This window comes from Cytobacillus sp. Bac17, from assembly GCF_024519925.1.
In the GTDB taxonomy this organism is placed as follows: domain Bacteria; phylum Bacillota; class Bacilli; order Bacillales; family Cytobacillaceae; genus Cytobacillus; species Cytobacillus pseudoceanisediminis.
On sequence record NZ_JALJRC010000011.1, the window covers coordinates 1 to 115,343 of the forward strand.

The following is a 115,343-nucleotide window of genomic DNA, read 5'->3' on the forward strand; positions in this document are numbered from 1 at the left end:
GCGCCTACCCCCTCGAGGTCACAAGCCAATCCTCCCAAAAAGGCAAAGAACGCCTTTCCGGGAGGCTCGTCTTGTGCTTGGGGCCCCCAGGATGGGGGTCATGCAGACGTTGCCACTGGACGTGGCGTTCTTAGTCTGCGTTCCTTCGAGGGCAAGGCGCTTCCGCTTTTCTTATTCTGCACCACAGCAGTTTTTATATTTCTTGCCGCTGCCGCAGATGCATGGGTCGTTGCGTCCAACGTCCATCTGCTTGACGACAGGCTTTTTCTTAACCTTTTCACCGTCTTCTTTCGGGTTGACGGCCTGGCCTTTGGCCACTTCCTGGCGCTCGAGGTTGTTGCGGATTTCGGCTTTCATGATGTACTTCGCAACATCTTCTTCGATGGAAGCGATCATGTTTTCAAACATTGCAAAGCCTTCTCCCTGGTACTCGCGCAGCGGATCTGTCTGGCCATACGCACGCAGGTGGATTCCCTGGCGAAGCTGATCCATTGCGTCAATGTGATCCATCCATTTGGAGTCAACCGCACGAAGCACGATGACTTTCTCAAATTCACGCATTTGCTCAGGGCTAAGCATTTCCTCTTTTTCATTGTAGCGTTCTTTAACCTTGGCAAAAATGGTTTCGGCAATTTCCTCCGTATCCTTGCCGCGGATATCATTTACGGTTAGGTCGCCTTCATTTAGAAGGTTTCCATTTACGTAGTCAATGATGCCCTGCAGGTTCCAGTTTTCCTCGTCTTCATGTCCAGGTGCATACCCTTCCACATTACGCTGGATGCTGGTCATGATCATCTTTTCAACAATTTCTCTCAAGTTCTCAGACTCCAGAACTTCATTACGCTGACCGTAAAGAATCTCACGCTGCTGACGGAGAACATCGTCGTAAGAAAGAAGCTGCTTACGGGCATCAAAGTTGTTGCCCTCAACGCGTTTTTGCGCAGATTCAACGGCTCTTGAAACCATTTTACTCTGGATTGGCTGAGTGTCATCCATTCCAAGGCGCTCCATCATCGATTTCATATTGTCAGAACCGAAGCGGCGCATCAATTCATCTTCCATGGAAAGATAGAATTGCGTGACACCAGGGTCTCCCTGACGTCCGGAACGTCCCCGGAGCTGGTTATCGATACGTCTGCTTTCATGGCGTTCTGTACCAATAACGCATAGGCCGCCAAGTTCCTTCACACCTTCTCCGAGCTTGATATCCGTACCGCGCCCTGCCATGTTAGTCGCGATTGTCACGGCACCCTGCTTACCTGCGTCCGCGATGATTTCTGCTTCACGGCCGTGGTTTTTCGCATTTAGGACGTTATGCGGAACACCTTTTTTGGTCAGGTATTTAGAAATGATTTCAGATGTTTCGATAGCCACTGTACCGACAAGCACAGGCTGTCCTTTTTTGTGGCGATCAGCGATATCTTCCACAACCGCACGGAATTTCCCATCCATTGTTGCATAAATTAAATCCGGACGGTCATCACGGGCGATCGGGCGGTTTGTCGGAATCACAATAACGTTCATATTATAGATATTGCGGAATTCCTCTTCTTCCGTTTTCGCCGTACCAGTCATACCGGCAAGCTTTTCATACATACGGAAGTAGTTCTGGAATGTGATCGTTGCAAGTGTCATGCTTTCGTTCTGGATTTCCAGGCCTTCCTTAGCTTCGATAGCCTGGTGAAGTCCATCACTGTAGCGGCGGCCCTTCATCAGACGGCCGGTAAATTGGTCAACAATGACGATTTCGCCTTCCTGAACAACGTAATCGACATCCAGATGCATGCTGGAATGTGCTTTTAATGCCTGTGTAATATGGTGGTTAAGTGCAACATGAGAGATGTCGAAAAGGTTATCGATTCCAAAAGCCTTCTCTGCTTTGGTCATCCCCTCTTCTGTCAGCTGCACCCCTTTTGTTTTTTCATCATATGTGAAGTCTTCATCTTTTTTCAGGCGGCTGACAAAGGCATTAGCCTGGATATAAAGCTGAGTGGACTTTTGAGCTGAGCCTGAAATGATCAGCGGTGTACGAGCTTCATCAATGAGGATGGAGTCCACTTCATCGATTACGGCATAGTGCAGCGGACGCTGAACCTTCTGCTCTTTGTAGAGAACCATGTTATCGCGAAGGTAATCGAATCCAAGCTCGTTGTTTGTGCTGTATGTGATATCCGCAGCATATGCTGCCTGCTTTTCTTCTTTGGAAAGCCCATTTAAGTTCAAGCCGACAGTCAGTCCAAGGAATTCGTAAAGCTGGCCCATTTCAGTGGCATCACGGCTCGCAAGGTATTCGTTGACCGTTACAACGTGAACGCCTTTGCCGGTAAGGGCATTGAGGTAAACCGGCATAGTTGCAGTCAGCGTTTTACCTTCACCCGTTTTCATCTCAGAAATATTTCCGTCATGAAGGGAAATACCCCCCATTAACTGAACCGGATAAGGATATAAGCCAAGAACGCGCTTTGCTGCTTCGCGGACAACCGCAAAAGCTTCAGTCAGCATATCATCGACTGTCTCGCCCTTTTGGTAGCGGGCTTTGAATTCTTCCGTTTTCTCGCGCAGCTGCTCGTCCGATAATTTTTCCATATCAGATGCAAGTGCATCAATTTGTTCTGCCATTTTGGTGAGGCGTTTTAATTCGCGTTTATTTTGATCAAACACTTTATTTAAAATCCCAAGCATAAAAACGCTCCTTTATGTTGGATATGACAGCACAAGTGCCTTGTTGATGACTCAAGGCCCGGAACTATGCATATCTAATTTCAAAGTCTATTTAAGCATAGGTAGTTAAAGATTCGCTCTTTCCCGGCGGAATCCTCCCATGAAAATTCACATTATTTCTTATTAATATTACCACTTTGGGAGGGGGGTGACAACTTATGCCGCATGCGCGCTATTCCAGATCTTTAATTTGCTGATAGTTGGGTTTCGGTAAATACACTCTTCTCTTTTTGAATACTGCCTAGATATCCGCTTTATCGGTCAGTCCGCACCAGATCCACATTACGCAAAAAAAAGAGAGCAAAAATGCTCTCCTTTTTATGAATTCGACGATTCAATCAGTTCAATAATGGTTTTCTCAACTGCATCATAAATTTCACCATAATAAGCAGAGACACGGTTCGCATTGATTCCGTATTTCTCTCCGAATTCCTTCTGAGTGAGATTTTCCTTAGTTGGCGCTATCGTGCTCACAAGGTATCGAAGACCCGCAACATAGTTGTCAGGCTTTTTGACCTGTTTGCCCGTTTTCGTCAGATACTCCATCCAGAGTGAAATCCCCATACCGATCAGCCATGGTTCTTCGCCGGCTTCTGTCATGTCGTCCCGGAACATGTTGGCAACCTGCTCTGCACCCTTGGATGGCCAGTCGAAATTGTCCATAGATGGAACTGCCAATGATTTTGGTATGTCATTCATGAGGTCAATGAAGTATTCAGCCAGGTATTCTTCAGGATCATCGTATTTTGCATCTTCGAAGGAATACTGAATATAGTCTGCAAACTTTGCAGCATTTTCTCCTGGCAGGTCGAAAATCGCCGGAAACGCTACATATTCTTCTCCATAAGGAAGAAGCATGGCAAAGGCAAAGTTTCCTTCATGAACGTCCATATCACCAAATAGGGAGATATTGTAAACCTTCCCGGTCAGGCAATCTTTAATGGCTGCTTTATCTTCAGTCACCTCGGTCAGTATCCCAGCTGCCGCTTTGCTGTCTCCCCACGATTTTAGAATGTTTTTTAAGCGCGGGCGAGCAACGGCCGGTAATTTTGCATGAATGAACTCATCCATAATGGAGTCCATATCTTCCAGCGTTCCAAATAGAATGTACCAGAAAGAGTGTACAAATTCATAAAACTCTTTTTCCTCTGGTTCAATGTCTTCAAGGATATCCAGAAGATCCATGAAATCTTCTTTCATGTCATCTGCAAAATGAGTAAGCGCATAGGCCCTTACTTCCTTTTGAAGCTCAAGAACTTCGTGATTCAAAACATCCTTAATTGATACAGCATCTTTGCTGCCGCAGCACTTTTTATATTTTTTTCCGCTCCCGCATGGACACGGTTCGTTTCTGCTTACTTTTACTGTTGACATCTTCTAAATCTCTCCTACAAAATTCGTTTAACTCTACTATCCTAACATTTATCAGCAGTTTAGGCATTAATCAAGCGGATTTAAACATTTGGCAGGTTAAGGAAGCCGGGATTGCGTGCTTTTTTGTATGGGTTAGCCGATTTCGGTTACTTCATCAGTTTTATCGGGTCAGTTTTTTTATTTTATCGATCACTTTCAATGGATATCGGTCACATTTTCCATTTTATCGGTCAGTTCACGTCCTAACAGCTTTCCATCAGGCCAAAATAAAAAAAACGGAGAGTCCACCAAACTCACCGTTTTCGTTCATTTTATTTTTTTGCCGATTATGCTAAGAAAATCCCCCCATAAACAAGCGCTCCTGCAATGACAAAAGCGGGATGCACTTTTAGTTTTTCCAAAAGGAAAAAACTAAGCAGCCCAATGAAAAGCGTCTGCCAGATCCCAATTCCATCATAGGATGAAAATAGGAAATCATATGTCATAACGCCCAGCAAAACAGCGATAATCGGCCGAATATAATTGGTCATCCGTTTAACACGGGGGGATTCTTTATACCTCATCAGCAGCCCAAGCAGAGCGAGCATTAAGATCATGGAAGGTGCTACTGTTGCAAATACACCAATTATAGATCCAAGAACCCCTCCCTGCTCATAGCCAATATAGCCTGCCATTTTTGTTGCAATCGGACCTGGCAGGGCATTGCCCATTGCCAGCATTTCACTGAATTCATTCGTTGTCATCCATTCATAATTGTCTACCACTTCATGTTCAATCAAGGGAATGGATGAAGGTCCCCCACCGTATCCAAGGATCCCGGGGATGAAAAATGCCAGGAAAATCTGTACATATATCATGCCGGATTCCTCTCCTTTTTAGCTTCATTTTTTTCTGCAGCATCCTTTTTCAGAAGGGCAGTCACCAGTGCAATAAATATAATAATACCAGGATGAATATTCACAAATTCGATAAGAACCAGACTGGCCGCTACAAAAAGAAGTGTCCAAACCCAGCCGAGTGATGACTTTGTAGACTTTTTAATAAAATCCCAAGTTAAAGTAGCAAGCATAACAGCAACAACGGGAACGACCGCCTTCGTCATGCCGGCAACCCATGGCTGATCCTTTAAGTTATTTAATGCCGTTAAAAGAACAATCATAAGGATGATGGTTGGAACCATTGTAGCTATCAGCGCGTTCAGCATTCCCAGAAACCCGCCTACCCGATAGCCAATATATCCCGCCATTTTTGTATTAATAGGTCCAGGCAGCGCATTGGCGAGGGCTAATATATCTCCAAACTCGTCTGAATCCATAAATTTAAAGGTATCCACAACCTCTTTATGGACCAGCGGAATGGCAGAAGGCCCGCCGCCAAAACCCAAAATGCCGGACCGAAAAAACGCAATGAAAATCTCCTTTTGTTTCATGTGTTCACATCCTCTTCACCAATTGCAGAGACAAGCCATGCCCCCTTTTCGCCTTGCATCCCGAAAAAGCAGATGAAGGAGCGGCCATTTTTTTCCGCTCCCCAGTATCTTTTATATGGTTATTTTACTCTAATATGCGTGCTGCTTTCCTCAATTTTTATTACCAGGCGGCAATCGATCCGTCTGTTCGGGCTTCCGTTCCGCCCATGAGCACGCCTGTTTTTGGATCACGCCAGATTATCTGGCCGCGTCCGAATCCGCCTGTATCAACGGTTACCTCGATTTGATGGCCTTTGCGCACCAAAGCCTGGGCAATATGATTAGGGAAGTGCGGTTCCACCTGGACCTTTTTCCCTTCAATCCACTGCCATCTTGGCGCATCAAGGGCTGCCTGCGGATTCAAGTGGAAATCCACTGTATTCATGACCACCTGCATATGCCCCTGCGGCTGCATATAGCCTCCCATCACACCGAACGGCCCAACCGCTTCGCAGTCTTTTGTCAGGAATCCAGGGATTATCGTGTGGTACGTTTTCTTGCCGGGCTTCAGTGCATTATGGTGCTCCGGATCAAGAGAGAAATCGTGTCCGCGATTCTGAAGGGCAATTCCCGTTCCAGGAACGACAAGCCCGGATCCAAAGCCCATATAATTGCTTTGGATGAAGGAAACCATATTGCCTTCGCTGTCTGCTGTCGCCAGATAAACCGTACCTCCACTTGGTGGCTGGTAAGGCTCAGGTGTCAAAGCTTCGCCGGCAATCTCACTGCGGCGCGATTCACCGTATTCCTCTGAGAGCAGTTCTTCAACTGTCACTTTCATTTCCGCAGGATCTGTAATAAATGCCTTGCCGTCTGTAAAAGCTAACTTCATCGCTTCAATTTGTTTGTGATATGTATCCACCGTGTCTTTATCGCGGAATTCAAACCCTTTTGCTATATTTAAACCCAAGAGAGCGACGAGACCCTGGCCGTTCGGAGGGATTTCCCAGACATCATATCCGCGGTAATGAACTTTGATGGGATCAACCCATTCCGCCTTGTAAACTTCGAGGTCTTCCTTGGATAGGAATGCATTGTATTTTTTTGAAAAAGCATCGATTTTTTCAGCAATTTCCCCGCGGTAAAAGCTCTCGCCACCTGTTTCGCCAATGGCTCTTAAAGTGGCTGCATGCCCTTCAGAGCGCCAGATCTCTCCAATTTCAGGAGCCCTTCCATCTGGAGCAAAGGTTTCAAACCAATGCTGGAATTCGTCATCCGCCAGAATCTGTTTAAACCTATTATAAGCATACTGCCAGTACTTGCCGAGTATCGGTGTTAACGGATAGCCTTTTTCAGCATAATCAATTGCGGGCTGGAGGACATCTTTTAACGGAAGCCTGCCGAAACGCCTGGAAAGCTCAGCCCACGCGGATGGAGCACCAGGCACCGTAACCGGCATCCAGCCGTGCGTCGGCATTTTTTCGATGCCTCTTTCCTTTAATGCTTCTATGGAAATGGACTTTGGAGCAGGGCCGCTTGCATTTAATCCATGCAGTTTCCCTTTTATCCAGACTAGTGCAAATGCATCGCCGCCGATTCCGTTTGATGTCGGTTCAACCACGGTAAGAGCAGCCGCTGTTGCAATTGCTGCATCTATGGCATTTCCGCCTTTTTTCATCATATCTAATCCAGCCTGTGCAGCAAGCGGCTGGGAAGTAGCCACCATGCCGTTATTCGCCATGACGGTCGTTCGCTGTGATGTGTATGGGTGGCTGTGGAAATCAAAGTTCATGGAGTTCACCTCTGTATTAAAGTGTTAAAATAATTAATTCTGATTATATCAAATTATATAAATATTATGTTAGTATTTATTTCGGAAAACTAAATTAATGATGAAATATTGACAAAGTCCGGGGTATACAATATGATTTAGCTATAAATTGAATAGTTTCTCCTAAAGGGGAGTAGCTTTTACAGCAGAGTCGTCATTACGGAGCAAATGCTCTCGGCTTTGTTGGCAATCTAAACAATTGTTAGCAAGACCTTTACCAAATTCGGTAGAGGTCTTTATTTATGGGCCTTTACCACCGCGGTAAAGGCCCTTTTTATATACAGGCCCGCACCGCCACACGTTTTACTTTATAAAATGGAGGAATAGGTAGAAGGAAAATTTCTTGAAACTTTATCATGAGTAGCACGTAAAGAAGGAAACAGCAAAACTGTGGTGTGAGCGAGCAGCTCCCCCCTAAAAAATTAGAGGAGAGATCTTTGTTGATTTTACGAAAATACATGTCAATGCTTGGAATAGGCTCTGCAAAAATTGATCTGCAGCTGCCAAAGCTTCAATATACGCCAGGGGAAAATGTGAGCGGAATCTTCCTGATTGAAGGAGGAACCATTGATCAGCAGATTAAGCGGATTGAGTGTGACCTGGTCATGGCGTCGCCTGAAGAAGAGAAGGAGGAAGTGATCGGGACATCGACCATTCTATCCACCAAGGTCATTGAATCAGAAGAAACCAACAAAATGGACTTTAACTTCCAGCTTCCTGAAGACATTCCCTGCTCTGCACCAGACCGGATTTTTCAATTTAAAACAAGACTGATTTTTAACGAAGGCGTCAAAAGCGCCGACTTGGATAAAATCACGATTATTCGATAACCAATCCTAAGGAGGAAGAAACGAGTGTAACATATCCCCTCTTAACCTATAGAAATTTATAAAAAGAGGAGATTCATACCTAATTGAACACTTTGCAAAAGTGGCTAATTTTATTTACGTTTTGAAGCATACTTGAAACAAGCTATCTATCAGCTGCCACACTTGAGGTGAAAAACCCGCCGCGCATTCAGGTGTCAGTTCCCATTCAGCGAATGAACTAGAAAAAGGTGAACTAAATGAAGTTTCTCAAACGCATCAAATTTGTATTAAAATTTTGGAAGTTCCTGCCCTTCTTAAAGGATTACTTTCTATCACCGGAAGTAACGGCCGGTAAAAAGCTTTTCCCTGTTGCGGCCGGACTTCTTTATATCCTTCTGCCGCTCGATCTTGTACCCGACTTCCTGTCGATCTTCGGCTTTACGGACGATATTGTGATTACATCGTTTGTTCTTCAGCAAATGGTGAAAATGGCACCGGAATCATTGAAGCGAAAATATAAGGTCCTGGAGGAATGATGTTGAAGCCTGTGAATGCAGGCTTTTTTATTTTGCCATTTTTTCGAGTCAGGGTCTGACTTCAGACTTAAGACCTCCGCCTTTCTGCCGATAATAGGTAAGGCGAAATACAACAACATGGAGGTCTACCTTGAAAAAACTACTACCTATTCTGCTTCTATTCAGTCTACTTCTGGCAGCCTGCTCTGCCTCTGAACAAAGCACAAACCAAAATAAAGAATATAAAATTGGCATTCTCCTATCTGATACAGGCCTGGGGGATGAGTCTTTCAACGACTCTGCCTTCCGGGGACTTGAGAAAGCGCGTGATGAGCTGGGCATTCTTTTTGATTATAAAGAAGCCCCCGACGGAAATTTTGAAAAGCCGCTGGAAGAGCTTGTCAAAGAAAATAATGACCTTGTCATCGGGCTGGGCTTTTCCGCACAGGAAGCACTCGAAAAGACGGCAAAGAAATATCCCCAGCAGCAGTTTTTGCTGATTGATGCCGTTTCCGAGCTTGATAATGTGGTCTCACTTACGTTTAAGGAGCATGAAGGCAGCTTCCTTGTCGGGATGCTCGCTGCCATGACAAGCAAAACAGACAAGCTGGGATTTATCGGCGGTGTTGATGTACCTGTCATCCATCATTTTGAAAATGGATTCATTCAAGGCGCCAAGCACTTCAATCCGAAAATAGAAATTTTAACAGAATATACCGGAACCTTTGGGGATGCGGCTCTCGGTGAAAAAGTCGCCGAGAAGCAAATTGCTGCAGGTGCTGATTTTATCTACCCTGCTGCCGGATTCACCGGTTTTGGCGCACTGAAAAAAGCCGAAGAAAAAGGCGTGCTTGCCGGCGGGGTCGATTCCGACCAGTATTTTGTTGCGGAAAAAGCCGTTGCCGCATCAATGGTCAAAAACATCGATATTGCTGTTTTTAACTTGACGAAAGAATTGACGGAAAACGGAAAAATCGAAGCTTCATCCTATGTATGGGGACTGGCAGAAAACGGTGTCGGTCTATCTGAAATCCGCGTCATTTCCTTAACAGAGGAGCAGAAAGCGGCAATGAAAAAAGCAACTGAAGACATAATCAATGGAAAAATCACAGTAACAGCTGAATAAAGGAGCATCCAAGATGACATTACGAAACCGCCTTATTATTGTCACGCTGATCCCACTTGTGCTATCAGTCAGCATGATAGGCTTTATCATATACCAAACGTTACACATTCAAAGCTCCGCTAAAGATGATGTGGACCTTTTACTGAAAGTGAAGGACCTGGAGCAAAGCCTTGTTGTGACAAGCCAGTCACTTGCCAATTATACTTATAATTCAAGTGATGCCAACAAAGACGAGGCACTAACCATGATGACAGAAGTCCAGGAAAACCTGGCTGCCCTCTCTTCGGTTGCCTCAGTTCCCGGGCATAAAAAAATCATCGGCAGCATTGAAGGAAAATATGCAGAGCTGTCGGATGTATCCACCGAAGCCTTTGAAAAAGGAAACAAAGCGGAAATCAAGCGCCAGAGTATAAGAATATCCGGTATTTTAAATGATATGCACCTTTTAAAGAAGCGCACAAATGAATGGTATGAAGGCATTCTTCAGGAAACCAGCCAGAAAATCGCCTTTATCACGAATTCCTCCCTAATAGGAAGCGTGCTGCTAATCCTGTTATCAGCTGTTTTCTCATGGATGGCTGCCAGAAAAATTACAAAACCAATCAATGCGATTGTGGAAAAAGCAGAAAAAATCTCAGAGGGCGATTTAACAGCAGACCTATCGCAGCTTACTTTTAAAGATAACAGCCGATATGAAGTGGATAAACTAACGGAAGCTTTCTCAAAAATGGTTGTGAATCTAAAAGGAACCGTGCAATCCATTGAAGAAGTCAGCCAAAATGTAAAAGGATTTGCCGAAGATGTGGCTTCTTATATGACCAGCTTAAACGAAAGCAGCAGCCAGGTGGCCGTTTCAACAGATGAGCTGGCGAGAGGAAGTCAGGCCATCTCTGAAGACATCCAGGCGACTGCTGAGTTAATGAGCGTAATGGGGGAGCAATTTTCAGCTGTTCATCATTCCAGCGAGCAAAGTGCCACACAAAGCACACAAGCATTGGAATCTGTTGATCAAGGCAGAGTGTCTTTAGAAAAACAAATGAAACTTGCTGAAGAGATCTCCAGTTCGTCGAACCATATTAGAAGTTCAGTCAGTGAATTTGCCCAGTTCACCAAGGAAATTGAAGGGGCAGCCAACACGGTTAAAGATATTGCGGATCAAACCAATCTGCTGGCCTTAAATGCGGCTATTGAGGCGGCCCGTGCCGGTGAAGCCGGTAAAGGATTTGCGGTTGTGGCAGAAGAAGTACGGAAGCTTGCTGATTCTTCATCCAAAGCAACAGAATTGATTGCGTCAATGGTCAGCAATATCCAAAATGGGATCAGCAATATATACACAGCTACTGAACAGGGACATGCCCTTTCAAAAGAGCAATCCCAATCGATGAGCGAGACGGAACAAGTTTTTGAAACCATTTCCGAGCATGTGTCCGGCATTCACAGTCATCTGGAACGATTGGTTGAAGATATGAAAACCTCCAGTGATATGAGCCAGCAGGTCATTAGCGCTGTGGAAAACATTTCGGCGGTAACAGAAGAAACGGCTGCCGGAACTGAGGAAATCTCAGCTTCTACGGAGGAGCAACTTCGCGCGTTTGAGCAGGTTATGGTGAAGGTGGAACAGCTGAAGGAAATGACTGGTGTTATGGAGAGGGAATTGGAGAAGTTTACGGTTTAGGCGGATTTTTGGAAGTGTCGTTTTACTGAAATTGTGAACGATGCAATTAGGTCGGGAAAACCTGCAAATAGAAGTATAATTCTTGCAAATAACTTCGGCATTTCTGCAAATAGAACGGCGAATTTGCAAATAGCAGACCAATTCCTGCAAATAGCCCAATAGTGAACCCAAACAAACGAAAACCCCGCCTCAGCAGCGGGGTTTTCACGTTTTATTATTGCGCTTCAATCAGACCATAGCGGCCATCTTTACGCTTGTACACTACATTGGTTAAGTTAGATTCTGCATTCGTGAACACGTAGAAGCTGTGGCCCAGCATGTTCATCTGCAGGATCGCCTCTTCACTGTCCATTGGCTTCAGGTCGAAGCTCTTTTGGCGGACAACTTCAAGGTCATTATCCTCCTCTTCCGCTTCTGGCGCCTCTATCTCATTTTCCAACGCTGCAAAAACAGCAGTCAGATTGCCTTTCTCGCGGAATTTACGGTTCACTTTTGTTTTATGCTTGCGGATTTGGCGCTCCAATTTATCGGTAATCAGATCAATCGCTGCATACATATCATCATGATCTTCCTCTGCACGAAGTACCAGATTCGGCATCGGAATCGTTACTTCCACTTTAGAACGGTTATTGTTATACGTTTTTAAATTTACATGTACATTTGCATCAGGAGTTTCAGTAAAATACCTTTCTAACTTAGCAATTTTCTTCTCTACGTACTCTCTAATTGCTGGAGTTACCTCAATGTTTTCACCACGAATGTTGTAATTCATACGTGAACTCCTCCTTCTCATTATACAATGACAGCCTTTTCATTAGCGTTTACTGTGAAAATCACCAGTAATGTCTGAAAAGGAAATGCCTAGTCTTAAAAGTATATTAAGACTATGTATTTATATTTCTATTTTACCCCTAAAAACTCCTGCTGAAACTGGTAAAAAGATTGAGATTATTTGTCGAATTGGTGACGTATATAAAAAAAAGAGCAGCTCATTTGGCTGCTCATCCTTTAATATCAATATTGCCGCCCAAATGGGGCTGGGCTGCGTGCTGGAGGGCCTGTATCTGAGACCCGCTCATCATCTTATGAATAAATTCTGCATTTCCCTCCGCTTGATCCATGGCTTTCTTCATGACTGAGATGGACGCCTGCTGCTGGACCTGGCCCTGTGATAAGACCATGGACATTAATGGGATATCCAAGGGAACACCTCCTGGCTATTTAAGCCTGATCCTATTTAGGATTGTATATATGGATTTAATTCCTGCTGAATATTTTTATGCCACTCTGCAAATGCGGGATAGAGCTTTTTCGAAATGATCTCCTGTCTAACAGGAAGATCGTCAAAGTTCTGAATAAGCAGTTCAGCCTGATCGGCTACTGCACTAATATCAGCAATAGCCTTTAGCATCGTCTGATTGCCTTGAACAAGATGGCTAAGCTGTTCATGAGCTGAAGCGACTTGAGGGAACGCCTGAAAAACATCACCAAGAAGCCGATCTCCCTCTGTTTTACTGAAATCACTAAAGCTCTTTACGATATAATCAAAAGCCTCATCAATGGTATATAATAGATCGCTGTATTCCTTCATAAAAATATACTGCTCTTCGGTCAGAGTCAAAAACATTAGTCACCTATTTTCTTTTATCATAAAACATGCCGTCCGTTGCCATGGATTGATAGGGATTAGCATATTTTCCGGTTGATTCCTTTTTAACGCTTAAATCTTTGATGTCTTTTTGGATAAATAGCTTTTCCCTTGTCATCAGCTGGGTGACTTTTGCATTGAGGCTGATCAGCCTGGCTCCCAGATCCTTTTCGGCGTCTGAATATGGAGGAGCCATGCCAGTCATTTCTTGCTGGCGTTTTTCAAGCAGTATTTCGACGGCATTCATTTTCGCATCACGATCAAGCTTAGTATGTTCCAGAGTTTTAATTAGCTCAAGTGTTAAATCATAAAACCTTTGAACCGAACTCACTACACTGTGCCGCCTTGGGAGAATTGCTTCTGGCGATTGACCTGAATGACTTCCTTCCATGTGTCGCGGAATTCGGTTACAAGGCCCTCAACCTCATCAAGAATTGCTGTCTCATTCTTGACATTCGCTTCTATCAGTCTCCGGTTCATATAATCATATAAAGACATCATGTTTTGAGATACCTCTACATCCATATTCAACGTAACCATCAGCTCTTGAATAATATTTTGCGCCTTCTGGATATTGGTGTTTTTTGCCTCAATGTTATTGTCCCTGATGGCTTTTTTCGCCTGATGGATGAACTTCAGGCAGCCGTTATATAGCATGAGTGTCAGCTCTCCCGGAGATGCTGTATTCACTGAGTTTTGCTGATAGGATTGGTATGGATTGCTTACTGCCATTTGTAACACTCCTTTTTATTACATGCCGCCGCCAAATTGGTTCATAAGGAACATGGATTGCTCATTGGAACGCTGAATCGCCTTTTCCATGGCGGTGAACTGGCGCCAGTAGCGGTCTTCAACCTGGATCATCCGTTCTTCAAACCGACCAATTCTGCTGTCTAAATCAGATAAAGTCCGACCTAATGCAAATTGCTGGTTAGTTGAAAAAGAGTTCCCTGCCTTTTCTTTGAGTTTGTTCATTGTTTCATTCACAGAATCATATAAGCGATGAATTATCCCTTTTTCGCCTTCAGCGGCAGATTCACTGCCTCCTCTGAATAAAGCTTCGACTGCATCTGGATTATTATTAATCGCTTCTTTCAACTTAGCTTCATTAATTTCAAGCTTACCGCCCTCTAAGTAATTCGAAGTGGTTGTAATCCCAATAGAAGCAAGCTGATTGTACAACGGATTAATATCATTGTTAGAGACAGGCTGATACATTTTCATTCGCATGGAAGATAAGGCACCTGTCAAAATGGAATCACGGCGCAAGAGTCCGCTTTTGGCCTTTTCTTCCCAAAGCTCCTGCTGCTTATCGCTAAGCTGCTCACGCTGTTCATCCGTCAACGGTGTATAGCTTCGATATTTTTCTTCAGAAGTCTTCCCATTGATTTTTCCAATTAATTCATTGTATTTATCAACAAACGACTTAATATTTTCAAATACCTTGTTGCCGTCGTTGTTAATGGATAATGATGCCGAAGTGCCATCATCAAATTCTTTCTTTAACGTTATATTCACTCCGTTTAAATCAAATGTATTGGAATGGCGTGTAGTAGAGAGCCCATTGATGACGAAAGCGGCATTCTCGCCATGAGTCTTAGCTGCTGATGAAAAACCAAGTGTTACAGAAGCAAAGTCTCCCGAAACGGAAATATCATAGTCTCTTTCGGGTGTATTTGGATCATCATGAAAATCCCCTGTTTCCGTTCTCATCATCGATATTTTTCCAGTCGCAGAGTCTAAGAACATGGAGACCCCCGCATTAGAGGAATTAACCTTATTAATAACGGAGTTCAAAGATTCGGATGACTCTATCAAAAAGTTTTCTTTTACAGGTTCATTTCCTGAAGCAGAGGTATAGGCAGAGATTGAAAAATCAGCGTATTCCTGCTGATAGACAGCTTTTATCTCAGTATCAGCTGTTTGTGCAGCATTAAAGGTTATTTCGCCTGTTGTTAAATTTATACTTCCAAAACCATTACTAAGCTGTCCAACATTTGTGGCAGGATCGACCGAGGTAATCGAATAATCAGTGCCTCCAACAGTTAATCTAAAATCATCAGCTACAATGTTCTTTTTATTAAGCTGAAAGGATTTAGCCCCATCTGCCAAAGAGCCGGTTTGTACTTTATTATTTGTTATGTAGTTAACCTTCACAGTTGCTCCAGCTGCCACCGCATTACTGAATGTAAGGCTGCCATTTGCATCAATATGAACCTGGTTTTTGCCTGTTGTAAAGGAGGTGCTAGATACGACCTCATATGCTACCCCATTCACTTTAACAGACATCTTGGCCAGTTCGTCGGTTTTGATGGTTTCTCCATCTGATGCTGCCAGGTCCAGTTTCAAACCAGTAGTTGATCCATTACCTACTAAGTTACTGCTTCCTACTGCGCCTTTCTGCCATGTTAAGCCTGCGGTGAAATTACTGGTTTGGGAAGCTAAAGATTTAGATGAATCTACAGATCCAACACCATTTGTTACCCAGTTTTCAGCGCTTGCCAATTTTGTTACTTTCGAAATGGAATACGATGCTTGAGAAGCAGCACTAGTAGCTGTGGCAGTAATTCTTGACTCATCAGAGGATGTAACCGTCCTTGCTCTATATTGTGTAGTCAGCTTCATTTGTGTTAATTGGGAGCGGAAATCCAATAGAAGTGTATTCATTGATCTGTAATCATCACGCTGCCATTCCAATACCTGTTTCTTTTGCTTTAATTTATCGAGCGGCATCCGTTCCGCTTTCATTAAGTCTTTTACAAGGGAATCAATGTCCATTCCGCTTGCCAGCCCACCGATTCTTACCATTTAAATCAACTCGCTTAAATTTTTTTATCAACCATGAGGCCAAGAAACTCTGTCATTGCTGCATAGACATCCAGCAGCTTTTTAGAGGGAATCTCCTTTATAACTTCCTGGGTTACATCATCCACAAGAGTAACATAATATTCATTTAACTCATCGTGAAGTTCGAATTTTAAAGAAGTATGAGATGCCTGCAGAAACTTATTCATGCTTTCGATTACTTCAGTAACTTGTTCTCCTTTATCCTGTTCAATTTTTTTCTGGTGGCGCACATCCTTACTGGTAATCTCATTCCTATAAATTGCTTTAATATTTCTATCTATTTGAGTAGTTCTAGTTGTAAGAGATATATTTTGAGATGATAATTTATCTATCATAACAATCCCCTACCTTGTTTTATGTGAAATACACTTATAGTTATATAATCGGCTTTTTCCAGAAATTTTTGAGGGGAATTTTAGCAGGAAAAAAATAGGGGAATTCTAGCAGGAAAAACTACATGTAACTGCTCTTTTATGACTTCCAATAGTACAATTTAATATACTTCAATTAATTTCCCTAATTCCTAAGGTTTAAAGATCATTATTGCTTCTATAACAAATCTAAAAGGATTGCTTACAGAAAAAGACCCTAGCATTGCTAGAGTCTCTTGTATAAAATCTATTAACGAAGAAGTTGAATAACTTCTTGCAGTTGCTTGTTAGCTTGAGCAAGCCTTGCCTGAGGGCTTGAGAAAGAATCGGGTTTTTAGTTTAGTTCATCATTTCTTTTGCCATGTCAATGTCGCGGATACGTTTAACCGAAACTGACAAAGCTCTCTCCAGACGATTTTAATAAGCTCCCGGTCAGGAAACGCTCTGAATATATCTCTATCATTCTCTGGTGGAGTGTCATTTTGAGCTTGAACATTCTCTACCACGTTGCTAATAAGGAATGAATCTCCTCCAAACCTCCTTCTGTAGGGTTGAACCTTAGAAATACCATCTTCTTTGGTACCCTAATCTTCTAATTTATCCTCTCATTTTTTCAGAGATTGCTAGATCTGTCGCATCATCATCCACGGTTAATTTTTGCCCTGAATCATATTTTCCATAGTCTTATTCAACTGAAGTTTAGTCTGCGAAAATTGTTGGTACGTTTAGTAAAGTAATTTTTATGATTTATTCCCATGCTAACCACCATATACACTTCGATCTTCTTGTTGTTATTTAAATGAATAGTAGAAATTTTTTTTAACAGGTAGTGATTTCTAAGTTCTTATTGTACCGTTATTGTTGATGCAGCACCTTTTCCTCCATAACTACCTCGGATATACACCGTCCCCCCAGTTGATGTTAAAGGAATAGAAACTACTCCGTTATCATCTACATTAGCAATGTTATTATTACTGCTAGTAAACGTTACTTTAGAAGTAATATCTTCGATTTCGCCATTGGAATAATTAGCAGTTACTTTCATTGGTAGTGTGCTTCCTTTACTTAAGGTAGTAGTTAAAAGGTTAAATACTAGACTAACTATATATGGTTGAGGAGGAATAACTAGTGTTGCTGCTCCTCCCTTTCCTTCGTAACTCCCCCTAATATACACTGTTCCAGAGTTTGCATTATTAGTAATTGTTACCTTCCCTGTGTTATCAACTGTTGCCAAATTAACATTGCTACTACTAAATGCAACTTCATTGGTCACATCCTTGGATGTTCCATCAGAAAACAATGCTTCAACAGATACTTGAACATTTTCATCCCTGTTCAATGTGTTACTTGAAGAAGTGAAGATTAAGCTCGTGACAGTTGGTGGGCCTAAAACCGTAATAGTGCTAGCTCCTCCTTTTCCCCCATAGGTACCTCGGATATAAACAGTTCCCCCTTTAGAAGTTTCAGGAACCGTCACATTCCCATGCTCGTCCACAATAGCGACTCCAGGATTGCTACTACTAAAAGTAGTTTCTGAAGTAACATCTTCTTTACTGCCGTCTGAATAATTAGCTTCCACCTTTACCGAAAAAGGATCACCCTTCTTGATTGTTGCCTTATTAGGCGTAAAACTAATACCAGTAACGTATGGTTTACTAACTGTTATTTTAGCACTTACTCCTTTACCTCCGTATGTACCTTGAATATAAACAGTTCCATTCGGAGCCTGTTGAGGGACCTCCATTAAGCCTGATGTTGAGTCAACAGTAGCCAAGTTGGTATTTGTGCTTTTTAAAGCAGATAGGAACGTCACGTCTTTCTCACTACCATCTGAATAATTAGCAATTACTTTTAATTCTAACCCATCACCTGGTTTAACTACTTCCATAGAAGGAGTGAGTGTTAAACTTGTAACATAAGGCGGAGCTGGAATAGTTATAGTAGTCGCACCACCCTTTCCTCCATAACTTCCACGAATATAGACAGTTCCTCCAATCGAATCCTCTGATACTGAGACAACCCCCGTATTCGCATCTATTGTTACCTGTGCTGTATTACTACTCTTTAGTGAAGCTTTACTAGTAACATCCTCTACAGTCCCATCTGTATAAGTTGCCATTACTTTTATTTCAACACTTTCTCCATTTTTCAATGTATGCTTACCAGGAGTGAAAGTGAGAGTGCTTACCGTTGGCGGTGTGGGAATATTTAAGGCTATTGCTCCACCTTTACCATTAAATGTTCCTCTAATATAAACCGTTCCACCCTTAGCTTCGTCTTTGACAGTTACTAAGCCTTCTTCATTAACAGTGGCTAATGTCTCATCAGAACTACTGTAAACTACTTGAGAGGTAACATCTGCGATTGAACCGTCTGAGTAACTTGCTAAGACTTCTAATTGCTTGGTTTCACCTTGTTTTAATGTTTGTTTATCAGGAGTAAATATTAGTGATTCTAAAACAGGTTTGCTTGGAATTGAAATTACGGAAATTGAAGTCTTTCCTTCAAATGTAGCAACAATATTAACCGTTCCACCTGTAGAATCCTCAGGTATAGTAATTACCCCACTTGCATCAACAACTGCTAAAGCTGAGTTTCCACTCTTAAAAGTAGTTTTGCCTGTAACATTTTCTTCAGTACCATTAGAATAAATGGCATTAACCACAAGTGTTTGACTATCACCTTGTTTTAAAGTTGCCACCCCTGGTGTAACCTCAATGGCAGTTACCTCAGGAATACCATTTATTTTAAATGTAGACTGCGCTATAAAATTATTATTTATTGCTTTTATTGTTACAGTCCCACTCTTTGCATTATCTAGTATTTGAATCAGCCCATTTTTGTCAATTACTGCTTTTCCTTGATCTGATGAAGTATAAACTGTTCCAGTTAATCCATCCGTAATATCTTTTGATGTACCATCAGACATTGTTGCTCTAACACTAAGTTGTGCTGTTTCTCCAAAGCTTAATTCAGCTTCTCTGGGAGTCATTGAGATAGATTTTATAACGGGTGGCCCTGTTATATTAACTGTTACCTCACTGACTATATCATTATAGTTAACTTTTACCTTCAACGTGCCTTGCTGAGCATTCGGTGAAACTTGTATTAAACCGCTAGAATTAACTGTAATAATTTCCTCATCAGTACTAGTATATTTTATTTCAGAATCCGCTGTTACATTCTTTGATGTTCCGTCAGCTAGGTTTGCTATTACACTTAACTGTTTGGATTGACCTGATGAAAGATTTAAATTAATTGGGTCAACCTGCAGGTAACTTTGCAGGGTTCCCCCAGAAATCTCCACCTTAACTTGTGCATACTTTCCACTATTCGCAACCTGGATGTATACTGTATCTGGTTGAACATTTTGATTAACCGTTATTAATCCATCCTTGGATACGGTAACTACAGATGGGTTTGAACTAGTATAAGTTGTTCCTGTAGATGCCATAGTAACATCATTTGAACTTCCATCCGACATGTTAAGAAAAGCCTTCAGTTGATGACTTGTTCCACTCTCCAATGATAAAGTTTTTTCAGAAGTAGTTACGCTAAAGGGAGTTGGAGGCGGTACTGTTATAATTCCCCTGACTACAAAATAAAAAGGAGAGAAATCCATACTTTCTTTAGTATAATAATTTTGCAGATTATCCATAATAGCTATATAGTTTCCCTTATTATCTCTTAAAGACACAGAACTAAGCTTCCAAGTACCTAGTTCATCATATTTATCAATCGGGATAGATGCTTCAAATTTCCCTGTTGAATAATTGTTACTAAAATAAACGTAATGGGATTTCCCACTAGGCTTTGTATAAGTTGCATTTAATGAATTTAAACCTGATAGATTATCACTAGTATTTGCAGTTAACTTTATTAAGGCACTATTAGTAGATGCCTGTTCTAATGATACAGATAGGGAATCTAAGATTGGACCTAGTAAATCAGGTGTAGTTTCTTTAACCTCAAACTGAAATTTACTAAAATCCATTTTAATATTAGCCGATGGATTTAATGTTGAGTCATAAGTAGTCTTAAAATTCCTAGCTTTGTCCCTTATCGATATTGAATATAGCCTCCATATCCCTAACTCATCATATTTATCTATACTAAAACTACCTTGGTACTTTCCAGTTGATTGATTGTAATATAAATATAAATCCATAGTTTTTCTACTAGGTTTTATGATTGAAATATTAACATTATCAACTCCAGAACCTACGTCTGTAATATCCGCTACAACTTTAATTTCCGCACCATCTGTTACCTCTGCTACAGGGAGCAATTCAATACTATTTATTACAGGTGGAATTGTATCTTCAAGACCGCCTAAAACATTAATAAAATATGGAGAAAAATCCAATTTATTTTCAGATGAATAATTACTCTGATCATAAATAGTTATTAAATTAGATTTTTGGTCTCTTAAAGTGAGCGAGGATAATTTCCAAGTTCCCGATTCATCATATTCAGAGAAATTTATGGTTGATTCATATTTTTTTGTGGTAGAGTTATAACCAAAACTCAAATTTTTGCTATATGTACCACTTGGAGATTGATAATAACCATATACGTAATCTACTCCGGATAAATCATCACTGATTTCAGCAGTAAGCTTATAAGTCTTTCCAGCAGTTATTTCTATTATACTTAAGCCATCTAATGACGGAGGTGTTGTATCTGGTGTAGGATCTTCAATAATAACTTCCGTTGCATTGACTGTTAAGATTGAACCGAAGCAAAGCATTGATGCAATAATAATTATTATTAATTTCTTCAAAAAACCCATAATCTGTTCTCCTCTCCCCATGTATTATTTCACTTCTAGCAACCCATACTTCCCCCTACTACTTTCTAAAAAAACAAGTAGCATAAAAAAACTGACGCTTTTTTCTGTTTTCGACCCGGCTACCATATGTTATACAACCTAGACACGTAGCTTTGCCTCTCTAACTTTAATTAGTAGATTTCTATTGCGTATCCATTAGGATATTTAGGTAATAATTCCTATTTTGTTGTAATTTATATAGAATGAATTATTTAAATCTGTTAAAAAAGACCCTGAAAAATATTCAGGGTCTTACTAAATTTATCTAAGTTACTACTCAGATTAACGTAATAATTGAAGGACGCCTTGTGGCTGTTGGTTTGCTTGAGCCAACATTGCTTGAGCTGCTTGAGAAAGGATAGAATTCTTAGTTTGTTCCATCATTTCTTTAGCCATATCAACGTCACGTACACGAGACTCAGCAGCAGTTAAGTTCTCTGAAGAAGTACCCAAGTTATTGATAGTATGCTCTAAACGATTTTGGTAAGCACCAAGTTTTGAACGTTGTGCAGATACATCTTCAATTGCCTTGTTTACTGCAGTAATAGCTGCTTCAGCTGAACCTGCAGAAGTTACATCAATACCTTTAACATTCAATGCAGTTGAACTCATATCACCAATACCCACTCTCATAGTTTGAGAAGAGTTGGCACCAATTTGGAAAGATAAACTGCTATCGGCATATTCTTCTATAGAAGCACGTGAAGTGAATGTAGCTTCTTTTCCGATAGAATCACTTGTTAATGCACCTAAAGTAAGTGAATATGAACCATCTGCAGTAGCGATTGTTTGAGCTCCACCTGTAGCAGCAATGCCTGTAATTGTATTAGATTGACCATCCTGAGTAGTCCACTCCATAGAGTAAGTGCCAGCAGTAGCGTCATAGTCAGTGATTTTAACATTAATTGTTTCATTTGCTTCAGAACCTGGAGTTCCAGCAACTGCAGGTGTAGTTGCTACAACTGAATCAAAAAGAGCTTTATCCCCTTGGTTATCAAAAGAAACACTTCCTAGCTCTTCTGTTACACCTTTTAATGAACCATCTAGCAATTTTTTTGTATTAAATTCTGTTGTACTAGATATTCTATCCATTTCTTCTACTAATTGATCTACTTCTTTTTGAAGTTCATTACGGTCAGTTTCTGTGTTTGTATCGTTTGAAGCTTGTACTGATAACTCACGCATACGTTGAAGTATTGAATGTGTTTCATTTAGAGCACCTTCAGCTGTTTGGATTAAAGAAATACCATCTTGGGCATTTTTAGATGCCATATCTAACCCACGGATTTGTCCACGCATTTTTTCAGAAATCGCCAGACCAGCAGCGTCATCTCCAGCACGGTTAATACGAAGACCTGAAGATAATTTCTCCATTGATTTTGACTGAGCGCCTGAAGCACTGTTTAACTGACGATAAGTATTCAACGCCGCAATATTATGATTAATTCTCATTGTTTGTTTCCTCCTTGAGTTATATATCCCACATCCATGTGGTTGCTTTACTAACCAGCAGAAAAGTCGGCCGCCTTTTTGCTGTTTAGCTTTACAATGGTTATATCGACTTATTTTGACAGGTGTTTAATAGTTTGGAAAAATTTTTTATTGCTTTTTAAAAAAGTTGCTTAAACTTTCAATTGCACCAGCATCTGTTTGAGTTGCGCTGCTGTTTTCCTGCTGAATAGATAGATATATTTCCTTCCTATGAATATCCACATTTTTCGGCGCGCTGATACCTAGCTTTACCTGGTCACCTTCAATAGAGAGGATAGAGATTTCAATATCGTCACCAACCATAATCGATTCTTTAAGTCTCCTTGTCAGTACAAGCATTATCTCTCCCCCTGTTCTTGAGGTGTCATGATTTTATGCCTTGTCTGGTAAGGTGTTTGATTAAGAATGACTTGTTTGCCCAGTTTTTTTGTTTGGTTAATGACTAATGGAGCCTGCAGGTTAGCGGTTGTTTCCTTAAATGGCTCTCTTAATGTCAAGATCGCAAATGTCACTACATCTTTTTCTGTTTGAATCTCTAATTTTTCTATTGTCTCATCCGGCAAATCAAACCCATACTGCGGAAACAGAGCAAACGGATCTGTAACAATAAATGCCACCTCAGTTGTCTTTACTGATTGCAGAACAAATAAGTCTGTCCCGTCAAGAGGAAAAATATAAAACTTCTTCTCATCTAAAAACCCCGGTATCCCAGACGGAAAATGAATAATGTCATCCTTATTAATTTCCTGCTCACCATGAAACTTTGTCAGGATATTCATCTTTTCACCTCATTGCTATATTGTTAGATTGATAAAATCAATATTTAGGCTGTTTTTCTCAAGAATTTCTGTGCTGACTTTTCCTGGTGTATAGGTATGAATCGGCTTTCTAATTTCAACGTCAATCTTCGGCTTTTGCGGCTGTGCCTCTATGTTTACTTTGGCTGGTTCGTATTGAATCTTTACGCTATTGTGAGAAGGCACCCAGCCAATATTGAACTGGTTAGGAGGGCCTTCGCTATTTTCCTTGGCCTGATAGGCGATAGGATTACCGCCGTTTTCAATTTTCATGAGCTCTCTTCCCTGAACTGTCCTTCTCTCCATCCCTTTTAGCCAATCCTGGTACCCGTTTTGGGCAAACTCTTCTATTCTTCTGCCGACATTTCTTAGGTCAACGTCTTCGCGTGCTTTTGTCTGGTCAATCGTCAGCTTTCCAGGGATTGTTTCAATTTCCAGGATGGCCTTTGGCTGCTGGATAGATTGGATGGCAGGGGGCTGTTCGATCTCCTGTACCGGCTTTTCTATCCTTAAACCCATTTTGATAAAATTGGATTCCAGTCTAATCTGCGGAAGGTTCATGATAAACACCTCTCTTATGAAAAAAAGCTATCACTGATGGATAGCTTTTCACTGATTATCTTAAAAAGTCAGTCAGGGTTGGTTGAATGATCCTTGCCCCAACACTTAGTGCAGCACGGTGGATGCTTTCCTGGGTTGTAAGGTCGATGATAGCTTTCTCCATATCGATGTCTTCGTTATCGGAAAGGATTCTAGTTGAGAAAACTTCTTGCTGGGAAAGACGATCCTCCATCAAATCGACCCGATTTTGTTTGGCACCAATTTGGGCACGAGCAGACAAAAAATTATCTATATCCTTATCTATACTTTCAAGCATATCCCCGACAGCTGGATCATTTGATTCAAGAGCTGTAATGAGTTTTTGGATATCTCCATCATCGCTGAGCATGTCCCCAAACAAAGCTTTCCCCTCTGTGTTGACAGGAATTTTGATGCCTGAAAAAACCTCAAGCTCGATGGTTCCACTCTGAAAACCTGATTCAGATGGACGTACATTTGTCTGATTGCCATTGAAAATATATTTTCCGCCCACTTGTGTGTCCCCGATATTTTGTAAATGCTCTTTAAGCTGTTTGACCTCTTCAGCAACTGCTTTCCGCTGATCTCCTTCCAGCGTGCCGTTGCTTGCTTGAAGAGTCAGCTCCCTGATTCGCTGCAGGGCCAGTACCCCTTTATCCAGGGCATCATCTGTACTGTCGACCCAGTTTCTCACTTCTCCAATATTGCGGGTATATTGATGAATCCGGTTCAAATCCGTACGATAGTTCATCCCCATCATCGCAGCAACCGGATCGTCTGATGGCTTGGTGAATTTCTTCTGGGTGGAAATTTGATCCTGAAGCTTGTCCAGCCGGCTGTAGCTGTTGCTTAAGTTTCGAAGCATGTTATTTGATAGCATTGATTGTGTTACGCGCACTTTATTTCACCCTTTATCTGCCTACAACGCCCATGCCGTTGATAATTTTATCGAGCATTTCATCAACCACAGTTATGTTTCTTGCTGAAGCGTTGTATGCATGTTGGAATTTAATCATATTGGTCATTTCTTCGTCTAATGACACGGCACTGACGGATTGCCTGTTCTGCTCAACAGAGGCAGCCAAAATGGCAGAGTTCCTTAGATCTTTTTGGGCACTTTGTGAATCAACACCAAGCCGGCCGATGAGTCCGGAATAATACGAATCAAGGCTGCCGTTTAAGTTAGCCTTTTCTTCAGGACTTAGTGATTCATAGCTGCTGAAGCTTTTCTTCCTTAAATCAGCGAGCAGCTGAGCATTTCCGTTATCGCCTGAAGCACCGCTGGCTGCACCTGCTGCAATTTTTGAGGAATCATCCAGTATTTCCTGCTTTACTTTAATCGATTGGGCCGCATTGCCCGCAGTAAATTCAAAAAAGTCCAAACCAGATGGCTCATCAGCCCCGAGCGGGAAACCTTCCCGATGGATCTTATTAAACTCTTTCGCAAAAGCCTCTGTCATTTTATTCAGTTTATCCAGCATTTCAGGGTAAACCCCTTTAGCTTCGCCACCAGATTCATAGCCAAAGCTCTTAACTAATCCTGCAAGCTCTCCGGATAATTTACTGAAGTCATTAATAGTTTCTGATCCTATCTTTAAGCCGGAAATAAAGCCATCACTGCTTTTTTCAACCTCAAGTTTATTTACATCCATAATTCCGGCTTCCTTCGTTACAGGAACCAATTGAATAGGAGGCTCGAATGACTTTCCATCCTGCTGGACAATTTCAATATTATAAAGCCCGTCCGCTATTTTCTGGGCATTGCCGTAATTGTCTGGAATAACCTTAGAAACCTTTACATTAACCAGCTTTGATAAATTGTCCACCAGCACGTCCCGCTGGTCATAAAGGTCATTTGGCAAGTAGCCATGTGGCTCTACTGATGAAATCTGCTTATTTAGATTATCAATTTGTGCGACAATTGCATTGATTTCATCCGCCTTAACGTTAATCTGGCTTCCGATATCTTCCTGGACTCTTGTCAGAGAATTATAGTAATAGTTCAGCGTATCAGCGACCATTTGACCGGTTGCGGCAACTACATCCCTTGCACCTGTATTCTCTGTATGGCTGGATAAATCCTGAATAGCATTCCAGAACTTTTCAAGGGTGCTATGCAGACCATTCTCAGATGGCTCATTCATGATTTCTTCCATTTTAGTCAGGGATTCACTCATCGCACCATAATAGCCCATTTTTGTGCTTTCAGTACGATATTGCATATCCAGGAAGCCTTCACGAATACGCTGGACCGATCCTGCTTCTACTCCTGTCCCCATCTGCCCCGGAATTTGCGGACGGTTAAGCCCGGCACCAGGATATGGCTCAGTCTGTGAAAAGTTAATCCGCTGCCTGGTATAGCCTGGCGTATTCGCATTTGAAATATTATGTCCGGTTGTATATAAAGCACTTTGCTGGGTGAACATGCCGCGGCGGGCTGTTTCAAGTCCCATGAAAGTTGAACGCATGTTTGTTCCTCCGTTCTGCTACACTTTCGAGTTAAAAATTCCTGGATTCATTTTTTCTGAATTCTTTTTGGCAGGCGGGCCGTAGTTCATCGTTTCAGGCTGCGGCCTTAAAAGATTCATAGATACATTTACAAACTGAAGCGAATGATGAACAAGCTGCTGGTTTAGGAAGTTCTGCTCTTTCAGTTCATATACCAGCTCAGCAAGCTCCTTTGTGATGACCTCAAGCTTGAAGCGATCAGGCTGCGTGAGGATATTTAAGCAATCGGAAACTGCAGGGCTCTCAAGCATAGGTGCTATCGACTTCGCTGCCTTTGCCCGCTCTTTCTCCAATCGGCCGATAGCGGCAATATGAGTCTGCTCATCCTTCAGCATCTGATTGAGGGCGTCCATGTCGCCGGTTTTAATAATATCTGTCTTTTTAACTGCGAGTTCATAAAGGCTTTTATGAAGCTTTAGCAGTTTTTCCATCGCTGCAGTAAGTGATTCGGCTGACATGCCATTCCCTCCTCATTATTTTTTCGTATAAAAATTGGCGATGCTTTTCGCGACTTCTTTTGGATTGATTTTATAAGTACCGTTCTCTACCTGGATTTTAAGTTCTTCTACTTTGGCTTTGCGGTTCTCGCTCAGCTGTGATACCTGCTGCATTTCCTTTGCGGTAGAGCTGATTTCGATTTTATCTGATGCCGTTCTGGCTGTTTTCCCTGCGTTTTCAAGCTTGTTCATTTGGCGTTTGTATGGGTTCACGCCTGAAGGACCAAAGTTATTGATTTTCATGTGTACCCCTCACTTTCTTTCCGGTCGAATTAACCTAAGTCTATTATCGGCTATAAGTTTAGTTTCTTTAAATGTTAATTTAACTTTGGCAAAAAATACATCTATAAGCCCATAGAAAAAAGCTATGTGAATGAGTCACATAGCTTAGAATCGCCTATTGATCTTTTCATTGACGGCAAAATAAGTGCCGTGTTTTTCTTTTTGAGCTGCTTCTTTTCTTCGTTCTTCCTCAGAGGTAAACTGCTGGAGATCTTTCTTCAAATCCCCTGCACAGCTGCCGCATAGCTTACCTTCCCGGATGCTTGTTCCGCATTTATCACAGGGATACCCCAAATTTGGAAATTGCGCTAACTTCAAACGGCCGGTCTTAATAAACTTTATGATGAGTTCTTCCTCGACTTCGGTCGCCTCGACAACCTCCATCATCTTCGCTGTCCTGTTTTCCCTCTTCCTGATGAACTGGTAAACCGTCTCATAGGCCTTTTCTTCTTCCTTCCAGCAGTCCTGGCAGACATCGCGAAATTGGTTTCTGACAAAAATGGCATCACATTTCGGGCAGTTAGATAACTCAGCCATATGGTTCTTCCTCTCTCAATTTATATGAAATTATTATAGCTCGAAGAATAGGATAATTATAGAAAAATATTATTCAAAATACAGCTGGCTGCTGGCTGTTTCTATGAATCGGGATTCAGGAACGGAGGGGTTTTGCTCTAGCTGTACCTGCAGAGTATCAAGCATCCCCGCAAGTTCAGCTCTAGGTCCCTCTTCTATAATAAATTGAAACCCGTAATTAGTCAGAGTATCCGATATTTCATCTTTTCTGACAATCGTACCGGTAAAGGCAAGGACCTCCCCTAATAGCTTGGTTTCGATTAATAGAATAATATCTTTTCTCACAGGGAGTTTCATTTTTGAAGCAAATTTAACACCGCCTGCACTCATATCCTCAATCAGGATTTTCGTGCTGCCCATTTTAACAGGCTTGCTGTTAAGCTCTAAGATGGTCATTTCTGCTTCCAGCGGATAGGGAAACTCGATTCGAACATACTTGCGCAATCCTTTAAACACATTGTCTTCCTTGATATTTTGCGGCTTCAGGGTGCCAATTAACAGTTTCTGCTCAAAGGAGGATGGCGGAATTGGCTTGCTGAAAAGATATCCCTGTATTTGGTCACACTCATTCTTCCTTAAAGAATAGAATTGTTCAAAAGTCTCTACGCCTTCTGCTACCACCTTCATATTCAGCCCATGGGCAAGCTGAATCAGATTGGCCGTAATGATGGCATCTTCCGCAGTTTTATCCATTGCCTGTATAAATGTTTTATCAATCTTTAAAACATCAAATTTATAATTTTTCAGCTGTGTGATGGAGGAATACCCGGTCCCAAAGTCATCCAGTGCAATCTTCACTCCCATTGAACCCAATTCTTTAAGCACTGAAATGACGTTCTCTGAGTAATTGATTAGGGAAGATTCCGTCAATTCAATTTCTATTAGTTCCGCCTCCAGATGATACTCGTCTAATGCTTCCTTTATCATAGAAACAAGACTATTTTTCAAAAAGCTTAATGGCGAGATATTAACAGATATCGGAACAATACTTAAGCCTTTTTCTTTCCAGTCAAACAGCTGCCTGCATACCTTCCTTATCACATATTCACCGATATTGATAATGAAACCGGATTCCTCTGCAACAGGTATAAACTCAAGCGGCGAAACTCTGCCCCATTCTGGATGACTCCATCTCAATAGAGCCTCTGCGCTCAATATTTTGCCGGTCTTCGTATCGACTCTTGGCTGATATTCCAGGATGAACTCATCATTCACCAGCGCTTTCCTCATATCCTGTTCCAGGGTAAATAACTTATAAGATTCAATATCCATGGATGGATGATAAACCTGAAATCTGTTTTTCCCTTTCTGTTTCGCATGATAAAGTGACGTTTCCGTATTTCTAACCATTTCCTCAGCTGATACCCCATTATTCGGATATATGCTAATGCCTATGGAAGGGGTTATTTTGAGCTCAAAGCTCTCGATATGAAAGGGATCAGAGAATATTTGATAAATGCAATCTCCTAATTGGGCAGGGTCCTCCACTTCCTGGATATGTTCCTTAATGACAGCAAATTGATCACCGGAAATTCTTGCTGAAAAAAAAGTTACATTTAATTTCTCCCTGATTCTTTTTGCGACAAGTCTAAGAAGTTCATCTCCAGCCGAGTGCCCAAATGTATCATTAATCTGCTTTAAGCGCTCCAAATCAAAAAACAGGACGGCAAATCGGTGTTTCTCATTGTCTTTCACCAAGCTCTGAAGCTTTTGGTCGAAGTATCTTCGATTCGGCAAATCGGTTAAATGATCATAAAAAGCCATATGTCTCATTTTCTCTTCAAGCCGTTTTTGTTCTGTTATGTCTGTGACAAAGCCATCAACCCGGATAAGTTCGCCTCTTTCATCTAAATAGGGGATACTATGATCATTCACCCATCTCAGCTCACCGGATTTATTGAAAATACGATATTGGCAGCGAATGCTCTTCCCATCTATAAGATTCACCCGGTTGGCTTCCAGACTTTGCAGGTCATCGGGATGGATCACTTCGTCCCATAAATCGAAATTATCAATTAGCTCGTCGGCTGTGTACCCGAAAATACCTTCCACTCCCCTGGAGAAATGAAATACCTTTCTTTCTATTAAATCGGCAGAATAAATGCCCACATCAAGATTCTCATAGATTTGTCCTATTTTTCGCTCGTTTTCATAGAGCTTTTCTTCCATGCGCCTTTTTTCCGTTATATCCTGAATCGTTGCAATAATTTTCGGTGATCCGCTATCTTCTGCAAAATAATTCGCACGCTGATGAATATACCGTTCCTCTCCATCCTGCCTGATTATCCTGCATATCAGATCCACACTATTCATTTCCTTTAGCAGCTTTTGAAACTGATCTTCAAAAGCCGGACGGTCGTCTGGATGAAGATAGCTCAAATACATTCTGTAGTCTGGAAAAAAGCCTTTTTGAGACTTTAGGCCAAATATCCGGAACAGCTGATCTGACCAAAACCCTCTATCGTTTTCAACATCGTACTCCAGGCTCCCAATATTTGCGATCTTCTGAGCCTGGTTCAGGTTATTTTTTATTTTAGTTAGTTCCAATTGCTGACTGTTATATTCAGCAGTATCTTTAGTGGTGTTTTCACCATCCTGTGGGTTTATTTCGTCCACTTCAAAACATCCTTTCCAATAAAAAAAGGCAAACGAAAATAGTTATTCTTCTGTGCAGCCCGGCTGCCATGGCAGAAACCTGCTTTAGGCCCGCAGCTTTGCGTCTTTTACTTTCGTAAAATTTGCCCTGGATTAGAATATTTTAACATAGGATTATTTTCCTAATAACTATCTAGTTCAAAAACACCAACTTGTAATTTATTCCATCCATTATCCTCTTGCCAAAGTAAGCGAGCATACTGATGCAGCGCCCCCTGCTTTCAGAACTTTCGCTGCATGATATAGAGTTGAGCCGGTGGTATAGATATCGTCAATTAGGATAATCTTCTTATTTTCGATATGGAGATTAAGCGGCTGGAAGACCTGATGAAAATGGATTCGGTCAAATCGCGATTTCTTGGATTGCTTTTCTGAGTGAATTCGATGCAGCAGCTCCGTCACGGTAAAGCCTGCCTCATGTATGAGGGCAGCAGACTGATTGAAGCCTCGTTCATAAAGCCTTTGGGGACTTAGAGGGATTGGGACGAGATAGTCGAATTCCACGGTACTCAGCTTTTCCCTAATGATAGGAGAAAAAGCTCTCGACAAAATATAGTCGCCCCGGAACTTATAGCGGGCTATAGTTTCTTTCAGAAAGTCATCGTATATAAAAAGGGAATTGTTTTTCAGAAGCTGCCCTGACCATTCTGGATCCCCGTTCCACCTTAGACAATCTGCGCATAGATTCCCTTTTCGAAATTGAAGATCTAAGTTACTGAAGGGCCGGCTGCATTTACTGCAAGTATCTCCATTGATAAATGGGAGTTTATCGGTGCAGCCCTTGCATAAATGATTCTCTTTTGGCCGCGACCAAAGCGTTGTCCAGCTGACAGCTGAAAGGATTTCTTCATGGCATATTAAGCAGTTAATGGTTTATCAGTCCTTTCTTTTTGGCTTCAGTGTTCATTTTAAGGATTTGTTTCTGTGCTTTGATCATGCTTTCGGTTTTGCCGTAATGGAAAAAGGTAATATCACCGCTTGGAAATTGAGAGCTTCTGCCAACCCGGCCAGCAATTTGAACAAGAGCGCTTTCTGTAAAAATGCGGTCTTCTGCTCCGAGTACTGCCACATCAATATTAGGGAAGGTAACTCCTCTTTCCAAGATCGTCGTTGTTAAAAGCATTGGGATCTCTTTATTGCGCATCATTTGGACTTTGTCTTTTCGATCGGGGTCTTCTGCGTGAACAGCTTGGATTTTAGGATAGGTTTTACGAAGGATGGTGAGGACTTTTTCCATTTTATCGATTTTTGGAAGGAAGAGCAGGCACTGCTTCTGGTTGTCGAGCCTCTTCCTAATCCAATAGGTAATTGCTGACGGGAGTTTGTCTTTTTTTAGTGATTTTTCCCAATTTCCGCACCATTTCAAATCCGGTAAAGGCAATGGATGGCGATGATATCTAGCCGGGATAGTGACAAAGTTTCTTTTTCCGCTGCGGCATTCATTTTGCCATTTTTGACTGGGGGTGGCAGTTAAATAGATCATAGAGGAGGTTTCTTTGCGGGATTGGCGGACGGCATACTGCAGGGTTTCGTCTGCCGTATAAGGAAAGGCATCCACTTCATCAAGGATTACGGTGTCAAAAGCTTTATAAAAGCGGAGGAGCTGATGGGTGGTGGCGATGGTCAAAGGAGCTTGAAGGTGGCGGTCTTCACTGCCGCCGTAAAGGACAGCCACCTGAATACCGGGGAAGACTGCTTTTAGCCGCGGACCAAGCTCAAGTACAACATCTGTTCTCGGAGTAGCAATGCATACTCTTTTTCCAATGGCAAGCGCAGTATTAATCCCTTCAAACAGCACTTCCGTTTTTCCAGCACCACAAGTAGCTGGTTATGAATACTAAAAAAATTCATAACTAAAAACAAAAGAGCACAGCGTGTATAAGTAGTGCTACCAACACTCTTATACCGTCCGCCTAACGCACTAGGCAAACACTTGCTGTACCCTTAGATGTAGTTTATTACATTGTGGGTTTCTTTAGCAACGGTTTGCTAACACAGGCCGTTGCTTTTTTGTTTCCAAAGGGAGACATTTTAATGAAGAAACGAATTGATGTAATTGCTGGAGAAGAGTCTTTTTCAAACCTTTCAACATTTAGCGACATTGAAGAAATGAATAAGACTGTACGCATCTATAAGGATCAATTAAAAGCCACTGTGAAGCGTTCTGATGTACAGGTTAGACTAATTTCATTACTGGAACTATTAAAGCGTCACAGCTGCAAGCAAATCGGTGTAAGCTATATGTGCAAAAACACCATTGCAGACATACTGAAATTGTCTTATAAAACGGTCCAAAGATTAGTCAAAAAATTAGAAGACCTTGGCATGATCCGCCAGGTTTCCATGAAGCGCAAAAAGGATATGCTGCAGACTGCCAATGCAATTATTATTCAGCCTGCTAAAAATGATGTGTCCGACAAGAACCCTCCGAAAAAGTCCGGGAAGTGTCCGACCATTAAAACAACCCCTGTTTCTTTAAAACAAAATATTAATAATACACGTAAAGCTGTGGCTCAATTCTCCAATTCAAATTTCATTGCTCATTGGGTACCAGAAGCATTTGCTTCACTTGCAGGATCCTTCTATGCAAAGGCTGAGACTATTCAAGAATTCTGGAAGGTTGTAAAACAATGTAATCGAGTAATTAATCATGAGACAGAAGAGCGAGCATTTACATCAGCTGGGGAACTTGAAATTGGCCTTAAAGCATTCAAGGAGTTTGTTATGAAGGTGAAAGCAGGCAAGAGGATGAATAAAGGAGAATTTGCCTACTTCAACGGAATTGTAAATAAGCTAATGGATAAATATTATTGGTCCATGTAATTATCTTAAATCTTCCTTGGTGAAAACCATACACAGCATGCCTACAGCTGCACAATAATTGTTTAATATCTCCCTTCGGCTTTCAGTTGTGGTGTAGAAAACAAGGACAGGCTTATGCTTATATTGCTTTTCGATGGCTGGAGATAGAAGTTCATATTGCTTGATTTTCTTTTTATTCTCATGCATGGATTGAGTCCGATCTACTTCTAAAAAGTGAAAAACTTTATGATGGGTGAAAGTTGCATCAGGGATAATCGAGGTCTCTTTGTAGGTCAGCCCACTTTGATATTTGAAGGTGATCTTTTCCTCTATCCTCCAATCTTGTGGACGGTTGAAATAAAGGTACATGTCGTTTCTGAGAAGGTGATGATCTACAGTTAATGACCATTTCACTTCTTTATCAGATCCAATGAGATCCCTGCCGGCATTGTTTAAATAATATACATATTTGCCGTTATGCATCTTAATGTGCAGAAAGTCTTTCATCCTGTTCAGCACCTTAAGTGCATTCCGATCAGTTCCTAATCCATGCAGCAATTGAAGATGTTCTCTTGAGGCAAAAACCAATTTATCCAAACTTAACAAGATCTTCTCCTGCCGGCTCTTCTTTTTCTCGATACTCGACAACATTTTTTGGGGCTCCTTTCATTGATTGTGGGACCTGGTATCTCTCTAATCGTTTCCACATGTCATGATCTTCTAAGAGTGGTACCTGCATTTTCTGGAGCTCATGAGTTTTATAAAGCCCCCTGCCTTTAACATCTGATGGCAGTTCCTCAGCTCCCCTTTCATCAATGGCCACTTCTGAGGCATAACCGGATGGCAGCCTAAAGGTTACTTTACCATCGGAATTTTGTTTTATAGAACGAGGCAAAGTGTCTGATGTTGGGTATTGGGTGCAGAATACTTCTCTATAGCCCAAACCTCCACCAATACGGGTTATTTCACCTAAAAAGTATTGGCACATACCTAACATTTCTTTCTGTTCTTTTTTCATCCACTTCTCAGGGGCCAGCTGGGCTGCTTCATCCACAATGATGAACTTCCTTTTCTTAATGGGTGTATTAGATATGTTTGTGTAGAAATTTTCTTGAAAGTACTTATATTCCTCCTGCATCTGATTGTGGATGCCATCAAGCATGATAGCAGCTTCCATTGGATTGCTGGCCACCCCTTTTACCTGTTCCAAAAGCTTATATCTTCCAAACTCCAGACCTCCCTTTAAATCGATGATATACAGCTCCACATCTTGTGGATGGTAATCAATCAAATATGTCACCAGGACCTTCAAAAAGACTGTTTTTCCAAATCGCGTGGTGCCTGCCACAGTCATATGAGGAATCTGTTCAAAGTCATGCCAGAGCATTCCTTCCAAAACTTTTCCTAATGGTATTACCCACTTGTTTTCTCCTGCCTTCTTATGATCTTCTGGATAAATAGGGCATTCCGGAACAAGATCATAAGGGAATAAGTTTGGAATATCCTTCTTAAACACTTTAATCACTAAATACTTCCGTGGATCCTTAGGGATCACCCAGGGTTTAAATTCGACCAATACAGGCCGACTTAATCCATCTGAGAAAAAATGCACCTTCTTTTCCATCTCAGCCATTTTGGTAGCAGGCAAGCCTAATGGGATCTGAAAAACATACTTTGTTCCAATTTCCTCGTTCCCATCCACAATAGGATATTTCTTTTTGAATTTAGGGAATTGAGGTTCCCCATTTTTATTGGTGATCCCATACCCTGTGTTTTCAAATATAGTCTGTATGTTTTTCCTTTCATTGCTCCCTTTAGGGATGGCTGCAGCTCCTGCCACCAACAGGGGAAAAGCTAACCATTCAATCATTGAACATGCTCTCCTTTCCAAAATGAACTTGTGGAACAAGTGAATGAGGACTTTAGCGAAAAGCTAAAGGAATTTCACTCAAACTGAACCAATAAATACAAGCTCTATCCATTGAAAACATTGACATCCGAACCGACCGGAGAACTGACTGCCTAAAACCCAATGACCAGGCTGCGTATGAGTGGGTTCTTAAATACAGCCCACCCGAGAGCAAACAGAATCCCTCCCAGACCAACTGCCCGAACAGTCGCTTCATTAATCGGCACGCCACATTTTTCTAAAAAAAAGAGGGCCATTAAGACAGCCCCAGTGCCCACAAAGAAGGTAAGTCCCCCATCCACCATGGACAATAGACCTGGATCTGGAGCCATATAGGAATAACCAGAAACAAACTGCTTAAAAGGAATAACCTCGATTCCCACGTCTCTCTTCCTCCTTCAGCTTCCTTTTTAATTTGGCTGCTGTTTGATAATAAACTTCGTCATAGCTTTCAATTCCAGAATCCACACATTGGTACCGTTCCAGATAGTTCATGATGGTCCAGCAATCATCTGCAGTTTTTGCGCTGAAATACAGTTGATTAAGATAGTCAGAGGAAAATAGATATTCAGTTTCATCCAGTTCATTAAAACTGCTTTCATACATTCTCCTCTTAGTCACCTCACTTTCCCTATAACCATCAAAAATGCTTCTTATTATTCCATTAATCATGTATCTCCACCTCTTTCTGTCAGTGTCTGATACAATATATGGGCATTTGACTATAAAATTGCCTGTCTTTCAAAGAAAAGTTAAATTTTTATCAAACTTATCTTTAAAGGAATTCAAATCAAAGTGTGGAAATGGTTATAAAAGCTATTGGAGGCCACATATGTTTAAAAATAAAATAGATTATTGGATGGATAAGCAGGGGTTAAAGAACAAACATATCGCTAAAGCTTGTGAAGTAACGGAAACCACCTTTTCAAAATGGAGACAAAATAAAACTCAGCCAGATTTGAAACAATCGGCAATTATTGCACGTAAATTAGGAGTATCTATTGATGATTTAGCAGATCTTGAGGAGGATTAAATAATGTATTATTTGTTTGTTGGGCTTTTTGTAATAACAGTCGCATTAGGAATGCTTACTATTTTCTTTTTGTTCAAGAGGGAAAAATACGGCGCCAAGCGACTTTCAATTAGTGCATTAGCACTCGTTGTCTCGGTATTAATTTTAATACCTCTTGGGAATTCACCAGTAGTTGATGAAATGTCTGACGAAGAAACTGATCAATGGTATGAAGACAATGTTGCACCAAAATCAACTGAAGAAGCAGCGAGTGTAGTCCAGGAGGTTAAGGAAACGGAACCATTAGTAAGCAAAGCTGAATCTGATCTAATTCATAAAGGAATGACTTATGAGGAAGTGGTGTCAATTATTGGGCAGGAAGGAACTTTAAGCAATGAAACTAAAATGAGCCACGCCACTTTAACCTCATATAAATGGGAAAATGAAGATGGTAGTTATGCCGCTATTTTTTTCTCTGACAAAAACACAGGGGTACCTAAAGTTGAAGATTTTATATTCAGCAACTTAAAATAATAAAAAACAAACCGTCTCAATTAAGAGGCGGTTTTTATTATGCGCAGCGTTCTTGGTGGTGTTGGCTCCCAGCTGATATATCCTTTGTCTTTTAATTTATGAAGCAGATCACTAACTGTGGATGGTGATTTTAATCCCAACATATCTGCAATGTCACGAAATGCCGGTGGATAATTGTGTTTATTTATATATTGATTTATGGCTTCTAAAGTTTCCTTTTGTCTCTTCGATAGTTTACGCATAATTTACCCCTCTTTTTCTACGTTGTTTGGCAGCTGATAAAATGTTTGCTCGTTTAAATGATCTCAGCTGCTGTTTACCAATATCAAAAGTCAAAATGCCCTCCACAGTTATTTTTCTTACAATAACTGATCTGTGTGTAAGCTCCCCAGCATCATTTATATAGATTAAATCAATCGGTAATTTATTTTCCATTGAGTATTTAAATAAGCAATTCATCACTTTCAGCTCCTTTTGACATAATAATATACAAACACGCGTTCGATTTCAAGTTGATTTTCGAACAAATGTTTGTATAATTTATAGTATAAGGAGCTGAAAGGAAATGATTCGTGATCGCGGAAAAAAGAAATGGCAATCTGCATTCTTTATGCCTGAGCATGTAAAAATGCTTAAACAGATAACCTATGATGATAAGAAACAAAAGAAGCCACAGCTGGATGAACAGGAGTTTGAAGAGATTGGATTTGTTGTTATGGATTCACTGAATAATACAATACCAATTAAGGTGACGATCTGGCAGGATGGTTTTTTTAAGGCTATTACTGGAATAGTCGATAAGGTGGATATGCTAATGAAATACATTTTATTTGAATGTGATGAAGGAAAAAGAAAAATAATGATTGAAGAAATTACGGGTGTTGAAAGGGTATAGAGATGACCAGGATTCCAGAGAAAGACCGCGATATTTTAGAACAAGCAATGTATCTTCCTATGCTGCTGACCATTCTGGAACGCGATCGAATCATAATTGATAAGGCGGGCTTTAAGCTAAAAGAGCCTTATCTTCAATTAATTGAGGAAACAATAAAGGCTGTACAAAGGGACTTAAAAGAAACGAAGAATGCCATGAGGAAAGATAGGATGAAGGTTGAGCAAGTAGCCAGGGACGAAGATTTTACAATGTTTTTATTCATATATAAAGGGTTTGAAGAACAGCATAATTATTTTAATCCTCGTATCCGGAATAAAGTCCAGGAGTTACTGGAGCATTATTTATATAAACGATATAAATGAGAGGGTGTTTTTAATGAAATTTAAAGATGTTACAAAGGAAAACATTGAATTAGTTTCAAGAGTGGAGAAGGGTCCCTTAGCTGGTCAAAAGGTTAAAGTATATGACTGTAAGGACACTAGGGTAGTGTTTAGCACTGATGGAGAAAATAAACACATAAGTATTTCTAATATTAACAGACCAGTTAGAATGTCAGAAATAGATTATGCAGTGAGAAAAATTATGAAGGCTTATGGTGAAACATTGCTTGTGAAAGAAGGCGTAAGAGGAATAATTCACATTCGTTTGGTAAAGGAAAAAGCCCCTCTCCATTGAGAAGGGCTTTTCTTATTTACTTAACTCGAAGCACTTGTCCAACATAAATAGTGTAATTATCATCAAGGTTATTCCAATCTTTGATTTGTTGCACAGTGCTTCCATAAGTTCTGCTTAAAGAGTAAACTGTATCTCCAGAAACAACAGTATGATATACTGCAGAGCTCTTTCTTGGAAGATTGAAACTCTTCACGATTCCATTCACATGGCCACGAGCGAGATTTTCAATAAAAGTAGCTGATTTTAATTTACCTGCATCATTGGCATTATCAATAAAACCATTTTCGGTAAGAAGTGCCGGCATAGCTGATTCACGTAGCATGTGGAAGTTAGCCTGTTTCTTACCCCTATCATAGAAATCTACCAGCTTAATTATCTCAGCATGAATATTGTTTTGATAAGTGGTGGTGGGTGCCCCAACTCCTGGATAAACATAATCCTCATATCCTGTACCACCACCTGCGTTAATATGAACTGATAATAAGAAGTCAGCTCCCCAAGCATTGGCTGCATTCGTGCGCTCAGATAAGGAGACAGTTTGATCTCCAGTCCGACTCATCCGGATTGAAACATTATCATATTCAAGGGTTAAAATATCTTTAATACGTGTAGCAATTTGAAGTGTTAAATTCTTTTCCTGTAACCCGTTACCAACTGCACCTGGATCTGTTCCGCCGTGTCCTGGATCAATAAATACTTTTACCATGTTTAATCACCTCTAATATTATTTTTATTCCAAAATAAATAAACTGCTTGTATTACCGTCCTTACCTTTCACATGACAATCACCCCCTTTCAAGACATAATAAAAGCCGCCCAAAAGGGCAGCTTCTTATTTCTTTATTAATTTTTGAGCTTGTAGGGCCTTCTTCTGAAGACCGCCTCGTTCAGTAACGTAGTTATTCTTAAACCAGGCAATAAGGGAAGTCACAATAGTAAACAGGGTGGATCCCAATAAATACATTCCTTCCACAACTGTTATGACTTGACTCTCATCTAATGCAATCGTGCCTACCCCAAATACCTGATTAATTAATGCAATAAAAAGAAGCACCGTCCGCATGACAGTGCCCTTGTCCATGTTTTTCATTTTAGCTTCCTCCTTTGAATACTGTGAAAATAATTGCTATGCCGCCACCAATAAGCCCTGTACATACAGCTGTAATTAATGCTGCTGTAATTGTGCGTTTAAGCCATTTGGTATCTTCTTTAATCTCTTTTAGATCTCCCTGGATATTCTGAATGGATTGATCTTGTAATAATGTTTTATCCTGTAGCCGGCGAATATCGCCTTTCATATCCTCTATATCTTTTTGAACAGATGTTTTCCAAATATCCACTGCTTCCGCCTCCTGTGTCACTCACAATCCCCCCTTGAAGGCAAAATATTACCTTATATGCAGACTACCGAGTACGCTGCGCTTCATCGGCCCATTCCTTACAGGTTACTATTTCAATAGAGTCTCTTTTAGAATCAAGGTATTCCACAAAAGTCCTGAAGTTAGCAACTGTAAACGTGTCTGTGTCAGTTCCAGTATCAGATACCTTGTGGAAAAGGAATGTAACTGTATCACCTGTTTCAGCTACATGATCAATCGCTGCCTGGTAAACACTTGCAGCAAGATCACGAGTGACACTCAAAACCTTTAGTGTATAAGGCTGTATTGGTGGTAACACCTCAAACTCTTCTCGGGTAGACCTTCCGAAACGGTAATTCTGCATAACCTCTAAAACCGTATCATTATATCCTCCATACGGATAGGCCACATAATCAGAGGTTTCAGTAAATCCATTTGAATCAAGCCAGTTCTTACAGTCAGCCAGCTGTGATTCAATCTGTTCCTTTGTCAGAGTTGATAAATCTTGATGTGTAGCAGTGTGATTAAATATTCCCCATCCATACACCTGCAGTGTCTTTAGTTGGTCAAGCGTCATATAGTTTGTCGTACCTACTGAACCACTAATGACTCCAATACTTCCTACCATACCCTTTTCCCGTAATATAGGGAAAGCATTCGCGTGTACACTGGCGAATGCGTCATCAAAATGAATCTGAACCAAACCCTTCTGATTAAGATTCGCATATAATCCATCAAATGAGACTGATGTTATTTCCCCTGCTGCGCTAGCAGTTACAGATACTTGCAAAGTTACCATTGTATTATCCAGAGATTCCCCGTTTGAAGTAGTAAACTTAGATAGGGGAATCATGATTTCATTCCAGCCAGGAGCCATCTTCCACTTCGATATACTATAAGACATGTAGGTTGTCATCGCGTCAACTGATGACAGACGCAACTCTATCTTCGACAGGTTTGTAAAGTCATGGACATAGAATCTAAGCATAATATTTTTATACGATCTGAAATCAAAGGCCGCCGATCGCAAACGAGCAGCAGCTGTCGTGTTTGCTGCATCAGACGACACCTTTACTGAAGAACTCCCCACTTTTGTATTGATTGTATCGTGAGTAACTGTTCCAAACCATAGGGCCCAATCTGTTCCAAAGCTTGTAAGCAGCCTTCCTTTTCGCTTTGTTGATATATCATTGAGTGTAGCAATTTGTTCTTCACCCGTTGGCTTTAAAATTGAACTTCCTTCTAATAACTTCGCCATTACAAAGCCCCCTCTATAAACTCTGTTACCTCAAAGAGGTTAGACTTTACACTTGTACTTCCTTCTGAAAGCTCCTGGACGTGCAAGTCACCGTTTTGTTTAAAGGAAACATTCTGACTCCCCTCAATCAGTTCCCCTTTAATTTGAAGGACTCCAGATGTAAACCATTTAGCTATGATGCCATCACTTGACAATCCAACGCTACCTCCCATCTGATAATTCTGTAAGACTTCCTGCTCGCTTAGTGGCTTGTTATAGAAGCGCAGAGCTGCAATTTTCCCTTTGTGATAAAGGCTAGAATCAGCAGAATTTTGTCGTTTTCCGATATGAAAGATCTGATCCCATATTTGCTTTACAGCTGCAGGATCCTCATAGAAACCAGCATGAGAACCATTAATATAAAAATCGACCCTATTAAGGGTGTAATTATAAGCCGCCACAACGTGATACCAGGTGTTAGGTTCCGTAACTAATGGCTTAGACGCTCTTATGCTTGTGCCGATAACGTACTGCATGGAGTTTGTCGTCCTGTTTAGACGGAGTATATGGTTGCCATTTCCACCAACGATATGAGGATTCATAGTAGTTGTTAAGGAGCTGTCGAAGGTGAACCGCGCTTCAATCGTCGTATCGCCTGTTAAGCCTAGAGCAGGGACACTCACGTAACTGCTCCCATCAAAATACATACCGTCATCCTGCACAACCCCACCAACAATATCCCCGTTAAACTGTCCTTCCCTACCTGGTGCAATGTTTTCCCATACAGCGCCGTTTACTTGTGAATAATGCCAATATCCAACAAGACCGCTGGTAACGATCATATTAGATCACCACAATATCTAAGGAATTGGTTACACTATTGAATACAAATTTAAAGTTACCTAAAGTTAACTCGGTTTCTGTTAGATTTGTTGCTACATTTTCTGCATGTTCCGCTGCGGTGTTAGCGCGGCTAGCAGCATTGTCTGCTGACGTTGTGGCTTCTTCTGCAGCAGTCACGGCCGTATTAATCCTTTGTTCAAATTGTTCTATCGTAATAACAGCCACATTTCCAGTGCTCAGATCATCAAGAGTAGGTGTGATCATTATTTCCTGCCAACCTTCTGCAGGGAATTTTTCAACAATTGAATTTGCATATGTGACGCTAAACTCTAAACGCATTTTTCCGTTTCCGATTACATCATCTTTTGAAAGAGAAAATGAAATGGTATTGTCAGGGTTGATAGTTATCGTCTTTTCCAATAAAACGATTTGATTGTTTGCGATTTTCACCTTCACTGATGCTTCTTGCAAATTTACTTGATTACCGTTTTCATCGAATAATTCAAACGTTAAAGGTGTTTGGTCTCCCTGCTTGATAACATTACCACCCGTTAACAACTTGACGCTGTTTGCAGTTATTTGCATTCTGACACCTCCAATCCAAAATAAAAAAGAGAGCTTATATGCCCTCTTTAAATTTGTTGTTCAAGTAATTGAATAAATTCATCATTTTCTTTATCTTGCTCATCTAAAACCAAAAGCCTCTCCTTCAGCTGGGCCATCTGCTGCATAATCCCTTGTTTTTGGTGATTTAGATTCTGTTTTGCCTGGTATAGATCCTGAAGGGTTAAATGCTCCTCAGTTAGTTTTGTAAGGACTACCTTATTCCCTTCAACTTTTGAATTTTTATCCAGTACATTTCTTTCAGCCATTTTAAGCAGCTCCTTTTAGTAAATTTATTTCGTAAATTAATTCTTGAATGGCTTTCCACATTAGAGAAGACATCCCATAAACATCGATGCCTCCTGAGAATTGCATAATCTCCATTGGCGCTTCATCGTAAATTAACCCTACCCGTTTCGGCTCTGTATCTAAATCATTTTTGTATCGGTAGGCATAAACTGGCGTATCTGAAATTAATTCTAGGGCCGTCTTTTCGAATAGCTCAATGTCCTTCTTTTCTTCCCTGCGTGACACGTTCGAATAGGCCAATCCTTCAAATGTTCCATATGCATCATCCCAATAATTCCTCGCCTGAACCTTTGGGGATCCACTTGCCAGGAATTTTAGGGTAGCACTGCCACGCCTTATATTGTAAGTGTTATACCATTCCGCATATTGTGAATGAGTGTGATAGGAAGAAGCATATTGAGAATGGGTGTGGTTAATATCCGCAAACCAGCCCTGTGCTTCAGCTGCGCTTAAAACCGCGCTTCCATTTTTCCAGATATCGTTTGCGTATAAAGTGCTGCTGGTAATATAAACGTCTGAATTAAACTGGGAAGTGCCGTTCACTCTCATACCTTGTCGAAGAACTAAAGGTGAATCCGTTATATAGACACCTGTTCCTGGGTTAGAAGATAAAGAAATTGGTCCGTAAGGTACTCTAATTCTTAACCCGCCGCTTATATTTCCATATCCATCTTCTGAACCGGATCTTGTGGATTCAATGTAATGAAAGTCATTGTCACTTGTATAAAGGTTAAGCCTGGAGTTAGTTGATTCTTTACCTACCTCAAGGAAATTCCCACTTAACCTATTTACATTGAGCGTTCCATAGATATCAGCATCAGTAACCTGCACATTTCCGATTTTTGCCCAGTCTATGCCTGCATACTCAGCAATAAGCTCATTAGTAATTACTCGGGGCATGATATCCTCAGCTTTCACTTGCACCGTCTGCCCCATGATTTGCGGAGAATAATCCGATGCTGTACCTTTGTAGTTAATGGTTCGAATTCTGAAGTACCAAGTTTCATTTGTTTTAGCTTCAAAATTGTACCCGCCAGCTTTTCCTCTCCAGACAAGATTGGTCACATCAGGAATAAAACCATCCGTTTTAGAGGCATAAACTTCATAGGCAGAAATGACACTAGCAATGTTATAGTCCCATTTCAGCTGAATGATTTTAAATAATCCCTCCGCATCAAAATTTGTTGGAGCAGGAGGAATTTCATCCGGAAAGCTGTCATCGGTGACGGGTCTATCCGTTAATTTTTCATCAATAGTGCTTTTTGGATAAGTTATCTCCAGCACTTGGGATTCAGATAGTTTTTTATCAATCTGCTTTTGAAGCATTCTTTTAACTGACTTAATATCTTCCGCCGTGTATTCGATAAAGTCACCTAGAACATATTTTTTTTGAGCTTTTGTTCGAATAGACCCTTCTCTTGAAATAATCCTGGCATCAAGAAAAAACTGTGGGTTAAAGTCGGTTAATTTGACACGTACCTGGTCGCCTAATCTTACTTTTTCGTGTTCACGTCCAAAAATATGTTCAATATCCGCACTTTCTACTTCCCACGATATTACAGTGCTGATGCGCTTTTGAAGTTCATCACTTGTCAATTGGGTAATGCGCTGTATGGTCATATCTTCATTGCCGCCATCATCTGGCACTTGATATATCCCCCATAGATGTTGCCCATTTCGTCCCCAAGCTTGCCGTGCTGATTCGTTTGCGACTGTAACGACATCTCTTTTGCCATTTTCCTTTTGTGGTCCTACCCCAACTAAAGCTGTCACGATGTTTTGAGTAAATTCGATGCGTTTAGCATTTAATAAATCTTTACCCGATGTAATCTCTTTTCCTCGCCACTCCCCTACACGCTCGATCAAATCCACATATCGACCTGTGATTCTATTTTTATTTGTTTCGATGCGAAAGCGCAGTTCTAATCCAAATTCATCAGCGACTTTTTTCAAAGCTGAATAAGGATCCGTGTATTCATCAAAGACAATGGTTTTGATTCCGTCATAAACTTTAATTCCAGGAATCCAATCCGAATCATTGAGAATAAAATCAAGCAGCATTTCAACCGAATAACTTGATAGAGTCATGGGTGCAATCGGCTTTGCTTTCATGAGTTCAAAGTAGGAGGCTGATGAATAAACCTCAATTCCACCTTTAGATTGGTACGCTTTTTCAATTATGAATTCTTTAAAAAAGCCATCATCCGTTGGGATAATGACACGATTTCTTTTGTTTAAATAAGGAGAAGCTTTGCTGGTAATAGGTTCAATAAAATCAAATATTTCTTCGTTTTTCAATGTTTCTCTATGAACATCATTATAAAATTTACTGGATGTAGCCAGTATCATATCCGTTTGATGATCCAAAATATGAATAATACTCATTTGTATCTCTCCCTATATCGAACCTTTGTCTTAAAGTTTCCGGTAGGGGAAATGCGAAAATCGTTTAGATTGGATTTCAGAGAAAAATATTCACCGCCAAAATCTTTCAGATCTACTCGGCTTTCCCCATTGATAAGGAGGTCTTCGTTCACCATATCGAATACGATGGTATCACCGGGCTGAGCAATATAAGGAACCTCATACGATACAGGGCGATTAATCTTATAAACCGTAACCCTGTGGATAGCTATATCTTCAATCCATTGCAAGCCAGCATAAGCACCCAGGTGTAATTGAACGGCAGCCAATTGATCATCATACACTTTGCCATCATCCTTGAATTCTGCATGCCAAGCCGTGTGATATTGCCCCGTCTTTGTATCCAGCATAGCAATATACGCTTTATATACACCCTTTTCCCGTTCTAAACGTAGAATCCCGTAGAAGTTGTTCCATAGTCTTTCTCTGATTCCAGGAGTTTGGATCATTACATGCTGATTCCCTGTGGTCTCATCCCGGAGAATAACCTCACCGACATTGGAATTGCCATGTGTCCCAATATTTTTCATGGCCAGCTTGCCTATCTTTTGACCACCGGCATTTAGTAAATATAGCTCTGCACGTCCAAATGATTTATCCGTTTTAGACTTGACCGTAAAATATGTCTGGACACGAAAATCAGTCAAAAGCTCATCGAGTGACATTGAAATAGAGGGCCCATGCCAGGCAGCAGTGTTTGCCCCATAAGTTTTAGCCCGAAACGCGTTGCCATCCACGTAGAATGAGCCAGCAACAATGCCTCCGTCCACAGTTGTCCCTGCGCTCCATTCTGTCAATGTGTTTCCTCTTTTATCAAAAAATAATTCTTCCCGGATGTACGGCTGCTCTTTTGTAACATCATAAGGCTGACCGATCATCATATATTCCTTGTCTTGATTCTCAATCATGCAATAGGTTGTAGGCTGTAATACTTCCATCTCAAATACCGGCTTTGCTTTAGCTGTGCCATGGTTTCTGATAGTAAGGAAATCATTCTTAAACTGCGCTGTAAATTCTTTTGTGTGTTTATAAGGATTCGGGCAAACGAAGGTAATTGTACCCTGTCCAAAATTAACGATATCCTCGATATCAAGGGAACCATCCACAACCGCATAATAAACACGGTCTGGTTCATCATCAAAAATAAGCTCAGCTGGTTGGTCTGTAACAAGCCAGGCGGCAAGATCCTCTTCGAGTTTCCTCTCATCTAACCTGTCTTTAGCGTTAATAGTGATTGGCTGCTGGATGATTCTAACTTCAGTATCAGTGCTTTCTAAATACGCCCCCGGCACGCCAGGTACAATCAGAAGATTTCTTTTAACAGGTGCGAAGGCAGAGCGCCTTTTCCCTCTTCCACTAATGACGTAGCTCTTTTTTATTCCATTAAAGGAAAAAGAATATAACATTAGTACGCCCTCCCTTCAACCACATTTTTTCTTGCATTGTCAAAATCAAGAAATTCCTTTATAGGGTCTTTAATTGAACGAGCTAATTCCCTTCCATCAATGTTTAAGGAAGGGTCTTTTTGAAGAAGTCTCATCAGAATCTGATTTTGCTGGAGTGTAGCATTCAACAAATCTCTTAATATAGAATTATCGTTGCTTCCACCTGGAACATTAGGCAATTGCTGTGGTCTTTTATTCCCTGTAATTTCACGACCTGCTAGAGCTAATAGCTTCATAGCATCTGTTCGTTTGCTCGGATCTGTAGGAATTACCCACTCAGGCCAACCACCTTCAGCCAATTGATATAAGCCTTCAGTGTTAATCAAACCTCCAGAAGCGTAACCTACCCCTCTATAGGCTTTGGCTAAGCTGCCATAACGAGATACTGCATAACGGATAGAGGCAAGAATATTGGAGAGTGGATCGTAAATATTCTTATCAAACCCCGGGTAGGCGTATGCCCTAAATGTAGGGTCTATAACCTGCATAAGGCCCTTTGATGGTGTACCTCGTTTTGCGTTACTATCCCACAAGTTAATGGCTCGGGGATTCCCGTCAGACTCTGTGTCCATCTGATAAAGCAATCTGTCTAGATTGGCTTTTGTATATTGGCCAGTCATCATGAGTGCTTTAGTAGCCACTCCTGCCCAACGTTGGACACCTGATCCAGATACGCCAGCTGAATCAAACGAAAACCAGCTTTCCCACATTTCTTTTATACTGTTTTTAGCCATATCACCAATAGCAGATAAGGGATTTCCTATATGGTTTTTCATCCACTCAGGGAAAAGGATATCCTCAAGATTGAATTTCTTTTTAACCAGATCCCATACATTGCCGGCGCCTTTTAGAAAGACATCGAAGTAATCACCAATTCCTTCTTTATAGCCAGGGAAGCCATATGATTTTAATAAACTTTCAGTAAGTGGATTTGGTAAAACGGAAGAACCTTTTGGAAAATTACTATGGAATTCAGCACCTTTCATCCCTAAAAGTGTTACTCCTTTACCGGGAATATGTGCCAGCTCCGGACCTTCCTCACCAACGATAGCAGGACCTCCTGGGTGACCACTGGAAGGAGTACCAACTGCATAACCTGGAGCCAACCTTGCATCCTGCCTTCTCTGCTTCTGACGCCCAGTTTCTTTAAGGGTTCCCTTTTTAGCTAATGGCTCTTTCCCAAAAAGTCCCCGAACCCAGTTCCAGGCTTTTAGCACACCATTATACATAGAATCCCATTTTTCTAACACTTTGCCAGTCTCCCAGTTTACTTCATCAACATGTTCACCAGCCTGCGCCTGGGCCTCTTTAACAACATCGTAATGCATGTCTTGTGCTTTTGAGATCGATTCATTCTTTGCACGTTCAGCCTCTTCAATCATTTTTGTTGCTTCTGCTGCTTTAATGTTACCTATTACATCTCTTCCCAGTTCTGCAGCTGCAACGGCTTGTTTATATTGCTCGTTTGCTTCTTTGATAACTTTATCTCTAGTTTCAATAGATTTACTCACTGTGTTAGCCGCTGTTTCAGCTTCAATTATCGCTTTATTTGTTTTTATGTTATTTAGGATTGTCACTTGCTCTTGCTGACTTTTGGATAACTCTTCAACAGCTTTTATTCTTTGTGATTCTTGCAATCTTGCAAGTTCTTGTCCTTCAGCATCTGTAATGCCTCGTTTTTCTTCAACTGCTGTTGTCCAGATTTCTTTTATTCTTGCTTGAGTCGCATTGTGCGCCTCAATTTCTTCTAATTGCTTTGCTTTAAGCTGGGCAATTCTCTTAGCCTCTTCCTGCTCTGTCAGAACTGAACTGCGATCGAACAAACTTTGCTGTTCTTCAATCTGTTTGTTGTGATTTTCCTTCATGGCAATTAGGACTTGGTCACCCATGGCCTGATACTTGGAGACCATGTCATCTGCCATTGTTTGAGTAATAGTAGCCTGCGACCAGGCAAGTGAATTTAATTCTGCAGTAGCATCTTCATCTAATTTCATATAACTTCCCACTGCTTTTTCAGTAGCAGCAGAAATTTCACCTGCAAAAATATCAGATTTGATGATAGGTTTGTCCATTTCCTTATCAAGGGCCATAAATCCCAAACCAAGACCCGCCACTGCAGCCGCGGTGATTCCTACAGGGCCCGCTAGTAATGGCAAAGCTCCTGCTAAAGCACCAACTCCTGTAGCTGCAAAGCCAAGACCAGTTATTAATGGACCGATCCCAGCTACAAGTCCACCTATTACTAATACTGTATTTTTAGCTTCTGGAGAGAGCCCATTAAAGGATCCTGTAACTTTATCCAGCGTGTTCGATACCTTTGGAAGAACATCCTCACCGAAATCTATTAGCATTTGTCCAACCGGCTCTAGGTCTGTTAAGAATTTTCGCCATACTTTGGTAGCTCGATCACCAATATTATCTTGGAGTGCATCAGAAGCTCTTTTGGTGGTGCCCTCTAAATTTGCAATTTCTTTACTGGCCCCAGCCATGGCGAAGATTACTTTTTCCCTTAGATCTTCATATTGAGTACCAAATAACGCTGTTGAAAGAGCATTCCTCTCAGTGGCATCCTCAACCTGCATAAGTTTTTTTACGATTTCCTGAAAGGCTTTATTTCCTTCTTCTCCACCTTTAGAGATTTTGCCCACATATTTTTCAGCATTAAGCCCCATCGACGTGTAAGCTTCAACTGTAGCCTTATCAAGTGCCCCCATGCGCAAATGACTTTCCTTGATAGCGTCTCCTAACTTATCAAGGGACCAGCTGCCTTCGTCAAATCCTGCTTTTAGCCCGTTCAGCATCTGTTCACTTGTATAGCCCATTTCAGAGAATTGTGGGCTGTACTCACGGATCGTATCAAGGAACTCCCCGGTATAATCCAAGCCATTTTGAAATCCCCATGTAATAACATCGAAAGCTTTTGAAGAACTATCGCCAAAATCTTTCATTAATTGCCCAGCTGCACGTGTGGATTCGTTCAAATCAGCATCAAATGCTTCGGAAAGAAAGAAAGCAGATTGTGCGGCACTCTTCAATTCCTCATCGGGAATGTCTTTTAAATTATTCGAAACAAGAGTTATTGCATCCCCTGCTTCTCTGACATCTTCACCAAAAGCGTTTTTCCAAACATCCTCCCCAATATCACCTAACTCTTCAGCACGCTGAGCTGTTACACCTAAACGGGCTTCAATCCTCCCTGCAGATGAATCCAGGTCATTGGCAACTTTTCCTGCAACCGCACCAAAACCAACTAGTGGCAATGTTAAGGATGCTGTCATAGTTTCGCCAACACCCTTCATGGATTCACCAACACCAGTTAATGTCTCTCTTGCGTTTGCCGCTGCATTGCTAAATCTGGTCCAACCCTTTGCTGCATTTTGCTGTTCTTCTTGTAATTCTTCAAGCCCCTGATTTACCTGGCCTATATATCTCTCGAGATTGTTGAGGGACGCCGCCTGATTATTGTATTCCCTTGCCGCTCTCTCGGCCTCAGCTGATCCCGCGCCATGCTCCTGGACCATCCTTTCATATTCTGCTCTAGCCTGAGAAACAACCTGCTTCTGAACCTCTAACTTTCTATTTAGGCCCTGCAATTGTGTCTGGTATTTTTCCACCGATCTTTCACCGCGGTCAAATGCCGACATGTTAAGTTTCATTTCAGAGTTTATTGTCCTCAACCTGTCTTTTAATCCGCTTAAACCTCGGTCAAGAGACAGCGTATCAAGATCCAAACCTATGGATAAACCTTCAATTCGTTCGGTCATATTCTCCCTCCCTTCTTAACCACCAAAAGCAGCGATGAGTGATTTTTCTTTTTTAGGTTTGTTGCGTTCTTGAAGTATTTCAATGACAAAATGATATGGCATGGTCAAGACCTCATTAATGTCCTTTCCACCCTTCATTAATTCGAGGATGAGTTTATCAAGATATTCTTTTTGCTTGGCGGGAGAAAAATCCTCATCCCTTAATTTTTCTTCGCCAGGAATTTTTTTGTTTCATCATCCTGGAATCCATTCGTTGCAAACACGAGTTGTCGGTGGAGAGTCTCGATTGCTTGCGGACCATGCAGGCCATTCTTGAGATCGTCCTTTGTGAATTGCTTGCCGTACACTTCATCTGCAATAAAGTTAACAAGTCGGTCAATCTTCTCTTTTTCGTCCACATTCGATTTTTCTAGTTGATCTGCGAGATCCAATCCTTCATAAACCACTGAAAGGGGAATAAAGACAGGAGTAAGATATTTTTCAGTAACGATTTCGCCTTCCTTAACTTCCTTTATCAGTTCAATCATATTTCTCTTTAAATTTGCCATTTTGGGTTCCCTCCGTTTTATAAAATGCAAAAAAAGAGAGCAGTTTTCACTGCTCTCTCGATCTTTTACTCTTCCTTGGCCTTCTCTTCAATTTCCTTAATTACTGGATAACCCGCCTTGTTATCATGAGACGATAGCTCCTTCAAGCGCTCTGCACTCACCTTTTTATTTGCCGGGGAAGGATAACGGTCTCCCTTGTGATATTGTTTGTTTTCATCCTGACCATCTTTAAATGCCGCAATTGCTTCATATTTTTTAGCCATGATATAAACCTCCAAATTGTTATATTTAGAATTAAACTACTGGTGCATCAGGATGGGCCTTACCGAAAACAGCCTGGAACAATGCATCGCGTTTTGTAGTAGCACCGGCTTCCTCATACGCAAAAACAACTGATTTATCCTTTGCAAAACCTGCAACCTCACGATCCATGAATTCAGCAGAGATTTCATCAGTTTGGAACTCGGTATTTTCCTGCTTTGTTTGACCATTAACATTGGGACGCATGAAAATACCCTTCGTTAATCCTACCCACTCCCTGCTGCCATCTTCATGGGTTTTGGCAAATACACACGCAACATATGGCGGGGTATCTTCACTTCCATAAGAATGCAAGCCAGCTGCTGTAGCCTCCAGGCCAAGAAGTACCTTCCTGTCCTCAATCGGGATTTTGTGAAATGCTCCAGTTACACTAATATTTCCTGCAGATACAGCGATTTCTGCAGTTTTATTGTCACCATAAGCACGGACTGCTTCCTGTGGCATTTCCACATTAATAGTCTGCAGGAATTCAATCCGCTCGACATTTCCGGAAATTATGGCAGTCCCAGTTGGATCTAATACCCCATAATAAAATTCATCCACACCAGTGGATGCACGATAAGTCTTTTCAGACATTCCTCTTCACTCCTCTTAATTTACATATACTTTCCCGCGATAACGCCTGGCATCACGATAAATATTTAAGTCCTTTTCCCATTCGTCTACTCCACCACCTGATTGAGCAAACCCTAGCTTATCCCACATGACTTTGCGAATTTGTTTCGATACAGCGTCTCTATCAGCTAAACTTTTTGACCAAACTTCAATTTGAAATAGGTAATCTTCTGTAAGCCATTTATTGTCCGCATAATCTTTTGGGATGGGAGTATCTAATGGGTCTATCACAACATACGGACCTTTTTCTAAATCTGTTGTGGATGGGTACTCATAGAACTTAATACGTCTGCCGACTTTCTCTTGAATAAGGGGATCAGCCAAAAAGGCATCATTTATTTTCCAAATCACATTAGATTCCCCCCTCTAATGCTTCACGAACGGCATTTCGATAAGCGTCTTCAGCATTTCTTAATGTACGTGCAATGACCCCTTTACCACGAGGATTAGGATTTTTCACCGTTCCCCACTCATTTAAATGGATGATTCGGTATCTCCCCTTAGGGCCCCGCCAATGTACTTTTATAGTACGCTTCCCCCTAACCCACATTGGTTCAGAGATTGTGATTTCATCTATAGATGCACCTGTATCTTTAAAATGTTCGAATTGCAGCTTTAGCTCTCGAACAAATACTTTTGCACCTTCTTTTAATGCCCGGTCGTTGATTTCCTGCATCCTGTTTGGCCCGAGTCTTCTCTCCAGCTCATTGATAAGAGCGTTAATGCCGGTAATATTTACGCTCATGATGAGACACCAGAAATTACTTTAATAAAATCTCTATTTTGCAAATCAGGCTGCGCATGCTTTACGTTATATCGCAAATGTTCATATTCCGGGGCATGAACCTGGATATAATGTTTATTGCTTGGAAAGAAGGCGCCGTTTGGATCCCGAATTGTAATAGTTAAATCTGATAAAGTCCCATTAGATTTAGCAATCTCTAAATCCTTGCTCCAAACTTCATCGACCTTTGCCCAGGTTTCAAATAATACATTCTTTTGCGATTCACCCGGAAGGGGACCCTCGTTTTCACCAAACTCATAAAATGTCACGCGCGTTCTTAGGTCTCCTGTTTTAACCCTTGGAGGAGAATACTTATACGGTTGCATCGGCATCACCCTCTAAAACTATTGCCTTGAGTGCTTTATCAATGCCCAGGCTATTTATTTCACTTATAAAATTGTCATTGAAATACTCCAAGGCATCGTTATACACATACCGAGAACGCTCAAAGACAAGCTCCTTGAACGATTCATCGGTATTTATATCATAGTCACCACACGACCTGATCAACGCCTTATTAGACGCAGAAAGGATGCGTCTCAGGTTAGCATCTTCATGATCACCTAAGTGCATCCTTTCCTTAAATTCTTTTAATATCTCATCAGAGATCATTTATATCACCGCTTTATTAAACTGTTGGTGCTGGTTCAGCTAATGTGTAAATGGCAGCTACTTTGTTATCACGCGGTTTACCAAAGGCAAATGTCTTAGCAACGTGTAAATTGCAATCTTCAATCGCTAATGTTTGATCATATTCTTTTACTTCAACTCCACCACCGCGGTAAGCATCGTAACGGTCTGTAACGAACGCAATAACCTCACCTGATGTAGCAAATAAAGAAGTGATGATTTTGAAATCAAACGGAACATTTGTAATATAAGCACCTTGAGCATTGCGCGTAGTGAACTTTTTACGTAATTTCCATGAGTCAGTTGGATTAATTATTAGTGCTACTTTTCCATCTACATTTAACGGTTTACCGTTCTGCTTCACCGATAATAATTCACCAATGCCAGCAAATTCCTCGATGATTGTGGCATCATCAGCTAACGTTAATGTTCCAGTTACAGCCTTTTTAGCATGACCATTTGTTGGGTCAACCGCTGCTTGCAAATCACGAATTAAACCGATTGGTTCATATTTCGTTGGTCCTGCACCGCTAATGACAGCTGATTCTAAAGCTACTGCATATGTCTCTGTGATTTGCGCTTGAACGTACGCTTTTACCCATGTTGGACCAAATTTTGCAAGGTCTTTTGGTAATACAACGAACGCTGTTAATTTAGATTGTGCAAGATTTTCTTGCTTGAACACAGCATCCAATTGACCTTTAATGTCACCAAAGATTGGTCCCCATACAGCTGCACCTTCGTATTCAGATGTAATTGTAGTAAGTGTGATTGTACCTAGGTTTTGGAAGTTGATAACAGATAATAACGGATGTTCAGTTTTTAAATCCTCATAAATTTTTTCTGTTACCGTTTCAGGTAATATTAGTTCATCAGTAAAGCCGTCTGATTGCACAACAGCGTTAAAGAATTTGTTTTCCTCTGTTGTCATTACGTCTGTGCCGCGATTAGATAAAACAACTTGATCAACAGTATTTGCAGCTACTTGATTTGTAATTTGGGTTGTTAACGAATTAACTAATGCATCTTGCATCTCTGTCCAAGCTTTTTCAACTTGTTCAGGTGTTGATTCTTCGTTTTTAACAACTGTAGCATAATTTAATTTCGCATTTTCATAAGTTTCTGTGTGGTTGTTTAATTTCATAACCATTATTTCATTCCTCCAATATTTTTAAATTAAAAAATGAACCCTTTACGTTTCTGTGCTGCCACAGGAATTTTAGGTTCATTCGATGGTTCAATATTATGTTGTATTTTGTTTGTTACTGCTTCAATGATAGACTGCATTTGTTCATCTGAAATAGTTGTTGGTTGCTGCTGATTTGGATTTGTTTGCAAAGAGATAATTTTATTATTAAATTCCTTCGCTTTATCCTGGAAAATCTCGGACTCAACTTCCTCAGCTGTTGCATCCACAATCTCATCAACTAATCCAAGCTCTTTTGCTTTTGATGCAGATAAATATGTTTCTTTATCCAGTAATTTCTTCGCTGTATCTTCGTCAATTCGATGGGTATATGATGCTAAAACAGATTCTCCGATGCTATCTAAATCATCTGCAGCTTTACGCAGTTGCTTCGCATTACCAGCAACAATTGTCCAAGCATTGTGGAGCATCATTTGTGTATTAGAATACATTTTTATTTCGTCTGCTCCCATACAAATAATCGAAGCTGCACTTGCTGCAATACCGGTAACCGTTATAGATACTTTACCTTTATGGCCGCGTAAGGTATTCATAATATCAATACCTGCAAAAACATCTCCACCATATGAATTAATTTCTAATTCGATATCCTCATCTTCTTTGATGCTTCTCATTTTGTAATTGAATTCCCAAATACTTGAACTCCAACTTGAAATATCACCTTTAATTTTATGCTTCATCCTTTCTCACCTCCCTTAAGTTCACTTGCAGTTTGATAGTTTTTGGTAATAACAAATTCATCTAAAGCTGGATTATCTGAAGGCTCATCGCCGAATTTTACCCTCACCTCATTGCGCGTGTATGCGCCAGAGGAAACAAGCTTGTCTACCGCTTCTGCATTATCGATAACGCTCTTTTCGGTAACACCACGCACCTCAATATGGGAACCATTAAGATAATCTTTTTTAAGAATCAACTTTGCATTTAATTCATCCGAAATCTTTTTAATTAGTGGACCAATGCAAAATTTCACATATGCTTTAATGCTGGTCTCATAATCCGATAATTCTCCATGAATTAAGGCATTAGGGATCCCTAAGATGTCAGCAACATCATCAATCAACGATTTCTTTATCTTCGTCATTTCCTCAACTGACTTACCATTGAAAGAGCCATCCGCAACTTCGTTATATTCAAAACCTTTTATTTTTGGAATAATCGCTACTGTATTATTCTTAAAGGTATTGAACAGCTTATCAATGAATTTTTGAAGTTTGGTCTGAGTTTTTTCATCAAGAGAATGAGATGAATCAATATCCACTGTCCCGCGAATTTGATTTGCTCTCATACTTGTTTCAATTATTCTGCTAAATAAATTTGCAAAGTCATCGAACAAGCCTTCCATAAATTTAGAGAGCTTTTCATTGTTATAAGTCAGATAAATGACTTCATCCATTCTAAAGGTACGCTGAAACTTATGTCCCTTTACTTCCACCTCTTTAAATATGTCTGGATAAACCGCATATTCCACACGGGTAAAGCTATCTGCAATTAACAAATCATCACTATCTGTCAGAATCACAAGCACTTCATTCTCATGAATCAACCTATAAATAAAATTTTGCCAAAAATCTGCAGCTGACTGATCTGTGTTTGGCCTTATATTCAATAAATAATGCCAATCATTATAACTGCGTTTGCCATTTTCCATTATTCTAAAGTCGGATTGGCTTATTGTCCTGCCTATAAAGTTAATACAGGTTTCAAGAGCTATCCTTTTTAGATAGACTCTTTGAGTTGTTTCTACATTTATATCCAGGTCAAACATCCATTCAAGTTCACTGTTTCGTCTTAATACTGAATCCAAAAAACCCATCGTTTTATAACCACCTCCTTCCTAGAAATTCAAAGCATCTAAGAGATCCAGAGATTCTTCTATGTTGATTTCACTTAGCTCATCAACTCGATATAGACCATGGACAAAGCACTGGAATCCATCTGTCTTTCGGCGAATTGGTTCCTTTTTTTCATATTCCTTATTACCATCCTTTTTAATTTTTACAAGGACGTTATTGGTGTACCAGCGCATCAATGGATTATCTCCAAATATAAAAAGTCTATTTGCAAATCCTATTTCCACTCTTGGAGCTAGCAAGCTGTGTATTGCTTTTGGATTACGAATGACCTCCACTTCGAATCCAGCAGCAATAAACAATGGTTTTAACACTTCCATTCGGAAGTTATCTGCAATTATTTTTTTGATGTTATAATATCGGCGCATATCAATAAACCAATCTACAATTTTTTGAGGATTGATAGTCTCTTCATCCAGAACAGTTAGAAAACCTTCCTTTTCCCACTTCCTGATAGGGGCAAATTTGCGTTTGCCAGCCATTTCAGAATCTTGTTTCTTAGAATAACTATAGAATTTATCAACAAATTCTTTTCTCACAAAAGAATGAGTAATGAATGGATACTTTCCTTCATACTTAAATACAAGCCCACATGCCGCGAAATCTCTTATGCTGGCAAAGTCCAAACAACCAATACATTCTCTGCCTAATAGGTCTGGCAGCTCCTGATTGGTTGCTTCAATCTCTTCCCATTTAGCAACGGAACGTTCAAGGTCTGTAACCGGGAAATTCATACGTTTCGTCATGAATTCCTCGCGGTTGCTTGGATCATCCTCTAAAGCTTCAAATTCTTCCATGATGGTATCAAACAAACTTTGAGCATAGGTGCTTCTCGGGTGAGAAAGCATTGGATTGGCAAGTTCCCAATTGTCTGGATCATTTACTTCTTCCTCTTTGTTGAGCTTACATATAAAAGGGAAAATGGCATTTGGCCGTGCTTCACCTTTTAACACTTTAGAAGCCAGGGCTTTAATATTGTCTAAGAAGCCGTCACGGACATATCCATCAGTACCAATATAAAACTCCCGGGGGTTAGGTTTTTTACCAAGACCAGAAATATGAACACGAACATCTTTATTACTTTCGTACCGGTGAATCTCATCGAAAACCACACAGCCATCACGCAGGCCATCTTTAGTTTCCCCATTGCTGGTACGGAATTTTAAAACGGACCCAGTCTTATTGGATGTGATTTTTTCTTTTGTCCTTCTGAACATATTTTTCAATGTGCCGCTTCTGCCAATTACATTGTATGTTTCTTCAAAAGATGTCTTGGCTTGCTCTTCAGAGTTAGCAACAATTGATACGTTGTATTCTTTAATCCCATGGAGTGGTGTGGTCAGAAAATGAGTAATGACGGAAATCAACCCATTCTTTCCACCGCCACGACCTAACATCCAAAGATGCTTACGGTAAAAAACACGATCATTCTTTTTATAAAATAAAAAAACGAAAGCGATTAAGAACTTCTGGAATGCTGAAAGTGGGAAATACCACTTCTCGCCAAACCGGATGCACTTATCAATCATTTCGTCATCAAAATACAGATCGTCGCGATTTAACACATGCTTCTCTAAATATTCAATGAGCATGCTGCGCTCTTTATTAAATTTAATCCTTCCAGATTTCCAGAGATTAATATATTCCTGAACGTATTTGTTAATTTTCAAATTAGATCATCATCCGAATGTTCATTGTCGTCTGAAGGGGAGTGGGTCCCCTCATTGACAAAATTAAATGTTCGTTCAATGGCCAGCAGCTGAGCACTAACTTTTATTTTGTCATTTACAGCTGGGTGACTTTTGACAAAGCGCTGTGGTCCATTTTCAGTTATAACCGTGGCTCCATCACGCTTGATATCTTTATCCAGCTTCTTATTTAATTTGACCAGGCTAATATAGCGCTCAACCTTTTCAACTTCAACCAGATCATCAATATCTATCTTGCTCATCAGCTGCTGCTGTAACTTTGAAATACTTACCGGCATCCCATCCCCCCCTTACGTGAAGTTTTTCTCTGAAAATCTCGACGGAACAGCCTTTGCCCCGGTGTTCCATATGGAAAAAAAGCCAAAACTTTTTGACCGGGGGTGTCTCAGAATTTTTTCTTTTTACCTCTACAAAATCCAATCCAATAAATTAAGAAATATGTGATAAACAAGAATAGATATTCGATTTAACTCACCTTCTTTTCACCAACGTTCATCATGCTGCCATTTGTTTGGCTTCTTATTCCTGAAGTCTCTGCCATGTTCTTTGTTATGACAATCAACACAAACAGTCTCCAGGTTATCTTCATCGAGTGCCAGGTCCGGATGATGTTCGAGCTCCTTGATATGGTGAACAACCAACTGGATCTTCTTACGTCCTGCTCTCTCACTGTATTCATTTGTATCAATGCTCAGTCGTCCTTGCCGTTTGCATTCCTGGCATTCATAGTTGTCACGCTTCTTGATCTCTGCCCGCAGCTTCTTCCATTCACCACTGTTATAAAACTTACTCTTTTGTTCCTGTGTTTTATATTCAGTCATGTTCCTGGATCCTACCCACCGAGTGACTTATGTGTAATAGCTAAACATTTCTCACAGTAAAATGTAGCAGAGATATTTCTTATTGCTGGTTTACTATCTGCGTATACATTTGTTATTTGTTTATCTAACACTTGGTATTTGTGGTCACATACTTTCGGCATAGACTTTGGCGCAACAGGTCTTTCTGGCTTATTTGTAAAAGAAGGTTTGTTCATCTTCTTCTCACAGCTCCATTCACTCTTTTATAAGTATCCCTATGCTTACCCATCAGATCTTCTATATCTCTTCTGGAAAGATGTTCTTGCTGCTTCTTCGGCTTTGCCTTTTCCTTTTTATTTCTGCTGGATCGTCTGAGCTGATTAAAATGCTGAATGGTTTCCTTATTTAAATGATCAGCAAACTTCATAGGCTCACCTCAAAAGAACATAAAAAAACGAGCAAAATCATTAAGAAATCGCCCGTTTTTTGTCAGTTTTCTATGTTCTTATGATATCTTGCTTTTTCAATAGATTACATATTTTCACTTGGGTGTAAGTTTTATGCAAGTTATTGAAGTGAAAGAGACTCAGCAAACTTAATCATTCTTATTATTTCAGCATGCTTTTTATAAATATAACTGGCACTGTAATTTAAATCCTCTGCTATGGTCTCCAGTGTCATGCCATCTACGTATTTCATTTTAAGTATTTTATGATCTAATCCTTTAAATTTATCAACAAGACACAACAGCTTTTTCATTTGCTCTCGTTTGAATTGGAGATCAACTTTAATCTTCTCAATAATCTCTTCAACCTTTGCTCCCTTTGAATCTGGTTGTAATTGAATACCGGATAAGTCTCCACCTATCATCCAGCGTTTCAACTCACGTTCTGTTTGTTCAAGGTTAAATTCTAAGTAGGTGATTTCCTCTTCAAGCTTTTGATAATCGCGCAGCCATTCATACAACATGCTTCACCTGCCTTTTTGATGAAAATGCGGTAACAGAAGGTAACAGATAACAAATTCATCTGTTACCGCCTTAGACCCTTGGTACTACTGGGTTTTCATTCACTTTAGGGTCAAAAGGTAACAGATAAACCCCCTTATTTTCTTATATAGAATTACTTCTTTTTTTTATTTAATATTAATAAAGAAAGTAAATCTTCTGTTACCTGTTACCGACACCCCTCAAACCATTGATATGATTGACTTTTTCGAGGTAACAGATAAGGTAACAGGTAACAGATAACGCCTGTTTTTTATTGAAAATCGTCTAAAATGGTCACGTTTTTACCCATTTTCGTGACCGTTTTTTGCCACAATAGATTTTAAAACCCTTGATACATAAGGATGGAGAAAATAATTTTGACCAAAAATGGTCACGAACCTTTGACCATTTCCCCTTTTTCAGGGTGATTTTGGGTGAGCGCGAAAAAAATTACTCACTTTTAATGAAAATGCGTTTGTTTTTACCATCAACTTTTTGTTGTGTGGAAGTGTAACCAAATAATTGTTTTATTTGTTTACTGAAGCTGATATTGCTAACCGGCTGGAAACCATTATCTGAGCAATACAAACGATATTGGTCATACACATCTTTAACCACTCCACGCTCCAGCTGCACATCTTCATTCTGTACAAAGCTGATAATCGGATTGTTTTCTTCTTGGTACTTCGATAGCTCGTCCTCAACAGCTTTGGATTTCGTAAATTGTTTGTTTTCAAGGAGTCGTTTGAGCGCTTTTAATGCTAAGTTCAAAACATAATGCAATGATTCTTCAGATAACAGCTTATCGGTAATGAAAGGATCATAGTCTTCATCATGAACACTGAATTTAGCTTTAAATGGTACAATCTGCAGGCGTCTTCCTAAACCATCCGAATAATCATTAATTCTTGGCATTTCATTGGCAGAGAAAATTAATTTTGCATAGTTAGTGAAATCAAACGGATCTTTTCCTTTTCGCTCCACATTCAAGGTTTCTCCAGTTGATAATTTCTTAAATACCGAGGATTCCTTGATGTACCCCTTTGAAATATCATCACCAATGTTAACAAGCTTCCCAAATAATTCTGCCGTTTTAAATCGCTGATCAAGCTCTCTCAGGTCCAATGAAGATACGTTTTCTGTGCCGGCCAACCTCCGGATAATTTTCAGATAAGATGATTTTCCGTTGGATCCGTCTCCAGTAAGAATAAATGTTGCTGCAAATTCGTTTCTTCTGAAGAGAATGTAACCCAATATTTCTTCTAAGATGGCACGTACTTTTTTATCATTTACTGCCAACTTGCTGAACGTTTTATCTGTCACTTCATAATAAGCGTCCTTTATATAAGCTACAGGAATCTTATTTCTTGTAATAATCTCAGGTGAAAAGTCCATCAGCTGCCATGTTTCTAAATTAAATACTCCGTTTTTCACAGGAACATATTTTGTGGATGCAAAGTGCTTGTCCTTTGCCTTCAGCTGTAGATATGCCAAAGTTTCTTGACGCTGCATGCGTTTTAGTGATGGAATATGTTTGATCATGGCCTCTTCAATGTCAGCCTGGTTGTCTGAGTAAACACCATCTTTATAAATGTGAAGCAAGTTAGCAATCTTGCAAATATGATGTTCATTTATCAAAAAATCACCGAATTTTTCATGTTGAAAAGAGTTTTTTACAAAAAAGGACTCTTTCATAAAGGCGTCATCACGTAAAATTATGTTTAACTCATCTTTACCAACTGGATCCTCTAAGATATAGGTATTAATGATTGAAATCGTTTCTTTAATATCTTTCTTAGCCAATCCTTGCGACTGCATTTTTAAGATATAAGTAAACAATTTATCATTTCGCCCATCTCCAGCTGAAAGCTTGGTCAGGTTTGGATTTTTCTTATGGTAAGGATATAACCAGGCTGGCAGAGGAGCATGATCTTTTACCTTCCGGATCCATTTTCTTGTTTGGCCATTTATTTTTAATGGATCTGCTGTATTTTTGATTCCAAGCTTGTAATCACAGAGAATGCCAATATTGGAATAACACTTTATTTTATTTGCTGTGATATCATATCCCTTAAAATAAAAGTGCATACCTCCGGTTGTCTCCAGGACTGAACATTGAATATTCTTATCCTCCACAATATCCAGAAGTGTTTCCGCATCATCGATATCATCAACATCCACCATGATGAAATCATCTTCCAAAATACCAACAAAGGAATCTTCTTTTCTTGCTGTATTATATGAAAGCAATTTACCACCATCTTTAAATGATGTAGCAGCATGCTTCCCATTCCCCTTTAGATATCCTTTATACAAAATTACTCACCTACTCTCTAATCACAACGTAATTTAAATCTAAAAGGCCGCTTCTTTTGTAGGAATTTCCATTTTAGTGTCGAATATTAGGACAATAGAATGGAGGTGAAACTACAATTGGCAGTTTACTTAATAACTTACGATTTAAATAGTCCTGGTCAAGATTACAATAAACTTTATGAAGAAATTAAAAGTTTTGGAGAATCGAACCATAACATGGAGTCAATTTGGTTTGTTAAAACAAATCTGACACCTAAAACTATGAATGAACGTTTAAAAGCTAAAATGGATAAAAATGATTTTCTTTTTATTTCCGAAGTTACAAAAAACTACTATGGTTTTGCACCGAAAACAATGTGGGATTGGCTATCTTCTCGGGTATCATCCTAATGATTTTGCACCACCTGCTCAGAGGTGGTGCTTTATTTATTCCTTCCCTAAAAACGCATTTATCCGATCTATGGCTAAATCCAAGTACCACCAATAATCAAGTTTCCCCGGAACCTTTGCACCTGTGATATCATCATTGACAATAAAGCAGCATTCCGGAACATACGATATCTTCTCTGATGATCCATTCTTTACTTTCGTTAATTCTTTATCGTTTTTATCTATGCTGGCAAATACGCGGAAAACTTTTTCATGCATCCTCCTGGTGCCATATCTGGCATAATCGTATTTATTGCTGATTTTGACGATCTTTTGAAATTTAATTAGCTGTTTACATCCGAAAATAGTTTCTTCTGGGTCGATGCCTTTAACAAAAAAATTTACTATCGCTTCGTTTACAATGGGAAGGTCATTATCCAGGTTATTTAATTTCTTCACGTATGAGCCTTTTGATTTGTATTTCCCCTCTGAATCTACCAAGATATAATTATTAACATCCTTCTGAATAACCTTAGTAAACTCTTCAAATTCAAGCTCCATTTTTGTCCTTTGCTCCCACTCATAACAAATGTCATCGATTAAATCATAATCATCATAATGTCTTAATTTGACCAGGACACCATCAGTATTAGACTGAATAATATCGCAGTATGGTTCAAGCTTTTCGATTAGATCCAGGAGCAACGTCATTCCCCCGATGCAAACATTATTAGCCATCAGAGGATCATAAAGGCCATTGTATTTATCTTTCATAGCACCGTATGTACCGTTAATGACAATTTTCAATGGTGCCTGGCGCTTATCTTTGGCAGCTTTATATTTAAGTCGTGTGTCACGTATCTCCCTGAACTTTTCCGGGTTTTTGACGTTACGGCTTAGATACCCGTATTCAATCATTAGTGCCGGATAATAACTGGCCACATCAATGTTCAAGAAATGACCTGTTCCATAATAATTACTCCTGGCACCGTGCAAGCCTCCCCAAGCAAATAAATGGGGAACGCCAGCAACATCTATTTCGAAAACCTTGCTATAATCTTTGTTTTCCATATAGAAGTTAAGAACTTCCTTATATTTATCAATTTGCAAAGTGTTTGGAAATGAAAAGTCAAACTCATCATTTCTTGGTACCGTCGGCTGTCTTGCTTCCAAAATTACAGCTGCAAGCTGCGCTTTGGTTTTCGAGACATTTCTCATAGGCAGATTGAACATCTTTAAGAGTTCCATTTGAGACTCAAATTCGGTTATGTTCTCCATGAAAATGTGCATTGTCTCATGTACATCGTGGCGGCAGTATTTAATGACCTCATCAATCTCTTCTTCAGTTAGCTGACGATCAATAGTGAAATTTACAGATGATTCACGAATGTCATGACCCTGGAAACCCTCCAGCTGCTTCAAGGATCGTAGTTTGTTGGTCATAACATCGAAATTGAAAAGCTTTATTTTCCAGAAGTCTTTATAAAACTTCCAGCCAGGTTCTTTTTTAACGATGATCCATTCATTTATCTCCTGAGGAGAAAATCCACAAATTATTGCCTTTAAAATGTACTGATCATAATGCCGGCTATTATAACCAATCCAAATATTTTTCTTTTGTTGGTTGTAATACTCGATTAACGCTTCAGCATTATTTACAAAGACCTTTTCTGATTTTGTATCAGTATCAGTGACAACTACCAGCCAATCGTATTTAAATACCTCAAAGTCATAAAAGAGCATGTCTTCACACCTTGCTTGCAAACATAATATTTAAAATAAAGTGGCAACCACATGTGCAATTAAACCGAAACTTTTCTTTGGATCCCCAACACTTTTGCGAATAGACAACATATCGACATTTGGGACAATATGCTTTATACGTCATTATCTTTCACCTGGAGTACTTGCTCTGCCATCCTCACGCAGGACGCTGCAGTTTCAATTAACTCCCGATAAATACCTTCGGTATCATTTTCTTGCATTGCCTGAGCTACTTCACCAGCCTCTTCCATAATGGTTATAAACCTCATTGGTAGAGGTAACCTTTGCGGATGAAGGGAGTCTTGGCGTTCTCTTTCAGCATCAATATCAGTTAGAATTTTTTCACGTACCTCTTTCATTACATCACTTCCTTCAGTTCATAAAATTCCTCGTATTCATCAGCCCACATAAAGAGCATTCCGGCACTGGATTTGGTTTTCTTATTACAGTTGTCTAAAACAGATTGATACGAACGAAAATTTTGCCTACCAGCTTCCCTTGATGATCTGTATTCATCCACAACATCAAGTGTCTCCGGATCCAGCTTCACAACTCTTTTCGCTTTTGCTTTATGAGCTGTTTTCCGTCCCAACTCTTCCTTACTGATATATTCTAAGTTTTCAAAGTAATCATCAGTGATTATGCCATTTTTATGACGCAGGACTTCTCCAGGCTTTGGTTCATCTAAAAAATGATGAGCAACTAGGTGCCCTACCTTCATTTGTTTGTAATCTCCTTTGAACCAAACCTTTACCATCAAATGTCCTTTCTTTTTATGAAGAAAAGGAAGAATGAAGGAAGAATGCTTTTTATACACACGCTGCACCCTGCCGTAACTTGAAACGAGGAACTTCCCGTCCGATCCTTCAACTTCTTTCCACACTTCTAGGTAATATTTTTCTTTGACATACCATTCTTTTCTTTGCGCAAGGGTTATTGATTCATCAACTAAGTAACAGTTGATTTTTCTTAATTTGGTTCCCTTCGATTTCATCGCTTTAAGACTTGATTTCACTACACCTGCAATATCTAGAACATAATCAAATGTGGTTTCCGTGAGAATATTTGTCCTGGGATCATATAGATAAAGCATCCCTTTTCCTCCTAAGTTACTTTTTCTATCATTTTGTTTCGCTAACTGTTCGGAATGTGCATTACTTAGTTTGTTTTGCTACTTGCTTCATCAAGTTTTCAATGGTTGCGAATAGCCAATTTCTATCCTTAACTTCCATCATCACTCGACCACTTTTAATATTCATGGATGATCTATCCTTAATGGCTTGTAATTTTTTATCAAACAACTAACTCCAGCTCCTTTCGAAGATTGAATTTAGCTCGTTCCAATTTTGCCAATCTTGAAGTGCCTTTAATGTGGTTTGGCTTACCCATAATCGCCATCATAAACCAAGTGGAACTGTCTACGCTGTAAACATCACAATAATCTAATATCTTTCGTGAACTACTGCCTAATAGGTGGAATTTCACTTCTGGATACTGCCAAGAAAGTAATCTTACCCATTCTGAAGCTTCCCACTTGTTTTTGACTGGAACCGTTCCACCAAGTGCCATAAACCGTTCGCCATGATGATAATATTTATCAAGCCATTCTTGATAATCATCACCGTATTGGACAACAGGAATTGGACTAAATCCTTTACGTTTCAGTATTTGGTAGTAGTCATAGGACATTTGATTATCACCAAAAACATCAAGATTCATATAGTGTGAAATGTATTCTTTGTTGCCCTCGATATATTTCATGTAATCAGTTAGAGCAATTCCTTTCCCTTTCGTATAGGCTGAATATGCTCCGCTATCTAATATGATTTCGGGAGTATATCCTAAACGCTCTACATAGTCCTTTAACGGCTTATTTCTGAAGTAGAAATACGATAGCAATAGCCTAGGTGGTTTAACCTCTTGCAAGGCTTCTAATTCGGCTGTGGAGGAATCTACTGCAACATGATAAATCTTGATTTTTAACCCCTCCCTTTACTTCGCTTAATATGTCTACAGCGAAACACTTTGCTTATTTTGTTTCGCTAAATTTTCGTAATGCGCAACAACTGCCATCAAAAATTATTTTCTTTTTCCAATTCCTCTACCCACTTTGCCAAATCTTCATTTTGTTTCAAAATGCCTATAATCTCCATGGCGTTCTTTTGAACCTCTTTTGTTGTATCTTTAGAATGTTCCTTCATTTGTTTTATTTTCTCAGCACTAAGCACTTCTAACTCTTTACTTAAATGCTCTACACAATCTTTCATTGAGTGACTGATATAATAACCCTTTTTGTAATAATTGATATACGATTCAAGTATTGATTCAATCGTATATGTGTAATTGCGTTTTACGATAAATTTTTCTACATTCTTTTTTGCTTGCTTTTTGTCCATATACAAACAATCCCCTTTCCTAATGTCGCTTTTTATGTCAATAATGCATAAAGCAATTTATCCTGGACATACTATCTGCACGAGCAAGGGCGCACTCCACCTTTTAAACTCCATTTTGATTCCGGTCCTTGCTCGCACCCTTTTTGATATATAGGCATATAATGCAGGGCACACATTCAAACACCTTATCAACATGCCGCTATTTTGCGGCTTTTTTTGCGTATTAGTTTTAATTTTCCGGGCAAATTATCTATGTGAGCAAGGGCTCTTCCACTTCAGACTCCATATTTCTGACCCTTGCTCAATCCAATAATAGGTTCGTGCATTATAGAGTAAGGGCAAATCAATTTCTCCTGCAGCATTGAAAAAGTTTCAGCCCTTACTCGCAACATAATGCTTATTTAGTTTCTTTTTTCGGTTTAACAGGCTGTACGGTATGGGAAACTCCTGTTTCAAGCGTAAACATTGCAGATTCTTCTAAAGCTTGATCATAGTTAGAAAAAACTCTGACAATATCCATTTCTTTCCCTTCACCAACACAAACTCCCCAATACTGCTTATTTTCCATTTGACTTCTCCTTTCTGATTAACATTTTTACTCTTTTGTTTCCCTCCAACCCCGGCCATCCAGCCACCGTTCAATACTTGCTACAAAGATATCTAATCCACCCGATATACCTTTTTTATCAATGTGAAGGGCATAACCAGAGAAGTCCGGCCCCTGATAATGACAAACGCCATTGTACTTGTTGTGCTTCTGGATCAGCAGCCGTTCCTTCCCTCTGAAAAATTCCATCTCCTCGCCCTGTTTTAGATCAATGATTTGATCTTCCAGGGCGAAGGAGAACAAATCAAGCTGTTTCATGACCCACCTGTCACTCTCCTGCCGTACAAGTCATATTTTTCTAACTGCCAGTAAACGACATTAATATCTATCCCTAATTCAATGGCAATCTGGAAAGAGGTTTTACCCTCTCCCCATAACCGCACCAGTCGCGATAAGTATTCATCATTCCACTGTCGCATTTGCAATTCGACTGCAGCTTCATATTTATAATCAATCGGGCAATCTTCCCACAAGCAAATTTGGAGAAGTTGCTCTTTTGTGGCGTCTTCAAAATGGATACTGTTAATAACATCTTTTTGCATACGGCCACCTTCTCTATTTATCTTGTAAAACACCGGCCTTAACAAATAAGTTTCTCCAAGCCCGATCTGTTCTTTCTTTACGACGACGAGCAAGTGATTTTCTTAATCGTCTTTTCCGTTTCGTTTTGTTGACCATTAAAACCACCCACTCCCACCACTAGGAACATTTACTTCTCTGTAGGAATCCTTGGAAAGAGCCTTTCTCCTTCTTTGTAATTCACACGCTGCAGCATACCGATCTCTCATTCTCTCGTTCTCATTAGTTGCAATCTCATATAGTTGCTGATCTGTAGCCTTTGATAAATCCATATCAGCACACCCTTACCTTTCGTATATTAAAAGGGAGCCCAGTGAGCTCCCCCTATTCAATTATTCAACTTCAAATATTTCAATGATCTTGAATGTATCAAACCCATCTTTATTCGTGCCTTTTTCAAGCAGATATTCAAATTGCCCATCAATTTCTTCATGAATATCTAAGATCAAATCAGCATAGGCCCCGAATCCAGTGAATTTAACATCATCCTTTTCGCAATCCCAAAGTGCACGCAGCATTTCATTATTTTGGTGTACTTGAATGCCAAATGCTTTATCATTTTGCGGCTGCATTACTTTGTTATAGAAAAGGCGCTGGTTTTCATAATCGCCGTCCACAACCTTGAACCAGATTGATAACATTGGATCACCTTTGGACGATTCTTTAAGCTCCATCTTTTCAACTTCAACCTCGTATTGACCATCTGGAAGTGGTTCTAGATTGCCACCACCATTTTCCTCAACTTCTTTCACATCTTCAGCTAGTGCTTCCAGATCTACCTGCTTATCGAATTTATCCCAATTAAATTTTTTATCTTCTGCCATTATTGTTCATCCTCCTCGTCATCGTTGCCAATTTGAGACCCATCAAAATCTTCATCCTCGTCATGATTTACAGAAACAGTACCATCAGTGCCAATGCTATATTCAACACCCTCATGTTGTTCTTCTGGCTCTTCCTTCTTAGAAGGTCCACTTTCCATAATTTCACGAGGAGTGTCATAACTGAAAGCCAGGTCAACCAAGAAATAAGTGCCGTATTTATTGTGCTTTTCGCTAATTTTGAAAGATGTTAAATAGATATCCTCCTTTGCTTCTTCAACAACTTTTTCAGCCTCTTCACGAGTATCAGCGTAATGCTGCTCTTTTGTATTAAGTTCTTTAACTGCCATTTTTTATTACCTCCAAATAGTTTTATAGTTTAATTTCTAGAGCGACGGCGACGAGTACGAGCTGGTTTTTCATCTTCTTTAGCTTCCGAAGTATCTTCTTCACCTGGCGGTGTGTCATCTTCAGCTGGCTTACGGAAACGGCGCTGGCGTGCAGGCTTTTCTTCTTCTGCAGAAGCATCCTCTGTTTTGCGGGAACGTCTTTCACGCTTTGGTTTTTCTTGAGCAGGTGATTCTTGCTCACCATTTTCTTCTGACCAAGCTTCATACTCCTCTTTAGTACGAGGATCATATATGTCTTTATCCAAGAAATCGAGAGACTCACCTTTTTTAACTTTAATGAAATCACCGGTTCCATCGTGTTCAAAGTACATTGTTTTTGTTGCTATATTTGCACTTTCAGGCTCTTTTTCTTCTTTCTTAGCTCGTCCAGTACGTTTCGGTTTCTCTTTGGTTTTAGCTGCTTTTCCGTCCTGGGCAGCTGTTAATTCTTCAATGAAAGCATCATATTCAAGTGGAATAGTATCGACTTGCCAATTGAATCTACCGCCACCGAATACATTTTGTTTTTTCTTCAGCTGCAAGAATCGTTCGTCATCTGAGTTAACAAAGGCTCTTAAAGTGAGGTCCACTGTACCAGTAAGGAAATTTGCTGTTTTATCGTCAATGTTAGGTTTATAAGTGGTTCTCTTACCTCCACCCTTTAAAGTAATTTCAGTAACGATTTCCTTGCTGATATATACAATTTGGTAACCAAGGGCCTTTAATCGTTTGATGGCATTGTTAAACTCTAATTTAACTTTGTCCCATCCTTTACCATAACCACCATCGGATTCATGTTCCCATCCATTCTTATCAAAAACATATACACGGCAGTGATCACGTAAGTCTTCTACTAGATCGATAGCAACTGTTTCAAAATCATTATCTTCAGTTTCTAAGTCACTAATTGTGTCCAAGAATAAGTCCCATGCCAATTTACGATTGGTTACACGGCCAGTCTTTGTTACTTCATCTTTAATTCTGATAACTGGTGCTGTGGTATTATCTGTGTTCCCATCAGTATTTAAGAAAAGTACATTTGGGAACTGATCAATAAAAGTTGATTTTCCAACATAACTATCAGCGTAAAGCCACAGATCCGGCTTCGTATCGATCTTTCTTTCACGACGTTCATTTTTAGGCAATGCCATTAAAATCTCTCCCTTATCATTTTCTATAGCTTCCAAGTAATTGGGCCTGAACCGCGGGTTGCAGCTGAAGCATTTTCCACTGGCATTCTTTTTAGAGAAATCAGTAGTTTTCTCAATCTTGTCCATGCTGTTCTTGAAGTAAATGGACTCCATTTCATCAAATTCAATTGGGACAAAATTAACTTCTGATTCTTCAACTGTTTCAACCAGGCGTTTACGGAAATGGAATAGATCCTCTTTTTCCTTTTGCTTTATGCTTGTCTTTGGTACGAATAGAAAAGCCAGCTTTTTAACATTGAACCCATCTTGCTCTAAGTAGTCTTTGTAAATATGTAGCTGTCCGGATCCTAAATAGTTTTTAATGTTGTTTGAATACTTGAAATCCATTACCATGCAAGTGCCATCAGGTGCCTTTATAATCAGATCCACAAACCCCAGATACCGTTCATGATCGATTTTATATTCATGGATAAACTCACAATCTGAGAAATTCTGAATTAAGAAATCTTTTACTTTGGGAATGAGTATTTCTAACTTCATTCCTTCTTCAATAATGGCATCCGTTAATACAGGAAAAGCATTGTAGTATTCATGAAGAGCAGTCTCCACATCGTGCTCTATTCCAGAGTGCAAAGCGCGGCCAATTATTAAAGGATTATCAGCATCTAATTTTGGAATTTCAGTAAGCTGCTGATTGTATCTAAGATCAAAGTGATAGGGACAGTCATTGAATAATGAAACCCGGCTGTAACTGTATTGGCTCATAACTTAGCCACTTCCATTAATGCTTCATTGGAGACTTTGATCTGGTCCAGATAGCTTTTCAAGTCTTTAACAGCACCTTTGTTTACCAATAACTCATTACGAGCTATAAATTTCAAAGCGCTATGAATGGTCTTTGAATAACCTTTGAATCGCCATTTCGTGACTGTCTCTTTTTTAATTGGATTGAACACTTCTTCCAACCGTTCAACCACTACATTTAGACTGTCATATTCTTTAATACGGACATTGCCAATTTCGATGAGGATAGCTTTCTCTTTAGTTTCAGTCACCCAAACCACCTCACTTTCCAAGACTCAAAGTCTTTTGGCCGAAGTACATAGCCCTCTCCACCTGAGTCTTTTATTTTCCGGATATTGTACAGCTGCAGTTTACTGGCCGTACCCACATCGGTTTTTAATTCAATGCCATGGAACTTTCCATCGATGCAAGCCAAGATATCCGGTATTCCTTCTTTGGTGTATTGGCTGCCGGCCCAATACTTTACATGCCATACCTCTTTATCTTTTAGAAACTTGATGACTTTTTTCTGAAAGGCAGATTCTCTCATCTGATGTCACCCCAATCTAACTTGGAGCCACAACCTGGACAATAATTGAATTCTTCTTCCAAAAAAGTTTCACAATTATCACAGAACGGTTCTGACTCATCACCTGCAGAAAAATAACTTTGATAAGCTTCAGTCCATTGGACTTTCACAGTTTTTACTATTTTTAAAGGCATTTATTTAACCTTGATTGTTAAACTTGCACTACGGTTAGTGACTTTAGGATAATCAGCCATGAGCTCTGCATAATGTTCAGGCTCTTCATTTTTCAATCTAGTCGTATCTAAAGATTTACTTGTACTTGCTGCTGTTCTAGTGATTTTAAGAAGATCATTATCAATCGACTTAATGCCAAACTCATCCATTGCCTTGCCAAGCACTTCTTTTAGTTTGGCGGTTTGATCTTTTAATAATTTTTCCTGTTGAATATGCTGTGCAACATTTGCCATCAATAACATGTGTTTGCTCTCAAATGCCTGTAATTCATTACTCATTACTTGTCACACTCCTTCAGAACGATTTTCATATTTTCAAGGGACGGTTCCAGGCGTTTAATTTTTCCGTAAACAAGATCAACCTCATGGATACTTTTTAATGTTTCAGGGTCTTCCGACAGGAAATCACGGTCTCCAGATGCAATGCGGCCAATTAGGCTTTTCACTTCTGTATCGCGTTCATACATATGAACTTGATCCTCATTAAAATGACCTCTGTTCTGCCTTGTGACAACCAGATATCTTTTTAACACTAAAGCTCAACTCCTTAACTAGAGTACTTGGCAAAAGCAACGCCATTATCTTTAGCTAATTTTTTACGTTCCCTACGATTTAAAATCTGACCATAATCTTTTTTGATTGCTGCAGAAACAGCCGATATTCCAAGTTCACCAGGTTGATAGGGTTGTTTGGTACTACGTGGTGCTTTAGGTCTAGAACCTTTTTTCATTTCCGCGAAATCACGAGCAATCCCAGCTTGTTTGGCTACCCTAAAAGCTTGCATTTGGTCTATAAATCTTCTTAAAAAACTCATTCCATTTCCTCCTTCTCGAATAGAGCATCTGTATAATCTTTTCGCTCCTTCAGGACATCAAGCATGCGCCACTCAATGGATCCATCTGTGAGCAGGAAATAATAAAAGCATGGTTTCTCCTGGCCTATCCTGTGGATCCGTTTCTTGCTCTGCTCAAACAGTTCGCTCTTATCCGTGAGGGTAAAGTAAACGATCTTGTTTGCTTTCTGCAGGTTAAGACCCATGGCTCCAGCCTGGTATTGAATGAGCGTTATGGAGTCTCCACACTCCTCATAAGCAGACAAATCTTTTTGATCACCATTTACTGTGCTGATCGGCTTATTAATTAAATCCACTAATGCTGCGTATTCCTTTTTAAAGTTGTAAAAGATGATCATTCGATCATTTGTGCTATCGATTAAATCTTTTACATACTGCAGCTTGTTTTGGTTATATGCTCCGGCTAATTGGCGAAGATACAATTTCTTAGCAGCTGGGGTATCACCGATTAACTCTTCCTCACCAATCTCAATGATGTGGTCCTTGGCAAACTGCTTGTATCCTTTGGTTCCTGGTATCTTTACGATTTGGTCATTAACTGCAGGAAGATCAAAGACCTCTTCCGTCTTCATAAAGATGGCACCATATTGCCGAAGCTTTGCTTTCAAGCGTTCCACATTTTTATAACCGGTGATGACAAACTTTTGATTCCGGTCATCCCATTCCTGGACAACAAATTGTTTTAAAAATAGCTTTTTAGTAATCTTCCAACCTAACAAATGCAGTTGTGACCATAACTCCTCATACTTCCCACCTGTAGGTGTTCCGGAAAGAAGGATTACATTGTCAGCTGCAAGCTTCAAAATGAATTTACTCCGATTGGATGATTCATTTTTAATCATGGAGGACTCGTCCATCATTAAAGTAAAATTCCTTAGCTTTAATAATTCCGGCCGTCTCCAAACCTTGTCATAGTTAATGATTAAGACACTTTCTGGAGGAATATCCTCAATTCGCTGCTGATCAAAAACAATAACTTCATAGTCATAAAACTGATGGAAATGATCTTTCCAATCATCGATCTTTGATTTTTGACAGATAACAAGATTGTAAGGAGTATTAAGCTCCCACATCTTTTCTGATCCAACAAATGTCTTTCCCAGACCCATATCCAAGTAATAAGCAACTCGGTTTTTTTCATATGTGTCATCCAATGCTCGTTCCTGGTGTGGAAAAAGTTTCATTTACATCACATCGTTTCGTGCTATACTTTCAGTGTGTGTTATTAATTATGTGCCCTTCAGTTGCAGCTGATGGGCTATTTTTCTAGTTCGACATCATCTAAAGAAACCCAATACTCTTCTCCTGTACCATCTGCGACACGAACATCCACAGAACCAACAGATGGGTATTCAACAGCATCTACCACAGAAAAGTTTTTTGTGATTGAACCCTCTAAGCCGATTAGGTCCGTTCTTTTAATTACCTCCATTGCTCTCACCTCCCTTCAAATATGTAAAACCAATTAATCAATAGGGTTATCAAGCATGAATTGAACAGTTACAATTTCGCGCAAGCTTGTGCTGTATTTGATGTTTTCCAGCTTTGTGTGCCAATCACCGTCAGAAACATGTGACATTACCTCTTTACTCACTTTTCTCACCTCCCTAAAGGTGAAATTTAAAAGAGCATTATATTTTCTTTACTCTTCGTGGCAAATGTTCCGGGTTATTACAGTAAGATTCACCATATTGTTTGTAATTGAAGTCCTTCCTTTTACAAACCGGACAAACTTTTTCTTTATCCTTTGTTTTCAAAACCTTCACCACCTTCCATTTACTCAGCCCAACCCTTGGCCTTTCCAACTGCAAAACCAGCGAATAACAATGTGATAAAGACGATTCCAAAGCATCCAATACCAAACACGTCAGGTACCTCCAAATGCATAAATTTTTTATTCCAATAGATTTCCTTCCGGTATAATAAAATTGGGAGGAGGTGGTAAAATGAAACTCATAGAAGTTTTGAATAGTTTGTCGCCTATCAATGCAGAAAAACATGGACTGATAATTGACTTTCCGGATATAATTCAATCTTGTAAACTACTTGGCCAGGACTCGAGTGAAATGATCGAAGTTAAACTCCATGAATTAGAAAAACAAGGGCTAATTAAAGTTGTTTGTATGGATGATCCTGGCTTTGAAAATTTAGTCATTGGTGTCAAATTAACTAAATGGAACGATTCCTTGTGATTTTCCTTACCGGTCATCATAATTAGATTTTTTCTCAGCCTCTGTTAAAGCAGGGGCTGATTTATATTGTTCACCATGACTTTACGTCGTTATGATTTTAGAACTAAATTCGTTCATCAAGTTTCGCCATGTTGGTAAAAAGATAAGGCTGCTAATCAGCCTAGCTTGCAAGTTCTTAATTTTCTACATAAGTTAGATATGTCCGAAGTTTCCCATCTTCCAGAGAGACCTTTCTCTCGTAATGATTTAAAAAATGTGGGTCCTCAATGGTGTCTCCTTTCTGTTTAAGGACCCAAACTCTTGAATCATTTAAAAGATCAGATAGTCCAGCTGGGATAGGGATGCTATGACCCTCTAATTTGATATGAGTGACTTCTAGGTCCTCCATTAATTTCAATTTACTTTCTCCCCTCCACCTTAAGTAGTTGATTCATCACCATTTACTCTACTTAAAGTAGAACCCTGGTTAAAAAAAATACAATCATAACTCATTTCTAAGATATCCGATAGCTTCTTTGCTTCTCTAACAGTAACTTCATCTGGATGCTTCTCCATCTTGCTGTATGTTTGCACATGGACTCCAAGCTTACTGGCTATCTCCCTCTGTGTAAAACCTTTTAGCAACCTAGCCTGTTTCAGTGTGAATCTCACCGTTCTCACCTCGCTTTTCACCTTTCACAATCACATCTTATTCTACTTTTAGTAGATTGTCAACGATAAAATTCTCACGAATTTCTACCTTGAAAATAAGCAACTTAAATAAAAGTAGATTTTTTTCGATATAATGTTGAACATTGTCTACTTTTAGTTTATATTAATCATATAAATAGTGCCGGAGGGAAATAAAGTGAGTATAGGAAAAAATATTAAAAAGTTGAGAGAACTACATAATTTATCACAAAAAGAACTTGCAGAAATCGCAGGAGTATCTGATAAAGCAGTCTCTACTTGGGAGAACGAACTTAAAGAACCTCGTATGGGTACTATTCAGAAAATCGCAGATCATTTCGGAATATTAAAAAGTGATATCATTGAGGACCAAAAAGTAAATAGATTGAATAATGACACTCTCAATGCGGATTCCATTCCAGTTCCTTTATTAGGATCAATAGCTGCTGGAGTTCCATTGGAGATGATTCCAGTAAAAGAAATGGTGAATGTACCAAGAGAAGTTGCAGAAACGTATCCAGAGGCTTTTTTAGTCCAGGTAACGGGAGATAGCATGAATAAAATTGTTCCTTCAGGAGCTCTTGCATTGATTGATCCTACAGAAGAAGTTAAAAATGGTGATATTGCTGCTGTTACAGTCAACGGATATGATGCAACTTTAAAAAGGTTTTATAAATTTCAGGATGGAATTACATTAGAACCTGAAAGTTATAACCCTGAAAACTCTACTCAGTTTTATAGTTCTAAAGAGCAAGAATACAACCCAATCCATATTAAAGGAAAATTAGTTTGGTACATGGCACCTTTAAACATTAAATTTTAATCCAGGTGATATATATGACAAAAGCTGCTATCTATATCCGCGTCAGCACTCAAGACCAGGTTGAAAACTATAGTATAGAAGTACAAAAAGAACGGTTAGAAGCATTTTGCAAAGCGAAAAACTGGGAAATTCATAACATTTATATTGACGGTGGCTACTCTGGAGCATCACTTGACCGTCCTGATCTTCAGCGTTTACTTAAGGACTTAAAGACCATTGATGCTGTTGTAGTTTATAAATTAGACAGATTATCCAGGTCTCAAAAAGATACACTTGAACTGATTGAGGAACATTTCTTAAATAACAAAGTTGATTTTGTATCAATAACAGAAACACTTGATACATCTACACCTTTTGGAAAAGCAATGATCGGCATTTTATCTGTATTTGCTCAATTGGAACGCGAAACCATTGCTGAGCGTATGCGAATGGGGCACATAAAGAGAGCTGAAAATGGACTTAGAGGAATGGGTGGAGATTATGACCCAGCTGGATATTTGCGAAAAGACGGGAATTTAATTATAAACAAGGAAGAAGCAGCGCATATACAAAGAGCATATGATCTGTATGAGCAATCTCACTCAATAACACAAGTTCAAGAAATGCTTAAATTAGAAGGCTATAAAGTTTGGAGATTTAGACGGTACCGGGACATCCTTTCGAATCCTTTGTACATAGGACTTGTCAGTTTCGCCGGCAACCTATACGAGGGACAACATGAATCAATTATCTCTAAAGACCAATTTGAACGCGTACAGAGGCTCCTGGAAAGGCACAAGGGTAATAACGCCCACAAGGCTAAAGAAAGCTTACTATCTGGATTAATCAAATGTGAGCATTGTGGCGAAAGTTTTGTATCTTATAGTACAGGCATATCGAAGAAGAACCCCAAAAAATATTATTACTACATGTGTAGGGCCAGAAGATTCCCTTCTGAATATGACGAGAAGTGCAACAATCAGAATTGGAGCAGACCAAAATTAGAAGCTCTAGTTATAAATGAACTTAAGAATCTTACCATCGAAAAAAGCCGTTCAAACAAAAAAGATCGTATTGTTAATTATGAAAAACAAATAAAAGACATTAACAAAAAAATTGAACGACTTATTGAACTATACACCACAAATTTGGACATGGATAAAGATATATTAAATAAGCAAATGAATAAATTAAACGAAGAAAAAAAGAAGGTTCTAGAAAAACAAAAAGAGGCAACACCAGCTGCAGAGGAAATTACAGATGATATGCTAAAAGATATCCAAGTTGCTTTTGACGAACTGGACTTCAAAGGTAAACAAATCGTAATTAATAAATTCATTAAAGAAATTAAAATAGATGACAAGAACGTCATAATTGAATGGCGTTTTTAATAGCAATAATTTTTATGTATTCATATCGGGCTGTTCACACAGCCCATACGAGGAGTTCCTTACTTTCAATCACAGCCTGCTTTACCTGGTCAGAGGCAACCTGCTGTCCAGGCGATAGGGTGCCAGCCCATTCCAAGGGATTCCCGGTTAAATCCCGGACAGAATCTGGACCGCACCATCCAATCAGAGGAGTGCACTCACTGACCCGTCCCATCATGATGCATTTCCGGCAGTAAGTACATTCTTTCTCACCGCATCGGGCACAGGGAAAACTTGCGAATAGTGAACGATCTTTATTGCCGCACCTGGCACAAACTATCTTGCTTTTGGTCTTAATTATCCCTTTTCGGTAAGAAATATAGCTATTTTCATAGTGCTGATGGATTTCTTCAATTGAATGCGGTAAGTTTTCGAATAGAAGCTGTTTTCCGTAGAGGATTCTCTGGAGTTCTTTGTTATATGAATAGTTTTCGTTGAGTGGCGGCTCTGGAATGTTGTCAATGGAGGAAATCGGGAGGCTTTCTGGAGGAAAATCATTTATGTATGGGGTCATTTTTCGATTAAATCTCAAGGGATCACCTCAATGTTAATTTCTTTGCAGGTTTTGCGGTTTTATTTGCAAATTCCCGATTTTATTTGCAGATTTGGACAAGTTATTTGCAAAATCAAGCCTTCTATTTGCAAGATTCCTGAATCTAATTGCAAAATCCCTACATCTACATCACCCCTCTCAAAAAATCTGCGCCACCCTAAGAATGGCGCACTCAAACAAAACTTACTTCTTCACCCAGCCAAACCCCATAGCACCTTCACCTAGATGGGTTCCAATGACCGGACCAAAATAGCTGATCATAAATTCAACATTAGGATACTCTGCCTCAAGCTCAGCTTTCCACTCTCGAGCTTCTTTTTCACGATTGGCATGGATAATAACTGCCTGATACGGCTCACCGCTTTTCACATCTTCCCAGAAAAGGTCAACCATTCGCTTCATCGCTTTTTTACGCGTGCGAATTTTCTCGAACGGGACAATTTTCTTATCTTCAAAATGAAGCAGCGGCTTCACCTGCAGCAGGCTGCCGATCAATGCCTGTGCGCTGGACAAACGTCCTCCACGCTGAAGATGCGATAAATCATCCACCATGAAATAAGCCCGAATGCTCTTTTTCATTTCCTCCAGGCGCTCAACAATTTCCTGTGGCCCCTTACCGGCAGCGGCAAGCTCTGCAGCTTCCATCACATAAAACCCCTGCACCATACAGCTGATTTCGGAATCAAACGGAAAAACCTGAATATCCTCCACCATGCTCCCAGCCGTAACTGCCCCTTGGAACGTCCCGCTAATGCCGCTCGACAAATGGATCGAAATCACCGCATCATACTCTTTCGATAATTTCTCAAACAGCTCGGCAAACTCGCCCACCGGAGGCTGCGAAGTAGTCGGAAGCTCTTTATGCTTCACTTCTTCATAAAAGTCTGCAGCCGTAATTTCTACTTCTTCCTGGTAAGTTTCACTGCCGAAAATAACACTCAGCGGAATCATATGTATATTTAACTTTTCTCTTATATCCTTAGAAATATATGCTGTACTATCTGTTACAACAGCCGTTTTCATAAATAGAGTTACCATCCTTATCTTTTTTCTCTACTGTATGTTCATGTTCCATTTTATATGATAGCATGAGAAATTGCATTAAGTTTAGAGCCGTCAATAAATAGATTTAATGATTCTACTCCTTAGTGCCCACCTCGCAAAACTGGTATATTTTCACATTCAAACGAATAGAGGTATGTGATAAAATTCCTCTTGTGTCTTTATTCCGTAAAGGAGCTGTAACATTTGAACAACAACACTTCTTTTACAAGCAAAACCAACTCGAGCAACTATACTCTAGAAACACTCCATCAAATTCTTAATATGGAGTTAAGCAAATACAAAGTTATAAAAGTTCCAAACATAAATCACTCCCTAAGTGGTGCGGAGCTTGCTTCTTGGCTCATTGACAGCGCATCTCCACAAGAACTTGAGGAACTTGTTTTCATGTTAAACCAGGCAAAAAAGCGATCATCCAATACAAAAACCATTTTCCAAATTGCCGCAGCCGCTCTGATAAAATAAAAAGCACGCAATGGCATTATTACCATCTGCGTGCTTTTTCGACAAAAATCGGGTGGTGCCTGTCACCTATCTCACTTCAACCCAGCCATTCTTAATCGCTACTACAACGGCTTGTGTACGGTCATTTACATTCATCTTCTGCAGAATGTTGCTGACGTGGTTCTTAACCGTTTTTTCACTGATGTAAAGAGCTTCGCCGATTCCGCGGTTGCTTTTTCCGTCAGCAAGCAGCTGAAGGACTTCACATTCGCGGCGTGTCAGCAGGTGAAGCGGACGGCGGATTTCGATTTGTGACGAGTAGCCTCCGCTGCTTCCTGCTCCTACAGCTGATAAGCGGCGGTATTCGTTGACAAGGTTATGTGTGACCTTCGGATGCAGGTATGATCCTCCATCTGCCACAACTTTTACTGCTTCAACTAATGCATCAGCATCCATTTCTTTCAGCAAGTAGCCGCTTGCACCTGTCTTCAGCGCATGTGTAACATAATTTTCATCATCGTGGATGGATAGGATGATGACCTTTGAATCAGGATGCTTTTCAATTAATTGGCGAGTTGCTTCCACACCATTCACATTCGGCATGTTAATGTCCATGATGACAACATCAGGATTATACTCTTCCACCAATGAGATAGCTTCAGCTCCATCATCACCTTCTGCTACTACATCAAATGATCTTTCAAAATCTAAGATGCGTTTTACCCCTTCTCTGAACAATTGATGGTCATCAATTATGACAATCTTTGTAGTCAATTGCTTCGCCTCCCAAATTCTCCGGTTAAATGTTTTCTCTATTTATAATTTCTACAAGTTCAAAGGTACCTGGATAATGACAACCGTGCCTTTTCCCGGCTTGGAATCGATGGAAAGCTGCCCCTCAAGAAGCTCAACTCTCTCTCTCATCCCAATGATCCCAAAGGACTCAGTCTTTCTTTCCCGGATATCAAATCCTCTGCCGTTATCTTTAATGATGACGGCTACCCTTGCCTTATTAATCTCCAATTTCACAATAATCTCGGCGGCCTCTGAATGCTTCAGTGCATTTGTAACAGATTCCTGAATTAGCCTGAAAAGTGCGACCTCATACTGAGATGGGAGCCTCTTTTCTTCTCCAAGATTGGAAAACCTGATTTTAGTAGTGCTATGATATTCTTCGATTGTCTGCAGGTATTTTTTGAGGGTAGGCACTAATCCCAAATCATCAAGTGCCATTGGACGCAAGTCATAAATGATCCTCCGCACCTCGTATAAGGCACTTCTGACCATTTTTTTGAGGCTTTTGATTTCTGTAATTGCCTCGTCCCCGCCCCTTTCTTTATATACCCGTTCAATCAAATCGGATCTCATCATGACATTGGCCATCATTTGTGCTGGACCATCATGGATTTCTCTGGACAGCCTTTTTCGTTCTTCTTCTTGAGCTTCAATTATTTTTAAGCCAAATTCTTGCTTGATCTTTGCATCTTCTATAATTTCACCCATTTGTTTAAGGTCACTTGTAAGATAGCTCATGACTACAGAAATTTGTGAAACAAGCGCTTCTGCTCTCTCGATCGTTTCACCAACACCGATCAGCCTTCTCTCGATATCATCTCTGCGATCACGCAGCTGTTTTTCCAGCTGCCGGTTCATGGACAAATCCATTTGCAGCTGATGTGCCTTCTCGTATGCATCCCGAACCTCTGATTCGGTGTAATTCTTGAAATGCATGCTGACTTCTGATAAACGCTTGCGGGCAAACCTGGTTTGAACCTCCAGTTTGTCCCCCTCATCAATTGTCTTTAACACCATTTGCTTAACTTCTCTTAACTCTTCAGTAAGGGTTTCATAGTCTCTGCGGCACTGCTCGCCGATTCTGAATATCTCATCCTTACTCGTTCCTACAGTGTCTACCATCTTTTGCAATATAAGATCAAGGGTTTTTGTATCAAACTTCTTTATGTTCATGTAAAACCTCCAAAAGGAAACAATTCCTTTCGCATCTATTATACCTGCCATATATTGTAGCTTGTAATAGTAAAGGTTACTATATCCGTATTATGAAAACTATGCCAAAAAGGCAAAAAATCGATAGAAAGACTCAATCTTGTTTTTCTCACCCGTGTCTTATATCCTATATATATTGATGGTAAACCTTTTAACTGAATTTTATACAGAAGTTATTGCATAAAAGAAATTCCCCTATGAGAATATTTCCTATTATACCATCTCTAAAAGTTACCTATATTAAAGTTTCATTACAATCACTTGAAATCTAAATTTATCGATTATTGTCGTTTTATAATGAAATATGTATTTTCTCTTCATAATGTAATTGAAAGGAGCTGCAGAAGTGCTGCCCCGTTATTTAACAGTCAAAAGTACAGGCGAACATGAGATCATTATTCAAAAATCAAGGTTCATTGCTCATATAGCACGAACAGAAACTGAGGCGGAAGCCCAAAATTTCATACAGGAAATTAAAAAGAAGCATTGGAACGCCACTCATAATTGCTCAGCCTATTTAATTGGCGAGAATGATCAGATTCAAAAAGCAAATGATGATGGGGAACCCAGTGGGACAGCAGGTGTTCCCATATTGGAAGTTTTGAAAAAAAAACAGCTTAAAGATACAGCTGTTGTCATAACCAGATACTTCGGCGGAATAAAATTAGGTGCAGGCGGCCTGATCCGTGCTTATGGGAAATCAGCTTCCGATGGAATTAACGCTGTCGGAATTGTTGAAAGAAAACTGATGCGCGTCATGCATGCAAAAGCAGAATATACATGGCTCGGAAAGCTTGAAAACGAACTCAGGTCTTCCGCTTATACACTCAAGGATATTTTATATTTAGACCGCGTTGAAATACTGACATATGTAGAAGAAGGCCAAACAGAAATTTTTTCTGAATGGATAACCGAATTAACCAATGGACAAGCGGAAATTTCGCAGGGAGAACTGCTATACTTAGAGGAAGAAAAATAATATTCTCAACACTTATTTACGAAGGAATAAAAATTCGGTAAAATATACTATTGCATGAAACAAAATTCCTTTTCAAACCAATGATAAAGTAGGGATATAATGTCTGTTTCGAGATCAAGAAAACGAAAGATTAGAAGAAAACGCTTCTGGCGTGTCATAGTACTTGCCCTCTTTCTGACGATTATTGGCGGAGGGACTTTCCTGGCATATGATCTTATATATAGTGCCAATAAAGCAACAAGTGAAATATATCAGGAACTGGACAGTGATAAGATTGGAAATCACCGGACAGATGAAGTGGAAATCTCCAAGGATCCTTTTAACATTCTATTAGTGGGGATTGAAGATCAGGAAGGCGGCGAGCGATCCGATGTCCTGATGCTCGTAACCGTAAATCCTCAAACTGAAGAGGTAAAAATGCTGAGCATCCCTCGGGACACACGGACATACGTGCCCGAAGTCGGCTATAATACAAAGATTACCCATTCTTACAGCAACGGAGGCATTGAGTCTACCATCACGACAGTGAATGAACTGCTCGATATTCCAATTGATTATTATATTACAACAAACTTTGATGGCTTTGAGGATATTGTCGATACATTAGGCGGAATTGATGTTGATGTTCCATTTACCTTTAAAGCACAGCTGACCGATAGCTTAAAATGGAAGACTTTCCGTGAAGGAAATATGGAGCTTAACGGGAATGAAGCTCTGGCATATGTAAGGATGAGAAAAACAGATCCAAAAGGCGACATGGGAAGAAACGAACGCCAGCAGCAAGTGATTAAAGCCATTGTCAATAAAGGAACATCTTTCAGTACGATTACAAAGATCGACGATATCATGGAGGACTTAGGGGCAAATGTGAAAACAAACATCCCGCCTTCTAAATTTGCAAGCTTCGTCAAGCTCTATTCTAAAATCAAAAATACAAACATCGAGAATTTAACCTTAAAAGGCTATGATGAATATATCGATGATGTATATTATTACATTCCTGATGAAGATTCCATTTCTGAACTAAGCTATGAACTTAATGACACTCTGGGCAGCAGTACAGATAGCTATACAGCTGAAGAGGAATCATGGCAAACCGATCAGCAGGAAGATGAGTATTAAATATGGACAGAAGAGTACACGCAATGTGTGCTCTTCTTTTTTTACCATTATTTTCTACGGGTATTTTGAACTATCTTTTCTACATACGGGTTGGAAGAATTGACAATTTTCGCTAGAATAGGTAAAGAACCCAAAATTTTGTCGACGGAGGGAAAAACATGAAAAAATTTCTGGCATCTTCGGTTCTTGCTACTGCAGCTCTGTTCCCTGTCCTCGTGAATGCGGAAGACATAGATCTTCCTGCCAATATGCTTGTAGGCCAAAAGGTGGAGATCAGGTCAGGTGCGACCGCATCTTATCCACTGGTTACATCCTTATCAACCGGTAAAAAAGTCACTGTCATCGATGAGTTTACCAATTCAGCAGGAGAACTTTGGTACCGGGTAGATTTGGGCACCAATAAAGGCTGGGGATTGGCATCCAGTTTTACAGCTCAAAGCACTGGCGATTCCGGGATTCAGATCGGTAAGCAGGCTATAATAACCGGAGATAATGTCAACGTCCGAAAAGGAGCTACCACTTCCTATGAACCTATTGCGAAACTATCAAAAGGAACTACTGTTAAAGTGATTGATAGTTTTAAGAATAGTAGCGGAGAACTCTGGTACCGCATTGAATCAGGCGTGATAAAAGGGTGGATTATAGAAGACTACCTAAAGGCTGATGCTGAAGTCAAACCTCCTGCGCCTGTCAAAGAAACAAAAACCGTTCAGATTGACAAAGCTCCTGTCCGTAAAGGAGCAACCGACTCTTATAGCATTATTACATATGTAAATAAGAATCAAACTGTGACGATTATTGACACATTTAAAAATGCTAATGGCGAAGTATGGTATCGGGCTGACTTAGGAACTGTTCAAGGCTGGATTAAAGAGACTGCTTTTCAGGCTGTCACACTTCCGCCTGCCTCTGAGACTGGATCAAAAACGGTCATGATTGATAAAGCCCCTGTCCGCAAAGGCGCTACAGATTCTTATAGTATCGTTACCTATGTGGAAAAGAATCAGAAAGTAAATATTATTGATTCGTTCAAAAATGCTAATGGCGAAGTATGGTATCGAGCTGACTTAGGAACTGTTCAAGGCTGGATTAAAGAGACTGCTTTTCAGGCTGTCACACTTCCGCCTGCCCCTGAGACTGGATCAAAAACGGTCATGATTGATAAAGCCCCTGTCCGCAAAGGCGCTACAGATTCTTATAGTATCGTTACCTATGTGGAAAAGAATCAGAAAATAAATATTATTGATTCGTTCAAAAATGCTAATGGCGAAGTATGGTATCGGGCTGACTTAGGAACTGTTCAAGGCTGGATTAAGGAGAATGCTTTTCAGGCAGGCTCTTTGCCGCCTGCACCCGAAACCCCGGATCTGCCTGCAATTGGAAGCTATGTCTATAGCCAGGTAAATTCTTTGGATGTACGAAGAGGAGCCACTTCTTCTTATCAATCCGTTGGGAAATTGACACTAAATCAGAAAGTAAAAGTTCTCGACCACTTTGTTCACTCCAGCGGCGAAGCCTGGCTGCGAGTAGAAGTGAACTCAAGCCTTGCTGGCTGGATCCCTGCTGAAAGTGCGAGTGCCAATCAGGCTATTAACACAAAGTTATATGTAAGTGTGGATGTTGCCAACATGCGAAGCGGCCCTTCTTTAAGCCACTCTGTCATCGATCAGGCAACAAAAGGTGCGGAGCTGACTGCATTTGAAACAGCGAAGGATTCAACAGGAGATTTTTGGTATAAAGTGAAAACATCCGCAGGCAGTATTGCTTGGGTACATGAATCTGTGGTCTCAAAACAGCCTTCTGTTTCCGTTGGCACAACCATGCTTGTCGGGACCATGAATGCTGCTTTATATGCTGGTGCTTCATATGATTATAAAATTAGCGAAAGACTTCCTTATAACAGCAAAGTAACCGTTCTTGGCGAATTCACCAACTCCCTTGGACAGCGATGGATCAGAATAAAAAGTGCTGCAGGGAAAACCGGATGGACTCCAGAATACGAACTTGTTACATCACAGAATGTATTTAAGTATGTTTTTGCTAAAAAAGGCGCGGTCATCCGCAAAGGAGCAGGAACGAACTATGGAGTCAGCGCTTACCTTGCTGAAAACGATTCTTTGAAGATTCTGCGCAAATTAAACGGCTGGCTGAATGTTGAAAATGCGAAAGGAACGCGGGGATGGGTTTTAGAAACTCAAACAACGACTGTTTCTGCTAAGAGACTAAGCTCCCCTGCATATTCCACAGTTAATGGAGAGAATTATTTAACTTGGATTAAACCTAGCAATTTTGCAGTCTCGTACACTACTTTGTCTTCTAACCGCTTAAAGATAACAGGAGCAATGACCGATATTGAGCTGCCAAAAGGAAGCATTAAAGGAATTAAATCCATTGAAACCTTTGCATCCGGCTCCCAAAAATCAGCGGTTATAACGTTTGAACCAGGATATTCATTTACATTAAGAGATTATTCGAATAAGGTTTCAGTCAAGATTGTTCCATTTGGATTATTAGGCAAAAAGATTGTGGTGGATGCGGGCCATGGCGGAAAAGATCCTGGTGCAATTGGCCCATCTGGCTTGAGGGAAAAAGATGTAACTCTAAGCACTGCCCTGCTTCTAAAAACTGAATTGGAGAAATATGGGGCAACCGTCATTTTAACACGAAGTACAGATATTTTCCTGGAGTTGTCCGAAAGGACTTCTATTGCTAACAATTCTACCGGGGATGCGTTTATCAGCATTCATGGCGATTCTTTCTCTTCTACATCAAAAGGGACAACAACTTATTTCAATTCAACTGTTAACTTTAATGGTCCCAGAAGCGAAACTCTGGGAAATGCGATTCAAAAAAATATGATTTCTTCAATGAACACTTATAACAGGGGCGTAAAAGAACAGAACTTCTATGTAAATAGAATGAACCAGCTTCCCAGTGTTCTGGTTGAGCTAGCTTTTATCTCGAATCCAAATGAAGAAGCTCTTCTAAAAACAACTGCCTTCCGTCAAAAAGCGGCGATTGGTATCACTAAAGGATTAGAGGAATATTTTAACAAGTTTTAAATAAACAGATTATATTTCCTTTAATTTCTTAATCTGTTAATCTACTAATATTAAAATTGGGTATATATTCTGCTATGTACCCAATTTTATTTTTGCGCTAAACCGAAGTATATAAAATATTCAGGGGGAAAATTGAATGAGCCGTACGAAAAAGTTGATCGCTGCAGGAGCCTTGACTCTTGGAATTGGAGCAGGAGCTGTAATATTCACTCCACATGCAATCAATGCTTCCAGCAATGTAGTTTTAGCAAGTGTAGATTGGGTTACTTCTCAATTAAATCCGATGAAAAGCAAGATTTCAGACCTAGAATCAAAGATAGCTTCCCAGCAGCAGGAGATTAATAGCCTGAAAAGTCAAATTGGCAATCCAACCACTCCACCTGCAGAAGGACAGCTTCCTTCTGCCGTATATGTGACAAAGAGCTCAGTGAATATCCATTCCGGAGCTTCAGCTGATTATAAAGTCGTTGCCACTAAATCGATTGGATCAAGCTTAAAAGTGATAGATTCTTTTAAAGCATCAACCGGATTATGGTACCGTGTGGAATTGTCTGCTACTTTAAAGGGCTGGGTGTTCTCAGGCAATGTATCGACAGATAAACCATCAACGACAGCACCTACTCAGGTTATTACAACCGGCGATGTTCACTTGCGCAAAGGAGCCACTACTTCATACGAGGTCATTCAAACACTGCCAAAAGGAACGGTCCTAAAGTATATTTCAACTTTCGTTAACTCTAAGGGAGAAACCTGGTATAATGCCCAAACCTCTGCTGGAGTAAAAGGCTGGGTATTCGGCGGTCTTAGCGAGGTGAGATAATTTTGAAAAAGATCATCTCATTCCTCAGTTTCATTTTATTGCTCACATGCCTGCCTGCCTTCACTCAAGCAGCCGAACCAAAGCAGTATAATGACGAAGTAAATGTATCTGTATATTTGAAATCAAACCTAACAATTACGTTAAATGGCACCTATCAGCTTGTTAATAAAGATACTGGCACCAAAACGGCTGTGCCGGAAAGCACTGTCTTGACGGTAAGCAAGGATACTTCAGGAGTCTCTGTCATCTATACTGGCTTTAGCCAAAAATCTGCAAAGGGATTTGATTTACAAGAACTAAGCGGCACTTCCAAGCTGGCGGTCTTTACGGCAGATACTCCTTTGAGAAGAGGTGCAACTTCTTCTTACGAGATTATTAAGACGTTTAAAGCTGGAGAAAGTGCCAATTACCTTGACTCTTTTACAAATGCACAAGGACAAGTCTGGTATAAAGTATCTTCTGGAAGTTTATCCGGATGGGTATTATCCACAACAGTGAGACTTTCCGATGCAAGCTCGCTATCCACTGCAAAGGTAAGCAATGGCACAACATACCGGGGCAGCTTCTTTTTAAAGCCGAACGGATCACAAGTAGAGATCATTAATTTTCTGGGTATGGAAGATTATCTAAAAGGTGTTGTTCCAAGTGAAATGCCAGCTTCCTGGCCGAAAGAAGCCTTGAAAGCACAAGCAATCGCAGCAAGAAGCTATGCTGCCAACACGATGATGCTTACAAGCACAGCGGCAAGCCAGGTTTACAAAGGATATTCAGGCGAGGATTCCAGAACAAATACCGCTATTCAGGAAACAGCCGGTTTAGTGGCCAAGTATAATGGAAAGCCTATTCAGACCTTTTTCTTCTCAACCAGCGGTGGCAGAACAGCAAATGTTGGAGACGTATGGAATTCCAACCAGGCTTCTTTTCCTTATCTGGTTTCGGTCGATGATCCATATGAATCCTCCCCATACAGCAGCTGGAGTGAAACATTTACTTCTGCACAGCTGTTAAAAAACTTTGGGTTTACAGATACCTCTGCTACCATTTATGATTTGTCTCTATCAAAAACAGGAGCAAATGGAGAGGTTCGAGGCGTTACTATTAAAACATCTGCTGGAGATAAAACCGTAACTGGAAATGAATCTGTTATCAGAAAGCTTTTCCCGCTTCCTAATTCAAGCGTCTATAACCAGCTCTACTCAAACTGGTTTGATGCGGTGCTGAATGGTTCTGCATCTGGATTAACCGTTCAAACCGCAAGCGGCACGGCAAACATCAGTGATATGAAAGGCCAAACTGTTCAGACCGCAAACGGCCAGGTAACACTTTCCGACTCAAAGGTGTCCATTCAAACCGCAAGCGGCATCGTAACCAATGAAGGATCCGGCATCACCTCCGTTACTTTGAACGGGAAAGGCTGGGGACACCGGATCGGCATGAGCCAATATGGTGCAAAAGGATTTGCCGAAAAAGGCTGGAAAGCAGAACAAATTATTACTCACTATTTCAAAGGAACTACAGTTTCCAAATAAGAAGAAACAAAAGAGCCAATTCTCCTAAGAATTGGCTCTTTTTTCTTTATTCTGCTCTCCCAAATGGAAAAGGATATCATCAACGATACTTTTCCAGGAGTACTGATCAATGGCAAGCTTCCTGCCATTTTCTCTCATAGTTTGATAATCCTTATCACTGACACTCATTAAATCTGATACTGCGGCGGCAATGCCTTCCGGGTTTTCAGGCGGAGCAATCTTTCCGCAATTATACTCTTCCAGGATGGCTGCACTCTCTCCGTCTCCGCAATAAAGAACAGGCACACCAGAAGAAATGGCTGGAAATATTTTAGAAGGTCTCGCACCTTTGAAAAGTTCTATATTCCTCAAAGAAACAATGCTGTAGTCCGCAGCAGCAAACATATCCGGCATCGCTGAGACAGGCACAGAACCATAGAAAGTCACATTGTCCAGCTGCAGCTCTTTCTTTAAGTTCAGCAGCTTTTCACGCTCCTGGCCATCGCCGACAAACAGGAAATGGGCATCCGGCTGCTTGTCCTTCAATAGAGCAGCAGCTCTCAAAACAGAATCAAGCCCCTGGGCATAACCAAGATTTCCAGCATACATGAAGACTTTTTTGCCCTCTATGCCAACTTCTCTTAACAGCTCAGTGTTTTTAGACTGAGGAGCAAATGTATCGGTGTTGACCCCGTTAGGGAGAAGAAAAACATCTTCCTCTTTCTTTCCTTTACGGACCATATACTCTTTAATCCCTTCCGTGGCAGTCGCAATCTTCCAGGACTTCCTATAAAGAAACATCTCAAGACGTTCAGCCATGCGGATAAAGGACCTATTCTTAAGAATCCCAAGCTCTACGGCTGATTCCGGCCAAATATCTGCAACATTGAATACAAACTTTGCCCTTTTCATTTTAGCCCCTAAATACCCTGTAATACCAAGGAATAGCGGCGGGGAATTACAGATGATCACATCGGTAGGCTTCGACTTAAGAATCGAGTAAAAAGCGCTGAAAGTAAAAGAAAAATAGGAAGCAAGCCTTTTCCAGAAACTTCCCTTAGGAGATGGATAAATCCAGGAACGATGCACAGGAATTCCATCCCAGTTTTCAAACATATAGAAGCGTCCCTTATACTCCTCTGGAATGATGCCATGAGGATGATGCGGGAAAGCTGTGATCACTTCCACCTGATGCCCTCTGCTGATAAGCTCTTTACTTACTTCATAAACACGAATCTGAGGAGCGCCAGTTTCAGGGGGAAAATGCTGACACAAGTAAATCACTCTCATTTTCCCATCTCCATTACTTAACATTTAGTTCCTTCAGATAGGCTGACAGCTTATCTTTAAGGTCAGGGCGCTTTAATGCAAAATCGATTGATGCCTGCAGGAATCCGAATTTGTCTCCGACATCATAGCGGTTCCCCTGAATGATGTAAGAGTAGATGGATTCTTTATCAAGAAGGCTGTCAATTGCATCTGTTAGTTGAATTTCACCTTTTTTATCCGGCTGGACATCCTCGAGCATATCGAATATAGCTGGTGTAAGAATGTATCGGCCCACGATTGCCTGAGTTGATGGCGCTTCTTCAACTGCAGGCTTCTCTACAAGGCTCTTAACTTTAAAAAGATCGCCAGTGTTTTCGGAATAATTTACAATACCGTATTTATATACTTCAGAGCGCGGCACCTCATTACATCCAAGGATGCTGGACTGGACTTTTGTGTATTGATCAATCATTTGCTTTAATGCCGGAACTTCACTATCAACAATATCATCGCCTAAAAGAACGGCAAAGGGCTCATTGCCGATGAATTTTTTAGCACATAGAACGGCATGGCCAAGGCCAAGCGGCTCTTTTTGCCTTACATAATGTATATCCACCAGGTTTGAAATGTTCTCCACAACTTCGAGCATTTCATGTTTGCCCGTTCTCTCCAAAAGCATTTCCAGCTCAACAGATTTATCAAAATGATCTTCAATCGCTCTTTTGCTTCTGCCAGTTACAATAATAATATCTTCAATGCCTGACTCAACAGCTTCCTCAATGATATATTGAATGGTTGGCTTATCTACGATAGGCAGCATTTCTTTAGGCTGAGCCTTGGTAGCAGGCAAAAATCTGGTACCCAGTCCTGCTGCCGGTATTACTGCTTTTTTAATCATGATTTCATCCCCTTGTTCAAGGTTTGCTCATATAAATCGAGCATGCCATTTGCGTTATCCGTCCAGTTGTAATTAGCCTTTACATGTTCAATGCCTGCGAGTCCCATTTCTCTGCTTTTCTCTTTATTGTTCGCTAGTTGCAGCATGGCTTTTGCAAGCTCTTCAGGATTCTCTTTTGGCACAACGAAACCGGTTTTCCCTTCCAGCACCACTTCAGGAAGTCCGCCAACATTCGACACAACTGCCGGCACACCGCAGGCCATTGATTCAACTGCTGCTACACCGAAACTCTCGCTATCTTCAGTAGATGGAACTCCAAATACATCCATCTTATTAATGTACTCCGGGACTTTATCATTTGGCACCCGTCCGGTAAAGGCAGTCACATGATCGATTCCAAGGTCTTTTGTCAGTTGTTCATACTCTGCGCGCTGCGGTCCGTCCCCGACGATAAGAAGTTCAGAATTGCTCTTTTCCTTATAAATTTCAGCAAAAGCTTTGATTAAATCACCAATACCGTACTTATCTGAAAGTGCCTTTACCGTCCCAAACGTCACTTTACCTTCTGTCTTAAATTCAGGCATTGGCCTGAACTTGTTCATATCTACGCCAAAAGGTGTAACAAATACCTTTTTATCTGTATACTTGTTCGTTTCTTTAGCCATGATATGACTTGTTGAACAAATGACATCAGCTTTTGAAAGTGTGTATTCAACGACTTTCCGGTTTGCGCTACCCTGCTGAGGAAATTGAAAAATATCTCTTCCCCATACAGAAACATAAAAAGGCTTGTAATTGGCTAATGCCCCAACAAATCCATAGCTTGATACATAATGTGCATGAAGGATGTCAGGCTGAAAGCTTTTAAGAACCTTTTTTAAAGCGAAAACGCTCGAAATATACGACAATTTCCCGGGCAATAGCTTAGGAAGGGTGATTGTGTCAATTTCCCTGGCATTTTCTTCAGAAAAATGGTCGAAGAATGTAACAACCTTTACATCAATACCTTTATTTTTATAAAACAATGCCCATTTATGTGTGTGAATTGATCTGCTTGGAGCAAGTATTAGTACTTTCATAGTTCCTCCTTTAACAAGGCACTCTTTACCTTCTTGACTCTTGCAAGCCAGGAATGCTTATCGGCAAAAGTCTGCTTGATGTTATGGCGGTATATTTGTGTATTACCCGCCATTTCTTCAATTGCTTTAGCCATATCATCTGCCTGGTCTGCACATATTAACCCATAGCCATCTGTTTCAATGATATCTCTTTGTGCCTCACAATAAGTGGCAATGACAGGAAGCTCATTGGATAGATACTCCACCAGCTTAACAGGCACGGAAAAATCATTATATGTGCTTCTATACCGCGGAATGAAGGCAAAATCCATTTCACGGTACAATTCATTTAGTGCTTCCCCGCTTAAATGCTTAACCTTTACATTAAGCTTCTCAAGACGGCTTCTTCGGTCTGAAGGAAGGCTTGTGAACTCGTCTTCCCGGCAGACAACAGTCAAGTCACAGACTCTCTGGTCCTTGTTAGCCATCTCTAAAGCATCCAGCAGCAAAAATAGCCCATAATCTTCGTTGTTTATACCGCCAACATATATTCCCTGAGCAGTCCTGCTGTCTTTTTCTTTTTTGATAATATTCTTTGCCTTGCCTCCGGGAGGAAGAGCAATTTTCCGTTGATTGATATCAACATACTCACCCATCGCATCGCTAGGAAGGAAAATAACGTCGCAATACTTCTGGTAAAAGCTTTCTTCCATCCGATAAACAGTTTTCATGATCGTCTTCTTTGGACCTTTTAAAGGATAAAGCTCATCAAATTTCCAATAAACATCCCGATAAAATACACCGACAGGCACATTTTTCTGCTTTAAAAATTTCATGACCTTCAGGTCGATAAATGGTTTTTTGGGAATATGCCCTTTATCTGTAAGCCAAAAAGGAATCGTCTGGTTCTCCATATAGCAGAACCATATATCATTAAGCTTTCCTTCACTTTGCCAGGTGTTAAACAGCTCCTCCCTCGCGGCTGATGAACCGGACAAGAGAAGAATTTCTGCATCGTTTTCCTTCCCCCAGCTTAAGAAAGCCTGATGGATTTCTTTTGGCCTGAGTTTGGAACCGCTATTGGCATTTTCAGCTATTTCAAAAGGATAATACAGCAATACTTTTTTCATGGAATTTCTCCTTAAACTTCATTTCCCGACTTTTTCTTCTGCCATAAAGCAGTCAAGTCAATGCGAAGCCTGATAAATAATAAGATTCCCACAAACAAACCTGTCATAAGCACCCAGATTGGATTGAACAAAAAGTCTGCAAACCCGCCAACCAGGGTTCTTGGTATATTAATGGTAAAGTAAATGAACAGACATAAAAATACAGGATTTTTAGGGAGTCTTACAAATACGATATATAATATCTGCACTAAAGCAGCTATATAAATCGTGCTGACAATGACGCCCAAGTATCCAAAGTTTGCATAAGCTTCAGCAATATAAAGAGTGTTCAGCACTCCTGCTGTGCCAGCTTCCACCTTTTCAGGGAATACCGTTTCCATTACAACCCTGGCTGAACGGACCTGATCCATATCAAATAAATCCGTAATGATTGGCAGGCTTTTCCCGTTTAAAAACGGCAGTAAATGACCATATAAATCAAAATGCAGGAAAGTCGGTGCAATTTGAGCAAAAATCAGTCTTCCAACCGGACCGGAATTATAGGACAAATAGGAACCCATATCCGTAACACCCTGAATCACGATATACATGGAAACAAGTGCAGCAGCCCCTAGAAGCCCCCATAAAACCAGGCGTCTGACAGTAAATCGGATCACGCCAATATATAGGCTTAACAGCAGGAACATAATCAAATAGAAAAAGACTGGTGATTTAGCCAAATCGTAGATATTAATTAAAATAGCACCTGCAAATAGAGACAGATACAACAGCTTCCATTTCACCTGTCCAGTCCTGACGGCATAAACGTAAGCAATCAGGGACAGCAGCGGGGTCAATGCAATCGCAAATATATTACGGATCAAAACATTTCCGCCAAATTCTCTTTGAGCCATTATTCTTAATTCACCCGGAGAGTACTCGCTGTTTCCTAAAGCAACTTCAAGTATAGGAATGACAGGTGCTTTCCACAGCGTATAAAGAATAGACGCCAATGAGATTACAGACAGCATGAGAAAGATAAGAAAAAATTCATTCTTTTCCTTAAAAGGCAAAGATATATCCTTCGAAAGATAAGCATTAAATTCTTCTTTGGCATTAAAATTGCTTAGCTTTGAAATTAACATCATGACTAATGGAAACAAAACCATCACCAGACAAATAATATAAAACCCTATTTGCCTGTATTCTTCATGTGATAATCGATTAATCATATAATAATCATCCACTTCCATAGCAATCAGCAAAGTGCCGATAAAGCTGGAAATCAAGAATGAATAATAAAATATGATTGAATTCATATTTGGCTTTAAAAGGGAGAGGCTTCCGCCAGCCTGTTTAAAAAGGTAAATGGAAGCCGTTAAGACAATACACCAAATTAAAAGATAGAGCATAGGTAAGCCGCCTTATCTGTTATCTATTAGAGATACAATTTTCTCCGCTGCCTTGCCATCCCCAAAAACTTCCTTATAGGATGGATGAACTTCTTTGCTAACAGCATCCAATAGCTGCTTTACATCTGTACCGACCAGAATGTTCGCATCTTCTTCCAGAGTTTCAACCCACTCCGTCTGTTCCCGTACTGTTACGCAAGGGACTTTCATGAAATACGCTTCTTTTTGGACACCGCCGGAATCGGTAATGATTTTCTTCGCATTTGCTTCCAATGTCAGCATGTCCAGGTAGCCGACTGGTTCAATCACTTTCAGGTTAGGAACATCGCTTAAGCTTAGGCCGTACCCTTCAAGCTTATGCTTTGTACGCGGATGTATCGGCCATACTTTAACATCCTCGATTTTTGAGAAGGCTTCGAGAATATTTTTCATGTTCCCGACATCGTCCGTATTTTCGGCTCTGTGGATGGTGATAAGATGATAGCCTTTTTCTGATAAGCCATTCTCGCTAAGAATGGATGATTTTTCAGCTGCCAGTTCTTTATTGTATAAAACAGCGTCATACATAACGTCACCAATATTGAAGACATTGTGTGTAATATTTTCGTTTTTCAAATTTTGTACAGCCGTGTCAGTCGGGCAGAACAAAAATTCTGAAACATGGTCAGTCATAATACGGTTAATTTCTTCAGGCATTTTTTTGTTGAAGCTTCTTAAGCCTGCTTCAATATGTATGACCGGCACATGCAGCTTGGAAGCAACCAAGGAGCCTGCAAGCGTGGAATTTGTATCCCCATAAACCAACAGGTAATCAGGCTTCTCATCCAATACAATTTCCTCTATTTTCGCAAGCATCTCACCAGTCTGCTTGCCATGGCTTCCGGACCCTACATTCAAAAGATAGTCTGGCTTTGGAATGTTCAGTTCTTCAAAAAAGATATCTGACATATTTGCATCATAATGCTGTCCTGTATGAACAATTAGCTCCTGATGATCTTCACGCAAAACCCGTGAAAGAGGAGCAGCTTTGATAAATTGAGGCCTAGCGCCCAATACTGTAAGAATTTTCATCATTCATCCTCCTGTGGAGTGTTCTTCTATTAGCATTTCCTATTCTATTCATTCAATGATTTTTCATTTTCCATTGATTTTCTTCTGAAGTCTTTATCTACTCGGCTGATGCCGATAACCAGAAGCATATAAAGCCAGGCTAAGGCTATATAAATGTAGTTCAGCTCAAGTTCTTGTACATAAATAATACTAATAACGGCAGCTGTCATATTTACAAACAAAAATGCCATTTTCCCAAATGACACTGGTACATAATATGCTTGCTGACTTTTCCTGAATATGAACACAATAGCTGTCATATAGGCAATCAGATAAGCCGCAACGGCACCCCAGATTGAGAACACCGGAATAAGTGTAATGTTTAAAACGGTGTTGATCACAGCTACAATGCCAAACGTTATGGAAATAACCCCAGTTTTCTTTGTGAAAAATAAACCGGCAGAAATAATCAGGTAATAAAAATTCAAAAATGTTGCAGCAGATATTAAAGCAACATACTGATAGGCATTGTAATAATCTTTGCCCAAAATTCCAATGATGAAAGGCATAACTGTTGCAATGGCCATAATTCCGAAAATCCCCATCAGCAAAAGTCCCATATAAATTTTTGAGAAGAGCAAAGGGCTATTTTCTTTATCTTTGATCGACATGGAATATGGACGCCAAGCCATTTGTACTCCGCTGGTCAGCAAAGTGATGACGGTAGCAAGCTTGGTGGCAGCTCCGTAAATCCCTACCTCTTCTGTGGAATGAAAAGCCTGCAGAAAGAAAACGCTGGCATTGGCAATTACCCAAAAAGCAAGGGAAGCCGGAACAAGCGGCGCTGCATACTTAACCAATTCCTTCAGTGATGGAAAGGATATCTTGGGTTTTAAATATTTTATGCTAGATGAAAGCAGAAGCAGGAAAATAATTGCACTGCTCACAATCCTTCCTAGCAGGATACCTTCTGGTGTCTGAACAAAGTATTTTAAGAACAAATAAGACAAAATCGCAACCAGCAGCATTTTCCCTACTGTGAAAATCACGACTTTTTTGGTTTTAAAGTCGAAACGAAGCACCATAAGCACTACAACGAGAATGGTATCGAGAAATAGCACCCCGATACTAATATACAGAAGCCTAACATACCCTGCGTCACCAAATAGGAGCTCAGAAATATAAGGACCAGCTGTAAGTACGATAATTCCCAATAAAGCAACAATAAAAATTCTGAAATACATGACGTTTCGTACATGCTCCAGCTTTTTGTCTTCATCCTTTGTTTCAAAGTAGTAGAAAGACAGAGCGGAATCAGTGCCAAAAATAATTAAAAACGTCAGCATGGCTGTCCATTTATCAATAATATCAAGTACTCCATATTCCGCAGGAGGCAGATAGTTTGTATAAATAGGCAGCATGATAAAAGCTATTAACTTGGTTCCGACATTCATAAATGCGTAAAGGAGCGAATCCGCTCCTAAACGCTTAAATTGGGCGAGCACCTATAACAGCTCCCGCTCGTCAACATCCTTGACGTACTTAGCGGGTACACCCTTTACTAATGTTTTCGCCCCGGTATTTTTTGTAACAAGTGCACCAGCAGCTACAAATGTTTCTTCTTCAATCGTAATGCCAGGCAGGATGATAGAAGCACCGCCAACACGGGCACCTTTTTTGACTATTGCACCTTTGATTTTATCAAAGCGCTCTTCTGTTCTGCCCATGAAGTTATCATTTGTAGTTGTCACACATGGCGCAATGAATACTTGCTCTTCTAATGTCGTATAAGCAGTAATATAGGAATTGGACTGAATCTTTGTCCGATCGCCAATGGTCACGTAGTTTTCAACTGTAACGCCGCGGCCGACAATCACATAGTTTCCAATTTCAACGTTTTCTCTCACACTAGCAAGGTCTGCAATCAAAGTTGAAGAGCCGATTTTAGCACCGCGATAGATGACACAATTCGCTCCAATGGTTACATCTTCCCCAATTTCCAATGCAGGAATAGAATCAGATAATTTAACCGTGCTTGTCTTGGCCGGCTTTGGCGGTTTCCCGACGACTGCACCATCAGCAATGGTTGTATTGTCTCCAATAACTGTACCTTCATGAATGGTTACGCGATTTCCGATTACCACGTTTTTGCCAAGTTTAACGTCTTTTTCTATAACGGAATAGTACCCAACTTTTACAGATGAATCGGTTTGTACTGAAGGATCAATAAAATTCATAAGAATCTCCCTTTACCTCTAGAAATTATAGTTTAACGTATTTGTTTGGCTTTTCAACATCTTTCATTGCATTACGTGTATCGAAGATGACTTTGCTTTCTTCTGCAATCATCTTATAGTCAAAGTCTGAATGATCTGTTGTGACAAGAACAAGATCAGAATCATTAAGCAGCTGCTTTGATAGCTCAACTGTTTCCACTTTTGCACCGCAAGATTTGAATGAAGCTACATAAGGGTCAACCACAGTATAGTCAGCACCATGCTGTTCCAGAAGTTCAACAATTTTAAGGACTGGAGATTCACGAACATCATCAATATCCTTTTTGTATGCCACACCAAGAATGGTTACTTTAGCTCCGCGAAGAGCTTTGCCGTCTTCATTCAGGATTTGCATAGCACGATTGATTACGTACTCAGGCATACTGTTATTGATTTCTCCGGAAAGCTCAATCAGTCTTGTGTGATAATTGTATTCACGCGCTTTCCATGTTAAGTAGAATGGGTCAATTGGGATACAGTGTCCGCCAAGGCCAGGGCCAGGATAGAAGGCCATGAAACCGTATGGCTTTGTTTTTGCAGCATCAATTACTTCCCATACATCAATGCCCATTTTTTCGCAAAGGATCGCCATTTCGTTGGCTAGAGCAATATTGATATGTCTGAATGTATTTTCAAAAATCTTTTCCATTTCTGCAATAGCTGGAGAAGATACTTCGAATACATCTCCTTCAAGTACATTGCGGTAAAGTGCAGAAGCAACTTTTGTACAGTTTTCAGTGATGCCGCCAACAACTTTAGGCGTATTTTTTGTTTTGAATTCCTTATTGCCTGGGTCAACACGCTCTGGAGAGTAAGCAATAAATACTGATTCTCCCACTGTTAGGCCTTTGCTTTCAAGAGCAGGTTTTACAATTTCCTCAGTTGTTCCAGGGTATGTTGTTGATTCTAATACCACAAGCATTCCTTCATGGGCATACTTGGCAATTTCGTTAGAAGAGCTTTCAACATATGAAGTATCCGGCTGCTGATAAATATCAAGAGGAGTTGGCACACAAATCGCCACTGCATCAACATCCTGAATTCTAGCGTAGTCTGTTGTTGCTTCCAATCTGCCGTCTTTAATCATATCGGCAAGATCCTGATCAACAACATCTCCAATATAGTTGATCCCCATATTAACTTGCTCTACACGGGCAGCCTGCACATCAAAACCAATTACCTTATAGCCTGCTTTTGCTTTCTCTACTGCAAGAGGAAGGCCAACATAGCCCAATCCTACTACACCAATAACTGCTTCTTTGTTTTCGATTTTATTTATTAATGTCTGATATGCACTCATCTTGCATTCTCCTTTACTTAATAACGACTTTTTTCCCAGTTTCTGCTGATTCTAAAATTGACAGTATCAATTTTACAGGAGCCAAACCGTCTTCTCCAGTTACAATTGGGTTACGGTTTTCTTTCAATGCAAGTACCATGTCTTCAATAATGCATTGATGGCCTGGCTTGCCGAATGGATCTTCCTTGATTTCTTCTTTAACTTTTTCCGCTTCGTCTTCCTCTACACCCTCGATATCCCATGTTTCGATATAGTTTGCATTTCTTCCGCTGATTTTAACCGAAGCGGTCTCACCGAAAATCGCAAGGGACTCTTCCAGGTTTTTTGGATAGATGGTAGTCGCAGCTTCAATCACGCCCAGCGCACCATTTTTGAATTGGACCACTGCTGCTGCAACGTCCTCAGTTTCAATTTTACGCAGGCGTGTCGCCGCCATTGCCTGAACCGACTCAACAGGACCCATCAGCCAAAGCATAAGATCAAGGTCATGAATGGCCTGATTCATTAGTACTCCGCCATCAAATTCCTTTGTGCCTCTCCATGCTGCCTGATCATAATATGCCTGATTGCGATTCCAGCGCACAGTTGCATTCGCATGGCTCAGCTTGCCGAAAGAGCCTTTATCCATTTCAGCCTTCAGCTTTTGGATTGCCGGACGGAAACGGTTAGGATGGACAACGGCAAGCTTTACGCCATTTTCGTTTGCATATTTGATCATATCTTCAGCATCCTGAAGCTTTAATGACATAGGCTTTTCGACAATTATGTGTCTTTTATTGTCTGCCACAATCTTCGTAAGTGATGCATGAAGGCCGGAAGGAACACAGATATTCACCACATGGATATCAGGGTTTTCTTCAAGCATCGTATTTAAATCGGTATATTTTTTCACATTAGGTTTATCAATCTCAAGTCTTGCCGGGTTATTATCGCAGATGGCATACAGATTTGCATTTTCTGCTTTTTCAATAGCCTCTATATGCTTATTTGCGATATGTCCCATTCCTACAATTGCAAAATTAATCATTGTAGTATCTCCTGCCTTCACTTAGATATTTCATGAGTGCCAATAATAATACGGTTAGTACAAGTCCCAGGATTAGGCCGATGGCTGCGCCTTCTTTGAAGTAGGTTTTGCTTTGGGTTACATTTTCGGAAAGGATTTTTGGTTCTTCTTTCTCAAAAAATTCTATATCACTTCTCATACGGTGGGCAGTCGCCTCTGCTTCGGAAAGCTCTTTTTCTGATTCAATCCATAAATTTGTCACTAATTCATATTGGTCTGGATCTAGCCCTTTTTCTAAATCCTGTTTATAGCTTTCAATTGCTTTATTAAGGACTATTACTCGATTTTCTAAAGATTTAAGATATACTTCTGAAGCCTCTATCCTGCCTTCAAAATTTTCTATTAAATCTTCTTCGTATTTTCTAGTAACTTTCTCTAAATTCTCTTTAACTTCATCTGCATTGTTTCCTATTTTCGTGAACTTCACCTGCTTAGAAGAAACAAATATCTCAAGATTTTCTTCATCTGGAAATCTTGCAGCAATATTATTTTCACGTGTCAAATCCGGTGAAGTTACTCCCCCCGTATAAACCACTGCCTGCCCCGTATACGGCATATCCTTCTTCAAAAAATACACCGCACCGCCAGCCAGCAGCATCGTAATGATCGGAACAATTAAAAAATAATGCTTCCTTTTCCAGAAATACATCAGGTATTCATATAGTACAAATCGTTTCTTATCTTCACTCATTCCAACACCAGCCCTTTGTAAGCATGTAAAGAAACGCCCCCAGTCCGGCGGCGTTTCCTGGATTTTTATTTACCGTAAAATTCTGCAATTTTCTCTACGACATATTCCTGCTGCTCTCTTTTCAGCTCAGGGAACATTGGCAGAGAAAGGGCTTCTTTAGCCGCTTTTTCAGTTATAGGAAGATCTCCTTCTTTGTAGCCCAGTTCCTGGAATACAGGCTGAACATGTAATGGAAGAGGATAGTAAATCATTGTTGATACCCCTTGATCCTGAAGGAATTTTTGGAGTTCATCACGATTTTCCACTCTCAGTGTGTACTGGTGGAATACATGATAATTTCCTTCTTTTTCAACAGGAGTCACAACATGGTCACCCACTTTTTCCTTCAGAAGGCTTGTGTATGTGTCCGCATTCTTTCTGCGCATTTCGCTCCATTTATCCAAATGAGGAAACTTCACATTTAATACAGCAGCCTGAAGCTCATCCAAGCGGCTGTTGTACCCCAATACATGGTGATAATATTTTGGCTTGCTGCCATGCACACGGATAACACGGCATTTTTCTGCTACATCATCATTATCCGTAACAACCATGCCTCCATCTCCATAAGCCCCAAGGTTCTTTGTTGGGAAGAAGCTGTATGTTGCGGCTGTGCCAAGCTCCCCTACACTTTTACCGTTATGTTTTGCACCAATTGCCTGTGCTGCATCTTCTACAATCGCAAGGTTATGCTTTTCAGCGATTTTCGCAAGGCTTTCCATATCAGCCATTTGGCCGTATAAATGAACAGGAATGATTGCTTTCGTTTTTTCAGTAATTGCCGCCTCAACTTTGGACGGATCGATATTAAATGTTACCGGATCAATATCAACATAAACAGGCGTTGCACCAGCACGGGCAATCGCTCCGCCGGTAGCAAAGAATGTAAATGCTGTAGTAATTACTTCATCCCCAGGGCCAACACCTAAAGCCTGAAGCGCAATATGTATGGCGTCGCTTCCGTTACCGCAGCCAATGCCATGATTCACATTACTATATTTCGCAACATCTGCTTCTAATTTTTTCACATTATCCCCAAGGATAAATCTTGAAGAACTCATGACCCCATCAAGAACTTCCAACACTTCAGATTTTAATCCCTGATATTGTTCACTAAGGTCAAGCATAGGTACTTTCATTAAGAATACCTCCAAAAATAAATAAAATTAAAATCCACAAGTTAGTTTACCACAACTAATAATAATATAATGTTCAAAATATGACAAAAAAAGTATAAGAAATTACCTTTTTCGACATAATTTACACATACAGAATTAATGTATTGTTTCACCATTTAAAATTCTTGCATATTTTCTTGGAAAAGGGAAATAATAACCAAGAAAAATTCTTAAAAAAACCGTTTGCACCAAAAAATGCTACAAACGGTTTTTATTTCATTTAATTATCGTTACTTACCATATGAACGGTTGCCTGTCAGCTTCTTAAACAGAGTCAATACCGGCTTATACTGAACATGGACAATGCCGATGATTTCAGCAAATACTTCTGTAACTATAAGCAGGCCAAAGATAATAAAGACAGATCCCCATAAAGTGGACTCTGATAAAATTACTGCACTCACACTAAACATGATCCCAAAGGCATATATCGCTAAAACTGTATTCCTATGGGAGAATCCCAGCGCAAGAAGCCTATGGTGCAAATGCGATTTATCAGGTGCTGAAATCGGCTTCTTATTAACAATCCGCCTGATAATAGCAAAGGTTGTATCAAAGACCGGCACACCTAAAATAATAATCGGTACAAGGAAACTGAACAGGGTCACACTTTTATAAAGCCCCAGCAGCGAAAGAATGGAGATTGAATACCCAAGGAACAGAGCTCCCGTATCTCCCATGAATATTTTAGCCGGGTGGAAGTTGTAAAATAAGAACCCGATAATACTTCCCAGCAAAATAACTGAAATCATTAAAATCAGCATTTTGCCATTCAATCCAGCCATTATGGCAATAGTTGCAATCCCAATAGCCGAAATACCGGCTGAAAGACCATCCAGACCATCAATTAGATTGATTGCATTTGTTATCGCTACAATCCAGAACACTGTAATAGGATAGCTCCACATCCCAAGCTCAAAGTTTCCTATATAAGGGATGGAAAGCAAATCGATTGTTAATCCGCTGGCAACAATTAGACCGGCAACAACTAATTGTCCGGCAAATTTCACCTTGGCAGATAATTCATATTTATCATCCAGAATCCCGATTGCAACAATCAAAAGAGCACCAATGCTAATGGCTGTAACTTTTTGATCGTATAAACCGCCCGCAAAATAACCGGCGACGACTCCGATGAAAATCGCAAGACCACCCAATCGGGGCATCACATTTTTATGAACCTTTCTGTGGTTCGGTTTATCAATCGCACCGATTTTAATGGCGAACTTTATGACAAGCGGCGTAATGACTAAGACAGTTACAAGAGATACTAGAAACGCTATAGCAGCTTGAATATACATTCATCATCACCTTTTGCAGAGGTTAGTTTTATTGTTAGCTTAATCATGAATATCGTAACACATATCTTTAAATACGCAATGTTTTTTTAATTGGAAGGTATATTTATTATCTTTAGAGGAAACGATATTAATTTGACCGCATTCCCTCTATTCCCGATTTTCCGGTTATTAATCCACTCTCCTTTCCGCATATTAAATAGACGTTGCATTTCCAAGAAAGTTACATAACCTGTCCTATTAATCTACAATTATACTAGAAATATCTTCCACTTCAACAAAAATTTGCCCAATATGATATAATTCGACTAGGTCAATATTTACTGGAAATAGAGGCGAAAAGTATGCTAACAAAGGTTAAAATGATGCTCAGTGATTCTACCCGCGAAATCAAAAGGCTGTCGAAATTATCCGATGCTGTAAACAGCAGGGAAAAAGAAATCCAAAAGCTATCTGATGAAGAACTGCGGGAAAAAACAGCCATATTTATGGAAGATATAAAACAGGGCAAGTCACTTGAGGATATAAAAATAGAAGCATTCAGTGTTGTCAGAGAGGCAGCAAAACGTGTATTAGGACTAAGGCATTATGATGTTCAGCTGATTGGCGGTTTTGTCCTTCATGAAGGAAGCATTGCGGAAATGCAGACAGGAGAAGGTAAAACACTCGTTTCCACACTGCCAAGCTATCTTCATGCTCTTGAAGGCAAAGGTGTTCATATCATTACTGCCAATGAATACCTGGCAAGACGAGATTATGAGCAAATGGGAAAGGTACATGAATTCCTGGGGCTCAAAGTTGGTTTGAACATCTCACAAATGTCTCCTGAGGAAAAGAAAGAAGCTTATTCTGCCCATATTACATACGGAACGGGAAATGAATTCGGTTTTGATTATTTAAGAGATAATATGGTTTATGATATGAATCAAAAAGTACAAGGAAAGCTTCATTATGCCATCGTCGATGAAATTGACAGCATCTTAATAGATGAAGCACGCACTCCGCTGATCATAGCCAACAAATCCAGTCTTGGAGCTGAATTATTCTATATTACTGCCGACCTGATGAAATCATTTAAGGCCGATGCCGAATATGAATTTTATCCTGAAACAAAGCAAATTTATCTAAAAGATGAAGGCGCTTATAAGATTGAAGATGCTTTTGGCATTGAAAATCTATATGATGCCGAGCATCAGGATCTCCTTCATAATGTTATGCAGTCTTTACGTGCATATGTGGTGATGAAGAAGGATGTTGATTATATCGTAAAAGACGGGAAAATTGTCCTGATAGACAAATTCACCGGCAGAATAATGGAAGGCAGAACCTTTAGTGAAGGTCTGCATCAGGCATTAGAAGCCAAGGAAGGCCTGGAGGTTACGGAAGAAAATGAAACACAGGCGACCATTACCATACAAAATTATTTCCGGATGTATGGAACTCTTGCCGGAATGACCGGGAGCGCAACTCCTTCCAAACAGGAGTTTTTGGAAACCTATAATTTAAAAGTGGTAACGATTCCTACAAATAAACCGATACAGCGTATTGACGAAGATGATTTAATCTTTAAAGATTATCAATCCAAGATTAATAGAATCATCGGAGAAGTTAAGAAGCTCCATGAATTGGGCAGACCTATTCTAATAGGAACAACTTCGATTGAGCAGTCTGAAAAACTGTCTGACCAGCTTGAAAAACATGGCATTAAGCATCACATCCTAAATGCCAAGACTGAGGAAGATGAAGCACGCATTATTTCACTTGCAGGTCAAAAAGGCCAGGTGATGATTGCAACCAATATGGCCGGCCGGGGCACAGATATATTGCTTGGGGAAGGTGTCAAAGAGTCGGGCGGTCTTCATATTATCGGGACAGAACGCCATGAAAGCATGAGAATCGATATGCAGCTGCGAGGACGTTCCGGAAGACAGGGAGACCCTGGTTCCTCCCAGTTCATTGTTTCACTTGAGGACGATTTATTTATCAACTATGACCCGGATGAAATGGAAAAGTATCTGAAAAAGATTAAAACGAATGAAGAAGGCCTTATTCTATCTCCTGATCCGAATAAATTCGTACGACGCGTTCAGGAAACGGTTGAACATGCTCATCATTCATCCAGAGGCCATTTGCTGAAGCTTGATGATGTAATCGACCGCCAAAGCAAAGTCATCTATTCTATGAGAGACAGGCTATTAAAGGCTGAAGCGAGTGAGACATTCCCTGAAGTAACTAGCTATATCAAAAAATATCTATTGCAAATCATTGACAAATACTGCATTGAAGATATCGCAGCCGGAGAATGGAATCTAAATGGCCTTTTAGAAGAGCTTAGCTTTGTATTTATTCAGTTTAATATCAGCCTGCAGGATCTTCAGGATAAAGAAAAAGAAGAGATAACTGATTTGGTCATGAAGGAATATGCAGAGCTTGAGAATCAGATTCTTTCCCTTCAGGAAGAGGAAGAGCTGGGAAATCAATTGCAAAAATTTATGCTTCAGCTTATTGACGCGAACTGGATTCAGCACCTGGAAGTCATGACGATTATCAAAGATGGCATCCACCTTCGAGGCTATGGACAAGAAGACCCTTACCGACTTCTTGAAAACGAGGCACTAGCCGAATTCAATCGACTGATGTTCGAAATCGAATCGGGGATCAGCCTGCGATTTATCGAATATCTTAAAAGCCAATTCCAGGCACAAGAGTAATTCGAGGGGGAACTTAAAGAATGGCTTTATTTAAAAGAAAGACAAAAAAAGAGAAAACACTTGAACAGGATCAGCTGCAAGAACAGCAGCAAAACGATTTAAATGCTGATGACCAGGACGGTCTTGTAAAAACAACATTATCATTTCATCCTGACTGGGAGCTAACCAGTCAGGAGAAATATGTCTATCAATTCAAACACCGGCAGCTCCCTTTGCTAAAGCCAAACCAAATTGCCATCAATGGCATAAAACTAATAAATTTTGATGAAGGATTTGTAGTAGTCGCCATTTTAAGAAATACACTCCCTAAAGCCATCCGTTTCGAAGCAGTTGACCTCCTTTTATTGGACGAAAATGGCCAGGCAATCGCGAAGAAGCAATTTGAGCTCGATGGCATGGATGAGCTTCCATCGATGACATCACGCCCATGGCGATTCCTCTTCTCATCTGAAGATAAGCTAGTTGATAAGATCCCTGAAGAAGGCTGGAAGATAGCCTTTGAATTGAAAAAATCAGCAGCTGTCCATCAGCTTGATCTTGAAGAAAGCTGGGAAAATCAAATTTCCCCTTCCCAAAAGGAACATCTGGAGAAAATGGTTGCTTCCTTGCCTGCTCTATCCCCTGGCGAAGTAAACTTCATGGGAATAGAAGCCAAGCATGGAAGTGAGGGAAACTTGGCTGTTACGGTTCTAATTCGAAATGGCAGCGAAAAAAACATCCAGCTGGAACAAATTCCTCTCATCGTGGAAGATGCTGCAGGAGATATCATCTGCCAGGGCGGATTCAAACTTGAGAAATTTGAAGTAAAAGCCAACACAAGCAAGCCATGGACTTTTATCTTCCCAAAAGAGCTGGTTCAAAAACAGCAGCCGGACTTATCCAAATGGAAGGTTTATCCGCCTCAGAAGAAATAAGAATGAAATCCCCGTTCCGGAAGTGGAATGGGGATTTTGCATTTGGTAATCTATTTATTTGCGGAGTTGCAGAGAATTTGGGCATTTTTCTTTCTTGTGATACATCCTGATTGAAGTGATGCGGGATTCTATTTGCAGGTTTCGCCGGGCTATTTGCAGCTTTATGATTCTATTTGCAGGTTCACACATTCTATTTGCAATTTTTTTATTCGAGTCGCAGTCTGCCTTTCTATTTGCAGAACGGAGGATACTATTTGCAGATTCTCCTTCTCTATTTGCAAATTTATAATTCTATTTGCAAGATACATCATTCTTTTTGCAGCTGTCCCCCCTCCAATTTGCATACTTCATATACGTACTTCTCACCTCATCAAAAAGAGGCTCCCAAAAGGGAACCTCTAATTAAATAATTATTTCAGCCCAACCGATGCTACATAGCCTGTTTTTCCATTAACACTTACTTTGTACCAGCTGAATAGGTTGTATTTATTGTTATCTTCAATAGGGCCATCCATAATCGTAATGCGTGTGCCCTTCGCAAGTGAAGTTCCAGTTCCTGCTGTTGAAGGTTTATCACGGAATGTCGCAGCTCCAGAAATGATGATGCTGTCCCCTTTTTTAAATAGCTGAGTGGATGGCGTTTGTTTGTCAGTTTTATAATTCATTTTGCTGCTGAAAATAGCCTGTCCAGTCGAAGGGTTATAGGAGATCTCTATATCATCCTTATTGATTACTTCAGCATTTACCTGGGCCCACTTGCTGATATTATTGAATACCTTTAGTTGATATGGATCTTCCGAGAAATTTGGATCATTGAACTTAGAAAGGCCATTATAAGCCATTATTGCAAAATACCAATTCTCCAGTACCTCTTTATCCCCATCATTTACAACAGGAATTCTGGAGCCTGCATAACTCCATTTCTCCAATAGAATTTGAATTCCGGTTTCAATGTTTATGCCAATATCATATTTGGCTTTTTCCCAATTATAGCGGTCATCATGCTCATCAAGCGGTGTAACCTGCATGATTCCATATCCATTATCCGGGCTTTTGAATGCTTCCCCACGCTCAGTGAATTGCTGAAATGCGCCATTTTCGGTTATAGCGATCGCTTTCACCAATTCTGGCGGAATGCCGGCTGCAGCTGCTTTCGTTGTCAGTAGAAGTTTCAAATCCTCTATCGGCATTTGCAGCTGTTTCATTTCATTTTTAATGGCATCTGTAAACATCTGCTTTGAAGCAGGATTTTTAATATCCTCGCTCAGCGTTGAAACCGAATCATATAAAACAGGCACTTTTGCATCGGAAACACCCGGCTTTACAAGCTCACGGAGCTCGCGAAGCTGCTCGTTAAGAAGGTAAAGCTCCTTGTATTCAGCATCTTTAATGCTTTCAGGAATTTTCCCTTTAAGGGCATCCCACTCGGTGCGTAATTGCTTTTTATATGTCTCCTGAGGAGTTACCTCCAAGAACATCAAGATCTTCTTGGCTTCTTTTAACACTACGTCATTTTGCCCTTTTGCCAATGAGGATGAAACCTGAGTAAGGGCCATCTTAACGGTTACAGAATAGCTAAGCTCATCTCTCAATGCCTCTGCAGATTCCTTGAAATTTGCCCGAATGGCTTCTCTTGTGGTTACACCATATACACGATCCAGAAGGGCTGCCTGTTTCTTAATTTCAAAGGATAGCTCATGATAAGCCTTAACTGTTTCATTTGAGAGGACACCTTGGTCCAGCTGCCCTTGCAAAAAATGCTTCTTAGCTTCTATTTTTTTCCCGGCTGTGATGGCATCTATATAATAGGCCGCACGCTTGATCTGCAGCTGACTTTCATCCAATTTTGCCAAGTATGTTTGCTTTTCACTCGAGCTTAAGGTATTTACTAGCTTAATAGCCTCACTATAAGCTTTTTTAGCTGCATTATATTCAGTATACGGTCTGGTTACACCGTCTCCGGACCATTCAATGGAACATGCTCTTCTTAATATTTGAGATGTTGAGATAGCCTTTTGAACTGCACTTTCAATTTGGATTACAGAAGCTGCTTCTGTATCACTGACATTAACAACTGCAGCAGCCGGGATGATGAGTGACGTGGACAATAATACTTTTAATCCTCTTCTATTAGACAAAATTGCATCCTCCTACAAAATAAAAACTCTTGCTATCATAATTATAACAAGAGTTTAATAGATTATTAACCGTATTTTGGAAATTTATCATTGGCCAACTGGAACATATTCGATATAGGATTCCATATTTGTAATATAAAGTTGAGATCCAAGGTTATATTGGCCCCCAAAGCGGGTATCATAATTGTAAACACGATATTTTTCGCCTGGGTTTAGAATTCGCACCATCTTTAGCTTATTATCTTCCGTACGCTGCCAAAGATTGATTTTCTTTTTCACATATACCATGCCGATTTGACCTTGTTTTACTGGAACCGCTGCAGCGATTCCCTTAACGCTTTCCTGAGCTACAACTCTTTTAGCACCTATGTATCTGCTCTTATAATAGCTCATATCCATACTGTTAATCATGATTCCGTCATCGGAATCTGCATGGATAAATTTATTGTCGCCTGTATAAATGCCAGCATGTGATGCGCCAGGCTTATATGTAGTAAAAAAGACTATATCTCCTGGCAGAAGCTCGCTTCTGCTGACAGACTCTCCTGTTTTATATTGATCGGCAGTTGTTCTTGGAAGCTTGATCCCGTGTTCACTGTATACATATGTTAAAAATCCTGAGCAGTCAAACCCTTTTGGTGTTGTACCTCCCCATTTATAAGGAACGCCTTGCATTTGTTTTGCAAGCTTAACAATACTGTCCGGACTCGCCTCTGCAGCGTTTGCAGATTGATGAGTAAAAATCATTGGCAATACCAGCAATAATGCCAGCGCCTTAAGTAAGACTTTTTTCATAGTATGTATCCTCCTGTGAAACTTTTGGTATATATTAATTATCTAAAAATTATGTAATTAGTAGGGATAACTAGATTTTATCCTATAATTAGACAGGATTCTATTTCATTTTCATAACAATCCCCCGAAAATATTACAAAAATATTACAAGGTAACGTTGAATAGTAGGGAAAAATACTGAAAGATGTAGAATTTCACTATATGCGCATAAAAAAACAGACTATCAATAAGATAGTCTGGATCAATATTAGCTAAATGAAGGCCAGTTGCTCTGGTATTCGTCGCCCTCTATTTTTTCAAGAGTTTTGTATTTTAAAGGAAGGAGCTCATCCTCTGTAATTTTTAAAAATTCTTTTCCAATTTCGAATGGTATAAGATCAAACTGATCTTCATTTTCAGCAATAAAGTAAATTCCCGATACCTTGCCTTTTCGAGACAAATCTATGTTCAGGAATGATGGATAAAAGGTGTTATTTTTTGCTTCCAGAATGGCTTTAGCCGTAATGGTGCCATCTTCTTCTTTCTCGATCGGATCATTACTGATCTTCTCCAGGATCTTTACAGCCCACCCCTGCTTCTTATAACCGCCGATAATCTTAGGAGGTTTCTCCTGTAATTGACTTAATAAATCATGCATTTCTTTAGACTGTTCCATTGGTTAACAATACTCCCTCCAATGTTACGATGTTATTATACAGCCGCATCTGTATATATGAAACTAGTGTTTAATTATACCGTACTTATATAGTTATGGACAATTTCAGTAATTAGAGTAGCATAATTACTAATTTTCTGCAATTTACACCCTATATTTCCATAACCAAGACTATAATATACTAAACATTTATACAATATTAAATTTATGGTAACCCGTCTGAAACGCAAAGAAAAGGCTGAGTCTCATGCACCCAGCCTTTTTAAATCATTCATACACTGCCTGAATTTGGTCGATGAAAATCTGACCTCTATTTTTATGTTCATCACTTACCTGCATATACCTTACAGGAATCTCCAGAACGTATGGAGCAGTCAAGCCTGCCGGAATGTCTGCTTCAACATATTTCCAGCCTGTCCAATCAAGGTTCTTTGTAAAATCAAGCTGAATCTCTTTGCCTGCGGCATCTTTTAACTGGCTGCGCAGCCAATGCCCTTTGTTGTCCCCATAGACCCACATACCTATTTTCTTAGGAGCCCCCATTACTGGAATAGGTTCTTTTTTAGAAGCATAAACACCCGAAGTTCCTGTTGTTCCAATAAAGTTATATGCTACCTTCAGTGACCTTTTTCCCTCTTTAACATATACCGATTCAGGAGAAACCTTAACCGACTCATATCTTGCTCCCGATACTTGCCATCCGCTTATATCGCCTTCAAAATCTTCGATGATAACAGGACCTGGGTTTCCAGTGATTACTTTAATTTCAGCGGATACTTTACCATGTGAAATAGTAATTTTCCCTATTCCGTCCTTGCCCGAAGCTTTAAAAATTCCGTTTTCAACTGTTCCTAAATTATCTGATACCGAGTAAGTAAAGGCTGCAGGATCTGTTACCACATCCATGCCTCCATGATAGCCGGAAGCAGGGATAGCTGCAGTGCCATTTTTATCAACAATGATTGTATCCTTTGGCACTTTTATGGAGTCCAATACGTTAGTTATATGGACAGATACACTGCCTGCAACAGTACCAGAGGTTCCTGTAATCGTGCCTTTTCCAGGTATGCCTGAAGCTGTAAAGGATCCATCAGAATTGAATTTGCCAACATTCGATGTCCAAACAATCGGGTCTTTCAAGCTGACAGTATTATTATTTTTGTCTACCCCTTTTGCAGCAATCTTCAAGTCCTTATAGGATGCACCAGCAAATAAAGTGACTTCCTCAGGGTTAAGCAGTAACCTATGAAGCTCTCCCGCCTGCCTGCGTGCAATGATCAGCAAGGAGTTCGAAACATTCCGCTCCCTGCCGTCAGAAGGATTATTAACTACACTTGTTGTTGTTTCCCCCTGCTTTCTTGTCACCATTGTCGACGATCCGCCGCCATCAAATGTTATGGCCTCAACCGCTCCAAAGTCTTTCATAACCTTTGCTAAATCTGTTAAAGTGACTCCCTTGCTTTGAGCTCTTCTTCCATCTATGACAACTGCAAAAACAGATCCATCTTCCTTAATTCCTATCGCGGTTCTGGGATGGGCGCCAGCAATATTAAAGGTTTTTGCATTCCCGCCTTTAACCAGGTGGTACCTCCCTCCTATTGCCTGCTGTACCCGATCCCATTCGGGTTTATCGTAACTTGCGTTAATTGTAACTGAGTCGCCGGCTTTAAGTGATTTTAAATAGTCACTGCCTGCAGCATGGCCTGACAGGATGAACTCACCTGGCTTAAGCGCTGCACTTCCTTTGCCAATAATCACTTCTTTAACAGTGGCAGTGACCTGGCCATTTCCATTCAGCTGGCCTGTAACGTTAGAAAGCACCACTTCTGTACCTAATTCATTCGTCATCGTATTGCTTGCAAAATAAGATGTATAAAGAACTAGATGGCCTGCAAATCTCCTCTTATTAACAGAATTAATCAAGTATGGCTTCTGGCCATTTGCAGACACACTCAGTAAAATTTCGGGGTTTCCGATCATCGCTTTGCCGCTGAAGCTAACCCCAAAAATTGTTCTTTCATTGACTGGGGTTGTATTTGTGGTAACCAATTCACCATTATGCACAGTTAAATCAGTTGGAGCTCCATTCGAATCAAAATAGTCTCCGTTTACCCCGGCAATTACATACTTGCCCTCGTCTTCTTCGCGGTGTGCCATACTATTAACCGTTTCAAACCCGATCATTTGATCTTTAGCCAGGGAAGTTTCAAAAGAAATCTGGCTCGATTTTTGGTCAACATCAAGCTTATAGATCTCCTGGTTCCCTTTTGATCCTTTTACTGAAAGTTTGGATTGCGTGACACCAGGTGCAAGCACTGCCGTCTGCTCCTGGGTAACTGTACCTAAAGTCAGTTTTGTTCCATATAATTCAGGATTCACAAGCTTTAGCTTTAGCTTTGAGGGCGTTTTGTATTGGACATATCCTTTCATGTTGGTAACAAAGTACTGCCCTCCAACACCATACTGCCCGCCAAAAGCTGCATCATAGCGGTAAACCCTATATGCTTCCCCAGGTTTTAAAACTCTGACAAACTTCAATTTATTGTTTTCCCTTTTCCATAGGTTAATAGGCTTAAGAATATCCACTTTGCCTACTTGGCCTTTAACAAGCTGCATTCCTTCCCAATATACGACTGGTGTTGAAGCTGAAGCCTTTTTTACTGCATACGAAAAAGGGAACATGATCCCTGACAAAAACAAAAGACAACACAATAAGATTTTCTTTTTCATTACTCTCTCCCTCATATGTACTATTTTCACAATAAGTCTATTATACGACAAAATACCAAGTATTTTCCTATTATTCTACAAAAAAGATATAATGGTATAATTTACCTAAATTAATTCTCCACCCGCTTTATTTAATCGCGGAGAAAAAATTGAAACATAAAAAGCCTTGCCCGTCCGGACAAGACTAATTACTGCAAGTTTTCAATAAACACCGCTGTTAATGGGGCTTTTCGTTTAAGTGTTTTTTTCGTTTCTTCATTTAAATAAAACATAGCAAAGGTTTCCGAGAAATATTCTTCAGGATAATTCTTATAATAAGAATTATCGCCAAATAGAAGCGCCTTCTCTTTACCCCAGATTTCTTTGAAACTTTGTGCAGAAGATAAATTGTTATAAATAAGGCTATCAATTGTATGTGCTACCTCATGCAGTTCAAGGTTGCTGGAGCTGTGGCCATTGCCAGGCTCACTATATCCAATCCGGATGGCCACAATGTCAGCTCCGCCAATGCCGGGAACATCATCCCAGGTTCTATTTGTTCCCTCCCATCCCCTTGGCACTTGTCCTTTCAAATAGGAGAACTCCGGAAGATTGGTGATTGGGGAGGCTGTCAATTTAATCTTTACTCCTTTTTCTTTTAATTTCCCTAATAGAGAAATAGGTATTTTGCTGATTCTGCTTTTTATTTTTGACACCTCGGAGTCTTGCTCATAGCCTTTATCAACAATAATAAGCTGATTCACAAGCCCTTCCTGTTCTGAATAGGACTTCTGCAGTTCTGCCAGCTTAGTCTTTGAAGGGGTCTCATACAAGACCCTGTCTTTCATATTGGTAATGTAATAAGATCCGCCAACCCTGAACTGCTGGCGTTCAGGAACATAGCCATACACCCTGTATTTATCTTTTGGGTATAAAATCCGCACAAACTTTAGACCGCTGCTTTCCAGGCGCCACAAATTAATAGGTTTTGTGACGGTTACCCGGCCTATTTGCCCCTTTACTAACTCCGCCCCATCCCAATACACCTTAGCAAAACTGTCTTTTGGGAATGCAAAAATAAACAAAGCAGAAAATAGAAGGAACACTATAAATCTTCTATTTCTCATTGGCAGGCACTTCCTTCAATTTAATAAGGAGTAAAGAAATTTTGTGTATAATACGGGACTGCTGTTTCCTTTTGGAACTGAACCCCTGCCCCTAAATGAGTGTATTGGGCATTCAGGATGTTTTTACGGTGACCAGCTGAATTCATTAGAGCTTCATGGGCAAAGATGCTGCTTGAATAGCCCATTGCAATGTTTTCTCCGGCATATAAATAATGGATCCCTTCCTTTTCCATCCGTTGAAACGGGCTTTCGTTTCTAAGATTCATATGATCGAAGAAATCATGTTCAGCCATATCCAAACTATGTTTTCTTGAAGAGCTTTGGGCAGCAGAATTCCAGGTGACAGGTGCAAGTCCATTATCTGCCCTTGCCGCATTAACCAGGTCAAACATTTGCATTTCCAG

The 115,343-nt window shown here is 40.1% G+C and carries 125 protein-coding genes, 2 pseudogenes and 1 riboswitch (1 of these 128 running past the window's edge); of the genes and pseudogenes, 22 read left to right on the forward strand and 105 right to left on the reverse strand.

What is annotated here, in order from left to right:
• Positions 1-171: 171 nt before the first annotated feature.
• From secA to NR125_RS14355, 5 genes are all read right to left on the reverse strand, one after another.
• Positions 172-2,682, reverse strand: a complete 2,511-nt coding sequence (gene secA, locus NR125_RS14335) for a preprotein translocase subunit SecA (protein WP_009331949.1) — start codon at positions 2,680-2,682, stop codon at positions 172-174.
• Positions 2,683-3,039: 357 nt separating this feature from the next.
• Positions 3,040-4,095, reverse strand: a complete 1,056-nt coding sequence (locus NR125_RS14340) for a YecA family protein (protein WP_009331950.1) — start codon at positions 4,093-4,095, stop codon at positions 3,040-3,042.
• Positions 4,096-4,421: 326 nt separating this feature from the next.
• Positions 4,422-4,952, reverse strand: a complete 531-nt coding sequence (locus NR125_RS14345) for a chromate transporter (RefSeq protein WP_009331952.1) — start codon at positions 4,950-4,952, stop codon at positions 4,422-4,424.
• Positions 4,949-5,524 (reverse strand): chromate transporter, encoded by a 576-nt coding sequence (locus tag NR125_RS14350; protein ID WP_071156357.1) that lies wholly within the window; start codon positions 5,522-5,524, stop codon positions 4,949-4,951. The genes NR125_RS14345 and NR125_RS14350 overlap by 4 nt, the downstream gene beginning before the upstream one ends.
• A gap of 160 nt (positions 5,525-5,684) precedes the next feature.
• Positions 5,685-7,295, reverse strand: coding sequence for a gamma-glutamyltransferase family protein (locus NR125_RS14355; RefSeq protein ID WP_256815530.1), 1,611 nt, complete (start codon positions 7,293-7,295; stop codon positions 5,685-5,687).
• A 479-nt stretch (positions 7,296-7,774) separates the two neighbouring features.
• Between NR125_RS14355 and NR125_RS14360 the strand changes: the two genes are divergently transcribed.
• The 4 genes from NR125_RS14360 to NR125_RS14375 all read left to right on the forward strand — a co-directional run bounded on the left by NR125_RS14360 (position 7,775) and on the right by NR125_RS14375 (position 11,459).
• Positions 7,775-8,164 carry a sporulation protein gene (locus NR125_RS14360; protein ID WP_009331955.1) on the forward strand — a complete coding sequence of 130 codons (390 nt, stop codon included), beginning with the start codon at positions 7,775-7,777 and terminating at the stop codon, positions 8,162-8,164.
• A gap of 236 nt (positions 8,165-8,400) precedes the next feature.
• Positions 8,401-8,679 carry a YkvA family protein gene (locus NR125_RS14365; RefSeq protein WP_009331956.1) on the forward strand — a complete coding sequence of 93 codons (279 nt, stop codon included), beginning with the start codon at positions 8,401-8,403 and terminating at the stop codon, positions 8,677-8,679.
• A gap of 130 nt (positions 8,680-8,809) precedes the next feature.
• Positions 8,810-9,784 (forward strand): BMP family lipoprotein, encoded by a 975-nt coding sequence (locus NR125_RS14370; protein ID WP_071156352.1) that lies wholly within the window; start codon positions 8,810-8,812, stop codon positions 9,782-9,784.
• Between the two features lie 13 nt (positions 9,785-9,797).
• Positions 9,798-11,459, forward strand: a complete 1,662-nt coding sequence (locus tag NR125_RS14375) for a methyl-accepting chemotaxis protein (protein WP_192907889.1) — start codon at positions 9,798-9,800, stop codon at positions 11,457-11,459.
• A gap of 214 nt (positions 11,460-11,673) precedes the next feature.
• Here NR125_RS14375 and hpf read toward each other — a convergent pair whose 3' ends face one another.
• The 21 genes and pseudogenes from hpf to NR125_RS14475 all read right to left on the reverse strand — a co-directional run.
• On the reverse strand, positions 11,674-12,231 hold the full coding sequence (hpf, locus tag NR125_RS14380; protein ID WP_009331959.1) for a ribosome hibernation-promoting factor, HPF/YfiA family: 558 nt from the start codon (positions 12,229-12,231) through the stop codon (positions 11,674-11,676).
• Positions 12,232-12,460: 229 nt separating this feature from the next.
• Entirely contained in the window at positions 12,461-12,661 is a 201-nt protein-coding gene (locus NR125_RS14385) for a YjfB family protein (protein ID WP_034296093.1), read from the reverse strand.
• A 35-nt stretch (positions 12,662-12,696) separates the two neighbouring features.
• Complete coding sequence (locus tag NR125_RS14390; protein ID WP_256815531.1) at positions 12,697-13,080, reverse strand: DUF8042 domain-containing protein; 384 nt, start codon at positions 13,078-13,080, stop codon at positions 12,697-12,699.
• A gap of 13 nt (positions 13,081-13,093) precedes the next feature.
• Positions 13,094-13,438 (reverse strand): flagellar protein FliT, encoded by a 345-nt coding sequence (fliT, locus tag NR125_RS14395; RefSeq protein ID WP_009331962.1) that lies wholly within the window; start codon positions 13,436-13,438, stop codon positions 13,094-13,096.
• Positions 13,438-13,839 carry a flagellar export chaperone FliS gene (gene fliS, locus NR125_RS14400; protein WP_192907892.1) on the reverse strand — a complete coding sequence of 134 codons (402 nt, stop codon included), beginning with the start codon at positions 13,837-13,839 and terminating at the stop codon, positions 13,438-13,440. Before fliS ends, fliT begins: the two co-directional genes overlap by 1 nt.
• A gap of 18 nt (positions 13,840-13,857) precedes the next feature.
• Entirely contained in the window at positions 13,858-15,915 is a 2,058-nt protein-coding gene (gene fliD, locus NR125_RS14405) for a flagellar filament capping protein FliD (RefSeq protein ID WP_256815532.1), read from the reverse strand.
• 14 nt (positions 15,916-15,929) lie between these two features.
• On the reverse strand, positions 15,930-16,289 hold the full coding sequence (gene flaG, locus NR125_RS14410) for a flagellar protein FlaG (RefSeq protein ID WP_256815533.1): 360 nt from the start codon (positions 16,287-16,289) through the stop codon (positions 15,930-15,932).
• 880 nt (positions 16,290-17,169) lie between these two features.
• Positions 17,170-21,138, reverse strand: a complete 3,969-nt coding sequence (locus NR125_RS14415; RefSeq protein ID WP_256815534.1) for an Ig-like domain-containing protein — start codon at positions 21,136-21,138, stop codon at positions 17,170-17,172.
• A 300-nt stretch (positions 21,139-21,438) separates the two neighbouring features.
• Entirely contained in the window at positions 21,439-22,608 is a 1,170-nt protein-coding gene (locus NR125_RS14420) for a flagellin N-terminal helical domain-containing protein (protein WP_256815535.1), read from the reverse strand.
• Positions 22,609-22,755: 147 nt separating this feature from the next.
• Positions 22,756-22,986, reverse strand: coding sequence for a carbon storage regulator CsrA (csrA, locus tag NR125_RS14425; RefSeq protein WP_252245539.1), 231 nt, complete (start codon positions 22,984-22,986; stop codon positions 22,756-22,758).
• Positions 22,986-23,426 carry a flagellar assembly protein FliW gene (fliW, locus tag NR125_RS14430; RefSeq protein WP_256815536.1) on the reverse strand — a complete coding sequence of 147 codons (441 nt, stop codon included), beginning with the start codon at positions 23,424-23,426 and terminating at the stop codon, positions 22,986-22,988. The genes csrA and fliW overlap by 1 nt, the downstream gene beginning before the upstream one ends.
• Positions 23,427-23,441: 15 nt before the next feature.
• Complete coding sequence (locus NR125_RS14435; protein ID WP_256815537.1) at positions 23,442-24,005, reverse strand: DUF6470 family protein; 564 nt, start codon at positions 24,003-24,005, stop codon at positions 23,442-23,444.
• A 55-nt stretch (positions 24,006-24,060) separates the two neighbouring features.
• Entirely contained in the window at positions 24,061-24,921 is an 861-nt protein-coding gene (gene flgL / locus NR125_RS14440; RefSeq protein ID WP_256815538.1) for a flagellar hook-associated protein FlgL, read from the reverse strand.
• A gap of 13 nt (positions 24,922-24,934) precedes the next feature.
• Entirely contained in the window at positions 24,935-26,491 is a 1,557-nt protein-coding gene (gene flgK / locus NR125_RS14445; protein ID WP_009331971.1) for a flagellar hook-associated protein FlgK, read from the reverse strand.
• 18 nt (positions 26,492-26,509) lie between these two features.
• Positions 26,510-26,989, reverse strand: a complete 480-nt coding sequence (locus tag NR125_RS14450; RefSeq protein ID WP_009331972.1) for a flagellar protein FlgN — start codon at positions 26,987-26,989, stop codon at positions 26,510-26,512.
• 15 nt (positions 26,990-27,004) lie between these two features.
• Positions 27,005-27,271 (reverse strand): flagellar biosynthesis anti-sigma factor FlgM, encoded by a 267-nt coding sequence (flgM, locus tag NR125_RS14455; protein ID WP_009331973.1) that lies wholly within the window; start codon positions 27,269-27,271, stop codon positions 27,005-27,007.
• 144 nt (positions 27,272-27,415) lie between these two features.
• Positions 27,416-27,847: a TIGR03826 family flagellar region protein gene (locus NR125_RS14460; protein WP_071156343.1), complete on the reverse strand. Its 432-nt coding sequence runs from the start codon at positions 27,845-27,847 to the stop codon at positions 27,416-27,418.
• Positions 27,848-27,916: 69 nt separating this feature from the next.
• Positions 27,917-30,502 carry an EAL domain-containing protein gene (locus NR125_RS14465; RefSeq protein WP_256815539.1) on the reverse strand — a complete coding sequence of 862 codons (2,586 nt, stop codon included), beginning with the start codon at positions 30,500-30,502 and terminating at the stop codon, positions 27,917-27,919.
• A gap of 50 nt (positions 30,503-30,552) precedes the next feature.
• A riboswitch (cyclic di-GMP riboswitch) is annotated at positions 30,553-30,639 on the reverse strand.
• Positions 30,640-30,712: 73 nt separating this feature from the next.
• Positions 30,713-31,045: a ComF family protein gene (locus tag NR125_RS29610; protein ID WP_009331976.1), complete on the reverse strand. Its 333-nt coding sequence runs from the start codon at positions 31,043-31,045 to the stop codon at positions 30,713-30,715.
• A 222-nt stretch (positions 31,046-31,267) separates the two neighbouring features.
• Positions 31,268-31,411: pseudogene (locus NR125_RS29925) on the reverse strand (ComF family protein); the annotation flags it as partial.
• Positions 31,407-32,366, reverse strand: a pseudogene (locus NR125_RS14475) (ATP-dependent helicase ComFA); the annotation flags it as partial. The pseudogenes NR125_RS29925 and NR125_RS14475, both read right to left, overlap by 5 nt.
• A gap of 209 nt (positions 32,367-32,575) precedes the next feature.
• Here NR125_RS14475 and NR125_RS14480 point away from each other — a divergent pair.
• Entirely contained in the window at positions 32,576-33,364 is a 789-nt protein-coding gene (locus NR125_RS14480; RefSeq protein WP_256815540.1) for a helix-turn-helix domain-containing protein, read from the forward strand.
• On the opposite strand, the gene NR125_RS14485 is transcribed toward NR125_RS14480, so the two are convergent.
• The 4 genes from NR125_RS14485 to NR125_RS14500 all read right to left on the reverse strand — a co-directional run bounded on the left by NR125_RS14485 (position 33,365) and on the right by NR125_RS14500 (position 35,924).
• Entirely contained in the window at positions 33,365-33,940 is a 576-nt protein-coding gene (locus NR125_RS14485) for a replication-relaxation family protein (protein WP_256815541.1), read from the reverse strand. It lies immediately after the preceding gene.
• Positions 33,933-35,213: an FtsK/SpoIIIE domain-containing protein gene (locus NR125_RS14490; protein WP_256815542.1), complete on the reverse strand. Its 1,281-nt coding sequence runs from the start codon at positions 35,211-35,213 to the stop codon at positions 33,933-33,935. Before NR125_RS14490 ends, NR125_RS14485 begins: the two co-directional genes overlap by 8 nt.
• Before the next feature lie 152 nt (positions 35,214-35,365).
• Positions 35,366-35,635, reverse strand: coding sequence for a hypothetical protein (locus tag NR125_RS14495; RefSeq protein WP_026581008.1), 270 nt, complete (start codon positions 35,633-35,635; stop codon positions 35,366-35,368).
• Entirely contained in the window at positions 35,610-35,924 is a 315-nt protein-coding gene (locus NR125_RS14500) for a hypothetical protein (protein ID WP_051428161.1), read from the reverse strand. Before NR125_RS14500 ends, NR125_RS14495 begins: the two co-directional genes overlap by 26 nt.
• Positions 35,925-36,084: 160 nt before the next feature.
• On the opposite strand from NR125_RS14500, the gene NR125_RS14505 reads away from it, so the two are divergent.
• A complete protein-coding gene (locus tag NR125_RS14505; protein ID WP_026581009.1) occupies positions 36,085-36,285 on the forward strand; it encodes a helix-turn-helix transcriptional regulator in 201 nt (66 codons plus the stop codon).
• Positions 36,286-36,288: 3 nt separating this feature from the next.
• Positions 36,289-36,798 carry a hypothetical protein gene (locus NR125_RS14510; RefSeq protein ID WP_026581010.1) on the forward strand — a complete coding sequence of 170 codons (510 nt, stop codon included), beginning with the start codon at positions 36,289-36,291 and terminating at the stop codon, positions 36,796-36,798.
• A gap of 20 nt (positions 36,799-36,818) precedes the next feature.
• Here NR125_RS14510 and NR125_RS14515 read toward each other — a convergent pair whose 3' ends face one another.
• The gene (locus NR125_RS14515) at positions 36,819-37,040 is read right to left on the reverse strand and encodes a LexA family protein (RefSeq protein ID WP_256815543.1); all 222 of its coding nucleotides are present in this window, start codon (positions 37,038-37,040) and stop codon (positions 36,819-36,821) included.
• Positions 37,033-37,233 carry a hypothetical protein gene (locus tag NR125_RS14520; protein WP_256815544.1) on the reverse strand — a complete coding sequence of 67 codons (201 nt, stop codon included), beginning with the start codon at positions 37,231-37,233 and terminating at the stop codon, positions 37,033-37,035. Before NR125_RS14520 ends, NR125_RS14515 begins: the two co-directional genes overlap by 8 nt.
• A 130-nt stretch (positions 37,234-37,363) precedes the next feature.
• On the opposite strand from NR125_RS14520, the gene NR125_RS14525 reads away from it, so the two are divergent.
• The 3 genes from NR125_RS14525 to NR125_RS14535 are packed head-to-tail and all read left to right on the forward strand — an operon-like array spanning position 37,364 to position 38,368.
• Positions 37,364-37,693, forward strand: a complete 330-nt coding sequence (locus NR125_RS14525) for a YolD-like family protein (RefSeq protein ID WP_256815545.1) — start codon at positions 37,364-37,366, stop codon at positions 37,691-37,693.
• Between the two features lie 2 nt (positions 37,694-37,695).
• The gene (locus NR125_RS14530) at positions 37,696-38,055 is read left to right on the forward strand and encodes a YhjD family protein (protein ID WP_256815546.1); all 360 of its coding nucleotides are present in this window, start codon (positions 37,696-37,698) and stop codon (positions 38,053-38,055) included.
• A 13-nt stretch (positions 38,056-38,068) separates the two neighbouring features.
• Positions 38,069-38,368, forward strand: a complete 300-nt coding sequence (locus tag NR125_RS14535; RefSeq protein WP_256815547.1) for a DUF1827 family protein — start codon at positions 38,069-38,071, stop codon at positions 38,366-38,368.
• Between the two features lie 16 nt (positions 38,369-38,384).
• On the opposite strand, the gene NR125_RS14540 is transcribed toward NR125_RS14535, so the two are convergent.
• The 27 genes from NR125_RS14540 to NR125_RS14670 all read right to left on the reverse strand — a co-directional run bounded on the left by NR125_RS14540 (position 38,385) and on the right by NR125_RS14670 (position 62,122).
• Positions 38,385-39,074 (reverse strand): N-acetylmuramoyl-L-alanine amidase, encoded by a 690-nt coding sequence (locus tag NR125_RS14540; RefSeq protein ID WP_256815548.1) that lies wholly within the window; start codon positions 39,072-39,074, stop codon positions 38,385-38,387.
• 126 nt (positions 39,075-39,200) lie between these two features.
• The gene (locus tag NR125_RS14545) at positions 39,201-39,458 is read right to left on the reverse strand and encodes a phage holin (RefSeq protein WP_256815549.1); all 258 of its coding nucleotides are present in this window, start codon (positions 39,456-39,458) and stop codon (positions 39,201-39,203) included.
• Position 39,459: 1 nt separating this feature from the next.
• The gene (locus tag NR125_RS14550; protein ID WP_256815550.1) at positions 39,460-39,729 is read right to left on the reverse strand and encodes a hemolysin XhlA family protein; all 270 of its coding nucleotides are present in this window, start codon (positions 39,727-39,729) and stop codon (positions 39,460-39,462) included.
• Between the two features lie 43 nt (positions 39,730-39,772).
• The gene (locus NR125_RS14555) at positions 39,773-40,984 is read right to left on the reverse strand and encodes a polysaccharide deacetylase family protein (protein ID WP_256815551.1); all 1,212 of its coding nucleotides are present in this window, start codon (positions 40,982-40,984) and stop codon (positions 39,773-39,775) included.
• A complete protein-coding gene (locus NR125_RS14560) occupies positions 40,984-41,805 on the reverse strand; it encodes a LamG domain-containing protein (protein ID WP_256815552.1) in 822 nt (273 codons plus the stop codon). Before NR125_RS14560 ends, NR125_RS14555 begins: the two co-directional genes overlap by 1 nt.
• A gap of 1 nt (position 41,806) precedes the next feature.
• Positions 41,807-42,391 carry a hypothetical protein gene (locus NR125_RS14565; protein WP_256815553.1) on the reverse strand — a complete coding sequence of 195 codons (585 nt, stop codon included), beginning with the start codon at positions 42,389-42,391 and terminating at the stop codon, positions 41,807-41,809.
• A 47-nt stretch (positions 42,392-42,438) separates the two neighbouring features.
• Complete coding sequence (locus NR125_RS14570; RefSeq protein WP_256815554.1) at positions 42,439-42,678, reverse strand: hypothetical protein; 240 nt, start codon at positions 42,676-42,678, stop codon at positions 42,439-42,441.
• 1 nt (position 42,679) lies between these two features.
• A complete protein-coding gene (locus NR125_RS14575; protein WP_256815555.1) occupies positions 42,680-45,103 on the reverse strand; it encodes a phage tail spike protein in 2,424 nt (807 codons plus the stop codon).
• The gene (locus NR125_RS14580; RefSeq protein WP_256815556.1) at positions 45,100-46,548 is read right to left on the reverse strand and encodes a distal tail protein Dit; all 1,449 of its coding nucleotides are present in this window, start codon (positions 46,546-46,548) and stop codon (positions 45,100-45,102) included. The genes NR125_RS14575 and NR125_RS14580 overlap by 4 nt, the downstream gene beginning before the upstream one ends.
• Positions 46,548-50,351, reverse strand: a complete 3,804-nt coding sequence (locus tag NR125_RS14585) for a phage tail tape measure protein (RefSeq protein WP_256815557.1) — start codon at positions 50,349-50,351, stop codon at positions 46,548-46,550. Before NR125_RS14585 ends, NR125_RS14580 begins: the two co-directional genes overlap by 1 nt.
• A gap of 15 nt (positions 50,352-50,366) precedes the next feature.
• Positions 50,367-50,489, reverse strand: a complete 123-nt coding sequence (gene gpGT / locus NR125_RS14590) for a phage tail assembly chaperone GT (protein WP_256815558.1) — start codon at positions 50,487-50,489, stop codon at positions 50,367-50,369.
• Between the two features lie 62 nt (positions 50,490-50,551).
• Positions 50,552-50,899, reverse strand: coding sequence for a phage tail assembly chaperone G (gpG, locus tag NR125_RS14595; protein WP_256815559.1), 348 nt, complete (start codon positions 50,897-50,899; stop codon positions 50,552-50,554).
• Between the two features lie 65 nt (positions 50,900-50,964).
• Complete coding sequence (locus tag NR125_RS14600) at positions 50,965-51,162, reverse strand: hypothetical protein (RefSeq protein WP_256815560.1); 198 nt, start codon at positions 51,160-51,162, stop codon at positions 50,965-50,967.
• 31 nt (positions 51,163-51,193) lie between these two features.
• Positions 51,194-51,796 carry a major tail protein gene (locus NR125_RS14605; RefSeq protein WP_256815561.1) on the reverse strand — a complete coding sequence of 201 codons (603 nt, stop codon included), beginning with the start codon at positions 51,794-51,796 and terminating at the stop codon, positions 51,194-51,196.
• Between the two features lie 15 nt (positions 51,797-51,811).
• Positions 51,812-52,186, reverse strand: coding sequence for a hypothetical protein (locus NR125_RS14610; RefSeq protein ID WP_256815562.1), 375 nt, complete (start codon positions 52,184-52,186; stop codon positions 51,812-51,814).
• 1 nt (position 52,187) lies between these two features.
• Entirely contained in the window at positions 52,188-52,580 is a 393-nt protein-coding gene (locus NR125_RS14615; RefSeq protein ID WP_256815563.1) for an HK97-gp10 family putative phage morphogenesis protein, read from the reverse strand.
• On the reverse strand, positions 52,577-52,945 hold the full coding sequence (locus NR125_RS14620; protein ID WP_256815564.1) for a head-tail adaptor protein: 369 nt from the start codon (positions 52,943-52,945) through the stop codon (positions 52,577-52,579). Before NR125_RS14620 ends, NR125_RS14615 begins: the two co-directional genes overlap by 4 nt.
• Positions 52,932-53,231, reverse strand: coding sequence for a hypothetical protein (locus tag NR125_RS14625; RefSeq protein WP_256815565.1), 300 nt, complete (start codon positions 53,229-53,231; stop codon positions 52,932-52,934). The genes NR125_RS14620 and NR125_RS14625 overlap by 14 nt, the downstream gene beginning before the upstream one ends.
• Positions 53,232-53,247: 16 nt before the next feature.
• Positions 53,248-54,399, reverse strand: a complete 1,152-nt coding sequence (locus NR125_RS14630) for a phage major capsid protein (RefSeq protein WP_256815566.1) — start codon at positions 54,397-54,399, stop codon at positions 53,248-53,250.
• A gap of 26 nt (positions 54,400-54,425) precedes the next feature.
• The gene (locus NR125_RS14635) at positions 54,426-55,136 is read right to left on the reverse strand and encodes a head maturation protease, ClpP-related (protein WP_256815567.1); all 711 of its coding nucleotides are present in this window, start codon (positions 55,134-55,136) and stop codon (positions 54,426-54,428) included.
• The gene (locus NR125_RS14640; protein ID WP_256815568.1) at positions 55,133-56,272 is read right to left on the reverse strand and encodes a phage portal protein; all 1,140 of its coding nucleotides are present in this window, start codon (positions 56,270-56,272) and stop codon (positions 55,133-55,135) included. Before NR125_RS14640 ends, NR125_RS14635 begins: the two co-directional genes overlap by 4 nt.
• A 21-nt stretch (positions 56,273-56,293) precedes the next feature.
• A complete protein-coding gene (locus NR125_RS14645; RefSeq protein WP_372675462.1) occupies positions 56,294-57,901 on the reverse strand; it encodes a terminase TerL endonuclease subunit in 1,608 nt (535 codons plus the stop codon).
• A 74-nt stretch (positions 57,902-57,975) separates the two neighbouring features.
• Positions 57,976-58,296 (reverse strand): terminase, encoded by a 321-nt coding sequence (locus tag NR125_RS14650; RefSeq protein ID WP_256815570.1) that lies wholly within the window; start codon positions 58,294-58,296, stop codon positions 57,976-57,978.
• 204 nt (positions 58,297-58,500) lie between these two features.
• A complete protein-coding gene (locus NR125_RS14655; RefSeq protein WP_256815571.1) occupies positions 58,501-58,839 on the reverse strand; it encodes an HNH endonuclease in 339 nt (112 codons plus the stop codon).
• A gap of 211 nt (positions 58,840-59,050) precedes the next feature.
• A complete protein-coding gene (locus tag NR125_RS14660) occupies positions 59,051-59,245 on the reverse strand; it encodes a hypothetical protein (protein ID WP_034261772.1) in 195 nt (64 codons plus the stop codon).
• A 140-nt stretch (positions 59,246-59,385) separates the two neighbouring features.
• On the reverse strand, positions 59,386-59,784 hold the full coding sequence (locus NR125_RS14665; RefSeq protein ID WP_026581032.1) for a hypothetical protein: 399 nt from the start codon (positions 59,782-59,784) through the stop codon (positions 59,386-59,388).
• A gap of 472 nt (positions 59,785-60,256) precedes the next feature.
• The gene (locus NR125_RS14670; protein ID WP_026581033.1) at positions 60,257-62,122 is read right to left on the reverse strand and encodes a DNA primase family protein; all 1,866 of its coding nucleotides are present in this window, start codon (positions 62,120-62,122) and stop codon (positions 60,257-60,259) included.
• A 117-nt stretch (positions 62,123-62,239) separates the two neighbouring features.
• Between NR125_RS14670 and NR125_RS14675 the strand changes: the two genes are divergently transcribed.
• Positions 62,240-62,512, forward strand: coding sequence for a hypothetical protein (locus tag NR125_RS14675; RefSeq protein WP_256815572.1), 273 nt, complete (start codon positions 62,240-62,242; stop codon positions 62,510-62,512).
• A 36-nt stretch (positions 62,513-62,548) separates the two neighbouring features.
• Here NR125_RS14675 and NR125_RS14680 read toward each other — a convergent pair whose 3' ends face one another.
• The 22 genes from NR125_RS14680 to NR125_RS14785 all read right to left on the reverse strand — a co-directional run bounded on the left by NR125_RS14680 (position 62,549) and on the right by NR125_RS14785 (position 74,190).
• Positions 62,549-64,234, reverse strand: coding sequence for a hypothetical protein (locus tag NR125_RS14680; protein WP_256815573.1), 1,686 nt, complete (start codon positions 64,232-64,234; stop codon positions 62,549-62,551).
• 134 nt (positions 64,235-64,368) lie between these two features.
• The gene (locus NR125_RS14685) at positions 64,369-64,614 is read right to left on the reverse strand and encodes a nucleoside triphosphate pyrophosphohydrolase family protein (protein ID WP_256815574.1); all 246 of its coding nucleotides are present in this window, start codon (positions 64,612-64,614) and stop codon (positions 64,369-64,371) included.
• The gene (locus NR125_RS14690; RefSeq protein ID WP_256815575.1) at positions 64,614-65,348 is read right to left on the reverse strand and encodes an NUMOD4 domain-containing protein; all 735 of its coding nucleotides are present in this window, start codon (positions 65,346-65,348) and stop codon (positions 64,614-64,616) included. Before NR125_RS14690 ends, NR125_RS14685 begins: the two co-directional genes overlap by 1 nt.
• Before the next feature lie 61 nt (positions 65,349-65,409).
• Positions 65,410-65,556: a hypothetical protein gene (locus NR125_RS14695; RefSeq protein ID WP_256815576.1), complete on the reverse strand. Its 147-nt coding sequence runs from the start codon at positions 65,554-65,556 to the stop codon at positions 65,410-65,412.
• Positions 65,549-66,016 carry a hypothetical protein gene (locus tag NR125_RS14700; RefSeq protein WP_256815577.1) on the reverse strand — a complete coding sequence of 156 codons (468 nt, stop codon included), beginning with the start codon at positions 66,014-66,016 and terminating at the stop codon, positions 65,549-65,551. Before NR125_RS14700 ends, NR125_RS14695 begins: the two co-directional genes overlap by 8 nt.
• 311 nt (positions 66,017-66,327) lie before the next feature.
• Positions 66,328-66,651: a hypothetical protein gene (locus NR125_RS14705; RefSeq protein WP_256815578.1), complete on the reverse strand. Its 324-nt coding sequence runs from the start codon at positions 66,649-66,651 to the stop codon at positions 66,328-66,330.
• A gap of 397 nt (positions 66,652-67,048) precedes the next feature.
• Positions 67,049-67,219 carry a hypothetical protein gene (locus NR125_RS14710; RefSeq protein WP_256815579.1) on the reverse strand — a complete coding sequence of 57 codons (171 nt, stop codon included), beginning with the start codon at positions 67,217-67,219 and terminating at the stop codon, positions 67,049-67,051.
• A 27-nt stretch (positions 67,220-67,246) separates the two neighbouring features.
• Positions 67,247-67,516 carry a hypothetical protein gene (locus NR125_RS14715; protein WP_256815580.1) on the reverse strand — a complete coding sequence of 90 codons (270 nt, stop codon included), beginning with the start codon at positions 67,514-67,516 and terminating at the stop codon, positions 67,247-67,249.
• Positions 67,513-67,800 (reverse strand): hypothetical protein, encoded by a 288-nt coding sequence (locus NR125_RS14720; RefSeq protein WP_256815581.1) that lies wholly within the window; start codon positions 67,798-67,800, stop codon positions 67,513-67,515. The genes NR125_RS14715 and NR125_RS14720 overlap by 4 nt, the downstream gene beginning before the upstream one ends.
• A 13-nt stretch (positions 67,801-67,813) precedes the next feature.
• A complete protein-coding gene (locus NR125_RS14725) occupies positions 67,814-67,936 on the reverse strand; it encodes a DUF3983 domain-containing protein (RefSeq protein ID WP_256815582.1) in 123 nt (40 codons plus the stop codon).
• Complete coding sequence (locus NR125_RS14730; protein ID WP_256815583.1) at positions 67,936-68,109, reverse strand: hypothetical protein; 174 nt, start codon at positions 68,107-68,109, stop codon at positions 67,936-67,938. The genes NR125_RS14725 and NR125_RS14730 overlap by 1 nt, the downstream gene beginning before the upstream one ends.
• Positions 68,110-68,169: 60 nt before the next feature.
• Complete coding sequence (locus NR125_RS14735; protein ID WP_256815584.1) at positions 68,170-68,661, reverse strand: DUF669 domain-containing protein; 492 nt, start codon at positions 68,659-68,661, stop codon at positions 68,170-68,172.
• A complete protein-coding gene (locus NR125_RS14740) occupies positions 68,661-69,008 on the reverse strand; it encodes an organic solvent tolerance protein OstA (RefSeq protein ID WP_256815585.1) in 348 nt (115 codons plus the stop codon). Before NR125_RS14740 ends, NR125_RS14735 begins: the two co-directional genes overlap by 1 nt.
• Positions 69,009-69,037: 29 nt before the next feature.
• Positions 69,038-70,963: an AAA family ATPase gene (locus tag NR125_RS14745; RefSeq protein WP_256815586.1), complete on the reverse strand. Its 1,926-nt coding sequence runs from the start codon at positions 70,961-70,963 to the stop codon at positions 69,038-69,040.
• A complete protein-coding gene (locus NR125_RS14750; RefSeq protein WP_256815587.1) occupies positions 70,960-71,253 on the reverse strand; it encodes a hypothetical protein in 294 nt (97 codons plus the stop codon). Before NR125_RS14750 ends, NR125_RS14745 begins: the two co-directional genes overlap by 4 nt.
• Positions 71,250-71,531: a VRR-NUC domain-containing protein gene (locus NR125_RS14755; protein WP_256815588.1), complete on the reverse strand. Its 282-nt coding sequence runs from the start codon at positions 71,529-71,531 to the stop codon at positions 71,250-71,252. The genes NR125_RS14750 and NR125_RS14755 overlap by 4 nt, the downstream gene beginning before the upstream one ends.
• A 173-nt stretch (positions 71,532-71,704) precedes the next feature.
• Positions 71,705-72,022 (reverse strand): hypothetical protein, encoded by a 318-nt coding sequence (locus NR125_RS14760; RefSeq protein ID WP_256815589.1) that lies wholly within the window; start codon positions 72,020-72,022, stop codon positions 71,705-71,707.
• Positions 72,022-72,276, reverse strand: coding sequence for a hypothetical protein (locus tag NR125_RS14765; RefSeq protein ID WP_256815590.1), 255 nt, complete (start codon positions 72,274-72,276; stop codon positions 72,022-72,024). The genes NR125_RS14760 and NR125_RS14765 overlap by 1 nt, the downstream gene beginning before the upstream one ends.
• A 14-nt stretch (positions 72,277-72,290) precedes the next feature.
• Positions 72,291-72,557 (reverse strand): hypothetical protein, encoded by a 267-nt coding sequence (locus NR125_RS14770; protein WP_256815591.1) that lies wholly within the window; start codon positions 72,555-72,557, stop codon positions 72,291-72,293.
• Positions 72,554-73,780 (reverse strand): SNF2-related protein, encoded by a 1,227-nt coding sequence (locus tag NR125_RS14775; RefSeq protein ID WP_256815592.1) that lies wholly within the window; start codon positions 73,778-73,780, stop codon positions 72,554-72,556. The genes NR125_RS14770 and NR125_RS14775 overlap by 4 nt, the downstream gene beginning before the upstream one ends.
• A gap of 74 nt (positions 73,781-73,854) precedes the next feature.
• The gene (locus NR125_RS14780; protein WP_256815593.1) at positions 73,855-74,028 is read right to left on the reverse strand and encodes a hypothetical protein; all 174 of its coding nucleotides are present in this window, start codon (positions 74,026-74,028) and stop codon (positions 73,855-73,857) included.
• 33 nt (positions 74,029-74,061) lie between these two features.
• A complete protein-coding gene (locus NR125_RS14785) occupies positions 74,062-74,190 on the reverse strand; it encodes a hypothetical protein (RefSeq protein WP_256815594.1) in 129 nt (42 codons plus the stop codon).
• Between the two features lie 352 nt (positions 74,191-74,542).
• On the opposite strand from NR125_RS14785, the gene NR125_RS14790 reads away from it, so the two are divergent.
• Positions 74,543-74,788, forward strand: a complete 246-nt coding sequence (locus tag NR125_RS14790; protein WP_026581047.1) for a hypothetical protein — start codon at positions 74,543-74,545, stop codon at positions 74,786-74,788.
• 417 nt (positions 74,789-75,205) lie between these two features.
• Here NR125_RS14790 and NR125_RS14795 read toward each other — a convergent pair whose 3' ends face one another.
• Positions 75,206-75,460: a helix-turn-helix domain-containing protein gene (locus NR125_RS14795; RefSeq protein WP_084028805.1), complete on the reverse strand. Its 255-nt coding sequence runs from the start codon at positions 75,458-75,460 to the stop codon at positions 75,206-75,208.
• 175 nt (positions 75,461-75,635) lie between these two features.
• Between NR125_RS14795 and NR125_RS14800 the strand changes: the two genes are divergently transcribed.
• Both NR125_RS14800 and NR125_RS14805 read left to right on the forward strand, forming a co-directional pair.
• Positions 75,636-76,280: a LexA family protein gene (locus tag NR125_RS14800; RefSeq protein WP_026581050.1), complete on the forward strand. Its 645-nt coding sequence runs from the start codon at positions 75,636-75,638 to the stop codon at positions 76,278-76,280.
• A gap of 14 nt (positions 76,281-76,294) precedes the next feature.
• Complete coding sequence (locus tag NR125_RS14805) at positions 76,295-77,650, forward strand: recombinase family protein (RefSeq protein ID WP_256815595.1); 1,356 nt, start codon at positions 76,295-76,297, stop codon at positions 77,648-77,650.
• A gap of 34 nt (positions 77,651-77,684) precedes the next feature.
• Here the strand turns inward: NR125_RS14805 and NR125_RS14810 are convergent, their stop codons facing one another.
• The gene (locus NR125_RS14810) at positions 77,685-78,221 is read right to left on the reverse strand and encodes a hypothetical protein (protein WP_256815596.1); all 537 of its coding nucleotides are present in this window, start codon (positions 78,219-78,221) and stop codon (positions 77,685-77,687) included.
• Positions 78,222-78,425: 204 nt separating this feature from the next.
• The gene (locus NR125_RS14815; RefSeq protein WP_071156337.1) at positions 78,426-79,265 is read right to left on the reverse strand and encodes a DegV family protein; all 840 of its coding nucleotides are present in this window, start codon (positions 79,263-79,265) and stop codon (positions 78,426-78,428) included.
• 225 nt (positions 79,266-79,490) lie between these two features.
• Between NR125_RS14815 and NR125_RS14820 the strand changes: the two genes are divergently transcribed.
• Positions 79,491-79,769 (forward strand): hypothetical protein, encoded by a 279-nt coding sequence (locus tag NR125_RS14820; protein WP_009331979.1) that lies wholly within the window; start codon positions 79,491-79,493, stop codon positions 79,767-79,769.
• A 66-nt stretch (positions 79,770-79,835) separates the two neighbouring features.
• On the opposite strand, the gene NR125_RS14825 is transcribed toward NR125_RS14820, so the two are convergent.
• Both NR125_RS14825 and NR125_RS14830 read right to left on the reverse strand, forming a co-directional pair.
• A complete protein-coding gene (locus NR125_RS14825; RefSeq protein ID WP_009331980.1) occupies positions 79,836-80,522 on the reverse strand; it encodes a response regulator in 687 nt (228 codons plus the stop codon).
• A 51-nt stretch (positions 80,523-80,573) separates the two neighbouring features.
• A complete protein-coding gene (locus NR125_RS14830) occupies positions 80,574-81,716 on the reverse strand; it encodes a sensor histidine kinase (protein ID WP_009331981.1) in 1,143 nt (380 codons plus the stop codon).
• Between the two features lie 385 nt (positions 81,717-82,101).
• On the opposite strand from NR125_RS14830, the gene NR125_RS14835 reads away from it, so the two are divergent.
• The 5 genes from NR125_RS14835 (at position 82,102) to NR125_RS14855 (ending at position 89,267) form a co-directional block, all read left to right on the forward strand.
• The gene (locus tag NR125_RS14835; protein WP_009331982.1) at positions 82,102-82,734 is read left to right on the forward strand and encodes a YigZ family protein; all 633 of its coding nucleotides are present in this window, start codon (positions 82,102-82,104) and stop codon (positions 82,732-82,734) included.
• 99 nt (positions 82,735-82,833) lie between these two features.
• Positions 82,834-83,856: an LCP family protein gene (locus NR125_RS14840; RefSeq protein ID WP_256815597.1), complete on the forward strand. Its 1,023-nt coding sequence runs from the start codon at positions 82,834-82,836 to the stop codon at positions 83,854-83,856.
• Positions 83,857-84,014: 158 nt separating this feature from the next.
• Positions 84,015-86,918, forward strand: a complete 2,904-nt coding sequence (locus tag NR125_RS14845; RefSeq protein ID WP_256815598.1) for an N-acetylmuramoyl-L-alanine amidase family protein — start codon at positions 84,015-84,017, stop codon at positions 86,916-86,918.
• A gap of 136 nt (positions 86,919-87,054) precedes the next feature.
• Entirely contained in the window at positions 87,055-87,738 is a 684-nt protein-coding gene (locus NR125_RS14850; protein ID WP_071159742.1) for an SH3 domain-containing protein, read from the forward strand.
• 2 nt (positions 87,739-87,740) lie between these two features.
• Positions 87,741-89,267 carry a SpoIID/LytB domain-containing protein gene (locus tag NR125_RS14855; protein WP_009331988.1) on the forward strand — a complete coding sequence of 509 codons (1,527 nt, stop codon included), beginning with the start codon at positions 87,741-87,743 and terminating at the stop codon, positions 89,265-89,267.
• 24 nt (positions 89,268-89,291) lie between these two features.
• Here the strand turns inward: NR125_RS14855 and NR125_RS14860 are convergent, their stop codons facing one another.
• The 13 genes from NR125_RS14860 to NR125_RS14920 all read right to left on the reverse strand — a co-directional run bounded on the left by NR125_RS14860 (position 89,292) and on the right by NR125_RS14920 (position 103,893).
• A complete protein-coding gene (locus tag NR125_RS14860) occupies positions 89,292-90,536 on the reverse strand; it encodes a glycosyltransferase family 4 protein (RefSeq protein ID WP_009331989.1) in 1,245 nt (414 codons plus the stop codon).
• 13 nt (positions 90,537-90,549) lie between these two features.
• Positions 90,550-91,413: a UTP--glucose-1-phosphate uridylyltransferase GalU gene (gene galU, locus NR125_RS14865; protein ID WP_009331990.1), complete on the reverse strand. Its 864-nt coding sequence runs from the start codon at positions 91,411-91,413 to the stop codon at positions 90,550-90,552.
• Positions 91,410-92,492, reverse strand: a complete 1,083-nt coding sequence (locus tag NR125_RS14870) for a glycosyltransferase (RefSeq protein ID WP_009331991.1) — start codon at positions 92,490-92,492, stop codon at positions 91,410-91,412. Before NR125_RS14870 ends, galU begins: the two co-directional genes overlap by 4 nt.
• Positions 92,489-93,601 carry a glycosyltransferase gene (locus NR125_RS14875; protein ID WP_009331992.1) on the reverse strand — a complete coding sequence of 371 codons (1,113 nt, stop codon included), beginning with the start codon at positions 93,599-93,601 and terminating at the stop codon, positions 92,489-92,491. Before NR125_RS14875 ends, NR125_RS14870 begins: the two co-directional genes overlap by 4 nt.
• Before the next feature lie 11 nt (positions 93,602-93,612).
• A complete protein-coding gene (locus tag NR125_RS14880) occupies positions 93,613-94,992 on the reverse strand; it encodes an O-antigen polymerase (RefSeq protein ID WP_009331993.1) in 1,380 nt (459 codons plus the stop codon).
• 12 nt (positions 94,993-95,004) lie between these two features.
• The gene (gene wecB / locus NR125_RS14885; protein ID WP_034296100.1) at positions 95,005-96,063 is read right to left on the reverse strand and encodes a non-hydrolyzing UDP-N-acetylglucosamine 2-epimerase; all 1,059 of its coding nucleotides are present in this window, start codon (positions 96,061-96,063) and stop codon (positions 95,005-95,007) included.
• A 44-nt stretch (positions 96,064-96,107) separates the two neighbouring features.
• Positions 96,108-97,547, reverse strand: coding sequence for a lipopolysaccharide biosynthesis protein (locus NR125_RS14890; RefSeq protein WP_009331995.1), 1,440 nt, complete (start codon positions 97,545-97,547; stop codon positions 96,108-96,110).
• Positions 97,548-98,279, reverse strand: coding sequence for an acyltransferase (locus NR125_RS14895; RefSeq protein ID WP_009331996.1), 732 nt, complete (start codon positions 98,277-98,279; stop codon positions 97,548-97,550).
• Positions 98,280-98,304: 25 nt separating this feature from the next.
• Complete coding sequence (locus tag NR125_RS14900) at positions 98,305-99,618, reverse strand: nucleotide sugar dehydrogenase (protein ID WP_009331997.1); 1,314 nt, start codon at positions 99,616-99,618, stop codon at positions 98,305-98,307.
• A 13-nt stretch (positions 99,619-99,631) separates the two neighbouring features.
• A complete protein-coding gene (locus tag NR125_RS14905; RefSeq protein ID WP_256815603.1) occupies positions 99,632-100,645 on the reverse strand; it encodes a Gfo/Idh/MocA family protein in 1,014 nt (337 codons plus the stop codon).
• On the reverse strand, positions 100,638-101,375 hold the full coding sequence (locus NR125_RS14910; RefSeq protein WP_256815604.1) for a GumC domain-containing protein: 738 nt from the start codon (positions 101,373-101,375) through the stop codon (positions 100,638-100,640). Before NR125_RS14910 ends, NR125_RS14905 begins: the two co-directional genes overlap by 8 nt.
• Before the next feature lie 65 nt (positions 101,376-101,440).
• Positions 101,441-102,553, reverse strand: a complete 1,113-nt coding sequence (locus NR125_RS14915; protein ID WP_071159746.1) for a DegT/DnrJ/EryC1/StrS family aminotransferase — start codon at positions 102,551-102,553, stop codon at positions 101,441-101,443.
• A gap of 269 nt (positions 102,554-102,822) precedes the next feature.
• Positions 102,823-103,893 (reverse strand): glycosyltransferase family 4 protein, encoded by a 1,071-nt coding sequence (locus NR125_RS14920; RefSeq protein ID WP_009332001.1) that lies wholly within the window; start codon positions 103,891-103,893, stop codon positions 102,823-102,825.
• 341 nt (positions 103,894-104,234) lie between these two features.
• Here NR125_RS14920 and secA2 point away from each other — a divergent pair, with 341 nt between their 5' ends.
• Positions 104,235-106,601 carry an accessory Sec system translocase SecA2 gene (secA2, locus tag NR125_RS14925; RefSeq protein WP_009332002.1) on the forward strand — a complete coding sequence of 789 codons (2,367 nt, stop codon included), beginning with the start codon at positions 104,235-104,237 and terminating at the stop codon, positions 106,599-106,601.
• A gap of 20 nt (positions 106,602-106,621) precedes the next feature.
• The gene (locus tag NR125_RS14930; RefSeq protein WP_009332003.1) at positions 106,622-107,515 is read left to right on the forward strand and encodes an accessory Sec system S-layer assembly protein; all 894 of its coding nucleotides are present in this window, start codon (positions 106,622-106,624) and stop codon (positions 107,513-107,515) included.
• A gap of 410 nt (positions 107,516-107,925) precedes the next feature.
• Here NR125_RS14930 and NR125_RS14935 read toward each other — a convergent pair whose 3' ends face one another.
• From NR125_RS14935 to NR125_RS14960, 6 genes are all read right to left on the reverse strand, one after another.
• Positions 107,926-109,653, reverse strand: a complete 1,728-nt coding sequence (locus NR125_RS14935; protein ID WP_256815605.1) for a transglycosylase SLT domain-containing protein — start codon at positions 109,651-109,653, stop codon at positions 107,926-107,928.
• Positions 109,654-109,740: 87 nt separating this feature from the next.
• A complete protein-coding gene (locus NR125_RS14940) occupies positions 109,741-110,448 on the reverse strand; it encodes a C40 family peptidase (protein WP_009332005.1) in 708 nt (235 codons plus the stop codon).
• A gap of 247 nt (positions 110,449-110,695) precedes the next feature.
• Entirely contained in the window at positions 110,696-111,103 is a 408-nt protein-coding gene (locus NR125_RS14945; RefSeq protein ID WP_009332006.1) for a hypothetical protein, read from the reverse strand.
• Positions 111,104-111,370: 267 nt separating this feature from the next.
• A complete protein-coding gene (locus tag NR125_RS14950; protein ID WP_256815606.1) occupies positions 111,371-113,833 on the reverse strand; it encodes a phosphodiester glycosidase family protein in 2,463 nt (820 codons plus the stop codon).
• Positions 113,834-114,021: 188 nt separating this feature from the next.
• Positions 114,022-114,939 (reverse strand): anthrax toxin lethal factor-related metalloendopeptidase, encoded by a 918-nt coding sequence (locus NR125_RS29930; RefSeq protein ID WP_050807796.1) that lies wholly within the window; start codon positions 114,937-114,939, stop codon positions 114,022-114,024.
• 20 nt (positions 114,940-114,959) lie between these two features.
• A protein-coding gene (locus tag NR125_RS14960) for a CAP domain-containing protein (protein WP_232292474.1) crosses the window boundary here: on the reverse strand, positions 114,960-115,343 show its 3' portion. It continues 849 nt past the right edge of the window; the window shows 384 of its 1,233 coding nt (coding positions 850-1,233); its start codon lies beyond the right edge, outside the window; its stop codon occupies positions 114,960-114,962.

What these genes read in the sequence shown, in the direction of transcription:
- NR125_RS14775 (WP_256815592.1), bottom strand. Translation starts at nt 73,780, where the DNA reads ATGAAACTTTTTCCACACCAGGAACGAGCATTGGATGACACATATGAA.
- NR125_RS29930 (WP_050807796.1), bottom strand. Translation starts at nt 114,939, where the DNA reads ATGAGAAATAGAAGATTTATAGTGTTCCTTCTATTTTCTGCTTTGTTT.
- NR125_RS14740 (WP_256815585.1), bottom strand. Translation starts at nt 69,008, where the DNA reads ATGGCAGTTAAAGAACTTAATACAAAAGAGCAGCATTACGCTGATACT.
- NR125_RS14645 (WP_372675462.1), bottom strand. Translation starts at nt 57,901, where the DNA reads ATGCTCATTGAATATTTAGAGAAGCATGTGTTAAATCGCGACGATCTG.
- NR125_RS14805 (WP_256815595.1), top strand. Translation starts at nt 76,295, where the DNA reads ATGACAAAAGCTGCTATCTATATCCGCGTCAGCACTCAAGACCAGGTT.
- NR125_RS14615 (WP_256815563.1), bottom strand. Translation starts at nt 52,580, where the DNA reads ATGAGCGTAAATATTACCGGCATTAACGCTCTTATCAATGAGCTGGAG.
- NR125_RS14340 (WP_009331950.1), bottom strand. Translation starts at nt 4,095, where the DNA reads ATGTCAACAGTAAAAGTAAGCAGAAACGAACCGTGTCCATGCGGGAGC.
- NR125_RS14630 (WP_256815566.1), bottom strand. Translation starts at nt 54,399, where the DNA reads ATGGTTATGAAATTAAACAACCACACAGAAACTTATGAAAATGCGAAA.
- NR125_RS14655 (WP_256815571.1), bottom strand. Translation starts at nt 58,839, where the DNA reads ATGACTGAATATAAAACACAGGAACAAAAGAGTAAGTTTTATAACAGT.
- NR125_RS14790 (WP_026581047.1), top strand. Translation starts at nt 74,543, where the DNA reads ATGAAACTCATAGAAGTTTTGAATAGTTTGTCGCCTATCAATGCAGAA.
- NR125_RS14605 (WP_256815561.1), bottom strand. Translation starts at nt 51,796, where the DNA reads ATGTCTGAAAAGACTTATCGTGCATCCACTGGTGTGGATGAATTTTAT.
- NR125_RS14920 (WP_009332001.1), bottom strand. Translation starts at nt 103,893, where the DNA reads ATGTATATTCAAGCTGCTATAGCGTTTCTAGTATCTCTTGTAACTGTC.
- NR125_RS14415 (WP_256815534.1), bottom strand. Translation starts at nt 21,138, where the DNA reads ATGGGGAGAGGAGAACAGATTATGGGTTTTTTGAAGAAATTAATAATA.
- NR125_RS14685 (WP_256815574.1), bottom strand. Translation starts at nt 64,614, where the DNA reads ATGAAAGAGGTACGTGAAAAAATTCTAACTGATATTGATGCTGAAAGA.
- NR125_RS14690 (WP_256815575.1), bottom strand. Translation starts at nt 65,348, where the DNA reads ATGCTTTATCTATATGATCCCAGGACAAATATTCTCACGGAAACCACA.
- fliD (WP_256815532.1), bottom strand. Translation starts at nt 15,915, where the DNA reads ATGGTAAGAATCGGTGGGCTGGCAAGCGGAATGGACATTGATTCCCTT.
- NR125_RS14600 (WP_256815560.1), bottom strand. Translation starts at nt 51,162, where the DNA reads ATGGCTAAAAAATATGAAGCAATTGCGGCATTTAAAGATGGTCAGGAT.
- NR125_RS14460 (WP_071156343.1), bottom strand. Translation starts at nt 27,847, where the DNA reads ATGGCTGAGTTATCTAACTGCCCGAAATGTGATGCCATTTTTGTCAGA.
- NR125_RS14845 (WP_256815598.1), top strand. Translation starts at nt 84,015, where the DNA reads ATGAAAAAATTTCTGGCATCTTCGGTTCTTGCTACTGCAGCTCTGTTC.
- NR125_RS14490 (WP_256815542.1), bottom strand. Translation starts at nt 35,213, where the DNA reads ATGATTGAATGGTTAGCTTTTCCCCTGTTGGTGGCAGGAGCTGCAGCC.
- NR125_RS14650 (WP_256815570.1), bottom strand. Translation starts at nt 58,296, where the DNA reads ATGCCGGTAAGTATTTCAAAGTTACAGCAGCAGCTGATGAGCAAGATA.
- NR125_RS14700 (WP_256815577.1), bottom strand. Translation starts at nt 66,016, where the DNA reads ATGAAATATATCGAGGGCAACAAAGAATACATTTCACACTATATGAAT.
- NR125_RS14915 (WP_071159746.1), bottom strand. Translation starts at nt 102,553, where the DNA reads ATGAAAGTACCTATGCTTGACCTTAGTGAACAATATCAGGGATTAAAA.
- NR125_RS14350 (WP_071156357.1), bottom strand. Translation starts at nt 5,524, where the DNA reads ATGAAACAAAAGGAGATTTTCATTGCGTTTTTTCGGTCCGGCATTTTG.
- NR125_RS14735 (WP_256815584.1), bottom strand. Translation starts at nt 68,661, where the DNA reads ATGGCAGAAGATAAAAAATTTAATTGGGATAAATTCGATAAGCAGGTA.
- NR125_RS14500 (WP_051428161.1), bottom strand. Translation starts at nt 35,924, where the DNA reads ATGATTAATGGAATAATAAGAAGCATTTTTGATGGTTATAGGGAAAGT.
- NR125_RS14355 (WP_256815530.1), bottom strand. Translation starts at nt 7,295, where the DNA reads ATGAACTTTGATTTCCACAGCCACCCATACACATCACAGCGAACGACC.
- NR125_RS14950 (WP_256815606.1), bottom strand. Translation starts at nt 113,833, where the DNA reads ATGAAAAAGAAAATCTTATTGTGTTGTCTTTTGTTTTTGTCAGGGATC.
- NR125_RS14940 (WP_009332005.1), bottom strand. Translation starts at nt 110,448, where the DNA reads ATGAAAAAAGTCTTACTTAAGGCGCTGGCATTATTGCTGGTATTGCCA.
- NR125_RS14450 (WP_009331972.1), bottom strand. Translation starts at nt 26,989, where the DNA reads ATGTCAGCCGAATCACTTACTGCAGCGATGGAAAAACTGCTAAAGCTT.
- NR125_RS14770 (WP_256815591.1), bottom strand. Translation starts at nt 72,557, where the DNA reads ATGAGTTTTTTAAGAAGATTTATAGACCAAATGCAAGCTTTTAGGGTA.
- NR125_RS14480 (WP_256815540.1), top strand. Translation starts at nt 32,576, where the DNA reads ATGAAGAAACGAATTGATGTAATTGCTGGAGAAGAGTCTTTTTCAAAC.
- NR125_RS14545 (WP_256815549.1), bottom strand. Translation starts at nt 39,458, where the DNA reads ATGAAAAACATGGACAAGGGCACTGTCATGCGGACGGTGCTTCTTTTT.
- NR125_RS14620 (WP_256815564.1), bottom strand. Translation starts at nt 52,945, where the DNA reads ATGCAACCGTATAAGTATTCTCCTCCAAGGGTTAAAACAGGAGACCTA.
- NR125_RS14875 (WP_009331992.1), bottom strand. Translation starts at nt 93,601, where the DNA reads ATGAAAAAAGTATTGCTGTATTATCCTTTTGAAATAGCTGAAAATGCC.
- flgM (WP_009331973.1), bottom strand. Translation starts at nt 27,271, where the DNA reads ATGAAAATCAATAACTTTGGTCCTTCAGGCGTGAACCCATACAAACGC.
- NR125_RS14755 (WP_256815588.1), bottom strand. Translation starts at nt 71,531, where the DNA reads ATGAGAGAATCTGCCTTTCAGAAAAAAGTCATCAAGTTTCTAAAAGAT.
- NR125_RS14745 (WP_256815586.1), bottom strand. Translation starts at nt 70,963, where the DNA reads ATGAGCCAATACAGTTACAGCCGGGTTTCATTATTCAATGACTGTCCC.
- flaG (WP_256815533.1), bottom strand. Translation starts at nt 16,289, where the DNA reads ATGATAGATAAATTATCATCTCAAAATATATCTCTTACAACTAGAACT.
- galU (WP_009331990.1), bottom strand. Translation starts at nt 91,413, where the DNA reads ATGATTAAAAAAGCAGTAATACCGGCAGCAGGACTGGGTACCAGATTT.
- NR125_RS14530 (WP_256815546.1), top strand. Translation starts at nt 37,696, where the DNA reads ATGACCAGGATTCCAGAGAAAGACCGCGATATTTTAGAACAAGCAATG.
- secA2 (WP_009332002.1), top strand. Translation starts at nt 104,235, where the DNA reads ATGCTAACAAAGGTTAAAATGATGCTCAGTGATTCTACCCGCGAAATC.
- NR125_RS14520 (WP_256815544.1), bottom strand. Translation starts at nt 37,233, where the DNA reads ATGGAAAATAAATTACCGATTGATTTAATCTATATAAATGATGCTGGG.
- NR125_RS14580 (WP_256815556.1), bottom strand. Translation starts at nt 46,548, where the DNA reads ATGTTATATTCTTTTTCCTTTAATGGAATAAAAAAGAGCTACGTCATT.
- NR125_RS14725 (WP_256815582.1), bottom strand. Translation starts at nt 67,936, where the DNA reads ATGGTCAACAAAACGAAACGGAAAAGACGATTAAGAAAATCACTTGCT.
- secA (WP_009331949.1), bottom strand. Translation starts at nt 2,682, where the DNA reads ATGCTTGGGATTTTAAATAAAGTGTTTGATCAAAATAAACGCGAATTA.
- NR125_RS14945 (WP_009332006.1), bottom strand. Translation starts at nt 111,103, where the DNA reads ATGGAACAGTCTAAAGAAATGCATGATTTATTAAGTCAATTACAGGAG.
- NR125_RS14575 (WP_256815555.1), bottom strand. Translation starts at nt 45,103, where the DNA reads ATGAGTATTATTCATATTTTGGATCATCAAACGGATATGATACTGGCT.
- NR125_RS14540 (WP_256815548.1), bottom strand. Translation starts at nt 39,074, where the DNA reads ATGGTAAAAGTATTTATTGATCCAGGACACGGCGGAACAGATCCAGGT.
- NR125_RS14565 (WP_256815553.1), bottom strand. Translation starts at nt 42,391, where the DNA reads ATGCAAATAACTGCAAACAGCGTCAAGTTGTTAACGGGTGGTAATGTT.
- NR125_RS14555 (WP_256815551.1), bottom strand. Translation starts at nt 40,984, where the DNA reads ATGGCGAAGTTATTAGAAGGAAGTTCAATTTTAAAGCCAACGGGTGAA.
- NR125_RS14780 (WP_256815593.1), bottom strand. Translation starts at nt 74,028, where the DNA reads ATGGAGGTAATTAAAAGAACGGACCTAATCGGCTTAGAGGGTTCAATC.
- NR125_RS14640 (WP_256815568.1), bottom strand. Translation starts at nt 56,272, where the DNA reads ATGGGTTTTTTGGATTCAGTATTAAGACGAAACAGTGAACTTGAATGG.
- NR125_RS14730 (WP_256815583.1), bottom strand. Translation starts at nt 68,109, where the DNA reads ATGGATTTATCAAAGGCTACAGATCAGCAACTATATGAGATTGCAACT.
- fliW (WP_256815536.1), bottom strand. Translation starts at nt 23,426, where the DNA reads ATGAATATCCTGACAAAGTTTCATGGTGAGCAGGAAATTAATAAGGAT.
- NR125_RS14680 (WP_256815573.1), bottom strand. Translation starts at nt 64,234, where the DNA reads ATGCTCTTTTATGACTTTGAGGTATTTAAATACGATTGGCTGGTAGTT.
- csrA (WP_252245539.1), bottom strand. Translation starts at nt 22,986, where the DNA reads ATGCTTGTACTGACAAGGAGACTTAAAGAATCGATTATGGTTGGTGAC.
- NR125_RS14510 (WP_026581010.1), top strand. Translation starts at nt 36,289, where the DNA reads ATGTATTATTTGTTTGTTGGGCTTTTTGTAATAACAGTCGCATTAGGA.
- NR125_RS14525 (WP_256815545.1), top strand. Translation starts at nt 37,364, where the DNA reads ATGATTCGTGATCGCGGAAAAAAGAAATGGCAATCTGCATTCTTTATG.
- NR125_RS14515 (WP_256815543.1), bottom strand. Translation starts at nt 37,040, where the DNA reads ATGCGTAAACTATCGAAGAGACAAAAGGAAACTTTAGAAGCCATAAAT.
- NR125_RS14930 (WP_009332003.1), top strand. Translation starts at nt 106,622, where the DNA reads ATGGCTTTATTTAAAAGAAAGACAAAAAAAGAGAAAACACTTGAACAG.
- NR125_RS14840 (WP_256815597.1), top strand. Translation starts at nt 82,834, where the DNA reads ATGTCTGTTTCGAGATCAAGAAAACGAAAGATTAGAAGAAAACGCTTC.
- NR125_RS14505 (WP_026581009.1), top strand. Translation starts at nt 36,085, where the DNA reads ATGTTTAAAAATAAAATAGATTATTGGATGGATAAGCAGGGGTTAAAG.
- NR125_RS14375 (WP_192907889.1), top strand. Translation starts at nt 9,798, where the DNA reads ATGACATTACGAAACCGCCTTATTATTGTCACGCTGATCCCACTTGTG.
- NR125_RS14830 (WP_009331981.1), bottom strand. Translation starts at nt 81,716, where the DNA reads ATGAACATAAAGAAGTTTGATACAAAAACCCTTGATCTTATATTGCAA.
- NR125_RS14710 (WP_256815579.1), bottom strand. Translation starts at nt 67,219, where the DNA reads ATGGAAAATAAGCAGTATTGGGGAGTTTGTGTTGGTGAAGGGAAAGAA.
- NR125_RS14365 (WP_009331956.1), top strand. Translation starts at nt 8,401, where the DNA reads ATGAAGTTTCTCAAACGCATCAAATTTGTATTAAAATTTTGGAAGTTC.
- NR125_RS14880 (WP_009331993.1), bottom strand. Translation starts at nt 94,992, where the DNA reads ATGCTCTATCTTTTAATTTGGTGTATTGTCTTAACGGCTTCCATTTAC.
- NR125_RS14435 (WP_256815537.1), bottom strand. Translation starts at nt 24,005, where the DNA reads ATGAACCTTCCGCAGATTAGACTGGAATCCAATTTTATCAAAATGGGT.
- NR125_RS14815 (WP_071156337.1), bottom strand. Translation starts at nt 79,265, where the DNA reads ATGAAAACGGCTGTTGTAACAGATAGTACAGCATATATTTCTAAGGAT.
- wecB (WP_034296100.1), bottom strand. Translation starts at nt 96,063, where the DNA reads ATGAAAATTCTTACAGTATTGGGCGCTAGGCCTCAATTTATCAAAGCT.
- NR125_RS14850 (WP_071159742.1), top strand. Translation starts at nt 87,055, where the DNA reads ATGAGCCGTACGAAAAAGTTGATCGCTGCAGGAGCCTTGACTCTTGGA.
- gpG (WP_256815559.1), bottom strand. Translation starts at nt 50,899, where the DNA reads ATGGCAAATTTAAAGAGAAATATGATTGAACTGATAAAGGAAGTTAAG.
- NR125_RS14910 (WP_256815604.1), bottom strand. Translation starts at nt 101,375, where the DNA reads ATGAGTGAAGATAAGAAACGATTTGTACTATATGAATACCTGATGTAT.
- NR125_RS14705 (WP_256815578.1), bottom strand. Translation starts at nt 66,651, where the DNA reads ATGGACAAAAAGCAAGCAAAAAAGAATGTAGAAAAATTTATCGTAAAA.
- NR125_RS14715 (WP_256815580.1), bottom strand. Translation starts at nt 67,516, where the DNA reads ATGAAACAGCTTGATTTGTTCTCCTTCGCCCTGGAAGATCAAATCATT.
- NR125_RS14635 (WP_256815567.1), bottom strand. Translation starts at nt 55,136, where the DNA reads ATGAAGCATAAAATTAAAGGTGATATTTCAAGTTGGAGTTCAAGTATT.
- NR125_RS14625 (WP_256815565.1), bottom strand. Translation starts at nt 53,231, where the DNA reads ATGATCTCTGATGAGATATTAAAAGAATTTAAGGAAAGGATGCACTTA.
- flgK (WP_009331971.1), bottom strand. Translation starts at nt 26,491, where the DNA reads ATGCGTTCAACTTTCATGGGACTTGAAACAGCCCGCCGCGGCATGTTC.
- NR125_RS14905 (WP_256815603.1), bottom strand. Translation starts at nt 100,645, where the DNA reads ATGATTAATTTTGCAATTGTAGGAATGGGACATATCGCAAATAAGCAT.
- NR125_RS14420 (WP_256815535.1), bottom strand. Translation starts at nt 22,608, where the DNA reads ATGAGAATTAATCATAATATTGCGGCGTTGAATACTTATCGTCAGTTA.
- NR125_RS14900 (WP_009331997.1), bottom strand. Translation starts at nt 99,618, where the DNA reads ATGAGTGCATATCAGACATTAATAAATAAAATCGAAAACAAAGAAGCA.
- hpf (WP_009331959.1), bottom strand. Translation starts at nt 12,231, where the DNA reads ATGAATTACAACATTCGTGGTGAAAACATTGAGGTAACTCCAGCAATT.
- NR125_RS14760 (WP_256815589.1), bottom strand. Translation starts at nt 72,022, where the DNA reads ATGAGTAATGAATTACAGGCATTTGAGAGCAAACACATGTTATTGATG.
- NR125_RS14345 (WP_009331952.1), bottom strand. Translation starts at nt 4,952, where the DNA reads ATGATATATGTACAGATTTTCCTGGCATTTTTCATCCCCGGGATCCTT.
- fliS (WP_192907892.1), bottom strand. Translation starts at nt 13,839, where the DNA reads ATGGCAGTAAGCAATCCATACCAATCCTATCAGCAAAACTCAGTGAAT.
- NR125_RS14560 (WP_256815552.1), bottom strand. Translation starts at nt 41,805, where the DNA reads ATGATCGTTACCAGCGGTCTTGTTGGATATTGGCATTATTCACAAGTA.
- NR125_RS14860 (WP_009331989.1), bottom strand. Translation starts at nt 90,536, where the DNA reads ATGAGAGTGATTTACTTGTGTCAGCATTTTCCCCCTGAAACTGGCGCT.
- NR125_RS14585 (WP_256815557.1), bottom strand. Translation starts at nt 50,351, where the DNA reads ATGACCGAACGAATTGAAGGTTTATCCATAGGTTTGGATCTTGATACG.
- gpGT (WP_256815558.1), bottom strand. Translation starts at nt 50,489, where the DNA reads ATGAAGGGTGGAAAGGACATTAATGAGGTCTTGACCATGCCATATCAT.
- NR125_RS14570 (WP_256815554.1), bottom strand. Translation starts at nt 42,678, where the DNA reads ATGGCTGAAAGAAATGTACTGGATAAAAATTCAAAAGTTGAAGGGAAT.
- NR125_RS14720 (WP_256815581.1), bottom strand. Translation starts at nt 67,800, where the DNA reads ATGCAAAAAGATGTTATTAACAGTATCCATTTTGAAGACGCCACAAAA.
- NR125_RS14895 (WP_009331996.1), bottom strand. Translation starts at nt 98,279, where the DNA reads ATGAATTTTATTGATCCTTCAGTACAAACCGATTCATCTGTAAAAGTT.
- NR125_RS14535 (WP_256815547.1), top strand. Translation starts at nt 38,069, where the DNA reads ATGAAATTTAAAGATGTTACAAAGGAAAACATTGAATTAGTTTCAAGA.
- NR125_RS14660 (WP_034261772.1), bottom strand. Translation starts at nt 59,245, where the DNA reads ATGAAGTTTGCTGATCATTTAAATAAGGAAACCATTCAGCATTTTAAT.
- NR125_RS14870 (WP_009331991.1), bottom strand. Translation starts at nt 92,492, where the DNA reads ATGAAAGTACTAATACTTGCTCCAAGCAGATCAATTCACACACATAAA.